The 90,914-nt window shown below is 74.5% G+C and carries 72 protein-coding genes; 31 read left to right on the top strand and 41 right to left on the bottom strand.

Annotated features, from left to right (window positions below):
* Positions 1-102: 102 nt before the first annotated feature.
* Positions 103-3,252 carry a D-alanyl-D-alanine carboxypeptidase gene (locus ACFRAV_RS15770; protein ID WP_382555638.1) on the bottom strand — a complete coding sequence of 1,050 codons (3,150 nt, stop codon included), beginning with the start codon at positions 3,250-3,252 and terminating at the stop codon, positions 103-105.
* 213 nt (positions 3,253-3,465) lie between these two features.
* Between ACFRAV_RS15770 and ACFRAV_RS15765 the strand changes: the two genes are divergently transcribed.
* The 3 genes from ACFRAV_RS15765 to ACFRAV_RS15755 all read left to right on the top strand — a co-directional run bounded on the left by ACFRAV_RS15765 (position 3,466) and on the right by ACFRAV_RS15755 (position 5,852).
* Positions 3,466-4,230 carry a GPP34 family phosphoprotein gene (locus ACFRAV_RS15765; RefSeq protein ID WP_382555635.1) on the top strand — a complete coding sequence of 255 codons (765 nt, stop codon included), beginning with the start codon at positions 3,466-3,468 and terminating at the stop codon, positions 4,228-4,230.
* Between the two features lie 303 nt (positions 4,231-4,533).
* Positions 4,534-5,388 (top strand): helix-turn-helix domain-containing protein, encoded by an 855-nt coding sequence (locus tag ACFRAV_RS15760; protein WP_382555632.1) that lies wholly within the window; start codon positions 4,534-4,536, stop codon positions 5,386-5,388.
* 254 nt (positions 5,389-5,642) lie between these two features.
* Positions 5,643-5,852 (top strand): DUF397 domain-containing protein, encoded by a 210-nt coding sequence (locus ACFRAV_RS15755; protein ID WP_108951732.1) that lies wholly within the window; start codon positions 5,643-5,645, stop codon positions 5,850-5,852.
* Between the two features lie 171 nt (positions 5,853-6,023).
* Here ACFRAV_RS15755 and ACFRAV_RS15750 read toward each other — a convergent pair whose 3' ends face one another.
* Positions 6,024-7,106: an ADP-ribosylglycohydrolase family protein gene (locus ACFRAV_RS15750; RefSeq protein WP_382555629.1), complete on the bottom strand. Its 1,083-nt coding sequence runs from the start codon at positions 7,104-7,106 to the stop codon at positions 6,024-6,026.
* A gap of 423 nt (positions 7,107-7,529) precedes the next feature.
* Here ACFRAV_RS15750 and ACFRAV_RS15745 point away from each other — a divergent pair, with 423 nt between their 5' ends.
* Entirely contained in the window at positions 7,530-9,143 is a 1,614-nt protein-coding gene (locus ACFRAV_RS15745; protein ID WP_382555657.1) for an IS200/IS605 family accessory protein TnpB-related protein, read from the top strand.
* Between the two features lie 6 nt (positions 9,144-9,149).
* On the opposite strand, the gene ACFRAV_RS15740 is transcribed toward ACFRAV_RS15745, so the two are convergent.
* On the bottom strand, positions 9,150-11,213 hold the full coding sequence (locus ACFRAV_RS15740; RefSeq protein ID WP_382555626.1) for a LamG-like jellyroll fold domain-containing protein: 2,064 nt from the start codon (positions 11,211-11,213) through the stop codon (positions 9,150-9,152).
* Positions 11,214-11,362: 149 nt separating this feature from the next.
* Between ACFRAV_RS15740 and ACFRAV_RS15735 the strand changes: the two genes are divergently transcribed.
* A complete protein-coding gene (locus tag ACFRAV_RS15735; RefSeq protein WP_382555623.1) occupies positions 11,363-13,951 on the top strand; it encodes a bifunctional FO biosynthesis protein CofGH in 2,589 nt (862 codons plus the stop codon).
* Between the two features lie 166 nt (positions 13,952-14,117).
* Positions 14,118-14,726, top strand: a complete 609-nt coding sequence (locus ACFRAV_RS15730) for a hypothetical protein (protein ID WP_382555620.1) — start codon at positions 14,118-14,120, stop codon at positions 14,724-14,726.
* Between the two features lie 108 nt (positions 14,727-14,834).
* On the opposite strand, the gene ACFRAV_RS15725 is transcribed toward ACFRAV_RS15730, so the two are convergent.
* The 3 genes from ACFRAV_RS15725 to ACFRAV_RS15715 form a co-directional block, all read right to left on the bottom strand.
* Positions 14,835-16,661, bottom strand: coding sequence for a glycoside hydrolase family 3 protein (locus ACFRAV_RS15725; protein WP_382555618.1), 1,827 nt, complete (start codon positions 16,659-16,661; stop codon positions 14,835-14,837).
* Positions 16,662-17,275: 614 nt separating this feature from the next.
* Positions 17,276-19,669, bottom strand: coding sequence for a PQQ-binding-like beta-propeller repeat protein (locus tag ACFRAV_RS15720; RefSeq protein WP_382555615.1), 2,394 nt, complete (start codon positions 19,667-19,669; stop codon positions 17,276-17,278).
* Between the two features lie 305 nt (positions 19,670-19,974).
* Positions 19,975-20,652: a VOC family protein gene (locus tag ACFRAV_RS15715; RefSeq protein ID WP_382555612.1), complete on the bottom strand. Its 678-nt coding sequence runs from the start codon at positions 20,650-20,652 to the stop codon at positions 19,975-19,977.
* Positions 20,653-20,818: 166 nt separating this feature from the next.
* Between ACFRAV_RS15715 and ACFRAV_RS15710 the strand changes: the two genes are divergently transcribed.
* Positions 20,819-21,469, top strand: a complete 651-nt coding sequence (locus ACFRAV_RS15710; RefSeq protein WP_382555609.1) for a TetR family transcriptional regulator — start codon at positions 20,819-20,821, stop codon at positions 21,467-21,469.
* 142 nt (positions 21,470-21,611) lie between these two features.
* Positions 21,612-22,793: a flavin-containing monooxygenase gene (locus ACFRAV_RS15705; RefSeq protein ID WP_382555606.1), complete on the top strand. Its 1,182-nt coding sequence runs from the start codon at positions 21,612-21,614 to the stop codon at positions 22,791-22,793.
* 17 nt (positions 22,794-22,810) lie between these two features.
* Here ACFRAV_RS15705 and ACFRAV_RS15700 read toward each other — a convergent pair whose 3' ends face one another.
* Complete coding sequence (locus tag ACFRAV_RS15700; protein ID WP_382555654.1) at positions 22,811-24,043, bottom strand: MFS transporter; 1,233 nt, start codon at positions 24,041-24,043, stop codon at positions 22,811-22,813.
* A gap of 205 nt (positions 24,044-24,248) precedes the next feature.
* Here ACFRAV_RS15700 and ACFRAV_RS15695 point away from each other — a divergent pair, with 205 nt between their 5' ends.
* A complete protein-coding gene (locus ACFRAV_RS15695; protein ID WP_382555605.1) occupies positions 24,249-25,268 on the top strand; it encodes a GlxA family transcriptional regulator in 1,020 nt (339 codons plus the stop codon).
* A 415-nt stretch (positions 25,269-25,683) separates the two neighbouring features.
* Here the strand turns inward: ACFRAV_RS15695 and ACFRAV_RS15690 are convergent, their stop codons facing one another.
* The gene (locus tag ACFRAV_RS15690) at positions 25,684-26,172 is read right to left on the bottom strand and encodes an ATP-binding protein (RefSeq protein ID WP_351113137.1); all 489 of its coding nucleotides are present in this window, start codon (positions 26,170-26,172) and stop codon (positions 25,684-25,686) included.
* Between the two features lie 437 nt (positions 26,173-26,609).
* A complete protein-coding gene (locus tag ACFRAV_RS15685; protein WP_351113077.1) occupies positions 26,610-26,984 on the bottom strand; it encodes an STAS domain-containing protein in 375 nt (124 codons plus the stop codon).
* A gap of 408 nt (positions 26,985-27,392) precedes the next feature.
* On the opposite strand from ACFRAV_RS15685, the gene ACFRAV_RS15680 reads away from it, so the two are divergent.
* Together ACFRAV_RS15680 and ACFRAV_RS15675 are read left to right on the top strand one after the other, a co-directional pair.
* Complete coding sequence (locus ACFRAV_RS15680; protein ID WP_382555651.1) at positions 27,393-27,974, top strand: sigma-70 family RNA polymerase sigma factor; 582 nt, start codon at positions 27,393-27,395, stop codon at positions 27,972-27,974.
* Positions 27,971-29,311, top strand: a complete 1,341-nt coding sequence (locus ACFRAV_RS15675; RefSeq protein WP_382555601.1) for a zf-HC2 domain-containing protein — start codon at positions 27,971-27,973, stop codon at positions 29,309-29,311. Before ACFRAV_RS15680 ends, ACFRAV_RS15675 begins: the two co-directional genes overlap by 4 nt.
* Positions 29,312-29,340: 29 nt before the next feature.
* On the opposite strand, the gene purU is transcribed toward ACFRAV_RS15675, so the two are convergent.
* The 4 genes from purU to ACFRAV_RS15655 all read right to left on the bottom strand — a co-directional run bounded on the left by purU (position 29,341) and on the right by ACFRAV_RS15655 (position 33,910).
* Complete coding sequence (gene purU / locus ACFRAV_RS15670; RefSeq protein ID WP_382555599.1) at positions 29,341-30,216, bottom strand: formyltetrahydrofolate deformylase; 876 nt, start codon at positions 30,214-30,216, stop codon at positions 29,341-29,343.
* A gap of 73 nt (positions 30,217-30,289) precedes the next feature.
* A complete protein-coding gene (locus ACFRAV_RS15665) occupies positions 30,290-30,727 on the bottom strand; it encodes a hypothetical protein (RefSeq protein WP_351113074.1) in 438 nt (145 codons plus the stop codon).
* Between the two features lie 151 nt (positions 30,728-30,878).
* On the bottom strand, positions 30,879-32,381 hold the full coding sequence (locus tag ACFRAV_RS15660) for a hypothetical protein (RefSeq protein ID WP_382555597.1): 1,503 nt from the start codon (positions 32,379-32,381) through the stop codon (positions 30,879-30,881).
* A 146-nt stretch (positions 32,382-32,527) separates the two neighbouring features.
* Positions 32,528-33,910 carry a transcriptional regulator gene (locus ACFRAV_RS15655; protein ID WP_382555595.1) on the bottom strand — a complete coding sequence of 461 codons (1,383 nt, stop codon included), beginning with the start codon at positions 33,908-33,910 and terminating at the stop codon, positions 32,528-32,530.
* A gap of 234 nt (positions 33,911-34,144) precedes the next feature.
* Between ACFRAV_RS15655 and ACFRAV_RS15650 the strand changes: the two genes are divergently transcribed.
* The 3 genes from ACFRAV_RS15650 (at position 34,145) to ACFRAV_RS15640 (ending at position 37,701) form a co-directional block, all read left to right on the top strand.
* Complete coding sequence (locus ACFRAV_RS15650; RefSeq protein ID WP_382555593.1) at positions 34,145-34,834, top strand: bifunctional DNA primase/polymerase; 690 nt, start codon at positions 34,145-34,147, stop codon at positions 34,832-34,834.
* 177 nt (positions 34,835-35,011) lie between these two features.
* Entirely contained in the window at positions 35,012-35,779 is a 768-nt protein-coding gene (locus ACFRAV_RS15645) for an ABC transporter ATP-binding protein (protein ID WP_382555590.1), read from the top strand.
* A 344-nt stretch (positions 35,780-36,123) separates the two neighbouring features.
* On the top strand, positions 36,124-37,701 hold the full coding sequence (locus ACFRAV_RS15640; protein ID WP_382555648.1) for a transporter: 1,578 nt from the start codon (positions 36,124-36,126) through the stop codon (positions 37,699-37,701).
* Positions 37,702-37,729: 28 nt separating this feature from the next.
* Here the strand turns inward: ACFRAV_RS15640 and ACFRAV_RS15635 are convergent, their stop codons facing one another.
* Positions 37,730-38,698, bottom strand: coding sequence for an alpha/beta fold hydrolase (locus tag ACFRAV_RS15635; protein WP_382555588.1), 969 nt, complete (start codon positions 38,696-38,698; stop codon positions 37,730-37,732).
* A 536-nt stretch (positions 38,699-39,234) separates the two neighbouring features.
* Positions 39,235-39,927 carry a metal-dependent transcriptional regulator gene (locus tag ACFRAV_RS15630; protein WP_382555585.1) on the bottom strand — a complete coding sequence of 231 codons (693 nt, stop codon included), beginning with the start codon at positions 39,925-39,927 and terminating at the stop codon, positions 39,235-39,237.
* Between the two features lie 255 nt (positions 39,928-40,182).
* On the opposite strand from ACFRAV_RS15630, the gene ACFRAV_RS15625 reads away from it, so the two are divergent.
* Complete coding sequence (locus tag ACFRAV_RS15625) at positions 40,183-40,944, top strand: SIS domain-containing protein (protein WP_382555584.1); 762 nt, start codon at positions 40,183-40,185, stop codon at positions 40,942-40,944.
* A gap of 53 nt (positions 40,945-40,997) precedes the next feature.
* Here ACFRAV_RS15625 and ACFRAV_RS15620 read toward each other — a convergent pair whose 3' ends face one another.
* Complete coding sequence (locus ACFRAV_RS15620; RefSeq protein WP_382555581.1) at positions 40,998-42,377, bottom strand: PAS domain-containing protein; 1,380 nt, start codon at positions 42,375-42,377, stop codon at positions 40,998-41,000.
* A gap of 391 nt (positions 42,378-42,768) precedes the next feature.
* On the bottom strand, positions 42,769-43,869 hold the full coding sequence (locus ACFRAV_RS15615) for a citrate synthase 2 (protein WP_382555579.1): 1,101 nt from the start codon (positions 43,867-43,869) through the stop codon (positions 42,769-42,771).
* A 171-nt stretch (positions 43,870-44,040) separates the two neighbouring features.
* Between ACFRAV_RS15615 and pdxH the strand changes: the two genes are divergently transcribed.
* The gene (pdxH, locus tag ACFRAV_RS15610) at positions 44,041-44,742 is read left to right on the top strand and encodes a pyridoxamine 5'-phosphate oxidase (RefSeq protein WP_382555577.1); all 702 of its coding nucleotides are present in this window, start codon (positions 44,041-44,043) and stop codon (positions 44,740-44,742) included.
* A gap of 73 nt (positions 44,743-44,815) precedes the next feature.
* On the opposite strand, the gene ACFRAV_RS15605 is transcribed toward pdxH, so the two are convergent.
* The 10 genes from ACFRAV_RS15605 to ACFRAV_RS15560 form a co-directional block, all read right to left on the bottom strand.
* A complete protein-coding gene (locus ACFRAV_RS15605; protein ID WP_382555576.1) occupies positions 44,816-45,445 on the bottom strand; it encodes a TetR/AcrR family transcriptional regulator in 630 nt (209 codons plus the stop codon).
* Positions 45,433-46,185, bottom strand: coding sequence for an enoyl-CoA hydratase family protein (locus ACFRAV_RS15600; RefSeq protein ID WP_382555574.1), 753 nt, complete (start codon positions 46,183-46,185; stop codon positions 45,433-45,435). The genes ACFRAV_RS15605 and ACFRAV_RS15600 overlap by 13 nt, the downstream gene beginning before the upstream one ends.
* A gap of 16 nt (positions 46,186-46,201) precedes the next feature.
* Entirely contained in the window at positions 46,202-47,767 is a 1,566-nt protein-coding gene (locus ACFRAV_RS15595) for a 4-coumarate--CoA ligase family protein (RefSeq protein WP_382555573.1), read from the bottom strand.
* A gap of 67 nt (positions 47,768-47,834) precedes the next feature.
* Entirely contained in the window at positions 47,835-48,995 is a 1,161-nt protein-coding gene (locus ACFRAV_RS15590; RefSeq protein ID WP_382555572.1) for an acyl-CoA dehydrogenase family protein, read from the bottom strand.
* Complete coding sequence (locus ACFRAV_RS15585; protein ID WP_382555570.1) at positions 48,992-50,926, bottom strand: acetyl/propionyl/methylcrotonyl-CoA carboxylase subunit alpha; 1,935 nt, start codon at positions 50,924-50,926, stop codon at positions 48,992-48,994. The genes ACFRAV_RS15590 and ACFRAV_RS15585 overlap by 4 nt, the downstream gene beginning before the upstream one ends.
* A 10-nt stretch (positions 50,927-50,936) precedes the next feature.
* Positions 50,937-52,541 carry an acyl-CoA carboxylase subunit beta gene (locus ACFRAV_RS15580; protein WP_382555567.1) on the bottom strand — a complete coding sequence of 535 codons (1,605 nt, stop codon included), beginning with the start codon at positions 52,539-52,541 and terminating at the stop codon, positions 50,937-50,939.
* Positions 52,538-54,229 carry an acyclic terpene utilization AtuA family protein gene (locus ACFRAV_RS15575; protein WP_382555646.1) on the bottom strand — a complete coding sequence of 564 codons (1,692 nt, stop codon included), beginning with the start codon at positions 54,227-54,229 and terminating at the stop codon, positions 52,538-52,540. The genes ACFRAV_RS15580 and ACFRAV_RS15575 overlap by 4 nt, the downstream gene beginning before the upstream one ends.
* 140 nt (positions 54,230-54,369) lie before the next feature.
* Complete coding sequence (locus ACFRAV_RS15570) at positions 54,370-55,164, bottom strand: TIGR03084 family metal-binding protein (protein ID WP_382555565.1); 795 nt, start codon at positions 55,162-55,164, stop codon at positions 54,370-54,372.
* A 113-nt stretch (positions 55,165-55,277) separates the two neighbouring features.
* A complete protein-coding gene (locus tag ACFRAV_RS15565; protein ID WP_382555562.1) occupies positions 55,278-55,775 on the bottom strand; it encodes a GNAT family N-acetyltransferase in 498 nt (165 codons plus the stop codon).
* 83 nt (positions 55,776-55,858) lie between these two features.
* Positions 55,859-56,887, bottom strand: a complete 1,029-nt coding sequence (locus ACFRAV_RS15560; RefSeq protein WP_382555561.1) for a hypothetical protein — start codon at positions 56,885-56,887, stop codon at positions 55,859-55,861.
* Between the two features lie 82 nt (positions 56,888-56,969).
* Here ACFRAV_RS15560 and ACFRAV_RS15555 point away from each other — a divergent pair, with 82 nt between their 5' ends.
* On the top strand, positions 56,970-57,245 hold the full coding sequence (locus ACFRAV_RS15555) for a hypothetical protein (protein WP_382555559.1): 276 nt from the start codon (positions 56,970-56,972) through the stop codon (positions 57,243-57,245).
* On the opposite strand, the gene ACFRAV_RS15550 is transcribed toward ACFRAV_RS15555, so the two are convergent.
* Together ACFRAV_RS15550 and ACFRAV_RS15545 are read right to left on the bottom strand one after the other, a co-directional pair.
* Positions 57,197-58,234: a DMT family transporter gene (locus ACFRAV_RS15550; protein WP_382555557.1), complete on the bottom strand. Its 1,038-nt coding sequence runs from the start codon at positions 58,232-58,234 to the stop codon at positions 57,197-57,199. The genes ACFRAV_RS15555 and ACFRAV_RS15550 overlap by 49 nt on opposite strands.
* A 114-nt stretch (positions 58,235-58,348) precedes the next feature.
* Positions 58,349-61,426: an FAD-binding and (Fe-S)-binding domain-containing protein gene (locus tag ACFRAV_RS15545; RefSeq protein WP_382555554.1), complete on the bottom strand. Its 3,078-nt coding sequence runs from the start codon at positions 61,424-61,426 to the stop codon at positions 58,349-58,351.
* A 96-nt stretch (positions 61,427-61,522) separates the two neighbouring features.
* Between ACFRAV_RS15545 and serC the strand changes: the two genes are divergently transcribed.
* The gene (serC, locus tag ACFRAV_RS15540; RefSeq protein WP_382555553.1) at positions 61,523-62,641 is read left to right on the top strand and encodes a phosphoserine transaminase; all 1,119 of its coding nucleotides are present in this window, start codon (positions 61,523-61,525) and stop codon (positions 62,639-62,641) included.
* Positions 62,642-62,841: 200 nt separating this feature from the next.
* On the opposite strand, the gene ACFRAV_RS15535 is transcribed toward serC, so the two are convergent.
* Positions 62,842-63,105, bottom strand: coding sequence for a DUF2530 domain-containing protein (locus tag ACFRAV_RS15535; protein ID WP_382555551.1), 264 nt, complete (start codon positions 63,103-63,105; stop codon positions 62,842-62,844).
* A 205-nt stretch (positions 63,106-63,310) separates the two neighbouring features.
* On the opposite strand from ACFRAV_RS15535, the gene ACFRAV_RS15530 reads away from it, so the two are divergent.
* Entirely contained in the window at positions 63,311-64,762 is a 1,452-nt protein-coding gene (locus tag ACFRAV_RS15530; protein ID WP_382555548.1) for an NCS2 family permease, read from the top strand.
* 29 nt (positions 64,763-64,791) lie between these two features.
* On the opposite strand, the gene ACFRAV_RS15525 is transcribed toward ACFRAV_RS15530, so the two are convergent.
* Positions 64,792-65,019: a hypothetical protein gene (locus ACFRAV_RS15525; protein ID WP_382555547.1), complete on the bottom strand. Its 228-nt coding sequence runs from the start codon at positions 65,017-65,019 to the stop codon at positions 64,792-64,794.
* 142 nt (positions 65,020-65,161) lie between these two features.
* On the opposite strand from ACFRAV_RS15525, the gene ACFRAV_RS15520 reads away from it, so the two are divergent.
* Complete coding sequence (locus ACFRAV_RS15520) at positions 65,162-65,602, top strand: MarR family winged helix-turn-helix transcriptional regulator (RefSeq protein ID WP_382555545.1); 441 nt, start codon at positions 65,162-65,164, stop codon at positions 65,600-65,602.
* Between the two features lie 44 nt (positions 65,603-65,646).
* Complete coding sequence (locus ACFRAV_RS15515) at positions 65,647-67,026, top strand: MFS transporter (protein WP_382555542.1); 1,380 nt, start codon at positions 65,647-65,649, stop codon at positions 67,024-67,026.
* Positions 67,027-67,321: 295 nt separating this feature from the next.
* On the opposite strand, the gene ACFRAV_RS15510 is transcribed toward ACFRAV_RS15515, so the two are convergent.
* Positions 67,322-68,356 (bottom strand): WD40 repeat domain-containing protein, encoded by a 1,035-nt coding sequence (locus ACFRAV_RS15510; protein WP_382555643.1) that lies wholly within the window; start codon positions 68,354-68,356, stop codon positions 67,322-67,324.
* A gap of 62 nt (positions 68,357-68,418) precedes the next feature.
* Here ACFRAV_RS15510 and ACFRAV_RS15505 point away from each other — a divergent pair, with 62 nt between their 5' ends.
* The 5 genes from ACFRAV_RS15505 (at position 68,419) to ACFRAV_RS15485 (ending at position 71,373) form a co-directional block, all read left to right on the top strand.
* Positions 68,419-69,111, top strand: coding sequence for a GDSL-type esterase/lipase family protein (locus ACFRAV_RS15505; RefSeq protein ID WP_382555539.1), 693 nt, complete (start codon positions 68,419-68,421; stop codon positions 69,109-69,111).
* An 89-nt stretch (positions 69,112-69,200) separates the two neighbouring features.
* A complete protein-coding gene (locus ACFRAV_RS15500) occupies positions 69,201-69,782 on the top strand; it encodes a Uma2 family endonuclease (protein WP_382555536.1) in 582 nt (193 codons plus the stop codon).
* Positions 69,783-69,789: 7 nt separating this feature from the next.
* The gene (locus tag ACFRAV_RS15495; RefSeq protein WP_382555534.1) at positions 69,790-69,954 is read left to right on the top strand and encodes a hypothetical protein; all 165 of its coding nucleotides are present in this window, start codon (positions 69,790-69,792) and stop codon (positions 69,952-69,954) included.
* 101 nt (positions 69,955-70,055) lie between these two features.
* On the top strand, positions 70,056-70,214 hold the full coding sequence (locus ACFRAV_RS15490; RefSeq protein WP_382555531.1) for a hypothetical protein: 159 nt from the start codon (positions 70,056-70,058) through the stop codon (positions 70,212-70,214).
* Positions 70,215-70,374: 160 nt separating this feature from the next.
* Positions 70,375-71,373 (top strand): aldo/keto reductase, encoded by a 999-nt coding sequence (locus ACFRAV_RS15485; protein WP_382555529.1) that lies wholly within the window; start codon positions 70,375-70,377, stop codon positions 71,371-71,373.
* Positions 71,374-71,615: 242 nt separating this feature from the next.
* Here the strand turns inward: ACFRAV_RS15485 and thpR are convergent, their stop codons facing one another.
* Together thpR and ACFRAV_RS15475 are read right to left on the bottom strand one after the other, a co-directional pair.
* Positions 71,616-72,197, bottom strand: coding sequence for an RNA 2',3'-cyclic phosphodiesterase (gene thpR / locus ACFRAV_RS15480; RefSeq protein ID WP_382555526.1), 582 nt, complete (start codon positions 72,195-72,197; stop codon positions 71,616-71,618).
* Between the two features lie 78 nt (positions 72,198-72,275).
* Complete coding sequence (locus ACFRAV_RS15475; protein WP_382555523.1) at positions 72,276-75,512, bottom strand: sacsin N-terminal ATP-binding-like domain-containing protein; 3,237 nt, start codon at positions 75,510-75,512, stop codon at positions 72,276-72,278.
* On the opposite strand from ACFRAV_RS15475, the gene ACFRAV_RS15470 reads away from it, so the two are divergent.
* Positions 75,498-76,220, top strand: coding sequence for an HAD family hydrolase (locus tag ACFRAV_RS15470; RefSeq protein ID WP_382555520.1), 723 nt, complete (start codon positions 75,498-75,500; stop codon positions 76,218-76,220). The two genes, ACFRAV_RS15475 and ACFRAV_RS15470, sit on opposite strands and share 15 nt — an antisense overlap.
* Here the strand turns inward: ACFRAV_RS15470 and ACFRAV_RS15465 are convergent.
* A complete protein-coding gene (locus ACFRAV_RS15465) occupies positions 76,181-76,480 on the bottom strand; it encodes a hypothetical protein (RefSeq protein WP_351113041.1) in 300 nt (99 codons plus the stop codon). The genes ACFRAV_RS15470 and ACFRAV_RS15465 overlap by 40 nt on opposite strands.
* A 136-nt stretch (positions 76,481-76,616) precedes the next feature.
* Here ACFRAV_RS15465 and ACFRAV_RS15460 point away from each other — a divergent pair, with 136 nt between their 5' ends.
* Positions 76,617-77,000, top strand: a complete 384-nt coding sequence (locus ACFRAV_RS15460; RefSeq protein WP_351113040.1) for a cold-shock protein — start codon at positions 76,617-76,619, stop codon at positions 76,998-77,000.
* A 59-nt stretch (positions 77,001-77,059) separates the two neighbouring features.
* On the opposite strand, the gene ACFRAV_RS15455 is transcribed toward ACFRAV_RS15460, so the two are convergent.
* The 4 genes from ACFRAV_RS15455 to ACFRAV_RS15440 form a co-directional block, all read right to left on the bottom strand.
* A complete protein-coding gene (locus ACFRAV_RS15455) occupies positions 77,060-77,998 on the bottom strand; it encodes a 1,4-dihydroxy-6-naphthoate synthase (RefSeq protein WP_382555516.1) in 939 nt (312 codons plus the stop codon).
* Entirely contained in the window at positions 77,995-78,714 is a 720-nt protein-coding gene (locus ACFRAV_RS15450; RefSeq protein WP_382555514.1) for a futalosine hydrolase, read from the bottom strand. The genes ACFRAV_RS15455 and ACFRAV_RS15450 overlap by 4 nt, the downstream gene beginning before the upstream one ends.
* Positions 78,715-78,730: 16 nt before the next feature.
* Positions 78,731-79,222, bottom strand: coding sequence for a DUF2771 domain-containing protein (locus ACFRAV_RS15445; protein ID WP_382555511.1), 492 nt, complete (start codon positions 79,220-79,222; stop codon positions 78,731-78,733).
* Positions 79,223-79,413: 191 nt separating this feature from the next.
* Positions 79,414-80,346 carry a DUF3027 domain-containing protein gene (locus ACFRAV_RS15440; RefSeq protein ID WP_382555508.1) on the bottom strand — a complete coding sequence of 311 codons (933 nt, stop codon included), beginning with the start codon at positions 80,344-80,346 and terminating at the stop codon, positions 79,414-79,416.
* Between the two features lie 344 nt (positions 80,347-80,690).
* Between ACFRAV_RS15440 and ACFRAV_RS15435 the strand changes: the two genes are divergently transcribed.
* Entirely contained in the window at positions 80,691-82,097 is a 1,407-nt protein-coding gene (locus ACFRAV_RS15435; RefSeq protein ID WP_382555506.1) for an MFS transporter, read from the top strand.
* 661 nt (positions 82,098-82,758) lie between these two features.
* On the opposite strand, the gene ACFRAV_RS15430 is transcribed toward ACFRAV_RS15435, so the two are convergent.
* Complete coding sequence (locus tag ACFRAV_RS15430; protein WP_382555504.1) at positions 82,759-83,796, bottom strand: hypothetical protein; 1,038 nt, start codon at positions 83,794-83,796, stop codon at positions 82,759-82,761.
* Between the two features lie 192 nt (positions 83,797-83,988).
* Here ACFRAV_RS15430 and ACFRAV_RS15425 point away from each other — a divergent pair, with 192 nt between their 5' ends.
* Positions 83,989-86,679 (top strand): helicase-associated domain-containing protein, encoded by a 2,691-nt coding sequence (locus tag ACFRAV_RS15425; RefSeq protein WP_382555502.1) that lies wholly within the window; start codon positions 83,989-83,991, stop codon positions 86,677-86,679.
* Between the two features lie 115 nt (positions 86,680-86,794).
* Here the strand turns inward: ACFRAV_RS15425 and ACFRAV_RS15420 are convergent, their stop codons facing one another.
* Positions 86,795-88,438: a DNA repair helicase XPB gene (locus ACFRAV_RS15420; protein ID WP_382555640.1), complete on the bottom strand. Its 1,644-nt coding sequence runs from the start codon at positions 88,436-88,438 to the stop codon at positions 86,795-86,797.
* 299 nt (positions 88,439-88,737) lie between these two features.
* Between ACFRAV_RS15420 and ACFRAV_RS15415 the strand changes: the two genes are divergently transcribed.
* Positions 88,738-90,828 carry a HelD family protein gene (locus ACFRAV_RS15415; RefSeq protein WP_382555500.1) on the top strand — a complete coding sequence of 697 codons (2,091 nt, stop codon included), beginning with the start codon at positions 88,738-88,740 and terminating at the stop codon, positions 90,826-90,828.
* Positions 90,829-90,914 lie beyond the last annotated feature (86 nt).

The raw sequence follows: 90,914 nt of genomic DNA, 5'->3' as shown, positions 1-90,914 counted from the left end.
GTCCCGCCGGTCCGGCGGGACCGCACCGGGGCGCGGGTGGAGCGGGGGAACGGCCGCGGGTGGTGCGGCGGGTGGCGGAGGCGGGCCGCGGGGCCCGCCTCCTCAGGCGACGCGGGTGAGCCTGGCTCCCGTGGACGGCTCCTGGAGGTCGCTGCCGAGCTGCACCGGCACCTTCACGGCGCCGCCCTCGGCGTCGCCGACGGTCAGCGAACCGACCTTGGTGCCCTCGGGCGCGGCGTGCGGCATCGCCGGGTCGGGGGCGAAGGTCAGCTTGACCTCGTGACCCGCCCAGCCGACCGCCTTGACGTCCTCGGAGACGACCACCGGGGTGCGGCCGCCGAGCTGATCGTCGACGTACCCGACGACGTCGCCCTTCTTCAGGATGGTCTCCGACTCGAGCGCGTCCTGGGTGGCCAGCATCGCCGTCTTGGACACGGCGTTGACGGTGTCGAGGATGAACGGCTTGTGCTGCCCGAGGACCGCTCCGACCAGCGTCACCGTCTCGCCGCCGACCTCCTTGGTGGCGGCGAAGAGCAGGTTGCCGCCGGCCTTGGTGGTCGAGCCGGTCTTGATGCCGATGGCGTTGTCGTACGGGACCAGGGTGTTGTAGTTGTAGTGGATCCGGCCCGAAGGGTCCTTCCAGGACCCCTTGTTGGTGATGTCCACCATGGCGGGCATCTTCATCATCTCGACGCCCAGCTTCACCTGGTCCTCCGCCGTGGAGACGGTGGTCTCCTTGAGGCCGGAGGGGTCGGTGTAGGTGGTGTTCTTCATGCCGAGCTCGGCGGCGGCCTTGTTCATCTTCTCGACGAACGCGGACTCCGAACCGGCGTCCCAACGGGCCAGCAGCCGCGCGATGTTGTTCGCGGACGGGATCATCACGGCGGACAACGCGTCGCGCAGGGAGAGCTTCTGGCCCTCCTTGACGGTGTTCAGCGTGGACTCGTCACCCGTCTTGTCGTAGCCGCCCTCCTTCTCGGCGAGCGCGTCGACGGGGATCGAGGGACCGTCCTCGCCCACCTTCAGCGGGTGGTTCTTCATGATCACGTAGGCGGTCATCGACTTGGTGACCGAGGCGATCGGCACGGGCTTCGCCTCGCCGAACGAGTCGACCGTGCCGATCCCGGTGACGTCCATCCAGCCCTGGCCCTCGTCCGGCCACGGCAGGGCGACCGGGTCGCCGTCGAAGCGGAAGGACTCCTCGGCGGTCAGCACCAGGGACGGCTCGGGCAGCGGGCGGACCATCTGCACGACCGCGAGCACGATCGCCAGCAGCACCACCACCGGGGTCCAGATCTTGACCCGGCGGACCACCCGGCGCGGCAGGTTGTCCGGCGGCGGCGGGGTGTTGGTCAGCTCGGCCAGCAGGTCCAGCGGCGGCTTGGGCGGCAGCGGCTGCTGGGTGGTGCGCTCGGGGCCGATCTGCGGGATCGCGGTGGTCTCGGTGGACGCCGCGACGGGGGCGGGGCCGGCGGATCCCGCGGGACCCGCCGGGGAGCCGGAGCGCCCAGGGGGCGTCGGGCCCGCCGGGGGCGTCGGAGGCTTGCGGGTGGGGGACGGCGAGCGGTCGCCGACCTTCAGCTGCGTGGTGGGCTGGTCCACCGGGGGCCTGGCGGCCGGGCGGCCGCCGAGACGGATCGCGGTGGTGGGCTGGTCCACCGGCTTGCCGGAACCCTTGCCCTTCGCGTCCGGCCGGTCCTCCGGGGGCGCGACCTTGCCGAGGGTGCGGGTCGCGTCGCTCTTCTCCTCGGCGGGCAGCGGTCCGGCCGCCCACCCGGGGCGCCGCGACCCGGAGGGGTCCACCGCGTCGGGGGCGTCGGGACCGTCCGCGTCCTCGGCCTCGGCCTCGGCCTCGCCTTCGGGGTCGTCGGACGGGTCGTCGGCGTCGCCCGCGGCGTCGGCATCGGCATCGGCATCGGCATCGGCATCGGCATCGGCATCGGCATCGGCATCACGGTCGCCGGACGGCGCGTCGGCGTCTGCGTCTGCGGTGCCGGGACGCTCGTCGGCGTCATCCGCGACGTCGTCGTCTGCGCCGGACCGCTCCTGGGCAGCAGCGTCGGGCGACTCGTCGCCGGCGTCGACGGCCGTGTCATCGGCGCCGTCGGGGCTGTCGGCGCCGTCGTCGCTGTCGGCGCCCTTCGGCGCGTCCGCAGGGGCGTCCTCGGCCGCCTCCAGGTCCGATTCCGCACCGGCCGCGCGCACGTCGCGGTCGGCGGGCCGCGCGTCCTCGACGGCGTCCGCCACCGGCTCGTCGCCGTCCAGGTCCTCATCGGCGTCGGAGTGGGAGTCGGCGGGCGCAGGCTCGTCGCGGACCTCGTCCGCGGGCTCGTCGGCGCCCACGACCGGCTCGTCCCGGACGTCACGGGCACCGGCCGGAACCGCGTCGCTGATCTCGTCGGACGGCTCCAGGCTCAGGCCCGCCGCCGCGCCGTAGGACGGCACCTTCGACTCGTCGGAGTCCGCGGCACCGCCCGCGACCGGCTCGTCCCCGGCCTCGGCAGCCCCGGCCGGAACCCCGTCGGACGGCTCCTCCTCGTCCTGGCCACCCACCGGGGCGTCCTCGTCGAGGCCCGCCGCCGCGCCGTAGGCAGGCACGTTCCGCCCGTCGGAGTCCTCGGCGCCGGCCGGGTCCGCGTCAGCCGGCTCGTCCCCGGCCTCAGCCACGGCCGACGGCTCCTCGTTCTCCTCGTCGCCCGCCTGCACGTCCTCGTCCACGCCCGCCGTCGCGCCGGTCGCCGGCGCCGTGGCGTCGCCGGTGGGCTCGGCCGCCGGCTCCTCGGCGGAGGGCGCGCCGTCCGTGTCCTCGGGGGCGGTCACGCGGTCCGCGGGGTCCTCCTCGTCGGCATCCTCGCTTGACGCGTCTGCGTCAGACGCCTCCGTGGGGGCCTCGGAGGCCGTTCCAGCGACCCGGGGGCCCTCCGGCCCTTCCAGGGCCTCCTGGGCGCCCTCAGGGCCGTCCACGGCCGTCGAGGCCCCGGAGCCCACCGCGACGGGGCCGGTCCCATCGGTCCCGTCGGCCGCACCGGACGCGTCGGACACCTCGTCCGCACCGCCCTCGGCCCCGTCCGCGTCCCGCTCGGAGGGAGGGTCGGCCACGGCGGTGCGGGCGAAGGCGGCGCGCGGGTCGGCGGACGCCGACGCCGCGGCGGTCTCCGCAACCGGTTCCCCCGGGCCCGGCGTCACACCCGCCGAGGACTCTCGCTGCTTCGACCTGTCGGGGGACTCGCCCGCCACCTGTGCCTCCTCCATACGCCGCACTCCCCGTGCGCCTGCCCAACCAGCCGGCCGTGATCGCCGGCGGCCACCGTCCGGACCAGGTTCCAGTCTCGCGTCAGCGCTCCCGGCCCTCCCGCAGGGACGAGAACGACATACCTGCCGGTTCCATCCGATAGCGGACTCGCACTCTCGACAGATGAGTGTGAGAGGGGTCACCCTGTCGTACATCCACGCGGGGAGGCATGGATGGGCAGGAGCCGCAGAACACTTCCGGAGGAGCTTCTGCTGCTGGCGTTGGACCCGGCCACGGGTACCACTGCACAGCCGCAGTCGCTCGACCTGGGTCTGGCCGGAGCACAGCTCGTCGAGCTGGCCATGGCCGGACGGATAGCCCCGGACGGGGATCGTATCTCCGTGGTGATGCCACGGCCGACAGGAGATCCGACTCTGGACCACGCACTGGAGTTGCTGCGCCGACGCGGCGCCCCGGTACGCGCGGTCCACTGGATCGGCGGACCCCGTTTGGGGCTCCGCCAGACGTACCTCGCGCACCTGGAGCGGTGCGGCATGGTCCATGCCGTCGCCGGTCCGATGTGCGGAGTACTGCCGACGACTCGCTACCAGGCGACGGACACGGCGATCAGCCGGGAGATCAGAGCCCGGCTGGACACGGCGATCAAGACGGGTGTCCCACCGGACCCCCGCACCGCCGCGCTCGCGGCGCTGGCCCACGCGGTCGGCCTCGGCAAGCACCTGTACCCGGGCAACGAGGGCCGCTCGGCCCGTTCCCGGCTGCGGGACCTGATCAGGCACGACCCGATGGGCGGCCTCGTCGCGCACGCGGTCATGGACGTCCAGAACGGCGCCGCGGCGCAACCACGCCGCGCCCAGGCGCCGGCCGCCCGCACGCCGGTCCCGGCGCACGGGCGGGCGACCGCTCCGCAGCAGGCGACCCGGGGTGTGGCGGCCGAGCCGCACCCGGGTCCGATGATGCGGGCCGTCGCGCGCTGACCTCGGCACGGGCACATGCCCGGACGGGGGCGGACCTTCCCGGTCCGCCCCCGTCCGGGCATGACCCGTTCCCCGGGGCCGTCGCCGGGCCCCTGCGGACCGGCCGTCAACTCCCGACGTCAAGTCGAACCCGAAAGTGTGAACCGTCGTCGCGGATCCGCTCCCGGGAGGGACGCCGGGTGACCAGGACGTCACGCATGGGCAGCGATTGTGCGCCGTTTCCCAGCGGCGGCCCACACCCAGGTGGCAATCTGCTGAACAGCAGATACGCAAAGTTGAGGTACGCAGCCGGAGGTGCCGTCCGTGGCGTCCAGTGTCAACCCCACCGTCAGGCGCCGCCGCCTGGGCCAGGAGCTCCGCAGGCTCCGCGAACAGAAGGGCATGACCGCCGAGGAAGTGGCGGAGCGGCTGCTGGTCTCGCAGTCGAAGATCAGCCGGCTGGAGAACGGCCGCAGGTCCATCAGCCAGCGTGACGTCCGAGATCTCTGCGGGGTCTACGAGGTCGACGACCAGCGGATGGTCGAGTCGCTGATGGAGATGGCCAAGGACTCCCGCCAGCAGGGCTGGTGGCACTCCTTCGGCGACATCCCCTACAGCGTCTACATCGGCCTGGAGACCGACGCGGCCAGCCTGCGCGTCTACGACCCGCAGGTGGTGCCGGGCCTGCTCCAGACCCGTCGGTACGCCGAGTCGCTGATCACCGGCGCGCTGCCGGAGACGGCGGCCGCGGACATCGAGAAGCGGGTGCAGGTGCGCCTGCGCCGGCAGCAGCGGATCAACTCCCGGGAGAATCCGCTGCGCCTGTGGACGGTGCTCGACGAGGCGGCGCTGAAGCGGGTCGTGGGCAACCGGGCCGTGATGCGGGAGCAGCTGGAGCACCTGGTCGAGCAGGCGCAGCTGCCGCACGTGACGGTGCAGGTGATCCCGTTCGAGCTCGGCGCCCATCCGGGGCTCAACGGCCAGTACGCGATCCTCGAGTTCCCCGACGCGTCGGACTCCAGCGTGGTCTACATCGAGGGCGTCACCAGCGACCTGTACCTGGAGAAGCCCAACGACGTGCAGAAGTACAGCGTGATGTACGAGCACCTGCGGGCCCAGGCGCTGAACGTGGAGCAGTCGCGGCAGTTCATCGAGGACATCGCGAAGTCCTACGCCTGAGGGGCGCCGACCGCCTTCACGCCGCGTGACGCCGTAGCCTCGAATCCGTTGCCGCTGGACTTTGCCAGCGGCAAAGAGAGGAACCGTACACGCACAACTGCTGGTGCGGTAGGGGCTATTGGGACATGCCATCCGCACGAGTGAATGGACTCCTCCGAAACGCGGGGCGGCGAGTAGCGTCGATCACGCCAACGGTCACAGCCAGTTGGCGGAGATCAGTCGCATCGTCACCCTCAGTTAACTCGGAGCAGAAAATGGCTATTCGTCAGGGCGCCACCCCCGCGTGGACCAAGTCCTCCTACTCGACCGGCAACGGAGCGTGCGTGGAGGTCAAGTCCCCGGTGCGCGAGGAGCTCGCGGTGCGGGACTCCAAGGTTCCGGCGGGCCCGACCCTCGCCTTCCCGGCGGGTTCCTGGAGCGCGTTCGTCTCCGGGGTCAACCGTGGTGCGTTCGGCGGGATCTGACCGACCGCCGCGACAACGGGCCGCACCGGCCCGGCACCTGGGCACCACCCTGTACGGCCCTCTCGTCCGGCTCGCCGTCCTGGCCGAGGGGGCTCGCCCGTGCCGAACCGGTCGGCCGGACGTTCAGCGGGACGTCCGTTCAACCGGATGTCCGTTCAGCGGGACGTCCGTTCAGCGGGGATAGCGGGCCAGCCAGCCGGGGGACGCGTAGGACGGCCCGTGCAGGGCCGGCCCCTGGGTCATCTCGACCGCGAAGTCGTCGGCCAGCACCACCAGGGTGGGGCGGCCCTCGAGTTCGGCCAGCCATGCCGGTGGCAGCGCCGTCTCCCCGTGGAGCGCCCCCAGCAGTCCTCCCGCCAGTGCCCCGGTGACACTCGCCGGACCACCGAGGTTCACCGCCAGGCACAGGGCGTGCCGCACGTCCTCCCCGTCCAGCGCGCAGCGCACGGCGGCTCCCAGGACCTCGTCCGCACCCGCGTCGGCCTCCAGCGGGTGGGGCGGCTCCTCGGCGCCCGCCAGGGCGGCCTCCAGGGCCTTGACGACCTCCTGGTGGCCGGCCCAGGGCTCGACCGCCCCGATCGCCGTCCGCACGGCCTGCGGCAACGCCTCCCCGCGTGCCAGGCCGTGCACGGTGACGGCATAGGCGCCGGCCGCCAGGCAGGCCGTGGGGTGGCCGTGCGTCTGCGCGGCGCACTCCACGGCGAGCTGGGCGACGAGCCGCGGATCCCAGCCCACCAGCAGGCCGAACGCCGCGGAGCGGGCCGCCGCGTGCGGTCCGCGCTCACGGGGGTTCCTGGGTTCGGCGGGCGTGCCCATGCTCTCGGCGCGCAGCGCCAGCAGGGTGGGGCCATGGGGGTCGCGGCGGGCGTAGAGCCACTCCTCGCGGGCCAGCCAGCCGTCGCCCTCCCGCCGCTCGTCCGGGCCCCAGTCGTCCTGGGTGACCGCCCAGCGGCGCCAGGCGCGGTGCAGGTCGCTGGGCGGGTGCCAGGCGCCGGTGTCCCGGCGCACCTGGGCGCGGATCAGCCCGTCCACGGTGAACAGCGACAGTTGCGTGACGTCGGTGACGGCGCCGAGCCGTCCGTACGCGGGGACCGGCGCGGCCAGCCCTTCGGGTCCGTGCGCGGCCACGATCGCGCCGGGCGTCAGTCCGTCGAGCGGTGCGCCCAGCGCGTCGCCCACGGCCGATCCGAGCACGACGCCGCGCACCCTGCTCCGGAAGTCCTGCAACTCGGCCCGGCCCCACGCACCAGCCACCGCCCGACCTCCCACGGCCGTCGTCCACGCCTGCGGAACGGGGCCTGGGCGCCGTCCCCCGCCGACGCTAACCGGCCGCCGCTCCGGGCGGAACGGGCATTTCCGGCCGATGTGCATGTACGGCTCCAGGGCCGTCCGCGCTTCCACGGGATCCCCTCCGGATCCGCACACCTCCCGTGCGTGCCCTCGCCGGAACGACGGCGTCCGCCCCTCGCGCGGGGCGAGGGGCGGACGCCGTGACGGTGGCGGGTTCCGGCGGTCTGGAACTGTTGGCTTGTGAACCTGTTCGAGTGAGCGTAACCGTGTGTGAGTGTCCGTCGTTTTCGGTGCATGGGAGTGGTTGAGGCAGTTGAGGGCGGCGGTCACGGGATCCGTGGCGTGTCGTCGGCTGTCGCGGCAACCCGGTCGTTGCGGTCGTTGCGTGTGCCGTTCGTGGTGCGGGAGGCGACCGGGTGTGCGATCCGCACTCGGCTGAAGGCCCTCACCGCCCTGGACGTGGAGGTGCTGCGGCAGGTCGGCGCTCACCTGGGTTCGCTCGCCTCGCGTGACCTGCGTGTCTATGCGGAAGCGGGGTTCGAGCGCAGCAGCGCGTCGTGGGCGGTGCGCAAGCAGGCATTGACGGTTGCGTGTTCGTCGCGGTGGGCGGGTGCGATCACCAAGGCCACCCACGACCAGTACGCGCTGGCCCGCCGCGCCCAGGCCGCCCACCTCCACCAGCTCGAGACCACCATCAACACCATCCGCCTTCGCCTCGCCCAGCCCCTCGGCGCGAAGGGCACCAAGCGGGCCCCGGGCGGTTACCGGTCCGCGCGGGAGTGGCGGGCCAAGGCGCAGCGGCTGCGGGCGTTGGAGGCCCGGCACGCCGAGGTGCGGGCGGACCGGGAGGCGGGCCGGGTCCGGGTGGTGCGGGGCGGCAAACGCCTGGCCACCACCCGGCATCATCTGGCGGAGGCCGGTCTTACGGAGGGTGAGTGGCGGGCGCGGTGGGAGGCGGCGCGGGCGTTCCTGTCGGCGGACGGTGAGTCGGGCAAGCGGTTCGGGAACGAGACCATTCGTGTCGCCCCGGGCGGTGAGGTGAGCGTCAAGCTGCCCAGGCCGCTGGAGCATCTGGCGAACGCCCCGCACGGCCGGTACGTTCTCACCGGCCGGGTGGCGTTCGCGCACCGGGGTGAGGAGTGGGCGGACCGCATCGAAGCCAACCGTGCTGTCGCCTACGAGGTCCGGCACGAGCCGGTCCGGGACCGCTGGTATGTCACCGCGTCGTGGAAGCGACCGGCCGTCCAGGCCGTCCCGCTGGAGGCGGCCTGCGCCCGCGGGGTGATCGGCGTGGACATGAACGCCGATCACCTGGCGGCGTACGCGCTGGACGCGCACGGGAATCCGGTGGGTGAGCCGCGCCGTTTCGCCTACGACCTCACCGGCACCGCCACGCATCGGGACGCGCAGTTGCGGCATGCGCTGACCCGGCTGATGCACTGGGCTGTGCGTGAGGGTGTGGGGGTGGTGGCGATCGAGGACCTCGACTTCACCGACAGCACCACCCGCGAAAAGCACGGCCGGCGTAAGAAGTTCCGGCAGACGATTTCCGGGATCCCGACCGGCCGGTTGAAGGCGCGGATCGTGAACATGGCCGCCGAATGCGGCCTGACCATCGTCGCCGTGGAGCCCGCCTACACCAGCCGGTGGGGCGCCCAGCACTGGCAGAAACCCCTCACCACCGACCACCGTGCGATGACCCGGCACGATGCCGCGGCCATCGCGATCGGACGACGCGCCCTTGGACACCCGGTCCGGCGTCGGACGGCAACGCCCCCACGCGACCGGAGCGATCGTGCGGGACATCGAGCCGCCCAGACCGAACCAGGCACCCGAGAGCGTGAGGAAACCCGCCCCTCGATCCCCGGACAACGGACACGATCCGTCCCGCCCGGCCCCGAGGCGAAAGCGGGCGACCAGCATGCCCAACACCGTTCGGGGCATGCGGCTGAGCACCAGCCCTGGGCCTGGACCCAGGACTCACTCCCGCTCAGTCTTTAGGAACGGTCAGAACCGCAGCAGCGGGATCCGATCCGCGCCGACGACCCCGGTGAACGCCCGGACGTTGTCGACCGCCCCGTGGAAGTACTCGCCCCAGCCGTCCGCGGTGCGTCCGCGGCCGACCTGCAGCGCGCCCTCGGCGGACCAGGCGGCGTCGAAGGACGCCTCGTCGCCGAGCTGACCGTCCACGTAGAGCCGGACGGTGTCGGCCGAGTCGTCGTGCACCACCGCGATGTGGTGGCCGTCGCCCTTCCCGCCGTCCGGGGCCGTGATGCGCGAGGCCACGGTCTCCTGGGCGTCCGCCCCTTCGCCGTCCGTCACCACCAGCTGCCACACGTGGGTCGCCGGGTCGTAGCGGACCTTGAACGCGTCACCGTGCTCGCCGCCCTGGGAGAGCACCGTCATGGGCCCCGCCGGCTCCTTGTCGGCCGGCCGGACCTGGGCGGCGACGGTGAAGCTGCCGGACGTGTCGACGACCGGTCCGCCGGTGGCCGCGTGACCGGTGGAGCCGTCCAGTTCCAGGTGGGCGTCGCCCAGCAGGGCGGACGGGCCGGGAACGCAGTCCGGGTCGATCCAGCAGTCCGGGTCGTCCACGTGACGGAAGACGGTGGCGCCGTCGTGCAGCGTCAGCGGGCCGCCCGCACCGCCGGGCGCGGTGCCGTCGGTCACCGACTCGAAGTCCCAGACCCCGGCGTCCTGCGGCTCGCGCTTCGCCGGCGCCGCGGCCTCCGCGCCGACGACCACCCGGTCCCAGACCCGGACGTCCGCCAGGTCGCCCTGCCAGCGCCGTCCGCCGTCGCCGCGGGCCCGGCCGAGCTGGAAGGCGCCCGGCGCCGCGACGGGGCCGGCCTTCGCCGGCTCGCCGACGGCCCTGCCGTCGACGTAGAGGCGCAGGGTGTCGTCCTCGGTGTCGAAGACGCCCAGCACGTGGGCCCAGTCGCCGGTCTCCGGGCCGCCACCCGCGACGGTCGCGCCGCCGAAGGTGAACGCCCAGTCGGCGTCGCCGTCCGCGGTGGGCTTCAGGCCCAGCGTGAAGGCGGAGGCGCCGTCGGCGGCGTCCTGGCTCGCGACCGTCATGGCGCGGTCGGTACGGCCCGGGCGGACCCAGCCGCCGACCGCGAAGGTCTTCCCGGTGTCCGCCACCGGCGCGTCCGGCGTCAGGTAGCCGCTGCCTTCGCCGCTGAGCCGTGCGCTGCCGGTGAGGCCCGTGCCGTACGGCGCGGCGTCGTGGAACGTCACGCCGTCCTCGGCCCGCAGGGCCGGTCCGGCCTCGGCGGAGGTGTCGGTGAGCTTCCAGTGGGCGACGGGGGCACGGCCCTTGGCCACCAGGAACCGGTGGACGGCTTCGGAGGTGGAGTTGCCTGCCCGGTCGATCGCCCTGACCGTCAGATAGTCGGATCCTTCCTTCTGCGGCATGAAGCGGATCGCCGCGGGGCCACCCACGTCCTCCGGCTCGACGGTGCGCTCGGACCCGCCGATGAACCGGTACCGGTAGGCGACCACGTCGTCGGACGGCGAGTCGAAGGTGAAGCCGCCGTAGACGCCGACCCCGTCGTGCCAGGCGGTGTCGTCGTAGCGGTCCGAGGTGATCGTCACCGGCTCGGGGCGTTCGGTGTCGATCAGGAACTGGCAGAGATGACCGTCCCCTTCGTCGCTCCACGCGGACGTCTCCCCCTGGTCGCCGACGGCCCGCGCCCGCCAGGAGACCAGGGTGTCGGTGGGGACGTCGGAGGACGGGGTGACCCGGAGCGGCACGTCCGGGGTGCTCTCATGGGTGGTGAGCGTCTCGCGCCGCTCGGCGCCCGCGGCGTCGGTCCACCGCACCTCGATCTCGGCACTCGCCCAGGCCCCGGAGTCGGGGTTGCGCAGCGTCACCTCGAGCTGTGGCCTTTCGCCCACGTACGGCGCGGAGGCCCCCGTGGCGCAGGCGCTGTGGCCCGTCCTGAGGTCCTCGACCGTCGGTTGCGGCAGTGTGCTCTCCGCCGCGGACGCCATCCCCGGCGTCGCCAGCAGCAGCGCGGCGGTCGCCGACGCGACCGCTCCCCGTCTGCGTCGATCCTTGTCCCGCACGGAACGCCCCCTCTGACGTGTACTCAGCAAGTGGCGTGAACCTAACAGGGGGGAACGACAGGCCCGGAGCGAATTTCCGCGCCCCGGACCCCCCGCCCGCAGCGGGACGCCCGTGTTTGCCCAGCTCGTGCCGCTCGTATGCTCGTGGGATGACGACTTCCGCCAGCTCCGGAACCGGCCGCCCCACCGAGAACTCGATGCGCCGTGCCCTCAGGCGGGCGCGGGACGGGGTCGCGCTGGACGTGGCCGAGGCGGCGGTGCTGCTCCAGGCGCGCGGGGCGGACCTCGACGACCTGTGCGCCACCGCCTCGCGGGTGCGGGACGCGGGGCTGGAGGCGGCCGGACGGCCCGGCGTCATCACGTACTCGAAGAGCGTGTTCATCCCGCTCACCCGGCTGTGCCGGGACAAGTGCCACTACTGCACCTTCGTCACCGTCCCCGGCAAGCTGCGCCGTGCGGGCCACGGGATGTTCATGTCGCCGGACGAGGTGCTGGACGTCGCCCGGCGCGGGGCGGCGATGGGGTGCAAGGAGGCGCTGATCACCCTCGGCGACAAGCCGGAGGACCGCTGGCCCGAGGCGCGGGAGTGGCTGGACGCGCACGGCTACGACGACACCATCGCCTACGTGCGGGCGATCTCGATCCGGATCCTGGAGGAGACGGGTCTGCTGCCGCACCTGAACCCCGGCGTGCTGAGCTGGACGGACTTCCAGCGGCTGAAGCCGGTCGCCCCGTCGATGGGGATGATGCTGGAGACGACGGCGACCCGGCTGTGGTCCGAGCCGGGCGGGCCGCACCACGGCTCCCCCGACAAGGAGCCGGCCGTGCGGCTGCGGGTGCTGGAGGACGCGGGCCGTTCCTCGGTGCCGTTCACCAGCGGGATCCTGCTCGGCATCGGCGAGACCTACGAGGAGCGCGCCGAGTCCCTGTTCGCGCTGCGGAAGGTGGCGCGGGCGTACCACTCGGTGCAGGAGCTGATCATCCAGAACTTCCGCGCCAAGCCGGACACCGCGATGCGCGGCATGCCGGACGCGGAGCTGGACGACCTGGTCGCCGCGGTGGCGGTGGCCCGGGTGGTCATGGGGCCGTCGGCCTGCCTTCAGGCGCCGCCGAACCTGGTCGACTCCGAGTACGAGCGGCTGATCCGGGCGGGCATCGACGACTGGGGCGGGGTCTCGCCGCTCACCATCGACCACGTGAACCCGGAGCGGCCCTGGCCGCAGATCGACGAGCTGGCCGAGCGGTCCGCGGCGGCCGGCTTCGAGCTGCGGGAGAGGCTGTGCGTGTACCCGGAGTTCGTGCGGCGGGGCGAGCCGTGGCTGGACCCGCGGGTGCTGCCGCACGTGCGGGCGCTGGCCGATCCGGAGACCGGCCTCGCGGTGCCGGACGCGGTGGTCGAGGGACGGCCCTGGCAGGAGCCGGACGAGGCGTTCACGCCGTCGGGCCGGACCGACCTGCACCGCACCATCGACTCCGAGGGCCGCACGGCCGACCGGCGGGACGACTTCGACGAGGTGTACGGCGACTGGGAGTCGCTGCGGGAGGCCGCCGCCCCCGGCATGGTGCCGGAGCGGATCGACGGCGACGTGCGGGCGGCGCTGCGCACCGCCGCGGACGACCCGACGAAGCTGACCGACGAGGAGGCGCTCGCCCTGTTCCACGCGGACGGGGCGGCGCTGGACGCGCTGTGCCGCGTGGCCGACGACGTGCGCAGGTCGGTGGTCGGCGACGAGGTGACGTACATCGTCACGCGGAACATCAACTTCACCAACGTCTGCTACACCGGCTGCCGTTTCTGCGCCTTCGCGCAGCGCCGCACCGACGCGGACGCGTACACGCTGTCGCTGGAGCAGGTCGCCGACCGGGCCCAGCAGGCGTGGGACGTGGGCGCGGTGGAGGTCTGCATGCAGGGCGGCATCCACCCGGACCTGCCGGGCACGGCGTACTTCGACATCGCGCGGGCGGTGAAGGAGCGGGTGCCGGGGATGCACGTGCACGCCTTCTCCCCGATGGAGGTCGTCAACGGGGCCACCCGGACCGGGATGTCGATCCGCGAGTGGCTGACCGCCGCGAAGGAGGCCGGCCTGGACACCATCCCGGGCACGGCGGCGGAGATCCTCGACGACGAGGTGCGGTGGGTGCTCACCAAGGGCAAGCTGCCCACCGCCACCTGGGTCGAGGTGGTCACCACGGCGCACGAGCTGGGCATCCGGTCGTCCTCGACGATGATGTACGGCCACGTCGACCAGCCGCGGCACTGGCTGGGGCACCTGCGGACGCTGGCCGGCATCCAGCAGCGCACCGGCGGATTCACCGAGTTCGTGACGCTGCCGTTCGTGCACACCAACGCCCCCGTGTACCTGGCCGGCATCGCCCGTCCGGGGCCGACCGTCCGGGACAACCGGGCGGTCACCGCGATGGCCCGGCTGCTGCTGCACCCGTACATCCCGAACATCCAGACCAGCTGGGTGAAGCTGGGGACCGAGGGCGCGGCGGAGATGCTGCGGTCGGGCGCCAACGACCTGGGCGGGACGCTGATGGAGGAGACCATCTCCCGGATGGCGGGCTCCTCCTACGGCTCGTACCGCTCGGTGGCCGACCTGGTGGCGATCGCCGACGCGGCGGGGCGTCCGTCCCGGCCCCGCACCACGCTGTACGGCGAGGTCCCCGAGGAGCGGCAGCACGCGGCCGCCGCCTCCGACGGTCACCTCCCCGAGCTGCTGCCGGTCCTGGACTGACACCGGAGGGCGGCGGACCGGCCGGGGCCGTCGGTCGCCCCGGCCGGGCCCGTGGGATTGCCGGGCCGGGCCCCTGGTCAGGGGCGGGGAGGGTCGCCGTAGGATGATCCGACTCTGTTCCCGCCGCGGCCCGTGACCGGGCCCGTTGCTGAGGAGATGCGTACACGTGGCTTCCCGAGGGCTTCCCACCTGGGCCTGGGTGACCGGCCTGACCAGCGCGGCGATCGTGGTGGTCATCGGACTGGCCGTGCAGGCCGGCTCGGGGCCGAAGCCCGCCGCCCTGGACGACCGGAGCCCGGTGGCCTCGGCCTCCGAGACGCCCCGTCCGAAGAAGTCGCTGTCCGAGGACGGCGAGGACGGCAAGGACGGCAAGGGCGGCGAGGACACCACCGGGACGTCGGTGCCCGCGGAGTCCGGGACCGGGCGGCGGCTCGTGTACGGCCTGGAGGCCGACCGGGTGTGGCTGGTCGACGCCGGCGACAAGGCGCTGCGCAGCTTCACGGTGTGGCCCGGCACGCTCGACCCGGAGCCCGGGGAGTACGAGGCGGGCACCCGCACCGCGGCCACCACCGGGTCCGACGGGGTCGCCATCGAGCACGTCGTGTACTTCGCCTTCTCGGGCGGCGTGAACTTCGCGTTCTCGCACGCCGAGGACGGCGCCTCGCCCGCCCCCGCCGACGGCAAGCAGACGGCGGGCGTCCGCATGAAGGTCCAGGACGGCGCGGCCCTGTGGGAGTTCGCCTCCACCGGCACCCCGGTGGTCGTCGTCCCCTGAGCGCCGCCCGACGACGCCTTCGGCCCCGGTCCCCACGCCCGTGGGGACCGGGGCCGCGGACCGTTCCAGGGCAGACGGCCGGCGGACAGGCGAACCGGCGCGGGGACGTCAGCCGTCGTACGACAGGCCGTGCCCCAGGGGGAAGAGCACCGTGGCCGGGTCGTCGGCCCGCTGGACCGGCACCGGCAGGGTGCCGCGCGGCTCGACCCGGCCGGCGATCACCCGTGCCGCGGCGCGCAGTTCGACCTCGGTCCAGCAGTAGGAGGCCAGTGACGCCGGGACGTCGCCGAGGTGGGCGATGTCATAGGGGTTGCGCACCGCGAGGTGGACGACGGGCACGCCCGTCGCGAGCAGCCGGGCCACCAGGGTGCGCTGGGCGCTGGTGGCGCCGACGTTGTCGGTGGTGACCACCACCGCGTCCCGCCCCCGCGCCGCCGCCACCGCCTCGTCGATCTTCGCGGCGTCGGGCGTCCGGCCGGTGGCGAGCCGGGTGGTGCCGTAGCCCAGTTCCTCGAACGCCTTGGCCAGCTCGGGCACCGTGGTGCGGGTGGCGTCGGTCGGGAACGCCGGGCTCGCGCCGACCACCAGCAGCTTCCGCTGCGTCCGGCGCAGCGGGAGCGCCCCGTCCTCGTTGACCAGCAGGGTGGTGGTGCGCTCGGCGATCCGGGCGGCGGCGAGCCGGTGCGCGCGGGCGCCGACGACCCGGTCGACCTCCTTCGGCGAGACGTACGGGCTGCCGTCGAGCAGTCCGGCCTTGTCCTTGAGCCGCAGGACGCGCCGGACCGACTCGTCCAGCCGCTCCTCGGTGATCTCCCCCGCGCGCACGGCGGCCAGGACGCCGTTGTAGGCGACGTCGATGTCCGGCGGGAACAGCAGCTGGTCGGCGCCGGCCTTGAGGGCGAGGACGGGCACCCGGTCGTCGCCGTACTTGGTGCGGACGCCGCGCATGTTGAGCGCGTCGGTGACGATCACGCCGTCGAAGCCGAGTTCGCCGCGCAGCACGCCCCGCAGGATCGCGGGCGACAGGGTGGCCGGGTCGTTGCTGGGGTCGAGCGCCGGGACCTGGAGGTGCGCGGTCATGATCGAGTCGACGCCGGCGGCGATCGCGGCCCGGAACGGCGGCGCGTCGACGCGCTCCCACTCCTCTCGGCTGTGGGTGATCACGGGCAGCCCGGTGTGGCTGTCCTCGCCGGTGTCCCCGTGGCCGGGGAAGTGCTTGGCGCAGGCCACCACGCCGGCCCGCCGGTAGCCGGTCACCTGGGCCGCCACCATGCGGCCGACCTCGCGGGGGTCGGCGCCGAAGGACCGGACGTTGATGATGGGGTTGGCCGGGTTGACGTTGACGTCGGCGACCGGGGCGAAGTTCTGGTGGATGCCGAGGGCGGCGAGTTCGGCGCCCGAGATGTACCCGGCGGTGCGGGCGTCGGACGTCGATCCGCCCGCGCCGAGGGCCATCGCGCCCGGGAGCTGGGTGGCGCCGCTGCCGATGCGGACGTTGGCCCCGTGCTCCTGGTCGATGGAGATCAGGGACGGGACGGGGGTGGGCAGGGCGAGCGAGGCGCGCTGCACCCCGTTGGTCAGCTCCGCCACCTGGGCGGGGTCCTGGATGTTGTTCGCCCAGCCGGAGAAGTAGATGACTCCGCCGACCTGGTACTTGGCGATGAGCTCGGCCACGGTGCGGACGCCGAGTTCCGCGAGGTTGCGTTCCTGGTCGAGCGCGCTGGGGGAGGTCGCCGACGTGCCGTAGAAGTACGGCACGAAGAGCTGGCCGATCTTCGCCTCGACGGTCATCGCCGAGATGATCTTCTCGATGCGGTCGCCGCGGCGGTGCGCGGCCGCGGGGGTGGCCGTCGCGCCCACGACGCCCGCCGCGCTCGCGGCGGCCACGGTCGCGGAGGCGAGAACGGTTCGTCGGGACAGACTCCGGTCCTGCATACGGACGTGCTCCTTCCAGCCTTGCGGGGCAAGGGAGTTGAAGGAAACGTGAGGTACTCCGAACAGCGGGAAACGTAGCCGTCGGGCCCGGTCCGGACAAGAGGTCTAGACATATTAGGTCTGGACAAGGCGGGATCTCGCCGTGCCACCGGGGCGCCCCCGGGCCGGGAGCGGGTCCGGCCATCCGGCGGGTGGCGCTCCCCCAGGGGGCGGACCGAGGGCTGATGACCGGGGGCCGGGTGTCCGGGCGCGTCCGCGGACGTCGGGGGCACGAGGGCACGGGCAGCCGGACCCGGGCGGGCCGGCGGCGGCCTGCCCTCGGGACCGGGGAGGAGGGCCCCCGGGGAGCGGGGGAGCCGCAGCCGGGTGGTCCGGCGGCCGAGGGCCCGGGCGACCGGGGGTGCGCAGGGGAGCCGCCGGCGGGCAGGCCAGGCCTCTGGCCCGGCGAGCCGCGTCGCCACAGGGGGGCGACAGGGAAGCCTCCGCGGGCCGGCGTCGGGCGCCCCGGGCCCGGGCGGGCCGGGTGGTGCCGGAGGCGGCAGCCCGCAGCCCGGAGGCCGGGGGCCCCGGGAGGACGCGAGAGGCCTTCGGGGGCCGGGCGGCTGCCCGGGGTGTCAGGCCGGGCGGGCGGTGCCGGTGCCCTTCTCCGCGTCGAGGGCGTAGACGCAACGATCCTTGCTGCACGCGTACACGACACCGCCGCGCACCACCGGCGACCCGGTGATCTCCCCGCCGGTGGCCAGCTTCCACCGCAGCCGGCCGTCGTCGGCTTTGAGCGTGTAGAGCAGGTGGTCGGTGGAGCCGAAGTGGATGCGGCCCTCGGCCACCACCGGCGCGCCCACGATGTCCCCGCCCGCCTGGAAGCGCCACTTGGGCGTGCCGGTGACCGCGTCGAGCGTGTAGAGGCCCTTGCCGCTGGCGACGTGGATGTGCCCGGCGGCGACCAGCACCGGTTCCACCGAGGACCGCGCCTCGGTGGCGATCCGCCACCGGTCCCGGCCGTCCGCCGCGTCCAGCGCGTACACCGTGCCGAGGTAGTCGGCGAGGTACACCCCGCCGCCCGTCACGGCGGCGCCCGGCACGAAGGCGGGCGGGCCGAGGAAGACCGCCGGGGCCTCGAAGTGCCAGTGCACATGGCCGTTCGCCACGTTGATCGCCAGCACCCGGGTGCCGGCGGACACGTACACGCACCCGTCGGAGGCGTGGCTCAGCCGCACCGGGACGCCCCCGCAGGAGGCCGCGTCGCCGATCGGGTACGACCACCGCTCCTCGCCGGTGCGCATGTCGAGGGCGCGCAGCCGGGCGTCCTGCCAGACGTAGGCGGTGCCCTCGTGCAGCGCCGGTCCGGCCTCGGGGGTCTCGAAGTCGGTCTGCGCGCCGGTCAGCTGCCACAGTCTGCGGCCGGTGGCCGCCTCCCACGCCTGGACGCCGCCGCCACGCGTGCCGGTGAGCACGTAGCCGCGCTCGGCCTGCAGCGAGTACACCCAGGCCTCGGCGGACAGCCGCCACAGGTCGGAGCCGTCGCGGGCGTCCAGGGCGAACAGGGTGGGACCGTCGGAGGCGTGGATGCGTCCGTCGGCGACCTTCATCGACCAGGCGACGTCGCGGGTCTTGAAGCGGCGGCGGCCGGTCTGCACGTCGAGGGCGTGCACCTCGAAGGAGGTGACGTAGACCAGGTCGTCGGCCACCTCGGGGGTGCCCCAGACGTCGTTGGACATCCGGAAGCGCCACGGCCGCCAGCCGCCCCGGCCGTCCGCCGGCTGCTCGTCGCCGGCCGGGGCGGGCTGCCCGACCTGCTGCTGGGGCACCGGCGCGGCGCCCTGCTGGGGCCGCGACCAGGAGGCGGCGAGACCGGCCTCCGGCAGCGGCGCGCGGGCGCCGGCCGCGGCGCGCACCTCGGCGACCACCGGGCCGGCACCGATCGGCACCCGGGCGCCCGGCAGCAGCACCGGTCCGAGGTCGGGCTGCGAGCCGGCCGGCGACGGGTGCGGGAGGGGGCCGCCGGGCCCGGGACCGTGGTGCGGCCGCACCGGCGGGGCCGGGTCGTGCGCGGGCCGCGGCGGCAGCTGCGGGCGGCCCTGGCCGGGCTGCGCGGGGAAGGTGGTGGTCCGGCCGCCGTTGCGGCGCTGCTCGATGAGGTGGACGGCACGCTCCGGCAGCCACGCGGAGGCGGTGCCGCTGTCGTCGGAGCCGGCCCCGAACAGGTGGGGGGCCAGCTGTGCCTGGAGGTCGGCCGGGCTGGGGCGGGCCGAGGCGTCCATCTTCATGCAGGCGTCGATCAGGGGCCGCAGCTCGTCGGGCAGCCCCTCCATGTCGGGCTCCTCACGCAGCAGCATGAAGACCGTCTCCACCGGGTTGGCGCCGTGGAACGGCGGGTGGCCGGTGGCGGCGAAGACCAGGGTGGAGCCCAGGGAGAAGACGTCGCTGGCGCCGGTGACGCTGCGGGAGTCCTTCGCCTGTTCCGGCGACATGTACGCGGGGGTGCCCACGGCCACGTTGGTCATGGTCAGCCGGGTGGAGGAGACCCCGGAGGCGATGCCGAAGTCGATGACCCGCGGACCGTCCTCGACCACCAGGACGTTGGACGGCTTGAGGTCACGGTGCACCAGACCGGCGCCGTGGATCGACTGCAGCGCCTCGGCGACGCCGGCGGCCAGCCAGCGGACCGCCTGCACGGGCAGCGGGCCGCACTCGTTCACGATCTCCTCGAGCGAGGGCGCCGGCACGTACGCGGTGGCCAGCCACGGCACCGCGGCGCGCGGATCGGCGTCGACGACGGCGGCCGTGTAGAAGCCGGAGACGGCGCGGGCCGCCTCCACCTCACGCGTGAAGCGGACGCGGAACAGCTGGTCCTCGGCGAGCTCCGTCCGCACGGTCTTGATCGCCACCCGGCGCCCGGAAGCCGAGCGCGCGAGATAGACCAGGCCCATGCCGCCGGCCCCCAGGCGTCCGAGCACCTCGAACGGACCGATCCGGCGCGGATCGGTCTGTGTCAGCTGATCCACCACTTGCCTGCCACCTCCCCGTGAGAGCCGCGTCGCCTTCGTGTGTACGCGACCCCGTGCAGCGTCTCACCACCGCACCGCCGTGGCGGCACGCACCCCGATTCTTCCCTGCCCGAGCGCCGCCGCGCGAACCCGGGGGCGAACCCGGCGTCGCTCGCCCCTGGGTACCGTGCACGGCGGCCCGGGTCCAGACCCCGGCCAGGACCCGTTCGGGGCCCCGGACCGCCCGCCACGGCCCTTCGCCGCCTTCCCGCTGCTCAGCGCCGTACCCGCCGCCCGTTCCGCCTCCTCCACCGTCCGACGCCGCGTCAGCTCTCCAGGAGGGCGAACGAGGCGTTCTGGTTGTCCGTCACCACCGCCACCGCGCCCCGGTCGGTGGTGAAGGGCTGCGCCTGCACCCTGCCGCCGAGGCGGTAGACCGCGCCGAGCGCGCCCTCCAGGTCGTCCACCGAGAAATGCACCAGGAAGTGCGACGGCATGACTTCCGGAAAAACGCCCGTCAGGGGGGCGATGCCGTCCCGCAGGCCGCCGAACACGCGCTGCCAGAACGGCCGGGCGCCCTCCGGGTCACGGGTGTGGAGCACCGCCCCGGCGAACCCGCCGCGGGCCGGAGGGCGCCGCCCGAAGCCCTCGTGCAGGGCCGGCTCCCAGAGCCCGAACACGGCCCCCTCGGGGCCGACCGCCAGCGCCTGCCGCCCCAGCCGACCCATCGGCGCGGGGGCGCTGATCATCTGGCCGCCCTCCTCGGTGATCCGCCGGGCCACCGCCGTCGCGTCGCGGGTGGCCAGGTAGGCCGTCCACACCGTCGGCATCCGGCCGTCCCGCTTGGGGAGCAACGAGGCCACCGGCTCGCCCTCACGGTGCGCCCAGGCGGCGCCGAGCGGTCCGCCCTCCACCCCGCGCGGGCCCACCGCGTCGAAACTCCACCCGAACAGTTCCCCGTAGAAACGCTTGCCCGCCTCCACGTCGGGAAGCGAGGCGTCCACCCAGCAGGGAACGCCTTCGGCGGCTTCGCCGCCCTCCGTATTCACGGATGCCCCATTTTCGGCCATGGCGTCAAGTTAGCGGTACGGGAACGGTCACGCAGAGCACGCGCACCCCATTTGCAGTCTGCCGAATAGCGCGCGAATCCCCCGTCGATAAGCTGACGACATGACAGGACACGTACGCACGGTCGACGGCCGCGTGGCTGGTCGGCGAGGGCAGGCGACGCGGCAGAAGCTGCTGGACTGCCTCGGAGAAATGCTCGGTTCCGCCCCCTACCGCGACGTCAAGGTGATCGACGTCGCCCGCCGGGCCGGCACCTCCCCCGCGACCTTCTACCAGTACTTCCCGGACGTCGAGAGCGCCGTCCTGGAGATCGCCGAGGACCTGGCGGCGGGCGGCGCGGGACTGGGCGGCCTGCTGGAGGGCCGGTCCTGGACGGGGCGCGCGGGATGGCGGACCGCCCAGGAACTGGTCGACGGGTTCATGGACTTCTGGCGGGCCAACGACGCGATCCTGCGGGTCGTCGACCTGGCCGCGGCCGAGGGGGACAAACGGTTCTCCAAGCTGCGTGTGCGCATCCTGGGGACCCTGCACAAGGGGTTGACGGAGGCGATCGACGGCCTGCGGTCCAAGGGCAAGGTCGACCAGGACGTGAGCCCGGCGGCGACGGCCGCCTCGCTGGTCGCCATGCTCTCCGCGGCGGCCTCCCACCAGAAGGGCGGGCACCAGGGCTGGGGCTACAAGGCCGCGGAACTCCGGCCGAGCCTGGCGCAGCTGGTGCACCTCGGGGTCACCGGGAAGAAGCCGACGCGGTAGTACGCCCCTGGGGTTCGCGTCCTGTCATCACGCGCGGTTTTCGGCGGCCTTCACAATTCACCCGTGAGCGTGACCGATTCGGAATCAATTCCGATCTTGAATGAGACCAATCGAGTGATGCCGTGCATAGGATTTCGGCATCATGCTCGAAAAGTCTGTCCCTCAGGACTCCCGGTCCCGCGCCCAGCACCCCGTCTACGTCATCGGCGGCGGACCCGGAGGCCTGGCAGCCGCCCAGGCGCTGCGGGCCCGCGGGATCCGCGCCGTGGTCCTGGAGAAGGCGCCCCGGGTGGGCGACTCCTGGCGCCGCCACTACGACCGGCTCCGGCTGCACACCACCCGCAGGCGGTCCTCGCTGCCCGGGCTGCCGATGCCGCGTTCCTTCGGCCGGTGGCCGGCCCGCGACGACGTGGTGCGCTACCTGGAGAAGTACGTCGAGCACCACGGTCTCGAGGTCGTCACCGGCGTCGAGGTGACCCGCCTGGAGCGGGCCGACGACGGTGACGGCGGCGGCGCCTGGGTGCTGCACGCCACCGGCGGGCGGCGGCTCACCGGCAGCGCCGTCGTCGTGGCGACCGGCTACAACCACACCCCGCGCGTCCCTGGCTGGCCCGGCCTCGACGACTTCGCCGGGGAGTTCCTGCACGCCTCCGACTACCGCTCCGGCACCGCCTTCGCCGGACGTGACGTGCTGGTCGTCGGCGTGGGCAACACCGGCGCGGAACTCGCCGTCGACCTCGTCGAGGGGGGCGCGTCGCGGGTGCGGCTGGCGGTGCGGACGGCGCCGCACATCGTCCGGCGCTCCACGGCGGGGTGGCCCGCGCAGAACACGGCGATCCTGGTGCGGCGGCTGCCGGTGCCGGTGGTGGACCGGCTGGCCCGCGCGATGGCGAGGATCAGCGTCCCCGACCTGTCCGCGCAGGGGCTGCCGCGTCCGGACACCGGCCTGTACTCCCGGGTGCGGCAGGGGGCGATCCCGGTGCAGGACGCCGGTCTGATCGACGCGGTCCGGCGGGGACGGGTGGAGGTCGTCGCCGCGGTCGACGGGTTCGACGGGGCGGAGGTCCTGCTGGCGGACGGGTCGCGGATCACGCCCGAGGCGGTGGTCGCGGCCACGGGGTACGACCGGGGGCTGGAGGGGCTGCTCGGGCACCTCGACGTGCTCGACGCGCGGGGACTTCCCGCGGCGCACGGTCCGCGGTCCCCGCGGAACGCGCCGGGACTCTTCTTCACGGGCTTCACCACGCCGATCAGCGGCACGCTCCGCGAACTCTCCCGCGACGCGGAACGCCTCGCCAGGGCCATCTCCCGCGCCGCCCGCTGACCTGCGGCCCCGGGACCTCAGAGGGCGCGGCGGCGGATGACGAGGACCATGAGGGCCGCGGCCGCGCACAGGGCGCCGGAGGCGTAGAAGACCACGTCGTAGGTGCCGAACACGTCCCGCGCCACCCCGCCGAGGAACGCGACCGCCGCCGCCCCGGCCTGGTGGGAGGCCAGGACCCAGCCGAAGACGATCGGCCCGTCCTCCCCGAAGTGCTCCCGGCAGAGCGCGATCGTCGGCGGCACCGTCGCCACCCAGTCCAGCCCGTAGAAGACGATGAAGAAGAGCATCGGCGGATGGACCGCCGGCGCCAGCAGCATCGGCAGGAACAGCAGCGAGACCCCGCGCAGCGCGTAGTACACGGCGAGCAGCCGACGGGAGTCGAACCGGTCCGTGAGCCAGCCGGAGGCGATGGTGCCGACCACGTCGAAGATCCCGATGACCGCCAGCAGCGAGGCCGCCGCAGTGACCGGCATGTGATGCGGGTGATCGTGCGCGGCGGGCACGAAGTGGGTCTGGATCAGTCCGTTCGTGGAGGCCCCGCAGATCGCGAAGGACCCGGCGAGCAGCCAGAACGTGCCGGTGCGCACCGCCCGCGACAGCACCGTCAGCGCACGCCGGGCCACCCCGGGGACCGGGGGCGGCGGCGGGGTCACCTCGGTGGCGCCGAGGAGCGGAAGCCCCACGTCGGCGGGGTGGTCCCGCATCAGCAGCCAGGCGAGCGGCACCACGGCCAGCGCCGCCAGCGCCACCGTGGCGGTGGCCGGCCGCCAGCCGTGGGCGACGACCAGCCAGGACAGCACCGGCAGGAACACCAGCTGCCCCGAGGCCCCGGCCGCCGTGAGGATGCCGGAGACCAGGCCGCGGCGCTCGGCGAACCACCGGTTGGTGACGGTGGCCGCGAACCCGGTGGCCAGCGCGCCGGTGCCCAGCCCCACGAACACGCCCCACAGCAGCAGGAGCTGCCACGCCTCCCGCATGACCACGCCCGCGCCGACGCCCACCGCGATCAGGCCGAGCGCGCCGGTCACCACCCGGCGGATGCCGAAGCGGTCCATCAGCGCGGCGGAGAACGGCGCGATCAGGCCGTTGAGCACGAGGTTGACGGAGACGGCCGCGCCGATGGTGCCGCGCGACCACCCGAAGTCCTCGGCGAGCGGGTCGGTGACCAGCCCCGGCAGGGTGCGGAAGGCCGCGGCGCCGATGATCGTCACGAAGGCGACCGCCACCACCAGCCAGGCGCGGTGCGGCATCCATGACTTCGGACCGTGCGGGCCCAGCGGGTCCTTCGTGCGCGGTGGCCGCGCCGGGAGGGCGGGGGCGGGGGCGGGTGAACCGAGTTCCGTCTGTGTCACCGGGACAGCATCCGTTCTCCGGCCCCTTGGGGACGAGTGGCCCGAGGGACACCGTTCGACAGGATCGGGCCACGCGGCCCTCGGCCCGGGCTACGCTCCCCGCATGACGGAGCAGGACGCAGGCGGGACACAGCAGGGCCCGGGGCCGGACCGCGGGCCGCACCGGGTGGCGGTGCTGGTGCGGGACGGGCTGATCCCCTTCGAGCTGGGCATACCGCACCGCCTCTTCGGCCGGGCCCGGAGCGCGGACGGCCGCCCGCTGTACGAGGTGACGACCTGCTCGGCGGGTCCGCCCGGCGAGGTCCGCACCGACGCCGACTTCGCGGTGCGGGTCGAGCACGGTCCGGAGGCGCTGGCCCGGGCGGACACCGTGGTGGTGCCGGCGTCCCACGAGCGGGGCGTGCTGCACGAGCGGGGCGTGCTCACCGACGAGCTGGCGGCCGCGTTCGCCGTGATCCGCCCCGGCACCCGGCTGGTGTCCATCTGCACGGGCGCCTACGTGCTGGGCGCGGCCGGCGTGCTGGACGGCCGCCCGGCCACCACCCACTGGGCGAGCACCGAGCACTTCCAGCGGCTCTTCCCGCAGGTCAGGGTGGACCCCGACGTCCTGTTCGTCGACGACGGCGACGTGCTGACCTCGGCGGGAGTGGCCGCGGGCATCGACCTCTGCCTGCACCTGGTGCGCCGGGACCACGGGGCGGCGGTGGCCGCGGAGGTCGCCCGGGTCACGGTGGTACCGCCGCACCGCGACGGCGGGCAGGCGCAGTACGTACGGCGTCCGGTGCCGGAGGCACGGGCGGCGGGCACGGCGCGGGCCCGGGCCTGGGCGCTCGAGCGGCTGCACGAGCCGGTCCGGCTGCGTGACCTGGCGGAACGCGAAGCGCTGTCGGTGCGGACCTTCACCCGGCGGTTCCGCGAGGAGACCGGGGTGAGCCCCGGGGAGTGGCTGACCCTGCAACGGGTGGAGCGGGCGCGGCACCTGCTGGAGACCACCGACCTGCCGGTGGAACGCATCGCCCGCGACGCGGGGTTCGGCAGCGTGCAGTCCCTGCGTCAGCACGTCCGCGCCGTCCTCGGCGTGGCCCCGACGACCTACCGCCGCACGTTCCACGAGACCCGCTGAACGTTGTCCACACCCTGTGGACAATTTTTCGCGCCCCTCGTTCAGCGGTACCGGGGGGAGGAAGGGAGGTAAGGAGAAGGGGAGAACCGGGAAGGCAGCGCGCTCAGGCCGGCGCGCCGCACGTGCGCGAGGAACGGCCCGGAACACCGCGGGCCATCAGCCGCTCACGCCCGGCCGGGCGCCGCCAGGGGAAGACCCCGGGGCCGGAACGGAGCACCGCGGGCCAGTCACGCCTCGGATCGCGGCCGGGGGAAGCGCCGCGGGTCAGGCGCGCCTCACGTCCGGCACGGCTCGGGTCCGGTGCGCCACAGGTTCGGCACGCCGCAGGTCGGCACGCCTCAGGGCCGAAGGAACGCCGCGCGTCCAGGCCCCGCGTTCAGGCCGTACGCACGGACCGCCCGCTCGACCCGCGCGGTCAGACCGCCTCGTAGGCCAGGCCCCCGCACGCCGCGACGCCCGTGCCGTACGCGACCGTCGCCGCGCCGCCCGTGCCGGACTGTGCGCCGCGGTCGAGTTCGCACCAGATCCGCTTGCCGGCGCCCTCACGGGTCCAGCCCCAGCGGTCGGCCAGGCCGTCGACCAGCGCGAGGCCGCGGCCGCCCGTCTCGTCCTCGTCGGAACATCGCGGCACCGGCGCCCGGCAGTCCGCGTCGGCGACCTCCAGGCGGACCGGCGGCATCGCACCGGCCGGGGCCTCGCCCGGGTCCTCGGCCGGCAGCACCAGCCGCAGCACCGCGGGACACCCCGTGTGCACCACCGCGTTGGTCACCAGCTCGGACACGAGCAGGATCACCGTCTCGGCCAGCGACTCGTCGGCGTCCATGCCGGACCCCGCGAGCCGCGACCGGGCCCATCTCCGGGCTCTCCCCACTTCCGCGGGGTCGGGCCGGATCTCCAACTGCACTTGAAGCACCTGCACCGCTCACACCATCCGAACCGGCGGACACGACACGGAGTCACGGTCCGTGACTCCCTTGAAGCACAGCATGGTTGACACTGAGTCACGCCAACAAGCGCTTCGGGCATATTCCAGCGCGAAGGAGTACCCGTGCGGCATACTGTGCGACGACTCCCGCCGTGCGATGCATCCTCGCGCTAGGGCCGTTGGGCCCTGGCATCCGTCGCATTTCACCCAAGGTACCCGAGGGCGGACCGACATCGGGCGGCGGACGGATCCGGTCCCGCGCCCGGACGCGTCAACTCTCCGTGACCGCGCGGCCGCGACGGTGCGTGACGTGCGCCTCCTGATCACGCACGGGTGAACCCCGGTCGTGAGGCGGCTGTCAACTGGTCGGCGCATCGGGCGTGTTGCGTGCTCGCGTGTCCGGGTCCCGGCCCGGCTCACGCCGACATCGGGCGGATGTCGTCGTCCAGCGCCGCGTCCGCGTCGGGGAAGACCTCGAAGAGCCGCCGCACCCCGAGCGCGCCCAGCACCCGGTTCACGTGCGACCCGTCCTCCGCGCCCGCGGCCGGGAGCACCAGCCGCAGCCGGCCGCCGCAGGATCGCAGGAGCCGCCGGGCGGCGATCAGCACGCCGACGCCGCTGGAGTCGCAGAAGAAGACGCCGGAGAGGTCGACGACCACGCTGCGGTGACCCCCGGCCACCGCGTCGTGCACCCGACGGCGCAGTTCGGGCGAGGTCATCAGGTCCATCTCGCCGGACACCCGGAGCACGACCCATCCGTCGTGCTCGGTGCCGGTCACCGTGAACGCCACATCATGCCCCTTACTCGCCGGAGGCGGTCCTGTGGCAGCGCCCCTGCCCCCGCCACACCTCCATGAAACCCAGGGCCGGACCGGGAGAACCAGACATCGACCAGCCACTTTCAGGCTTATTCGACCTCATTCGATCGAAAATTCTCACACATCGATCAATTGCGATCGCCGTAGGGGGACAAGACGCACACCTGGTGCCACCGGAGCCCGCGCCGCGCGACCCTTATCACGTAGCAGCGCCTCCGGGGCGTGCGTTTGCGGGAAAGAGCCGTGCGCGGCACCGGGTGCCTACTACATTCGTCAGGGAGGACCCCGCGGAGCGGGGCGGAAGCGACGGGGCACGGGGGCAACCGGAGGGAGGGGACTGTGGCGGTCGCCACGGACGGACCGGTCCGCGCGGAGCGCAGGATGCAGCAACGGCTCGAGCGCGGGGAGGCCGCGGCGCTCAGCGAGCTCTACGACCGGTACGCCTCCCTGGTCCACGGACTGGCCAACCGGGTGCTCGACGACGAGCGGGCCGCCGACGCGGTGACCCGCGAGGTCTTCGCCCAGGTCTGGGAGAACCCCTCCGCCTTCGACCCGGGCCGGGGCCCGGTGCGCACCTGGCTCTCCGAGCTGACCCGCGACCTTGCGGTGCGCCGGCTGCACGCGCGGGGAGCCGCCGAACTGCGGCGTGACGGAGCGGACCCGGAGGATCCCGAGGCGCGCGAGGAGCTCCAGGAGAAGGTCCGCGAGGCGGCCGTCGCCGCCCGCGCCGACTACATCGTGACGTCGATGCCCGCCTCGCTGCGGGCCGCGCTGAACCTCGCCTACCACCACCGCCGGGACTACCGGGGAGCCGCCGCCGACCTCGGCGTCACCGAGGTGGAGATCCGCCGCCGGATGCGTCTGGGCCTCCAGCTGCTGTCCACCGCGCACGCGGTCGCCCCGCCGGAGCCGTTGCCGGAGTCCCTGCCGGACGCCGGTCGCGGCCCGGGAGGCGCGGCGTGAACCGGGACGCGGAGGCGTACGACGGGCAGCCGCACGGCGAGCGGCCCTGGTCGCAGGACGCGGCCGCCCCGGGGCGCGGGCCCGGGCGGCGCCCCGCCGGAGGCGCCGGCTCGCACCGGAGCCACGGGGGACGGCTGCCGTCGGCGGCCGGTTCCGCGGAGCCCTCACGCAGTCCGGGGACGCGCGAGAAGCGCCCGCCGGCGGTGCCCGCCACGCACGCGGAGCTGAAGGCCATGCTGGGCGCCTGGGCTCTCGCGGTCTGCACGCCCGCCGAGACGGCCGCGGTGGACGCCCACCTCGCGGTGTGCCGCCGCTGCTCCGACGAGGCCCGGTCGCTGCGTGACGCGGTGCCGTTGCTGCAGCGCCCGGAGAGCCTGGACCTGGACCCGCTGCTGCGGACCCGGGTGCTGGACGCCTGCCTCGACCGGCGCCCGCCGCGCATCCCGGTCCCGGAGTGGGCGACGCCCTACGACGCGGAGACCGCCCGGCTGGACGCGCTGCTCCAGGACATCGACGAGGCGGAATGGCACGCCCCGGTCCGGCTGCGCTGGATCGAGGAGGACGAGGAGCGCCACCACCGCTCCACCGTCGCCAAGGTGATCGCCCACCTGATGGCGGTGGACGGGCTGGTCGCCGTCGCCCTGGGCCTCGCCGACCCGCTGGCCTCACTGCCGGGCCCCGCCCCGGCCGGCGGCACCGGAACCCCGACCTCCCGCACCCGCGCCTACTGGGCGGCGCTGAACCGTCCGCCCACCCGCGAGGTACGTGACCCCTGGCGGGCGCAGAGCCACGACCTGGTGCGGACCTCCTCGTTCACCGGCGGCACCACGGGCGGCCTGCCGGTGGCGTACGGGCCGTGCGAGATCCCGCTGCGGGACGCCATGCTGGAGCGGGCCTTCGCCTGCTGGGTGCACGGCGGCGACATCGCGGACGCGGTGAACTACCCCTACCGGCCGCCGGCGCCGCGTCATCTGCACGCCCTGCTCGACCTGGCGGCCCGCCGGCTGCCGGACGCGCTGGCCACCAGGCGCCGGGCCGGCCGGGCCGCGCAGCCCTCCCCCGGCGCACGCCATCTGGTCTCCGCGGGCCGTCCGGGGCGCAGCCTGATGCTGGAGATCGAGGGCCGTGGCGGCGGCGAGTGGCTGATCCCGCTGGACTCCCCCGCCGCGCTGCCCTCGGAGCACCACGTCGTCGCCCATGTGGTGCTGGACGACGAGGAGTTCGCGCAGGTGGTGGCCGGCCACACAAGGCCGCGGGACGCGGCGGCGGGCCAGAGCGGCGACCGGGCCGCCGTCGAGGACGTGCTCTACGCGGCGGCCTCGCTCAGCCGGCTCTGAGGCTCAGGACCGAGGCTCAGGACCGAGGCTCAGGAGAAGACCACCGTGCGGCGGCCGTTGAGCAGCACCCGCCGCTCGGCGTGCCACTTCACGGCACGGGCCAGCGCCTGGCACTCGACGTCACGGCCGACCGCGACCAGCTGATCGGGCGTCAGGTCGTGGCCGACCCGCTCGACCTCCTGCTCGATGATCGGGCCCTCGTCGAGGTCCGCGGTCACGTAGTGCGCGGTGGCGCCGATCAGCTTGACGCCGCGGGTGTGCGCCTGGTGGTACGGCTTGGCGCCCTTGAAGCTCGGCAGGAAGGAGTGGTGGATGTTGATGATCCGCCCGCTGAGCTGCTTGCACAGGTCGTCGGAGAGCACCTGCATGTAACGGGCCAGGACGACGAGTTCGACGCCCTCCTCGCGGACGATCTCCAGCAGGCGGGCCTCGGACTGCTCCTTGGTGTCCCGGGTTACCGGGATGTGGTGGAACGGCACGTCGTACGAGCCCACCAGCTCGGCGAAGTCGGTGTGGTTGGACACCACCGCGACGACGTCCACCGGGAGCGCGCCGGTGGAGGCGCGGAAGAGCAGGTCGTTCAGGCAGTGGCCGAAGCGGCTCACCATCAGCAGCACGCGCATCTTCTCGCCGGCCTGGCCGATCTGCCATTCCATGTGGAACGAGTCGCCGATCGCCGCGAAACTGGCGCGGAGCTTGTCCAGGCTGACCGGGGCGGGGGCCGAGAAGTGCACCCGCATGAAGAACAGTCCCGTGTCGTGGTCGCCGAACTGCTGGCTGTCCTCGATGTTGCAGCCGGTCATGAAGAGGTAGCTCGACACGGCGTGGACGATGCCCTGCTTGTCCGGGCAGGCGAGGGTGAGGACGTACTGCTCGACAGGCGCGGCGGCGGACTGTTCACTCATGCCCGTCAGGGTCGCACATCGCCGCCCGCCACCGCCGCCCTTGTCCTACATCCGGGACACCCCGTCGCCGGGGTCAGGCGGTGCGGGTGAGGATGCGCAGCACCTCGAGGGACTGGGGCGGGGTGTCGGGGTCGTCGCCGTCCCCGACGGCCATCCGCACGTGCGCGTCCCGGGCCGCGCGGACCGCCTCCGGCCACCCGGCGTGCGCCATGTACGCCGACACCGGCGCGTCCGGCCCCACCTGGTGCATGATCCGCAGCACCCGCAGCACGGCCGTGTCGACCAGCGCCGCCTCCTGCGAGTCCCGGAAGATCGTGCCGACGTACTTCTCGGCGGACCAGTTGTCCAGCCAGGTGTCCTCGACCAGGCGGTAGACGGCGTCCGTGACGTCGCCGTACCCGTCGGCCCCGGCCAGCCAGACGTCGCGCTGGAAGTCCGGGTCGGAGAGCATGTGCAGCGCCGAGCGGACGTTCCCGCGCCAGCGCCACCACGGCATGTCGTTGAGGGGCATGACGCCCATGGTGGAGGAGCGACGCCCGTGGCGGGAAGAGTTCACCGAAGTCTGCACGACATCCGATCGTACGTTCCGCCCGCGGCCGCGGGCCCCGGGGGCGCCCCCCGGGAGGCCGTCACGGCAGCGGGCCCGGGGGTGTCGCCGCAGGTCAGAGCTGGATCGGACGCCGCTCCGTGAGCTTCCACTCCTTGGCGATCGGGTTCCACAGGTCGGACGCCTTCTGCTTCTCCGCCGTGGCGGTCCCGCTCTGCTCGACGGCGGCGCCGGTCTCCGGGGTGTTGCGGGCGTGGCCGTGCTTGCAGAACTTGCCGCGGTCGCCGGCCACCTGGTCGGCCCAGTTCGCGTAGTGCTCGTCGGCGGACTTCGAGGCCTGCCAGGCCTTGGTGAGCGCCTGGGTCAGCGCGGCGTGCTGCGGGAGCTGGTCGACCTGGATCTCGTTGAGGCGGGTGACCAGGTCGGCGCGCTGCTGGGCGGCGCCGCGCAGCGCCTGGGCGGCCTCGCCCAGCTTCTCGCAGCGGCGGACGTTCTCGACGGCGCCGACCACCGCGGAGCGGCTGTTGCCGCTGTCGGCGAGCAGCTTGTCCAGGGCGACGGCCTGCTCGCGCGCCTTGTTCTCCTCCTTCTCCTCCCCGCCGGAGTCCTCCTCCTGCGAGGCGGAGGGCGTCGGGGAGTCCGCCGCGGCCGAGCCCTTGCCGGAGTCGTCGGCGCCGTCCATCAGCGAGCCGATGCCGATGCCCAGCACCACGATGCCGACGCCGGCCGCCGCCAGCAGCGGGATCCGGCCGCCGCGCCGGACGGGGGCGGCCGGGGCGGGGTGCGGGTCGTAGCCGCCGGGGGCGGGCTGACCGTAGTCGGGACCCGGCGCGTGGGAGCGGAAGAGGTTGTCGAACTCGGCGGGCGGCGGCCGGTTCTCGTCGGCGCCGTAGCCGCCGCCGGGGACGGGCGGGAGGTACTGGGTGGCCTCTCCGTCGCCGCCGCCGGGGGACTGCGCCTGGGGCCCGGGGATCCGGCGCAGCATCTGGGTGTCGCGGTCCATGCCCTGCTGCGGGGAATGCTGCGGGGGGTGCTGGGCGGAGTGCTGCTGAGGGTGCTGCCCGGGGTTCTGCGGTCCGTCCGCGGACTGCGGCGGGACCGGCGGGAGGTACTGGGTGGCGGCCTGGTCGCCGGCCGGCACCGGGGGGATGAACTGGGTGGCGGCCGAGTCGCCGGGCGCCGCGGGTATGGGCTGTATGAACTGGGTGGCGGCCTCGTCGGCGAAGCCGCCGGCCCCGGCCTGGCCGGGAAGCCCCTGGTGACCCGGCTGCCCCGGGTGCCCCTGTCCGCCGTGCGACGCGGACGGACCCGTCGGCCCGGACGGTCCCGGGGGCACCGGCGGGAGGTACTGGGTGGCCTCGCCGTGACCGCTGCCCGCCGGGGTCTCGGGGGGCAGCGGGCCGGGTCCGGGCGCGCCGGTCCACAGCTGCGGTGCGGAGTCCCAGGGGCCGTGGGCACCGTGGCCGTGGGCGCCGTCGCCCTGGGTCCCGGCGCCGTGGGCTCCGTCGCCGTAGGTCCCGGCGCCCTGCCAGTTCTCCTCGGGCTGCGCCTGTCGCGGGTACGGCGGCCGGTCCGGCTGGTCCGGCGTCCACGGACCGCCGTGTCCACTCTGCGTCACCGGGGCTCCTACATCGAGGCTTGCGGAATTGTCGGCTCACGCTACCCGCTCGTCCGCCGTGCCCTCCACCCAACCTCCCACCGCACCCTGTGAGCAGCGCAGTTGGAGCCCGGCGCCGCCCGCCGGGCGCGGCCGCGCGCCCTCCCTCACGCCACGGCCAGGCGCTCCGTGAAGGCGCGGACCGGGGCCTCGGAGCGGTACGGCTCCAGGCGGTGCCGGAAGTCGTCCAGGTACTCGGCGCCCCGGTTGGAGCGCAGCGAGCCGAGGATTCCCGCGGCGTCCAGCGCGGTCGCGCAGGCCTGTTCCAGCTCCCGCCGCTGAAGCTGGGCCGTGGCGAGCAGCACGTGGCCGATGGCCCGGCGGCGTGCCCTGGTCGCGGGGTGGCCGTCCAGCGACCGGCGGGCGTAGCGCTCGGCCTGCTCGGCCTGCCCGAGGTCCCGGTGGCAGTGGGCCAGCTCGTCGGCGAGGTAGGCCTCGTCGAAGTGGCTGATCCACACCGGGTCGTCGCCGGCCTCGGTCGCGCCGGCCGCGGCCTCCATGGCGTCCAGCGCCCTGCCGCAGGCCACCTCGGCCGCCGTCGCGTCGCCCAGCACCGCGTGTCCCCGCGCCTCGGCGGCGTGGAACATCGCCTGGGCGCGCGGGGTGACCCGGCCGCGCGCGCCCTCCTGGGCCGCGCGGGCCAGCTGGGCGATCTCCCGCGGGTTGCCGAGCTGCGCCGCCAGGTGGCTCATGGAGGCCGCGAGCACGTAGCCGCCGTAGCCGCGGTCGCCCGCCGCCTGGGCCAGGCGCAGCGCCTGGATGTAGTAGCGCTGGGCGAGGGCGGGCTGCCCGGTGTCCACCGCCATGTAGCCGGCCAGTTCGGTGAGGCGGGCGACGGCGGCGAACAGCTCGCGCCCCACCGACTCCTTGTAGGAACCGGAGAGCAGTCCGGAGACCACGCTGTTGAGGTAGTGGACCAGGACCGGGCGGACGTGACCGCTGCCGAAGCGGTGGTCCAGGTCGACCAGGGCCTGCGTCATCGCCTTGACCGCGTCCACGTCGGAGGGGCCGACCCGGGGGCCGACCGCGCGGGCGACCTGCGGGTCCGGGGCGGAGATCAGCCAGTCGCGGCTGGGCTCCACCAGGGCCGAGGCGGCCACCGAGGTGCCGGCCAGGAAGTCCCGCCGCCCCACGTCGCTGCGCCACAGCTCGCTGACCTGCTCGACCGCGCCGGCCACGGTGGGGGCGAACTGCAGGCCGACGCCGGTGGCGAGGTTCTTGCCGTTGGCCATGCCGATCTCGTCGATGGTGACGGCGCGCCCGAGCTTGCGGCCGAGCGCCTCGGCGATGACGGCGGGGGCGCGCCCCCGGGGCTGCTGTCCGCGGAGCCAGCGGGCCACCGAGGTCTTGTCGTAGCGCAGGTCGAGACCGTGTTCCGCGCCGCACAGGTTGACCCGGCGGGCCAGCCCGGCGTTGGAGCAGCCCGCCTCCTGGATGAGTGCCTGCAGCCGTTCGTTGGGCTGCCGTGCGACGAGTGGCCTGGCGGCCATGAGTACCCCCTGTTGCTGCCGTTGGTGCCCTGGGTTGGTGCCTGGTGTGTCCCGCGATCACGCGGGTCCTGGCCGGTGCGCCCGGCCGGGACCCCCAGTGGCTACCCAGCGCCCGCTCGCCCGCCGCCCGCGCGCCCCCTCGAATGCACCTGTGCGCCCCGCGCTCCCTGGCGCGGCCGTTCCCCTTCCGCGTGTCCGGCGTAACCCGGACGTATGAAAGGAGTTGAGTCGTTCGTGGAAAATACGATCTCCGGCACCGAAGTCACCCCTATCCCCCAGCAGCGCGGTGAGGCAGGCCCGCAGGGCTCCGACGACGCCCGCACACCGGTCTCCTCCGCGCTCGAGGCCGCCGTGCGCTACGCCGAGCAGTGGCAGTGGCAGGTCTTCCCCGGGGTGTCGCTGGAGACGACGGCGGGTGTGGTGCGCTGCTCCTGCGGCGACGCGGCCTGCCCGCTGCCGGGGGCGCACCCGGAGGGGCCGGACTGGGCGAACCAGGCCACGCTCAGCGGGGCGGTCGCCCGGCGGATGTGGAGCCGGCGGCCCGACGCCGCGGTGCTGCTGCCGACGGGGCACGGGTTCGACGTGGTGGACGTCCCGGAGACGGCCGGGTTCCTCGCGCTGGCCCGGCTGGACCGGCTGGGCACGGAGGGCGCGGCGGGCCCGGTGCTGCTGTCGCCGGACCGCCGGATGCGGTTCCTGGTGGGTCCGGGAGCGGTGGCGCGGGTGCCGCGCGCGGTCCGGGCGCTGGGGTGGGCCCCCGAGGCCCTGGACCTCACGGTCACCGGCGCGGGGGGATGGATCCCGGCGCCGCCGACGCGCTACGGGGCGCGGGGTCCGGTCCAGTGGGTCCGGACGCCGGCCGGCCGCCGCCTACCCGACGCGACCGTGCTGGTCCCGGCCCTCGCCTACGCCTGCACCCGCTGACGCTGACGCTCCCCCGGAGCCGGCGGCGGTTCCGCCTCCGGACGGCGACGAACCGGACCTCCGGACGGCGGCGGAACCGCCCGGAGGTCCGGTTCGTCGCTGTGGAGGGGGAGCCGCGCGGCCGTGGGGGCCATAGGGTCGGTTCCGTGCCCGGTACCGGCCCAGCGGAGGGATGAGATGACTGCCGCCGTACGCGTGGAAAGCCTCTGGAAACGTTTCGGCGACCACGTCGCCGTCGGCGGGATCGACCTGGAGCTGCCCGCCGGGCGGTTCGTCGGCCTGGTCGGACCCAACGGCGCCGGCAAGACCACCACCCTCTCGATGATCACCGGTCTGCTCCGGCCCGACCAGGGCAGGGTGGAGGTCGTCGGGCACGACGTGTGGCGCGACCCCGCCGCGGTGAAGGCGCGGATCGGCGTCCTCCCCGAGGGACTGCGGCTCTTCGAGCGGCTCTCGGGGAGCGAGCTCCTCTCCTACGCGGGCCGCCTGCGGGGTCTGCCCGGCGAGGAGACCGACAAGCGGGCGTCCCAGCTGATCGAGGTCCTCGACCTCTCCGCCGCCCGCGACAAGCTGGTCGTCGACTACTCCACCGGCATGCGCAAGAAGATCGGTCTCGCCTCGGCGCTGCTGCACAACCCCGAGGTGCTCTTCCTCGACGAGCCGTTCGAGGGCGTCGACCCGGTCTCCGCGCAGACCATCCGCACGGTGCTGGAGCGGTACACCGCCTCCGGCGCGACGGTGGTGTTCTCCTCCCACGTGATGGAACTGGTGGAGTCCCTCTGCGACTGGGTGGCGGTGCTGGCCGCCGGCCGGATCCGCGCCGCGGGCACGCTGGCGGAGGTGCGCGGGGACGCCGCCTCGCTCCAGCAGGCCTTCCTCGAGCTGGTCGGCGCGGGCGACCGGGCCGCGGGCAGCAGCCTGGACTGGCTGGGCGGCGCGCGATGACGGAGCGGAACCCTTCCCCGGACGCCACGGGCACCCCGGGCGCCGCCCCGGACACCGCGGCAACGCCCGAGGCCCCGGCCACCCGCGACGCCCCGGACACGCCCGAGGTCCCGGCCACTCCGGCCCCGGACGCCCAGGCGGCCTCGGACACCCCGGCCGACCCGGCGGCCCCGGACACCCCCGCGGGCCCGTCCGCGGGCGACGCCCCGGCCACGCCCGACGCCCCGGACACCGCGGCCACCCTGGCGGGCCCGGCCGACCCCGCGACCCCGCACACCCCCGCGGCCCCGGCCGGGGCGGGGGCTTCGGCTGCCGGTGGGCGGGGGGACGCGCTCACCGGGGTGATGGTCCGGCTGAAGCTGTCGATCGTGCGCAACGGTCTGCGGCAGTCCGGCGGCCGGCGCGCGGCGTACATCGCCTCCGCGGTCGTGGTGCTGCTGCTGGCCGCGTTCCTGCTGCTCGGGCTGCTCCTGCTGCGCGGCCACCCGCACGCCGCCTCCGTGGTGGTGCCGCTGACCGCCGTGCTGGCGCTGGGCTGGGCGGTGATGCCGCTCTTCTCCTCCAGCGGCGACGAGACCCTGGACGCGACCCGGCTGGTCCTGCTGCCGCTGCGGCCCCGCCCGCTGGTGCGGGCGCTGCTGGCCGCCTCGCTGGTGGGCATCGGCCCGCTGTTCACGCTCTGCCTGCTGACCGGTTCCGCGATCGCCGTGGCGCGCGGCGTGGCCGGCGCGGCGACCGCGGTGGTCGCGGTGGCGTTGGCGCTGCTGACCTGCGTGGCGCTGGCCCGGGCCGTGGTCACCGCGAACACCCGGCTGCTCTCCAGCCGCCGCGGCCGCGACCTCGCCGTGGTCAGCGGCCTGGTCGTGGCGATCGGGGCGCAGGCCGTCAACTTTGGCGTGCAGCGGCTCGGCGCGTCCGGGCTGGCCCAGCTCGACCCGTTCGCCGAGGTGCTCCGCTGGGTCCCGCCCGCCTCCGCGATCGGCGCCGTCGACGCCGCGAGCGACGGCGCGTGGGGCACGGCCGCCGTCCAACTCGGCCTCACCGCAGTGGCGTTGACGCTTGCGCTGCGCTGGTGGTCGGCGACGCTGACCCGGCTGATGACCGCGCCCGACTCCTCCACCCTGCAGGCCGCCGAACCGGCCGCGGCCCGCGCGGGGCGCCCCCCGGGCGGCCCGGTGGTCGCCCGGCTGCTGCCGCACGGGCGGGTCCGCACCGTGATGGAGCGCAGCCTGCGCTACGCCTGGCGCGACCCCAAGACCCGGGCCGCGCTGGTGGTCTCGCTCGCGGTCGGGCTGATCGTGCCGCTCTTCAACGCGCTGCAGGGCTCGGGGTCGGTGTACTTCGCCTGCTTCGCCGCCGGGATGCTCGGCTCGATGATGTACAACCAGTTCGGCCAGGACTACTCGGGCTTCTGGATGGTCGCGATGACCATCTCCTCCCCCCGGGACGCGCTGCGCGAGCTGTGGGGCCGGGCCCTGGCCCTGGTCTCGTACGCGGTGCCCTACTCGGTGCTGGTGTGCGTGGCGACGGTGGCGGTGCTCGGCGAGTGGGGCAAGCTCCCCGAGGCCCTGGGCCTGTCGCTGGCGCTGCTCGGCGCGATGACGGCGACCGGCGCGTGGGCCTCCGTGCGCCACCCCTACTCCATCCCGCCGGAGGGCAACCGGAACGTGGCCCCCGGCCAGGTCGGGCTGGTGTGGATGGCGATCTTCGGCGGCATGGCGGCCGCGGCGGTCCTCTCCGCGCCGGTGATCGCGCTGACCGTCTGGCTGCACCTGGCGGGCCACGCCGCCGCGTGGAGCTGGCTGCTCCTGCCGGTGGGCACGGCCTACGGCGCCCTGCTGGCCGTGACCGGCCTGCGCCTGGCCGCGCCCCGGGCGGCCGTCCGTCTCCCGGAGATCCTGGCCGCCGTCAGCAAGGGCTGAGCCCGGGAGCCACCGGCAGCCGGAGAGCTCAGGGAGTGAGGACTCCCTGGAGGAAGCGGGTCAGCAGGTCCTGCCAGGCATCGGGCTGGTCGTGGTGGAGGAGGTGGCCGGCGTCCGGGATCTCCGCGTACTCGCCGCGCGGCAGGACGCGGACCATCTCGTGGGCCTCGGCCCGGCCCAGCTGGCCGTCCACGCCGCGCACCACCAGGGCGGGGCACGGCACCTGGGCGAGCTCCTCCCAGTGGGCGTCGAAGGCCCAGCCGCGGCGGGCGAGCCGCATCTGGTCGGGGTCGAAGACGGGGCGCCAGCCGTCCGGCGCGTGGGTCATCACCTCGGCGAAGTAGCCGGCCCGGGCCTCACTGGGCCGCTCCACCCACGGATCACGGGAGAACCACTTCCGGACCTCCCCCAGCGTGGCGAAGGGCGTGGGCCAGGCCGCCAGCCAGTCCTCCCACTCCCGCTGCATCGCCGCCCCGACGGCCGCCGCGCGCATCTCCGCCAGCACCAGCCCGCGCACCAGGTCGGGCCGGGCGACGGCGAGCCGCCAGCCGATCATCGCCCCCATGCCGTGCCCCACCACCACGGCGGGCCCCAGCCCCAGCTGCTCCAGGGCCGCCTCGGCGTCGGCGACGAAGGCCTCGGGCGTCAGCCCGGCCGGCCCCTCCGGATGGTCGCTGAGCCCGTGACCGCGCTGGTCGAGCGCGACGGCGCGGCACCTGCCGGACAGGCCGCGGGCGGTCTGCGCCCAGTGCGAGGCCCGGCCCAGCAGCCCGTGCAGTAACAGGACTCCCGGCCCCTGCGACGGCTCCTCCTCCGGCTCCCCGCGCGGCCCGGGCCCGGACACGGCGCCCGGGGCCGCCACGGGCGCCGCACCCGAGGGAGGACCGTCCGGCCGCCCCTGCGAGCCCGCCTGCCCGGCCGGCTTGGGGGGCTCGGCGAACTCCCAGGCGGCCAGGCGCAGGCCACCCGCTCCGGTCAGGTCGATCCGCCGTGCCATCCGTGCCCCCTCAATGCGCGCCCTGTCGCGCGCCCATCCTGACGCCTGTCTGCCCGGTTGTGCGCTGCTTTGCGCCATCTCCCGCAGGCTATCGAATCTGTATTCGAGTACGCGGGTTCATATCGCCGACACCCCTCGTTCGAGTGACCACGGCCGGGGATTGACCGTCGTCGACGCGGGGAGATCCTGAGCGGGAGGCGGACCACTCGGGGAAAAGCGGTCCGCGGGGACGACCGACCTCGGGAGCTCGGGGCTCCAGGTCGGCACAGGGGAGGGCGGGCCCCGGCACGGCCGACGCCGCACCGGGGCCCTGTTGCGTGGGTCGCCCCTCGGGGCGGGGTCCTCGGGTCATATGCCTCGCCCACCACACTGCCGCACGGTGAGCCACCTTGAAAAGGCGGGCGGCGTGAAAGACGGCGCGCGACACGGGCGTCACGACGTCCGCGCGGGAGCGCACGACGCCCGCGAGCGGCCACGGAGGCGATTTCGGAAGCGGCTGCGGGCGCCCGCCGCGGCGCGCGCCTCGGGGAGTACGGCTAGGGCTTGGCCACGAAGACGTGCGAGGCGACCTCGCCGTCCAGCTCGGCGGCCTCGCCGCCGCTGCCCACCAGCAGACCGGAGGGGGACTCGGTCACGCTGACCACCGAACCGGGCTGCACGCCCGCCCGGCGCAGCGCGTACATCAGCTGCGCGTCCGTCTGGATGGGCTCGCCGATGCGGCGCACGACGACCGTCTTGCCCTCGTGGCCGGGCTCCAGCTCGGCCAGCGACACCATGCCCTCGTCGAGGAACGGGTCCGCCGTGGCCTCCTGCCCGAGCTCCTCGAGGCCGGGGATGGGGTTGCCGTAGGGCGACTCGGTCGGGTGGCGGAGCAGCTCGAGGACACGCCGCTCGACGGCCTCGCTCATCACGTGCTCCCAGCGGCAGGCCTCGGCGTGCACCTGCTCCCACTCCAGGCCGATGACGTCCACCAGCAGGCACTCGGCCAGCCGGTGCTTGCGCATCACCCGCGTCGCCAGCCGGCGGCCCTCCTCGGTCAGCTCCAGGTGACGGTCGCTGGCCACGGAGAGCAGGCCGTCCCGCTCCATCCGCGCCACCGTCTGGCTGACCGTCGGACCGCTCTGGTCGAGCCGTTCCGCGATTCGGGCGCGCATGGGGACCACACCTTCCTCCTCGAGCTCGAGGATGGTGCGGAGATACATCTCCGTGGTGTCGATCAGTCCGGACATACGTGCCCCTCGCAATACATCTGCCGATAAGCCGCGCGCAGCCTCGGCGGTCAGGCCTGCCCGGTTGCTCCGGGCGGCGCGCCGACTCCGCATCCAATTCTTACGCATGCGGCCGACAACCGTGCCCTGCCGGGGGAATCGAAACAGTCCGGTTCGGCTCCCTACTGCCCCTCGGTGAACGGCCGATGCCACCCGTTGACACCGTTGTGGTCCAGACCTCACGGTGATCATCGACACACAGGAGGGAGCCTGCCGGTGAGCGGACACGCGGACGATCTGGTCGGCCGGTACTTCGACGCGGCGGAACGGCTGCTGCGGCGGGTCCGGGTGGAGGAGACGGAGGCGATCGCCGCCGCCGGGGAACTGGTGGCGGACACGGTGGGCTCCGGAGGACGGCTGTTCGCCTTCGGCGCGGGGCACTCGTCGCTGGCCGCGCAGGACGTGGTCTACCGGGCGGGCGGCATGGCGCTGATGAACCTGCTGTCCGTGCCGGGGCTGACCGGCGTCGACGTGCGCCCGGCCACCCTGGGCTCGGCGCTGGAGCGGGTGGAGGGGCTGGCGGCCACGGTGCTCGACGTCTCCCCCCTGCGGGCCGGGGACCTGCTGGTGGTGATCTCCCTGTCCGGGCGCAACGCGCTCCCTGTGGAGATGGCTTCCGAGGCCCGGGCGCGCGGGGCGCGGGTGGTCGGGGTGACCTCGGTGGCCTACGCACGGGAGACCGCGCCCGGCCACCCCTCGGGCACCTTCCTGAAGGACCACTGCGACGTGGTGGTCGACTCCAAGGTCGCGGTGGGCGACGCGGAGCTCACCCTGGACGGTGTCGGCGCGCCGTTCGCCTCCGCCTCCACGGTGGTGACCTCGGCGGTCATGCAGTCCGTGATGGCGGTCGCGGCGGGCACGCTCGCGGAGCGGGGCGTGGAGCCGCCGCTGCTGCGGTCGGGCAACGTGGACGGGGGCCGCGACTGGAACGACGCGGTCTTCGACCGGTACCGGGACCGCATCTTCCACCAGCACTGAGCTCCCCCGGGCACCAGCACCGAGCTCCGCCGGGGCGGGCGCCCCGGCGAAGGTCACCCGGCGGTGTCCTCCAGGGCCGCCTCGAGGTCCAGGGCGGCGGCCACCCGGCCCGCCACCTCCTCGCCGTGCGCGACGTCGTGGCGGCCGAACGGCCCGCGGGCCGGGCCGCGCAGGAAGGTCACCACGCCCAGCGTGCGGCCCCGGCTGCGCAGCGGGACGCACAGGGCGTGCGCGGCGTCCTGCGGCCACTGCCGGGTGAACCCGGCGGCGGCGGACACCCGCACGGTGCCCGCGCGTTCCGCGCACCGCAGCGCCGGGTGCCCGGACGGGTAGGGCACCGGCAGACCCGAGCGGTCGGCGCCGTCGCCGCCGCCCGGGGTGCCGAACGGCGTGGTGGCCGTCCGCACCAGGCGCAGCGGCGTCTCCTCGTCGTCCGGCACCGCGCCGCCGGCCGCCCGGTCCAGCAGGGCGTGGTCGGCGAAGCCGGCGAGCGCGAAGTCCAGGTGGACGGCGGCGGCCTCGGCCGGGCTGTCGCACTCGGCGGCGGCGCGCGAGGCCCGGTGCAGCTGGGCGGCGCGGAAGCGGGTGACCGCGGCATCCTGCTCGGTGGTGCGGGCCTCGGTGACGTCCTGGAACAGCCAGCCCACGCCGAGCGGGGTGGGTTCCTCGGTCAGCGGGGACGCCAGGCGCACGAAGCCGCTGCGCCAGCAGCGGCGCTCCCCCGGCACTGCCCCGGAAGCCGCACCGGGAGCCGCCGCGGCGTCACCGGAAGCGGCGGGCGCGGCGACGGTGACCCACAGGTCGGCGGGGGCGGGGGGCGCGCCCTGGGCGAGGACGTGGGTCAGCGCGGCCTCCACCTCGCGGACGCCCTCGGTGAGCATCTCGCCCAGCGGGCGCCCGAGCAGCGCGGCGCGGCCGCGTCCCAGGGCGCGGGCGGCGTGGGCGTTCACCACGGCGGGGCGCAGGTCCGCGTCGACCAGGACCACGCCCCAGGGGGCGTCGGAGAAGAGGGCCTCGCTCAGGGCGAGGGAGCGTTCCAGGTCGGTCTGCGCGTCGGCGGGGCCGAAGGCGAGGTACACGCCGGCGGGTCTGCCGTCCGGGCCGGGGACGGCGGCGGACTGGGTTCGCACCAGGACGCGGCCGCCGTCCTTGGTGAGCAGCGCGAAGTCGTGGACGCGGCGGCCGGGCGCGTGCATGGCCGCCATCAGGCGGGCCTCGGTGCCGGCGGCGTCGGCGGGGCGGACCGCCCAGCCGGCCAGGCCGCGGCGGCCCACCGCCTCGGCGGCGCTCCAGCCGAGGACGCGTTCCGCCTCGCGGTTCCAGTGGGTCACCACGCCGTCGGCGTCGAAGGCGCAGAGGGCGGCGTCCATGCCGTTCAGCAGGGCGGCGAGGAGTCGGTCGCCGCACTGGTCCTCGCCGGTCGGAGCGGTCACGGTGGTTCTCCCTGTGACTGGGCCGTGGGGCTCCCATTCAACTCCACCGCCCCCTGGCGGAACAGCACTTTCACCGACCCGCTCGGCTCCTCCCGGCCCCGGCGCCGGGGCCGGCCGGCGGGCTCGGGGAGATGGGTGGAAAAAGCCGTTGTTCTCACGGAGGGCCCGGTCGTACGGTGGGGCTACACGGGAAAGGAGGTGATCGGGTACATGAGTGACACCCGGACGCGTGAGGTGGCTGCGGGCTGAACGCCCGTGACCACGACGGGCCTCGGCCCAGCACCAGCAGTCACCCGACCCGCGAGCTCGCCGGCACGTCCGGCCGGCCCCCTTCCGTGGGACCAGAGCTCGCGGGTCGTTCCCTTTCCCGGGACGTGACCCGCGACGGCGGTCAGCCCGCGATGTCCCCGTAGCCGTCGATCGCCTCGACCGGCCGCGACGCCGGACCGACGTACCGCGCGGAGGGCCGCACCAGCCGCCCCGTCCGCTTCTGCTCCAGGATGTGCGCCGACCACCCCGCCGTGCGGGCGCAGGTGAACATCGAGGTGAACATGTGCGCCGGGACCTCGGCGAAGTCGAGGACGATGGCCGCCCAGAACTCCACGTTGGTGGCCAGCACCCGGTCCGGCCGCCGCGCGTGCAGCTCGGCCAGCGCCGCCTTCTCCAGCGCCTCGGCGACCTCGTAGCGCGGCGCGCCCAGCTCGCGGGCGGTGCGCCGCAGCACCCGGGCGCGCGGGTCCTCGGCCCGGTAGACCCGGTGGCCGAAGCCCATCAGCCGCTCGCCCCGGTCCAGCGCGCCGCGTACGTACGCGTCGGCGTCCCCGGTGCGCTCGATCTCCTCGATCATGCCGAGCACCCGTGACGGCGCGCCGCCGTGCAGCGGGCCGGACATCGCACCGACCGCGCCGGAGAGCGCGGCGGCGACGTCCGCGCCGGTGGAGGCGATGACCCGGGCAGTGAAGGTGGAGGCGTTCATGCCGTGCTCGGCGGCCGAGGTCCAGTAGGCGTCGACGGCGGCCACGTGCTTCGGGTCCGGCTCGCCGCGCCAGCGGATCATGAACCGCTCGGCGATGGAGTTCGCCTTGTCGATCTCCTTCTGCGGCACCATCGGCACGCCCTGCCCACGCGCCGACTGGGCGACGTAGGACAGCGCCATCACGGCCGCGCGGGCGAGGTCGTCACGGGCCTGCTCGACGGAGATGTCCAGCAGCGGCCCGAGCCCCCAGGCGGGCGCGAGCATCGCGAGCGCCGCCTGCACGTCCACCCGGACGTCGCCGGAGTGGACCGGGATGGGGAACGGCTCGGCGGGCGGCAGGCCGGGGTTGAACGATCCGTCGACCAGCAGGCCCCAGACGTGGCCGAACCCGACCGTGCCCACCAGGTCCTCGATGTCGACGCCCCGGTAGCGGAGCGCGCCGCCCTCCTTGTCCGGTTCGGCGATCTCCGTCTCGAATGCGACGACTCCCTCGAGCCCGGGAACGAAGTCGGACATGTGCGGCTCCTCGACAGTTGTGGGTCTGCCCCGTGCATCGGATCGTATCCACGAGTGCCACTTTTGGGGAGAGGCGCGGCACTCAGTGCCACCTTCGGCCAAGCGACGCGGTCCGGAAGGCACCACCGGTCCGCGACCCGAACGTGTCTGCGCATACGGCAAGATGATCGCGTGACCGACCGAGAAGCCGCCCTCGACCCGTCCGACGACACCGTTCCCGCCCTCGTGCCCGACCCGGCCGCGATACGCCGGCACTACGAGGCGGAGGGCCTGGGCAGGTCCCAGCTGGCCGGAACGCCCGTGGAGCAGTTCGGCCGCTGGTTCCGCGAGGCCACCGACAACCCCGCGGTGTTCGAGCCGAACGCGATGGTGGTCTCCACGGCCGACGCCCAGGGCCGCCCCAGCGCGCGGACGGTGCTGCTCAAGCACTACGACGAGCAGGGATTCGTCTTCTACACCAACTACGGCTCCCGCAAGGGCCGCGAGCTCACCGAGAACCCGCACGTCTCGCTGCTGTTCCCCTGGTACCCGCTGGCCCGGCAGGTGATCGTCACCGGCACGGCCGCCCGCACCGGGAGGGACGAGACCGCCGCCTACTTCCGCACCCGGCCGCACGGCTCCCAGCTGGGCGCCTGGGCCAGCGAGCAGTCCACGGTGATCTCCTCGCGCGAGGAGCTGGACCGCGCCTTCACCGAGCTGGACGCCCGCTACCCGGCCGACGAGCAGGTGCCGGTCCCGCCGCACTGGGGCGGCTTCCGGGTCGTGCCGCGGAGCGTGGAGTTCTGGCAGGGCCGCAGCAACCGGCTGCACGACCGGCTCCGGTACGTCGCGCTGCCGGGCGGCGGCTGGCGGACCGAGCGCCTGAGCCCTTGAGCCCCTGAGCCCCTGAGCCCCTGCGCGGAGCGCCTCGCCCGAGTCCCGCGCCTCAGCCCCCGTGCGGCGGGCCTCAGCCCCCGTGCGGCGGTCCCAGCTCCTCGTCGAGCAGCGCCGCCCACTGGGCGACCACCCGCTCGCGGCGGGCCGTGTCGTCGCTGAGCAGGTTGGCCAGACCGAGGCCGCGCGCCATGTCGAGGAGACCCTGCACGGTCTCCCGCACGCCCGGCCGGGACTCGTCGGCGGCCAGCAGCTCCACCGCCGTGCGGTGGGTCTCCCGGCCGACCCGGGCCTCCAGCTCGGTGACGCGGCCGCGCAGCTGCTCCTCGTTGGAGGCGGCCACCCACAGGGCGAGAGCGGCCCGGAAGACCGGACCGGTGAAGAGGGCGACGATCTCCGCGACCACGGCCCCGCGGTCCCCCGCCGCGCCCTGCGGGAACAACTCCCGCAGGGCGGTGGAGCGTTCCTCGGCCACGTGCTCGACGGCCGCGGTGAACAGGTCCTCGCGGGTGGGGAAGTGGTGCTGCGCGGCGCCCCGGGAAACGCCGGCCCGTTCGGCGACCACGGCGACCGTGGAGCCCGCCCAGCCGTGCTCGGCCAGGCAGGCGACGGCGGCCTCCAGCAGCCGCTGCCGGGTGGCCCGGCTGCGGTCCTGCTTGGGGGCGCGCGCCGCGGTGGACGTCGCCTGGTTCACTTCACCCACGCCGGATCCCGTCGTTCGAGGAAGGCGGTCATCCCCTCTCGCGCCTCGTCGGAGGAGAACAACCGGGCCGAGAGCGCGGAGAGGGTCTCCGCGTCCCGGTCGAAGTTCTCCAGCACCTTAGCCGTGACCAGCGGTTTGGTCGCCGCGAGGGCCTGCGGGGAGGCCCTCCGCAGGCCGTCGAGGACCGGCTCGAGCACGGCGTCGACGTCCTCCCCCGCGGCGGTGACCAGCCCGATCCGCGCGGCCTCGGCGGCGTCGAACCGCTCCCCGGTGAGGTAGTACCGGGACAGCGCGCGCGGCTCCACGCGGGGCAGCAGGGTCAGCGAGATGACCGCCGGGGCGACCCCGATCCGCACCTCGGTGAGGGCGAACGTGGACCGCCCGGTCGAGGCGGCGACGACGTCGCACGCCCCCAGCAGCCCGAACCCCCCCGCCCGCACGTGCCCGTCGACACGCCCGACCACCGGCTTGGGCAGCTCCAGCATCCGCCGGAGCAGCCCGGTCAGCGCCTCGGGCGGCGGAGGGTCGCGCAGGTCCGCGCCGGCGCAGAAGGTGGAGCCGGTGTGCGTGAGCACCACCGCCCGTACCTCGTCGTCCTTCGCGCAGTCCTCGAGCAGCCCGGCCAGCCTCCCGACCAAGGCGGCGGACAGGGCGTTGCGGTTGGCCGGCGAGTCGAGGACGAGCGTGGCGACGCCCCGTTCGTCCGACCGCCGCACCAGGTCCGGGGGTGTGTCCGTCATGCGCGTCCTTTCGTGCTCATGCTCGTTCCCTCAGTTCGCGCCGCAGGATCTTGCCGCTGACCGCGCGCGGCACGGCGTCGACGAAGGTGACCCGCCGCACCCGCTTGTACGGGGCGACGCGTTCGGCCACGTGGGCCGTCACCTCCGCCTCGGTCAGCGCCCCGGCCCCGGCCTGGCGGACCACGAAGGCGGCCGGGACCTCGTTGGCGTCGTCGTCGTACACGCCGATCACCGCCGCGTCGGCGATGCCGGGGTGGGTGAGCAGCAGGGCCTCCAGCTCGGCCGGGGCGACCTGGTAGCCCTTGTACTTGATCAGTTCCTTGACCCGGTCGACGACGAAGAGCCAGCCGGCCTCGTCGACCCGGCCGACGTCGCCGGTGTGCAGCCAGCCGTCGGCGTCGATCATCGCGGCGGTGGCGTCGGGCCGGCCGAGGTAGCCCTTCATCACCTGGGGGCCGCGGATGAGGATCTCGCCCGTCTCCCCGGCGGCGAGGTCCTTGCCGGGGTCGTCCAGCGAGACGATCCGCATCTCGGTGCCCGCGATGAGCTTGCCGACGGTTCCGGGCGGGGCGTCCTGGGAGAAGGGCGGCACCACGTGGGTGCCGGGCGACAGTTCCGTCATGCCGTACGCCTGGCCGACCGACGACACCCCGAGCCGGGCCCGGCAGGCCTCCGCCAGCTCCGCGTCCAGCGGGGCGGCGGCGCTGATGACGTAGCGCACCGAGGACAGGTCGTAGCCGTCCACCGCCGGGTGCTTGGCGAGGGCCAGCACGATCGGCGGGGCGACGTACAGCGCGGTGATGCGGTGCTTCTCGATCGCCGAGAGGAAGCCCTCCAGCTCGAAGCGGGGCAGCACCACCACGGTGCCGCCCTGCTTGAGCGGGGCGTTCATCAGGGCGGTCAGACCGTAGATGTGGAAGAAGGGCAGGACGGCGAGGATCCGCTCGCCCTCCCCGGTGGGAACCGCCGGCTCCAGCTGCGCCAGGTTGGTGGCGATCGACCGGTGGGTGAGCATCACGCCCTTGGGCGTCCCGGTGGTGCCCGAGGAGTACGGCAGGGCGGCGACGTCCCGCACCGGGTCGATCTCCACCCGCGGTTCGGGGGCGGTGGTGCCGAGGAAGTCCATCAGCGAGCGGTGCCCGGCAGCGGTGTCGCAGACGAAGATCTCCGCGATGCCGCCCGCGAGTTCGGCGGCCGCCCGCGCGGTCTCCAGCAGCGGGGAGACGGTGACGATCCAGCGGGCCGCGGAGTCGGTGAGCTGCTTGGCGAACTCCTCGGCGGTGGCCAGCGGGTGCACGGTGGTGACGGCGGCGCCGGCCCGGGTCGCCGCGTAGAAGGCGATCGGGAAGGCGACCGTGTTGGGGCTGTGCAGGGCGAGCACGTCGCCCTTGACGACGCCCGCCTCCGCCAGGCCGGCCGCCACCTTGCGGTGGAAGGCGTCGACCTGGGCGTAGGTGAGGGTCATGCCGTTCACCCCGTCGATCAGGGCGGGGGTGTCGCCGCGTTCGGCGGCCCGGCCGAGCACCGCGTCGTGGATGGGCTCCTCGACGGCGGGGACATCTGCGTACTCGCTGCGGAACATGAAGGCTCCTTGTCGCACGACGCTGTGCTCGCCTCCCCTTGAGGCGTGGCCGCCAAATATGGCCATGTCAGTAGGACTTGGGAAGACCCAGCGTCTGGTGCGAGACGAAGTTGAGGATCATCTCCCGGCTGACCGGGGCGATCCGGGCCACCCGCGAGGCGTTGACCAGCGAGGCGAGGCCGAACTCCTTGGTGAGGCCGTTGCCGCCGAGGGTGTGGACGGCGGTGTCCACCGCCTTCACGCAGGCCTCTCCCGCCGCGTACTTGGCCATGTTCGCCGCCTCGCCCGCGGCGAGGTCGTCGCCGGCGTCGCAGAGGTGGGCGGCCTTCTGCATCATCAGCTTCGCCGTCTCGACCTCGATGTGGGCGACCGCCAGCGGGTGCTGGATGGCCTGGTGGGCGCCGATGGGCGTCTTCCAGACCTGCCGCTCCTTGGCGTATCCGATCGCGGTGGCGAGCGCGTAGCGGGCCATGCCGACGGCGAAGGCGGCGGTCATCACCCGCTCCGGGTTGAGCCCGGCGAACAGCTGGAGCAGGCCGGCGTCCTCGTCGCCGACCAGCGCGTCGGCGGGCAGCCGCACGTCGTCCAGGACCAGCTCGAACTGCTTCTCCGCGGCAGCCAGGTCCATGTCGAGCATGGTGCGCTGGAAGCCGGGGGTGTCGCGCGGGACGATGAACAGGGCGGGCTTGAGCTTGCCGGTGCGGGCGTCCTCGGTACGGCCCACGATCAGCGTGGCGTCGGAGATGTCCACGCCGGAGATGAAGACCTTCCGCCCGTTGAGCACCCACTCCTCGCCGTCGCGGCGGGCGGTGGTCGTGATGCGGTGGCTGTTGGAGCCGGCGTCGGGCTCGGTGATGCCGAAGGACATGATCCGGCTGCCGTCGGCGAGGCCGGGCAGCCACTCGCGCTTCTGCTCCTCGGTGCCGAAGCGGGCGATGATGGTGCCGCAGATCGCCGGGGAGACCACCAGCAGGAGCAGCGGGCAGCCCGCCGCGCCGAGCTCCTCCAGGACCAGGGACAGCTCGTAGATGCCGCCGCCCCCGCCGCCGTACTCCTCGGGCAGGCTGACGCCGAGGTAGCCGAGCTTGCCCGCCTCGTTCCACAGCTCCTCGGGGCCCTTGCCCTCCTCCAGGGCTTTGGTGACGTACGCGCGGCCGTAGCGGCGGCCCAGCGCGGCGACGGCCTCCCGCAGCGCCTTGTGTTCCTCGGTCTCGATGACGACGCTCACTGGCTCTCCTCGTGGTCGGCGGAACCTTCGGCTTCTGGTGGCGCTTGCTGGACGACGGCGAGCAGCGCGCCGACCTCGACCTGGCGGCCGGGTGCGGCGTGCAGCGCCGTGAGGGTGCCGGAGACGGGGGCGGTGACGCGGTGCTCCATCTTCATCGCCTCCAGCCACAGCAGCGGCTGCCCCTCGGTGACGGCGTCGCCGACGGTCAGGCCGTCGGCGACGCGGACGACGGTGCCGGGCATCGGGGCGAGCAGCGAGCCCGGCTCCCGGCGGGACTCGGGCTCGGGGAAGCGGGGCAGCTCGGTGAGGGCCGTGCCGTTCACGAAGACCCGTCCGTCCGCGTACCGGGCGACCTCGTACCTGCGCCGCACGCCGTCCACCTCGAGGACGACCAGGCGGGCGTCGGCGTGCACCACGACCGCCCCGTCGGCCTCCGGGCCCCGGCGGGTCCAGCGGTAGGCGGCCTCGTGCTCCTTCTCCCCCACCTGGTAGCGGCGGACCTGCGGCTGCGAGGGAACGTTCCGCCAGCCCCCGCCGAAGCGGGCGCCCGCGCCGGACACGGCCGCGGCCGAGGCCAGCGCGGCGGCCAGCGGCGCGTGCGGGTCGACGGCCTCGCGGGTGAGCTCGGCCAGGTGCCGGTCGTAGAAGCCGGTGTCCATCCGCCCTGTGGTGAACTCCTCATGCCGCAGCGAGCGCACCAGCAGGTCCCGGTTGGTGACCGGCCCGTGCACGGCGGCCCGCTCCAGCGCCCCGGCCAGCTTGCGGAGCGCCTCGGCACGGGTGGGCGCGTGGGCGACCACCTTGGCGAGCATCGGGTCGTAGTGGACGTCGACCGTGTCGCCGTCGGCGAAGCCGGTGTCCACCCGCACGCCGGCCGCCCGGGCGGCCTCGTCCAGCCCGATCCGGTGCAGCACCCCGGTCTGCGGGGCCCAGCCGCGCGCCGGGTCCTCGGCGTACAGGCGGGCCTCCACGGCGTGCCCGCGCGGGGCGGGCGGCTCGGCCTCCAGCGCGCCGCCCTCGGCGATCCGCAGCTGGAGGGCGATCAGGTCGAGGCCGAACACCTCCTCGGTGACGGGGTGTTCGACCTGGAGCCGGGTGTTCATCTCCAGGAAGTGCGCCCGGCCGTCGGCGACCAGGAACTCCACCGTGCCCGCCCCCACGTAGTCGACGGCCCGCGCCGCCCGGACGGCCAGCTCGTGGAGCTCGTCGACCAGCCCGGGCGGGAGCCCGGGGGCCGGGGCCTCCTCGACCACCTTCTGGTGGCGGCGCTGCAGCGAGCAGTCCCGCGTTCCCAGCGCCCACACCGTGCCGTGGGTGTCGGCCAGCACCTGCACCTCGACGTGGCGGCCGCCCTCCACGTACGGCTCGACGAACACCTCGTCGTCGCCGAACGCGCTCAGCGCCTCGGCCCGCGCGGCGGTCAGCTCGGCCTCCAGGTCGGCCAGCCGGCGCACGATCCGCATGCCGCGGCCGCCGCCCCCTGCCGCCGCCTTCACCAGCACCGGCAGGTCCGCCTCGCCGACCTCGGCGAGCGGGGCCAGACCCATCAGCTCCTTGGCGCGCGTCTTGGACGCCATCGCCTCGACGGCCTGTGGCGACGGCCCGATCCACACCAGCCCGGCGTCGGTCACCTGGCGGGCGAAGTCCGGGTTCTCGGACAGGAAGCCGTACCCCGGGTGCACCGCGTCCGCCCCCGCCGCCAGGGCGGCCTTCACGATCAGGTCGCCGCGCAGATAGGTGTCCGCGGGCGACGATCCCGGCAGCCGGACCGCCTCGTCGGCGGTGCGGGTGTGCAGCGCCCCGGCGTCGGCGTCGGAGTGCACGGCGACGGTGCGCACGCCCAGCTCGGCGCAGGTCCGGAAGACCCGGCAGGCGATCTCGCCCCGGTTGGCGACAAGTACCTTGGATATCGCGGAGTTCACGGAGATCACAGGAGTTCCCTCACATCCGGAAGACGCCGAAGCCGCCGCGCACGCCCTCGAAGGGGGCCGTGTGGATCGCGGACAGGCAGATGCCCAGCACGGTCCGGGTGTCGCGCGGGTCGATCACCCCGTCGTCGTAGAGCCGCCCGGACAGGAACATCGGCAGCGACTCGGCCTCGATCTGCTGCTCGACCATGGCGCGCAGCGCCTTGTCGCCCTCCTCGTCGTAGGGCTGCCCCTTGGCCGCCGCGGACTGGCGCATGACGATGGACAGCACGCCGGCCAGCTGCTGCGGGCCCATCACCGCGGACTTGGCGCTCGGCCAGGCGAACAGGAACCGCGGGTCGTACGCCCGCCCGCACATGCCGTAGTGGCCGGCCCCGTAGGAGGCGCCCATCAGCACCGACAGGTGCGGCACCTTCGAGTTCGACACCGCGTTGATCATCATCGCGCCGTGCTTGATGATGCCGCCCTGCTCGTACTCCTTGCCGACCATGTAGCCGGTGGTGTTGTGGAGGAACAGCAGCGGGATGTCGCGCTGGTTGGCGAGCTGGATGAACTGGGCGGCCTTCTGCGACTCGGCGCTGAACAGCACGCCCTGCGCGTTGGCCAGGATGCCGACCGGGTAGCCGTGCAGGGTGGCCCAGCCGGTGGTGAGGCTGGTGCCGTACAGCGGCTTGAACTCGTCGAAGTCGGAGCCGTCGACGATCCGGGCGATCACCTCGCGCGGGTCGAACGGCGTGCGCAGGTCCTCCGGGACGATGCCCAGCAGTTCCTCGGCGTCGTACCTGGGCGGCTCGACGAACGCCGGGTCGGGGTCCGGGTGGGCCTTGCGGTGGTTGAGGCGGGCCACCACCCGACGCGCCTGGCGGATCGCGTCCAGTTCGTCCACGGCGAAGTAGTCGGCGAGGCCTGAGGAGCGGGCGTGCATCTCGGCGCCGCCCAGCGACTCGTCGTCGCTCTCCTCGCCGGTGGCCATCTTCACCAGCGGCGGACCGCCGAGGAAGACCTTCGACTGCTCCTTCACCATGATCACGTGGTCGGACATCCCGGGGATGTACGCGCCGCCCGCGGTCGAGTTGCCGAGGACCACGGCCACGGTGGGGATGCCGGCGGCGGAGAGCCGTGTCAGGTCGCGGAAGACCTGGCCGCCGGGGATGAAGATCTCCTTCTGCGAGGGCAGGTCTGCCCCGCCGGACTCCACCATCGTCACCACCGGCAGCCGGTTGGCCAGCGCGATGTCGTTGGCCCGCAGCGCCTTCCTCAGCCCCCACGGGTTGGTCGCGCCGCCGCGCACGGTCGGGTCGTTGGCGGTGATCAGGCACTCCACGCCCTCGACCACGCCGATCCCGGTGACCATCGAGGCGCCCACCGGGTAGTCGCTGCCCCAGGCGGCCAGCGGCGACAGTTCGAGGAACGGGGTGTCCGGGTCGACGAGCAGCTCGATGCGCTCCCGGGCCAGCAGCTTGCCGCGCCCCCGGTGCCGGGCGACGTACTTCTCGCCGCCGCCCGCGAGCGCCTTGGCGTGCTCGGTGTCCAGCGCCGCGAGTTTCTCCAGCAGCGCGGCGCGGTGGGCCGCGTACTCGGGGCCGTCGGTGTCCAAGGCCGTGGGCAGCACGGTCACAGCAGGGCCTCCGGTATGTCCAGGTGGCGGGCGCGCAGCCACTCCCCGAGCGCCTTGGCCTGCGGGTCGAATCGGTGCTGCGCGGCCACGCCCTCGCCGAGGATCCCCTCGACGGTGAAGTTGAGCGCGCGCAGGTTGGGCAGCGGGTGCCGGGTGACGGTGAGCGCCGCGGTCTCGGGCAGCAGTTCCTTGAACCGCTCGACGGTGAGGGTGTGGGCGAGCCACCGCCACGCCTCGTCGTTCCGGGCCCACACGCCGACGTTGGCGTCGCCGCCCTTGTCGCCGCTGCGGGCTCCGGCGACCAGGCCCAGCGGGGCCCGGCGCACCGGACCGGGCGCGGGCGGCGCGGGCAGCGGGGGCCGCGGGGGCTCCTCGGCGGCGGCGAGGTCCTGGGTCGCGGGCGCCGGGGGCACGCTCTCGCGGGTGCCGTCCGGCAGCACGGCGACGTGCTCCACCTCGCCCTGCGGGACGTACGCGGCGTCGAAGGAGCCGTAGGGCGCGCCCTTGCCGGGCGGGGCGGTGACGTGGAAGCCGGGGTAGCTGGCCAGGGCGAGCTCGATGCCCGCGCTGCTGAGGGTCCGGCCGACGGCCTGCTGGTCGGGGTCGCGGACCACCAGGCGCAGCACCGCGCTCGCGGTCTCCTCGGTGGCGGCGTCGGGCCGGTCGGTGCGCACCAGCTCCCAGGAGACGTGCGCGGGGCGGGACGTGGCGCGCTCCAGCGCGTCCTCCATCTGCGCCCGCACCAGCTCGGCCTTGCGTTCCACGTCCAGGCCGGTGAGCACGAAGTCGAGCTGGTTGCGGAACCCGCCGAAGCGGTTGACGCCCACCTTGAGGGTGGGCGGCGGGGCCTCGCCGCGCACCCCGCTGATCCGGACCCGGTCGGGGCCGTCCTGGGCGAGGGTGACGGTGTCCAGCCGGGCGGTGACGTCCGGTCCCGCGTACCGGGGGCCGCCGGTCTCGTAGAGCAGCTGGGCGGTGACCGTGCCGACGTCGACGACGCCGCCGGCCCCGGGGTGCTTGGTGATCACGGAGCTGCCGTCGGGGTGGATCTCCGCCAGCGGGAATCCGGGGCGGAGCAGGCGGCGGGTGTCGAACTCGCCGAAGAAGGCGTAGTTGCCGCCGGTGGCCTGGGTGCCGCACTCCAGCACGTGCCCGGCGACGACGGCGCCGGCCAGGGCGTCGTGGTCGGCGGGGGTCCAGCCGAAGTGGGCGGCGGCCGGGCCGGTGACCAGGGCGGCGTCGGTGACCCGGCCGGTGACCACGACGTCGGCGCCGGCCCGCAGGCAGGCGGCGATGCCGAAGCCGCCGAGGTAGGCGTGGGCGGCCAGCGCGCCGGGGTGCGACGCGGTGAGGTCGTCCCCCTCGACGTGGGCGACCCGGACCGGGAGCCCGAGCCGCGCGGCCAGCTCCCGCACACGGGCCGCGAGCCCGGCCGGGTTGAGGCCGCCCGCGTTGGCGACGATCCGCACGCCGCGCTCGTGGGCGAGGCCCAGGCACTCCTCCAGCTGGCGCAGGAAGATGCGGGCGTAGCCGGCCTCTGGGTCCTTGAGCCGGTCGCGGCCCAGGATCAGCATGGTGAGCTCGGCGAGGTAGTCGCCGGTGAGGACGTCGAGTTCGCCGCCGGTGAGCATCTCGCGCATCGCGTCGAACCGGTCGCCGTAGAAGCCGGAGGCGTTGCCGATGCGCAGCGGCGCGGGATGCGGCGAGCGGGCGGGCGGTGCGGTGTGCGGCTCGTCGCGCGGCTCGCTCAGCGGCGCGGTGGGCGGCGCGGTGGGCGGCGCGGTGGGCGGTCCGCTCTGTGGCGCGGTGGGCGGCGGCGGGGTGGTCGTCACGCGCGCTCCTTCGGCTCGCGGCCGCCGCCGGGGGGCCCGGCGAAGCACTGGGCGACGTCCAGCCAGCGGTCGGCGTCCGGGCCGTCGGCGCGCAGGTCCAGGTCGGCGCGGTGCGCGCGCTGCGTCACCAGGCGGCAGAAGTCCGGCCCCGATCCGGTGACCCGCTGCGCGGCGTCCTCGGGCCCGGAGGTCCACACCTCGCCGTCGGGGAACTCCAGCTCCAGCCGGAACTCCTCCCGGGGCACCGGCAGCCCGTTCATCAGGAACGCGAAGTCCCGGGTGCGCGCGCCCAGCCGGGCGATGTGCCGCAGCCGGCGGGTGGGCCGCCGCTCGACGCCGAGGGCGTCGGCGACGTCCTGGCCGTGCGCCCAGGTCTCCATCAGCCGGGCGGTGGCCATGGAGGCGGCGGACATGGGCGGCCCGAACCAGGGGATCTTCGTCCCCCGCGGCACCTCACGCAGCGCCGCCTCCAGCGCGGCACGGCTCTCCCGCCAGGCCGCCAGCACCTGCGCGGGCGGCCTGCTCGCACCCAGCGCGGCCTGCGCGTCCATGTAACCGTCGGTGTCCGCGAGGGCCTGCTGGACCTCGGCGTCGAACGCCTCCTTGTCACCGATCGCGGCCAGGGCGGCCCGGTCGGTCCACGCCAGGTGGGCGATCTGGTGCGCGACGCTCCAGCCCGGCGCGGGCGTGGGCGCCGCCCACCGGTCGTCGCTCAACCCGGCCACCAAGGCGTCGAGTTCGGCCGACTCCTCACGCATGTCGTCGATCACCGACGTCGTCGGATCGTCCATCGTGGCGTCCTGCTCCCTCCGGGCACGGCGGTGTGCGGGGTGGTGCGCCTCGGAGCATGGCAGCGGGACGGGAATCAATCAAGCGTGCTTGCTTGATTTTTTCCCCACACCGATCACCCGGCCTCGCCGAGGTCCAGCACGCCGACGATCTGTTCCCCGGAGAGCTCCCCCGTCTTCCGGAAGCCCAGCCGCAGGTAGAACTCCTCCGGCCCGTCCTCCCCCTGCTCCCAGGTCACGTAGAACCGCGACCCACCCCGGCGCCGGATCTCCTCCGCCACCGCCCGCACCGCGAACGCGCCGTACCCGCGCCGCTGTTCGTCCGCCGCGATATTCAGCCGCCACAACCCGGACCGCACGTCGCTGCGGCTGCCGTCGCCGCGCCAGTCGATGTCGAGGAACGCCATCAGGAATCCGACGGCCCGGTCCCCGTCGCGGATCAGCCGCGGCCAGGCGGCCTCCGGGTACACGTACGCCTGCGCCAGCGACTTGACCACCGGCGTGACGAACCGGCTCTGCTCGGGGGCCACTTCGATACCGATCGCGGTGTCGAGGTTGTCCGGCGTGACCGGCTCCAGCCGCAACTGCCGCTCGTCCATGCGCTGCTCACTCATGCGCGCACCCTAGGCAGGGCCCCGTCCCGCGCTCCAAGCCTTTTCGACGCTGTCACAGGACGAATCCCCTTCCCGCACGACGCTCAGCGATGACCGCGCAGGCGACGCTCCACCCGGTCCATGGCCGCGTACACCTGTGTCCGTTCCGCCTGTGCGAGGTCGTCGGGCCGGTGCCGCGTCGCGTTGTCGACAACCGTTTCCGTGCTGCCGCCCGCCTGGGCGACGCCGCCGCGGAGCGTCTCGGTGACCGACAGCAGCATCGCGATCAACTGGGTGGCGCCGTCCACCTGCTGGTGCTCGGCGAAATCGGCGGAGAGCCGACGCAGCCCGGCCAGGGGATCCGGCGCGGGCAGCCCCAGGGTGCGGGCCGGGTCGCGGCCGGTCAGGCACGTCTCGTGCCGCCCCGCGTCGTCGCCCCAGAACTCCCACGTCCAGCCCGGCCACCGGGGCAGGCCTCCGGGAAGACTGTCCGCACTGACCCAGGTCAGGTGCGTGGAGGTCCACAGACCGCCGGTGCGCCGCTCCCGGTCGATGTGCAGGCCGTGCCGAGGGCGGCGCTTCCACGACTCGACGGGCCGCAGAAGGTCCGGATCCCGGTCCAACAGGGCGGGACCCTGGCAGAGCAGCCACTCGGCAGGTTCCACGGCGAGCCCGCCGACCCGCACGGAGTCCTCGTCGGCCACGCTGAACACGGTGTCCGGGTCGAACTCCCCGTCCGCCCCGGTAGGCCGGAGGGGGGAGCCACCCATCAGCCCTTCCCGCAGGTCGGCCCCGGTCCGCGCGGCCAGTCCCACCGGCCCGTCGTACGCCCACTCCACGCCCCACCCCGCCCAGGTCTCGGCGAGGACGGCGAGCAGCGCGGCACGGTAGGAGGCGTCCGCGCAGGGCGCCTCGAAGGACAGCACCCGCCGGTCGACGTCGATCAGCGCGCATCCCTCCAGCCAGAGCGGGTCGTGCCACCAGTCGGACGACGGCTCTTGCGCGCGTGCGTGTCGCAACGCCGGAAGCGGTCCGGGCAGCAGGTCCAGGGCCAGCCCCGAGGCGCCCCACTGCGTGTAGTACCGCTCCCACCGGCCGGCCTCGCGGACCCGGGGATGCGCACGTGATCCCATGCCCGGGAAGCTAACGCCCCGCCCGCCCCCTGGATCCTGAGTCCGACCGGTCTCACCCGTCCGGGTCACGCCCTGTGCCCTCATGCAGGCGCTGGGCAGGTGTCCGCCCCCAGCCCCAGGTCCTTTCACCGATGCGGCGAGCGGCCCCACTTCGTACGCTCACCGCCTGCCCGCCGACGCCTCCGCGCCCCTGCGCATCGCCCGCCCGACCGGTGATCCGGACGCCGTCGCCCGCTTCCGGCTCGACGGCCTCGGCCTGGCGGAACTCTGGCGCCACGAGTGCGGCGTCACGGTCGAGGACCCGGACGGCTACCGGCTGGTCCTGTCCACCCGCGGCTGGTCCAACGCGCCGTCCTGAGACTTCCCGTCGGGCTCCCCCTTCGTGACCCGCACCGCGCCGACCTGGGTGCGGACGGCGCCCATACTCGCGGCGACGACCAGGCCGATGGCCGCCGCCTGGGCGGCGCCGAGGGTCTGGTGGAGGATCAGGAAGCCGGCCAGGGCGGCCACCGCGGGTTCCAGGCTCATCAGGATGGAGAACGCGGCGGCCGGGAGCGAGCGCAGGGCGATCAGTTCGAGGGTGTACGGGAGGACGGACGACAGCACCGCGACGCCCGCGCCGAGGCCGACCGTCACCGGGTCGAGGAGTTCGGCGCCCGCCGAACCGATGCCCAGCGGGAGGATCAGCAGCGCGGCGAGGCCCATCGCGATGGCCAGGCCGTCGGCCTGCGGGAAGCGGCGGCCGGTGCGGGCGCTGAAGACGATGTAGCCCGCCCACATCGCCCCCGCGCCGAGGGCGTACGCCACGCCCGCCGGGTCGAGGCCGGAGAAGTCGCCGCCGCCGAGCAGGAAGACGCCGGCCAGCGCCAGGCCGGCCCACAGCAGGCTCACCACCCGCCGCGAGGCGATCACCGACAGGGCCAGCGGCCCCAGCACTTCCAGGGTGACCGCCGGGCCCAGCGGGATCCGGTCGGCGGCCTGGTAGAAGAGGCCGTTCATGCCGGCCAGCGTCCCCGCGAAGGCGATCACCGTGCCCCAGTCGGCGCGGGAGTGACCCCGCAGCCGGGGACGGCAGAAGACCAGGAGCAGCGCCGCCGCGACCACCAGGCGGATCGCGACCACGCCCAGCGCGCTGGTGCGGTCCATCAGGTTCACGGCCAGCGCGCTGCCGAACTGCACGGAGACGACTCCGCCCATCACCAGGCCGACGGGGCCGAGCGCCCTCCGCGACCCGGCGGCGGAACCTGCGGCGGACCCGACGGCGGAACCGGCGGCGGGCACGGGGGCCTCGCCGGCGCCGGAGGCCGTGGCGCCCGCGAGGGGCCGGTCGGTGCGGGGTGCGTTCACGGTGCCGTCCTGGTGCGAGGGGTGCGAGAAGTACGCGGGGTGCGAGGGGGGCGAAAGGGTCCCTTCGGGACCAGCACGAGGTTACGGGCGGGCCGTCATCCGCGTAAAGCGGGTTCAGTCCTTACCGGGCCGGTCCTCGTCCAACGCCTCCGCCAGCACCTCCGCCAGGTGACGGGCACGCCGGCCCGCGAGGTGGTCGAGCTGGGTGCGGCAGGACCAGCCGTCGGCGAGCAGCTCCGCCTCCTCCCCCGCGGCGTGGACGGCGGGCAGCAGCTGCTCCTCGGCGCAGGCGACGGACACCTCGTGGTGGCCGCGCGTGAAGCCGAAGTCGCCGGCCAGGCCGCAGCAGCCGCCGGAGAGGTCGCCGGTGAGACCGGCCGCCTCGCGCAGCCGGCGTTCGGCGGCGTCGCCGAGGACGGCGTGCTGGTGGCAGTGGGTCTGGCCGGCCACCGGGCGGTCGAGGCGGGGCGGCGTCCAGTCGGGCGCGTGCCGCTCCAGAGCCTCCGCGAAGGTGACCACCGCGCCCGCCAGCCGCGCCGCGCGCGGGTCGTCGCCCAGCAGCTCGGGCAGGTCGCCCCGCAGCGCCGCCGCGCAGCTCGGCTCCAGGACGACGACCGGCAGGCCCGCGTCGAGCACCGGTGCCATCAGGTCCAGCGTCCGGCGCAGCACCGCCCTGGCACGGTCGAGCTGGCCGGTGGAGACATAGGTGAGGCCGCAGCAGACCCGGCCCCGGCGGCGGACGGCGGAGGCCAGGACGGACAGCGCGCCGCGCACTCCCCCGGTGCGGCCGTCGGCGATCCGCGGGCCGCCCGGCCGGAGCACCGGGGGCGGCGTCACCGTCAGCCCGGCGGCCTCCAGCACCCGGACGGCGGACCGGCCGACGGACGGCGACAGGTACTCCGTGAAGGTGTCCGGCCAGAGCACCACCGTCCGCGATTCCGGTGGGTCGACACCGGCGGACCCCGCAGCGCGCGACTCCAGCGGGTCGACACCGGCGGACTCCGCCGCACGCCCCTCCCGCGGGTGAACACCCGAGCGCGGACGCCGTTCCCACCCACGGGTGAACGTCTCGCGGGCGAGGCGCGGCAGCGGCCGCTGCGGGGCGACCCCCGCCAGCCGCTTGGCCACCGCGGCGAGCGGCCGCACCGAGGCCAGCGCGTTGACGATCCCGGGCAACCGGGTGCGGGCGAGCGCCCGCAGCCACACCGGCAGCCACCCCATCCCGTAGTGCGCGGCCGGCCGGCGCCGCCCCGCGTAGTGGTGGTGCAGGAACTCCGCCTTGTAGGTGGCCATGTCGACGCCCACCGGGCAGTCCGTGCGGCAGCCCTTGCAGGACAGGCAGAGGTCCAGCGCGTCGCGGACCTCCTCCGAGCGCCACCCGTCGGTGATCACCTCGCCGGCCAGCATCTCGTGGAGCAGCCGCGCACGGCCCCGGGTGGAGTGCGCCTCCTCGCCGGTCGCCCGGAAGGAGGGGCACATCACCTCGCTCCCGGTCACCGTCGTCGTGCGGCACTTGGCGACGCCCACGCAGCGGCGGACCGCGGCCCGGAAGTCGCCGTTGTCGGCCGGGTAGCCGAACTCCACGTCGACCGGCTCCCGGGGCAGCGCGGCGAACCGCAGGTGGGCGTCGAGCGGTTCGGGCCGGACCAGGACGCCGGGGTTGAGCAGGCCGTCGGGGTCCCAGAGGTCCTTGACCCGCTCGAAGAGGCGCACCGCCTCCGCCCCGTACATCCGCTCCAGCAGCTCCGCCCGCGCCATCCCGTCGCCGTGCTCCCCCGACAGCGAGCCGCCGTGCGCCACCACCAGGTCGGCCAGCTCCTGCGAGAAGCGGCGGTAGCGCGCGATACCGGGGCCGGTCAGCAGGTCGAAGTCGATGCGGACGTGGACGCACCCGTCGCCGAAGTGGCCGTAGGGGACGCCGCGCAGGCCGTGCTCGACGGTCAGCCGCCGGAAGTCGCGCAGGTAGGCGCCCAGCCGGGCGGGCGGCACCGCGCAGTCCTCCCAGCCGGGCCAGGCCTCGGTGCCGTCCGGCATCCGGGTCGCCGTGCCGCTCGCGTCCTCGCGGACGCGCCACAGCACCCGCTGGGCGGCCGGGTCGGTGACCACCAGCGCGTCCAGCGCGTCGGCGGTCCGCACGATCCGCTCGGCGCGCGCCCGGGCCTCGACGCCGTTGGCCCCGCCGGTCTCCACGAACAGCCAGGCGCCGCCGCGGGGCAGTCCCTCCGCGGACGGCACCAGGTCGGTCGCCATGCCCTCCACGGTCAGCGGACGGTGCGGCAGCAGTCCCGGCGCGGCCTGCGCGGCGGCGGACTCGTCGGCGTACCCGAGCACCGCGAGGGCGCGGGCGGGCGGCGACTCCACCAGGCGCACCGTCGCCTCGGTGAGCACCCCGAGGGTGCCCTCGGAGCCGCAGAACGACCGCGCCACGTCCACCCCGCGCTCGGGCAGCAGCGCGTCCAGCGCGTAGCCGGAGATCCGGCGCGGCAGGTCCCGCGCGAACCCGGTGCGCAGCAGCTTCAGTTCGCCGCCGACCAGGTCGCGCAGCCCGTCCGGCGCGCCCCGGCCGCCGCGGCCGAGCACGAGACGCGTGCCGCGCGCGGCCAGCACCTCCAGCGACTCCACGTTGTCCGCGGTGGTCCCCCAGGCCACCGAGTGGGAGCCGCAGGAGTTGTTGCCGATCATCCCGCCGAGCGTGCACCGGCCGTGGGTCGACGGGTCGGGCCCGAACCGCAGGCCGTGCGGCGCGGCCGCCTCCTGAAGCCGGTCCAGCACCAGGCCCGGCTGGACGACGGCGGTACGGGCCTCGGCGTCCAGGGACACCAGGCGGTTCATGTGCCGGGTGAGGTCGAGCACGACGCCGGTGCCGGTGGCCTGCCCCGCGATCGAGGTGCCGCCGCCGCGCGGGACCACCGGCACGCCGTGCTCGCGGCAGACCTCCAGCGCCGCCGCCACGTCGTCGGCGTCCCGGGGCGCGACCACGCCCAGCGGCACCCGGCGGTAGTTGGACGCGTCCATGGTGGTCAGCGCGCGGGCGGTCGCGTCGAACGCGACCTCACCGCGCACCGCCCGGCGCAGGGCGGTCTCCAGCGGGGACGGCTTGGACGACTGGGACGGCGGAGACGGCGCAGACGGCGCAGACGGCTGGGGCGACTGGGGCGACTGGGACGGCGAGCGCGGCTCGAACTCGTGCATCTCCCGAGGATCCCCGGCGGGAGGCCGCCGGACACGTCGTCTCAGCGGCCGGACCACGTTTCGTACGGGTTTCCCGAAGGGACTACGCTCGCGCTCGTGGCTGAGATCCAGATTCCCGCTGACATCAAGCCCGCCGACGGACGATTCGGCGCTGGCCCCTCCAAGGTGCGGACGGAGGCGCTGGAAGCCCTCGCCGCGACCGGCACGTCTCTGCTCGGCACGTCGCACCGTCAGGCCCCGGTCAAGAACCTGGTCGGCAAGGTGCGGGAGGGCATCCGCGAGCTGTTCTCCCTGCCCGAGGGCTACGAGGTGATCCTGGGCAACGGCGGATCCACCGCGTTCTGGGACGTCGCGACGCACGGTCTGATCGAGAACCGCTCCCAGCACCTCACCTTCGGCGAGTTCTCCTCGAAGTTCGCCAAGGCCTCCAAGCTCGCCCCGTGGCTGGGCGACCCGACGCTGGTCTCCGCGGAGCCGGGCGACCACCCCGAGGCCAAGGCCGAGGCGGGCGTCGACGTCTACGCCTTCACCCACAACGAGACCTCCACCGGTGTCGCCATGCCGATCCGCCGGGTGGCCGGCGCGGACGAGGGCGCGCTGGTGCTGGTCGACGCGACCAGCGGCGCGGGCGGTCTGCCGGTGGACGTCTCCGAGACGGACGTCTACTACTTCGCCCCGCAGAAGTCCTTCGCCTCGGACGGCGGTCTGTGGATCGGCGTGTTCTCCCCGGCCGCGCTCGAGCGCGCCGCGCGGATCCACGCCTCCGGCCGTCACATCCCCGAGTTCTTCTCGCTGCCGACGGCGATCGACAACTCGCTCAAGAACCAGACCTACAACACGCCCGCGCTGTCGACGCTGTTCCTGCTGAACGAGCAGCTGGAGTGGATCAACGGCCAGGGCGGCCTGGACTGGGCGGTCTCCCGCACGGCGGAGTCCGCGCGGAACCTGTACGGGTGGGCCGAGGCCTCCAAGTACGCGACGCCGTTCGTCGCCGACGCGGCGAAGCGGTCGCAGGTCATCGGCACGATCGACTTCGCCGAGGAGATCGACGCGGCGGCGGTGGCGAAGGTGCTGCGGGCGAACGGGATCGTGGACACGGAGCCGTACCGGAAGCTGGGGCGCAACCAGCTGCGGGTCGCGATGTTCCCGGCGATCGACCCCGCGGACGTCGCGGCGCTCACCGCCTGCGTCGACCACGTCATCGACCACCTCTGACCCTCCCCGCACCCCCGAGACGCCGCGTTCCCCGGAACGCGGCGTTTCGCGTTCCCCGGACCGCCCGCACGGTGACGGCGCGCGCGGACCTCGCGGACCTCGCGGGCAGCGCCGTTACGCCGGGTGGCGGCAAAGGAACACCCCCGCGGTTGCGGGGGTGGGGAGCGGGCCGGAGGGTGAGGGAGGTGGCGTGAAACAGCTCACGTGGTGGTGAGGTGGTCGGCGGCGGCCCGCCTGATCGCCGCGTCCCGCTTGCGCACGTACCAGACACCGATCAGCCCGAGCCCTCCGCCGGCCAGGCAGGTCCACACCCACCACGCGTGCCCGTTCTCGTCGAACCAGCCGTAGAAGGGGAGTTGAACGAGGAAGAGGACGAACCACAGGATCGTGCCGCCGGTGATGGTGGCGACAACGGGCCCCTCCAGGGGCTCCGGCGCCTCGTGCTTGGGGGTCCACTTCGCCATGACCTCAGTCTACGAGGCTCCTCGCAGCCGCCCTCGCCCCCTCTTCAGACCCTCGTCACATCGACCCGCAGAGATTCGCTAACGCGAGGTTTATATGTTCATACTGGTGGAGACACCGCCTGGCTGGATCCATTCGTAGGAATCAACGAGAGTCCGCGAGAACCGCCGGGCGGACCCCCCGACCCCCGTACTCCTGAGGTCCCGTATGTCCTCCTCGGCCACCGCCAAGGCTCCCGCGCCCGAGCAGCCGGGCCGCCGGCCCCAGTTCGGCGCCCTCGACCGCTACTTCAAGATCTCCGAGCGCGGCAGCACGCTGTCCCGCGAGGTCCGCGGCGGTTTCGCCACCTTCTTCGCGATGGCGTACATCATCGTGCTGAACCCGATCATCCTGGGCAGCGCGAAGGACATGTACGGGAACCAGCTCGACAACGCCCAGCTGGTCACCGCCACCGCGATCTCCGCCGCCTTCGCGACGCTCCTCATGGGCGTCATCGGCAACGTGCCCATCGCGCTGGCGGCGGGTCTCGGCGTCAACACCGTCGTCGCGCTCCAGCTCGCCCCGCGCATGTCGTGGGCCGACGCGATGGGCATGGTCGTGCTGGCCGGCTTCGTGGTGATGCTGCTGGTCGCCACCGGTCTGCGGGAACGCGTGATGAACGCGGTGCCGTTCGGCATCCGCAAGGCGATCGCCATCGGCATCGGCCTGTTCGTGCTGCTGATCGGTCTGGTCGACTCCGGCTTCGTCACCCGCATCCCGGACGCCGCCCACACCACCGTTCCGCTCCAGCTGGGCGTCGGCAACCAGCTCCTCGGCTGGCCGGTCCTGGTCTTCGTGCTGGGCGTGCTGCTCACCTTCGCGCTGATGATCCGCAAGGTGCCCGGCGCCATCCTGATCTCGATCGTCGCGATGACCGTCGTCGCCGTGGTGATCAACGCGGTCGCCGACGTGCAGAGCTGGGGCCTGACCACACCCGAGTGGCCCGGCAACCCCTTCGCGGCCCCCGACTTCGGCCTGATCGGCCAGGTCAGCCTGTTCGGCGGCTTCGAGAAGGTCGGCGTGCTGACCGGCGTGCTGTTCGTCTTCACCGTCCTGCTGTCCTGCTTCTTCGACGCCATGGGCACGATCATGGGCATCAGCGACGAGGCGAAGCTGACCGACGCCCAGGGCCAGATGCCCGGCATGAACAAGGTGCTGTTCATCGACGGCATCGCGGTCGCCGCCGGCGGCGCGAGCTCGTCCTCGGCCACCACCTGCTTCGTGGAGTCCACCGCCGGCGTCGGCGAGGGCGCCCGCACGGGCCTCTCCAACGTCGTCACCGGCCTGCTGTTCACGCTCGCGCTGTTCCTGACCCCGGTCGCCACCATGGTGCCGTCGCAGGCGGCCACCCCGGCGCTGGTCGCGGTCGGCTTCCTGATCCTCGCGGGCAACATCAAGGAGATCGACTGGAACGACTGGTCGATCGCCGTCCCGGCCTTCGTCACGATGCTGACGATGCCGTTCACCTTCTCCATCACCACGGGCATCGGCCTGGGCTTCATCACCTACGCGGTGCTGCGCCTGGTGACCGGCCGTGCCAAGGGCGTCCCGGCGGCGATGTGGGCGGTGGCCGCGGTCTTCGTCTTCTACTACCTGATGCCGGCCCTCGGCCTCGCCTGATCCCCCGGGGGCGCCGCCGCCCCCGCCCACTACGGCCCCGCGCTCCCGTGCGCGGGGCCGTAGTGCTTCTCCGTCTCCTCGACCGCGGCCCTGAACCGCTGGTCGAAGTCGTCCCTCAGCAGCGTCCGGACCACGTAGTCCTGGACGCTCATCCCGCTTCTCGCCGCGTGCCTGCGGAGACGGTCGAGCAGGTCCCCGTCGACGCGCAGGCTGAGCACACCGGTGTCGGTGTGTCCCGTCGTCTGCGTCATCTGCATGGGCATGAGGGTCGCGCCGGAGGGCGGAAACAGTCCCGTTTCCTTCGGCCGGATCACTCCTTCGGGTGATCTCGCCCACCCTCCTGCACGCATGAGGCCCTGTCATTGTTATTTAGAGAGGGTAATGAGTTACTCTAAGGACATGCTGGACCTCCACCACGGCGACGACGCGGACGCCGTGAACGACCTGCGCTCCGCAGTGATGCGCCTGGCCCGCCGACTCAAGCACCAGCGGGTGGACGAGTCGCTGAGCCCCACCGAGATGTCGGTGCTCGGCACCCTCGCCCGCTGCGGCCGTGCCACCCCTGGTGAGCTGGCCCGCAAGGAGCACGTGCAGCCGCCGTCCATGACCCGCATCGTGGCCCTGCTCGAGGCCAAGGGACTGGTCCGCCTGGAGCCGCATCCGGAGGACCGCCGGCAGAAGGTCGTCTCCCAGACCGACGCGGCCGAGGCGATGCTCGAGGAGAGCCGCCGCAGGAGGAACGCGTTCCTCGCCGCGCTGGTCGAAGGGGGACTCGACGAGGAGGAGTGGGCGAAGATCCGGGCCGCCGCGCCGGTGCTGGAGAAGCTCGCCCACCTGTGAGCTGAACGCCAGAAGGACTGGACGCCAGAAGGAGGCGAACCTTTTTGAGTTCGGGATCCGGAGCAGACTCCGCCCCCGCACCGTTCGAACCACCGACCCCCCGCACCACCCCCGCCGCCGTCCCCGGCGGCGGTGAGCCCCGCCGCAAGGGCTCGATGTTCAGTTCCCTCAGGATCAGGAACTACCGGCTCTTCTTCGCCGGCCAGGTCGTCTCCAACATCGGCACCTGGATGCAGCGGATCGCCCAGGACTGGCTGGTGCTCAGCCTCACCGGCTCGTCCACCGCCGTCGGCGTCACCACGGCGCTGCAGTTCCTGCCGATGCTGCTGCTCGGGCTGTACGGCGGGCTGCTGGTGGACCGGCTGCCCAAGCGGCCCACCCTGCTGGTCACCCAGTCCTCGATGGCCGTCACCGGCCTCGCGCTGGCCGCGCTCGACCTGAGCGGGCACGTCGAGGTGTGGCACGTCTACGTCGCCGCCCTGCTGGTCGGCATGGCCACCGTCGTCGACAACCCGGCGCGCCAGACCTTCGTCTCCGAGATGGTCGGACCGGGGCAGCTGCAGAACGCGGTCGGCCTCAACTCCGCCAACTTCCAGACCGCCCGCCTGATCGGTCCCGCCGTGGCCGGCGTGCTGATCACCGGCATGGGCACGGGCTGGGCCTTCCTGATCAACGGGCTCTCCTTCGCCGCCCCCCTCGCCTGTCTGACGCTGATGCGGACGTGCGAGCTGCACCCGGTGGATCGCGCGCCGCGCGCCAAGGGGCAGCTGCGGGAGGGCATCCGCTACGTGTCCGGGCGTCCGCACCTGTACTGGACGATCGTCCTGATCGGCTTCGTCGGGGCCTTCGGCTTCAACTTCCCGGTGGTGCTGTCCGCCTTCGCCTACGACGTCTTCGACACCGGGGCGGCGGGCTACTCGTTCTTCAACATCCTGATCGCCGTCGGCTCGCTGGCCGGCGCGCTGCTGGCCGCCCGGCGCGCCCGGGCGCGGCTGCGGCTGCTGATCGGGGCGGCGCTCGCCTTCGGCCTGCTGGAGGTCGCGGCGGCGCTCAGCCCCGGGCTGTGGCTCTTCTCGGCGCTGCTCGTGCCGATCGGGGCGTTCAGCATGACGCTCAACGTCACCGCCAACACGGGCGTGCAGATGGCCACCGAGCCCGCGATGCGGGGGCGGGTGATGTCGCTCTACATGATGGTCTTCATGGGCAGCACGCCGATCGGGGCGCCGCTCGCCGGCTGGGCGACGGACGTGTACGGGGCGCGGGCGGGCTTCGCGGCCTGCGGCGCGGTCGCCACGCTGTCCGCCGTCGCGGTGGGCGTGGCCCTGGCCCGGCTGGGCCGCCTGCGCCTCGCCGTCGGCTGGCAGGGCGCGCACCCCACGGTGCGGGTCGTCCCGCGCGAACGGGAGCTGGTCACCGCGAGCTGACGGGGGCGGTCCGAGGACGGCACGGGATCGAGGAAGGGGCGGGCGCCGGGAAACTCCGGCCCCCGCCCCTTCGCCGTTGCGGGTACCGACGCGTAGACGGTGCCGACCCGCGGGCGGTGGACCGGGCCCGGAAGCCTCCGGCTCCGCGCCGCCGCCCGTGATCGCCCTCCGGCGGGGCGAAGACCGGTCCGCCCCACGGAGACCGGTCCCCCGGCGGAGGCCAACCCGCCCCGCGGACGTCGATCCACTCCGCGGAGACCGGCCCACGGTGGAAGCCGGTCCACCCCGGCGGAGGTCAGTCCGCGCGGCGGTGGCGGGCGGCGGCCCACAGGCCGACGATCACGGCGATCAGCGCCACCCCGCCGAGGCCGACGCTCCCCCCGTTGCCGCCGTCGCCCCCGGAGGCCTCCGCGGGCGGGCCCGCCGCCGGTGGGCGGGAGGACGACGAGGTGTCCCCGGGGCGTGCGGACCGCTCGGGTTTCTCGACCGCGGCGCCCTCGGGGGCCGGCTTGGCGACCACCCGGCTGCCCTCGCCCTCGCTGCCGAACAGCAGCAGCCGCCCGTCCGCGCTGTACGTCAGCGACTCCCCCTGTCCCTGGAACGGCGGGGACAGCCGCTGCCGCTCCTTCGGCCGGCCGCCGTTCCAGTCCAGCAGCACGCCGTCCAGGTAGCCCCGCACCGCCAGCTGGGACCCGTCCGGGGAGAAGGCCGCGTCCGTCGCCCAGACGTCGATGCCGGCCACCGGCCGGAAGACGTTCACACCGGTCGCCGACAGCCGCTTCGGCCCGGCCAGGACGTGCCCGTCGCCGCCCTTGCGCTTGTCGACGATGTAGACCCGTCCGGTCTTCGGGTGCACGGCCAGCGACTCGGCGTCCCGCGCACCTCCCTCGTACCTCACCACGTACTGGGTGGCCGACACGGTGGCGTCCCGCAGCCGCGCCGGCTCGGGGAAGGCGTAGATCCAGACGTGGTCCCAGCCGCCGTCGAAGTTGTCGCCGATGTCCCCGACGTACACCCGCCCGTCCGGACCCACCGACACGGCCTCGATGTCCCGCGCCTGCCCGACCCCCGACAGGGTCACGGTGGCCACGGTCCGCCCGGTGCGGCCGTCGACGGCGAACACCCGGGAGCCGTCCTCGCTGTCGTTGTGCGTCCAGTAGATCCCTGGGTGCCGGCGCGAGGCGGCCAGACCGCTCGACTCGGTGATCCGCGGATCCGCCAGCGTGAAGCTCCCGTCCCCCTCCTCGGCGGCGGCGGGGGCGGCGGAGACGGCACAGCCGGCGGCGGCCAGGAGCACCGCCCCGGCGAGGGTCGCGAGCGATCGACGCAGCATGGGCCCAGTGTCCCCCCTCACGTCGCGTCGCGGGCCGGGAACGGGGCATCATGATCGGCATGCTCAGGTTCATGCCCGTCGGGGACTCCATGACGATCGGCAGCGCGGGGGAACACACCTGGCGCTACCGCCTCTGGCAGCACCTGCGGGCCACCCTCGACGCCCCGTTCGGGATCGTCGGTCCCCGTGAGGCGCTGCACGACCCTGCCACCGACGGCCCCGACTCCCACGAGTACGCCGCCGACGTCGACCCGGCGTTCCCCCGCGCGCACCTGGCCGGCTGGGGCGAGGGCTGGCAGCACATGATGCCGCTGATCGGCGAGGAGGTCCGCGCGCACCGCGCCGACGTGCTGCTCATCTCCCTCGGCCTGATCGACCTGGGCTTCTACACCAACGCCCGGCAGACCGCCGACAACGTGCGCCGCTTCGTGATCAACGCCCGCGAGGTCCGGCCCGCGGTGCGGATGGTCATGCTGCCGGTCATCCCCAACGTGCGCGCCGCCAAGGACGAGGACTTCGCCGCCGAGGTGACCCGCTTCAACGAGCTCCTCGCCCAGGAGACCGCCGCCCTGCACACCGACCACTCCCCCGTCCTCCTCGCACCCGTGCCGCCCGGCTGGGACATCGACCACGACACCTACGACGGCACCCACCCCAACGCCTCCGGCGAACACAAGCTGGCGGCGACGTTCGCGGACGTGATGCACGAGGAGTGGGGATACGGGGAGCGGTACGAACCTTCGTTCCCCTGACCGGATCTCCGCGCGTCACCGGCCGCTCCTCCTATCGTTGAACCGTCCGGCCGGACTCGGCCGAGGGCGGCCGGGGAAGGAGCGCCACGATGACCGTCCTCCTGGAAGATGGGATCGAAATGGCCACCATCGACGAACAGGCGCTCGACACCCTGTTCGATGAGATGGCCGCCCCCGCGGGCTACAAGGCTGAGATCGTCGGGGGAGTCATCCACAAGTCGCCGCAGCTGCGCATCCACTTCGAGATCATCCGCAGGATCCTCCGTGTCCTGGAGGACGCCTTCGGTATGGACGTCCTCGTCCTCTCCGATGTGCGCATCGACTTTCCGGGCCACCTCAACGGCTTCTGCCCGGACGTCGCGATGCTCCGGGACGGCGCCCAGCCCGGCCCCGGGGAGCGCTGGCGGTACCAGGACGTCGAGTTCGTCGCCGAGGTGATCTCCCGCGGGACGGCACGCAACGACTACGAGCCGAAGAAGAGCGCCTACGCGCAGGCCGAGGTACCGGTGTACGTCATCGCCGACCCCTACCAGCGCCGGTGCCACGCCTACACCGACCCCAAGGAGGGGATCTACATGACCGAACTGACCGTCGCCTTCGGCGGTGACGTCGATCTCTCCTCCACCTCCCTGGGCCTCGTCCTCCCCACCAAGGACTTCCCGGTGGAGTGACGGCAGGGTGACCGCCGAGTCCCTCTTGCCAACGCTTCTTCAAGGCGTCGGCCAGGAGACTCCAGCTGTAGGTCTTGACCGCATCGACCTGACGCTCGACAGCGCCGACACCCGGATCTTCGGCGACCTGCAAGGCACCCGTCTGCGGAACATCTCTTCGGCGTTCCCGTAGGCCCTTTCGCGATGATCCCAAGACCAGTCGGCCGGACGGGATTAGGCTGAGCGTTCGCTGCGACCAGCACCGGTCATGTCGAGTCCGGGGGACGCGCACGCATGGACGAACAACTCCGCCGCCTGAACGAGTTGGCGAAGTCCTCGCCGAACTTCGGGATGCTGTACCGGCATGAGCCTCTGCTCGCCCTCTACGGCAGCCAGGCCGAGCTGAACGTCTTCACCAACCCGAACGCGGCCTCCGTCAGCGCGCGCCAGTAGCGACGGACCGCGGGAAGAGGGCCGGGGTCTGGTCCTGGAAGCGCTGGGCCCCGCGAGACAAGCGCACCGGGCATCCAACGGAGTCCCTCGTGAGGACTTCCCCACCGACTGACTCGAGTCCCTCTTGCCCGGCGGGCCGTCAGGGCGTTGGCTGGGGACCATGAAGTACACACAACTGGGACGCACGGGTCTCAAGGTCAGCCGGCTCGTCCTCGGAACCATGAACTTCGGTCCGCAGACCGACGAGGCCGACAGCCACACGATCATGGACGCCGCCCTCGACGCGGGCCTGAACTTCTTCGACACGGCCAACGTGTACGGGTGGGGCGAGAACAAGGGCCGCACCGAGTCGATCATCGGCAGCTGGTTCGCCAAGGGCGGTGAGCGCCGCGACAAGGTGGTGCTGGCCACCAAGGTGTACGGCAACATGAGCGCCGACGAGAAGCCCTGGCCCAACCACGACCGGCTCTCCGCGCTGAACATCCGGCGCGCCGTGGAGGCCAGCCTCAAGCGGCTGAACACGGACTACATCGACCTGTACCAGTTCCACCACATCGACCGCCGGACCCCGTTCGAGGAGATCTGGCAGGCGGTGGACGTCCTCGTCCAGCAGGGCAAGATCCTCTACGCCGGGTCCTCCAACTTCCCCGGCTTCAAGATCGCCCAGGCCAACGAGGTCGCCACCCGCCGCGGCGGCGGCACCACCATCGGCCTGGTCAGCGAGCAGTGCCTGTACAACCTGGCCGAGCGGCGCGCGGAGATGGAGGTCATCCCGGCCGCCCGCGACTACGGGCTGGGCGTGATCCCCTGGTCGCCGCTGCACGGCGGTCTGCTGGGCGGCGTGCTGAAGAAGGAGAACGAGGGCAAGCGGCGGGCGAGCGGGCGGTCCGCGGACGCGCTGGCCAACACCGCCGTGCGCGAGCAGGTGCAGGCCTACGAGGACCTGCTGGACAAGCACGGCATCGAGCCGGGCGAGGCCGCGCTGGCGTGGCTGCTGACCCGGCCGGGCGTCACCGGGCCGATCGTCGGCCCGCGCACCGTCGAGCAGCTTGAGTCCGCGCTGCGCGCGCTCGAGCTGGAGCTGAGCGAGGAGGTGCTGACCGGGCTGGAGGAGATCTTCCCCGGTCCGGGCCCGTCGCCGGAGGCGTTCGCCTGGTAGACCCCTCGCGGTGAGGCGTTCGCCCGCGGGGCGTGGGCGGGCGCCTCGCCCCGTCGCGTCTGCCCTCGGGCCGTCGCGTCCGCCGTCAGGCCGTAGCGACGTCGGGCTCTCGCGCCGCCGGGCTCTCGCGCCGTCGGCCGGACTACCGGCCGATGGCCGAGGCCAGGGCGACGGCGACGAACATCAGGACGAGCACACCGGCCATGATCCGGTTCCGGGTCTTGGTATCCACGCCTTCGAGGTTAACCGGAGACTCCGAGCCGCCAGCGGGCGGCCGTCTCGTAGCGGGGCTGCTCGCCGGGGATCCCGGAGCGCGGCAGCCGGCTGTGGACCAGGGCCAGCTCCTCCACCGGCCAGGAGCGGCCGCGGTAGCCGTCCAGGGCCTCCAGGACCGGCCGGACGTCCGGGGGCGCGGCGCCGCGGCCGGAGCGGGCCAGCGAGAGGTGCGGCCGGTAGCGGCGGTGCTCCTCCAGGCGCAGCCCGGCCCTGCGGGCGGCGGCCTCGGCGCGTGAGGCCAGGAAGCCCAGGTCCCGCACGTCGCCCTGGACCCCGGCCCACAGCGCGCGCCCCCGGCCGAACTGGCCGGCCCCGGCCAGGCTCAGCGCGAACGGCGCGGTGTGGGCGGCGGCACGGGCCAGCCGCTCGCGCAGGGCGGGCAGCCGCTCCTCGTCGACCTCGCCGTAGAAGGCGAGGGTCAGGTGCCAGTTCGCGGGCGCGGTCCAGCGCAGCCGCTGCCCGGCGGGGAGCCCGCGCAGCGGGGCCACGGCGTCCGCGAGGTCCTGGATCACGTCGTCCGGGGGCAGCACGGCGGCGAAGAGGCGCATGCCCCCAGGGTGACGGCCCCGGGGGCCCGGACGCCATCCGCCTGGCGGAGGACCAGCGGATGGCGTCCGCGCCCCGGGTCAGTCGAACCAGCGCGCGGTGGCGAGTTCCGCGGTGCGCGAGGGGTCCTCGAGGAGGGCGGCAACCTCGAAGCGGCGGGGCCACTGGCGGGCGGCCCAGGCGAGCCCGGCGGCCACGCCCTCCAGCGTGGCCGCGTGCACCGTGCCGTCCACGGCGAGCCGCCAGTCCAGCTCGGTCCCGTCGACCACCAGCTCCTCGTGCTCCACGTACGTCTCCGGGGCGGCGGGCCCCAGCAGCACCCGCACCGCCTGCGGCACCTCGTGCTCGACGCCCTGCGAGACGACCGTCCCGGGCACGGTCTCGCTGAGGCGGCGGATCTGGAAGAGCTCCGCCAGCTCGGCGGCGAGTTCCGGGCGCACCGGCAGCAGCGGCGTCCCCTCGATGAGCGGCAGCAGGTCGGGGGTGTCCACCACCACGGCGTAGGCGGAGTCGACGATCTCCGCGCGGCCGTCCACCACCGCGCGCACCTCGTCGGGCAGCAGCCCGACCCGCTCGGGGTCGAGCTCGGCGAGCGCGCTGTACAGGCCGTGCAGCTGGGCGGGGGTGACGGTGCGGTCCTGGTCGGCGAGGCGGTCCAGGAGCTCGGCCGGCCCGCCCGGCTCGTCGAGCAGCGCTGCCACCGAGGTGCGCACGCCCAGGGCGCGCAGCACCTGGACGTCGTCGAAGCCGGTGGCGTCCGCCTCGTCGTAGAGGCCGCGCAGCAGGGGGTCGCCGCCGGCCGCGAGCAGTCCGGCCGGGCGGCGGCCGTCCAGCACCGGGTGGCCGCGCAGCCACCAGGCGGTGTACGGGCGGACGGTCTCGTGGGTGCCGTCGGGCATCAGCACCCGCACCGGCTGGACGAGGGCGTCCCGCAGCGGCGGGCGGGAGAGCATCGCCAGCGCCTCGGGCCAGTGGTCGTCGTCGACCAGTTCCAGGTCGCGGACGGCGACCAGTTCGGTGGCGACCGGCGGAACGGGCGTGCCGGGGAAGCGGTCCAGGACGTCCTCGCACCAGACGTCGACCGCGTCCAGCAGCCCGGCGTCGTCGGGCTCGGCGAACTCCGAGTCGCGGGGCTCCAGTTCGTCCGGGTCCAGGACGACGTCGGTGGCGCGGACCAGGGTGAAGCCGGCCAGCACGCCGCAGGCGGCGAGGGTCTCCTCGCCCCAGCGCTCGGCGATCTCCTCGTCCACCGCGAGCAGTTCGCCCTCGCGCACGACGCGGGCGAACGCGCTGCCGGGGAAGAGCAGTTCACCGGCGGGCGCGAGTTCGCCCTCCTCGTCGGGCAGGGCCAGCGCCCCCAGCCAGGGCTCGTCGCCCGGTTCCAGGTTCGCGTCGCGCACCAGCGAGAGGACCAGGTCGGCGAGTTCGTCGGCGTCCAGCGCGTTCTCGTCCCAGCCGGCGCCCTCGTCCTCGAGCGAGGCGGCGACGGCGGCGCGGACCTGGCCCGTGGTGAGGACGGCGCGGGCGGTCGCGGGCAGCGCGCCCAGCTTCTCCAGCAGGGGGTGCGCGGCGTCGGGGTGGGCGACCTTGAGACCGAGGCGGGCGAGCAGCTCCGGGTCGGCCGACGGCCCGTCGGCGGTGGGCAGCAGCACCTGGCGCGGGCCGATAACGGTGCGGCCTCCCCCGGCGAGCGGGACGGGCAGGCCGGTCAGCCGGTCGGGGTCGACGCCCAGCAGGCTGTCGTAGAGCCTGTGCCACCACTCGGCGGACTTCTCCAGCCCGGCCAGCCGGTCGATCGCCTCGGTCAGCGGGAGCCGGGCGACGCCGAGGGAGCGCAGCTCGGTGCGGCGTTCCAGCCCGGCGGGGAGCAGGGTGGGCAGCACCTCGGCGAGGACCTTGACGGTGCCGGCGCCGGCACCCTCGACGACCTCGGCGTCGCGCGGCCGCAGCGCCTCGGGCAGGTCGCTGTCCGAGCCGTCGCCGCGTGGCGGGAGGGCCGGGGGCAGGAAGGCGGTGCGGGGCAGCCGGTCGAGGACGGCCGCACGCAGGGCGCCGTCCAGTTCGCCCTTGCCGAGCGGGCCGGGGACCAGGGAGATCAGGCCCTCGCCGACCGGCCGCCAGGCGGACAGCAGCGCGGTGTAGAGGGCGGCGGCGCGCTCCACCAGGAAGTCGGTGAGCGCTCCGGGCGCGACGTGCCGGCGGGTGGTGTCCAGCGGGAAGGTGGCGATCAGCAGGGCGGGCACGCCGACCGGCTCGTCGCTGGGGGTCGGCGCGTGCAGCACGGGGCTGGTGCGGGGACGGCCGGGCGCTCCGGCGTCGTCGACGGGGACGGCCCAGGTCACCGACCAGTGCGGGCGCAGGCGCTCCTCCACGGGGCGGTCGGCGAGGAGCCGGGCGTCGAGTGCGCCGTGGTCGGCGGCGGTGCGCCAGCGGGTCGTCCCGGTCCGGGAGTCCTCGACCACGACCTCGTCGCCCTCGTCGCGGCGGCGCAGCACGCGCTCGGGCCCGTCGTCGCTCTCCACGACGACCTCGGCCAGGCCCGGCAGGGCCAGCAGCAGGGCGTCGTCCACGGCGTCCAGCAGCCGGGCGGCGAGCGCCTCGGCGGCGGTGTCGCGCAGCGGGAGGATGACGGCGGTGTCGTACGGGGCGGGCGCGGTGCCCTCGGCGGGGAAGGGCAGGCGCAGCACCGGGACGTGGCCGTCGCGGCGGCGGATCTCCTCGGCGAGGCCCGCGCTGCCCTTGGCCTCGGCCTCGGCGGCGGCGAGGTCGCGGGACTCGGCGAGGGACCAGCGGACGCCGCCGTGGCGGGAGACGACGGCGGGCTCGTCGGTGACGGCGAGGACGGCGGCGAAGCCGACGCCGAAGCGGCCGACGGCGGTGTCCGTGTCGCGTTTGGCGGAGGCGCGCAGGGTGGACAGCGACTCCACTCCGGCCGCGTCGAGCGGGGCGCCGGTGTTCGCGGCGACCAGGACGCCGTCGCGCAGGGTGAGGCGCAGGCGGCCCGGGACGCCGGCGCGGGCGGCCGCGTCGGCGGCGTTCTGGGCGAGCTCGACGACCAGGCGGTCGCGGTACCCGCCGAGGACGAGGTCCTCCTCGGCGTTGGCGTCCTCACGGAAGCGGGGCGGGGCTGTGGTCCAGGTGTCCAGGACGGCGCGGCGCAGGGGCGCCGTGCCGAAGAGGTCCGGGGCGGGGTCCGGGGCGCCGGGGTCGGTGCTCGTCACGTTCACGTGAAGGCGGCTAACGCCACGGCGGGGGCGTCCACGATCCGTCCACGAGGTGAGCCCGTTCACCTCACGGTCACCATGAGCAGGCACCATGGCGGGGTGAACACGAGCCAGACGCCCCGGACAGGACCGACGACCCCGACCTCCCGGACGGCCCCGGCGTCCCCGAGGACGCCGACGGTCGGCTTCGACCTCGACATGACCCTGATCGACTCCCGCCCGGGCATCCACGCCTGCTACACGGAGCTCTCGGCGCTGACCGGCACGTTCGTCGACGCCGATCTGGCCGTCACCCGGCTGGGCCCGCCGCTGGAGACGGAGCTGGCGCACTGGTTCCCCGAGGAGCGCGTCGCGGAGATCGCCGACGTGTACCGGGAGCTGTACCCGCGTTTCGCCGTCGCGCCGACGACCGCCATGCCCGGGGCCCGGGAGGCGGTGGACGCGGTGCGCGCGGCGGGCGGCCGGGCGGTCGTGGTGACCGCGAAGTACGAGCCGAACGCGAAGCTGCACCTGGCGCACCTCGGCATCGACGCCGACGCCGTGATCGGCGGCCTGTGGGCGGAGGCCAAGGCGGAGGCGCTGCGGGCCCAGGAGGCGGACGTGTACGTGGGCGACCACGTCGGGGACGTGCTCGGCGCGCGGCGCGCGGGCGCGCTGTCCGTCGGCGTGGCGAGCGGTCCCTGCCCGGCGGAGGAGCTCCGCGAGGCGGGCGCCGACGTGGTGCTGGCAGACCTCTCGGAGTTCCCGGGGTGGCTGGCGGGCTACCTCTCGGCGCCCACGCCGGAGCCCGAGGCCGCCTGAGCGGCGGCCGCCGCCCGGGCCTCCTGGGCCTCTCGCGCCTCGCGGCGTCCGGCCGCGGCGGACGTCAGCACGCCCGCGGCGGCGATCAGGAAGCCCACGCCCATCAGCATGCTCAGGCAGAACATGTAGACGGGGAACGGCGTGGTGCCCAGCAGGAGCGGCGCCACGGTGACCAGGGTGGCCACGGCGCCGACGACGAAGACGATCCCTCCGGCACGGACCAGGCGGTCGCCGGTGTTCAACGGTGTTTGTTCACGCACCCGACCAGGGTAGTTCCCAGCCAGGGGAAACGGCCGGGGGACGTCTTGTCGCCCGGTGTGGGCCCATTAGCCTGTAAACCGGCCGATATCGACGGCCGCCATCACCGCAACCAGCACGAGGACGAGGACGACGGACGTGCCTACCGGCCAGGTCAAATGGTTCAACAAGGAGAAGGGCTTCGGCTTCCTCTCCCGCGACGACGGCGGTGACGTCTTCGTCCACTCCTCGGTCCTGCCCGCCGGCGTCGAGGCCCTCAAGCCCGGTCAGCGGGTCGAGTTCGGCGTGGTGGCGGGTCAGCGCGGCGAGCAGGCGCTCGCCGTGACCCTGCTGGAGCCGGCCCCCTCGGTGGCCGCGGCGCAGCGGCGCAAGCCGGCCGAGCTGGCGTCCATCGTCCAGGACCTGACCACGCTGCTGGAGGGCATGGTGGCCGGCCTGGACCGGGGCCGCTACCCCGACAAGGCGGTCGGCAAGAAGGTCGCCACCCTGCTGCGGGCGGTCGCCGACGACCTGGACGTCTAGTCGCCGACGTCCGGTCGCCGGCGACCGGACGCCCAGGGGGCACGGTCACGGGAACACGGTCACGGGAAGGCGAGCGCGTCCGGCTTCAGCGCCGGGACGAGGCCCTGGTCCGCGGCGCGGTCCAGCAGGCCGCGGATCGCCGCCAGGCCCTCCTCGCCGAGGTCCGCGGTGAACTCGTTGACGTACAGGGCGATGTGCTGGTCGGCGACGGCCGGGTCCATCTCCTGCGCGTGCTCCATCACGTACGGGCGCGTCGCCTCGGGCACCGCCCAGGCGGCGCGCACCGAGGCGCGGGCCGCGTCGGCCAGCCGGTTCAGCGTGTCCTCGCCCAGGGAGCGCTTGGCGATGATCGCGCCGAGCGGGATCGCCAGCCCGGTGGTGGCCTCCCAGTGCTCGCCCATGTCGGCCAGTTTGGTCAGGCCGTAGTCCTGGTAGGTGAAGCGCGCCTCGTGGATGACCAGGCCGGCGTCCACCCTGCCGTCGCGGACCGCGGGCATGATCTCGTGGAACGGCATGACCACGATCTCGCCGACGCCGCCGGGCACCTCGGCCGCCGCCCACAGCCGGAACAGCAGGTAGGCGGTGGAGCGCTCGCTCGGCACGGCGACGGTGCGCCCGGCCAGGTCGCCGGGGGCGACGGCGTCCCGGGTGAGCACCAGAGGGCCGCAGCCGCGGCCCAGCGCGCCGCCGCAGGGCAGCAGCGCGTACTCGTCCAGCACGTACGGCAGCACCGCGTACGACACCTTCAGCACGTCGAACTCGCCGCGCTCGGCCATGCCGTTGGTGATGTCGATGTCGGCGAAGGTGACGTCGAGGACGGGCGCGCCGGGGATCCGGCCGTGGGCCCACGCCTCGAAGACGAAGGTGTCGTTCGGGCAGGGCGAGTAGGCGATGCGCAGCGCGGCGGCGTGCCCGGCCTGCGCGGCGGCGTGCTCGGTCTGCGCGACGGCGGCAGGGGTGACGACGGCGGCGGGGGTGTGCTTCGGCGTGTCGCTCATGGCTCCACTCTCTCGGTGCTGAAGCGCCTCAGGACGGGGGCGAGCCCCTCGAAGGCGGCGGTGAGGGCGGCCAGCGCCTCGGGGATCCGCCAGGCGGCGCGGTCGCGGGGGCCGACCGGGTTGGAGACGGCCCGGATCTCCAGCACGGGGACGCCGTGCGCGGCGGCCGCCTCGGCGACGCCGAAGCCCTCCATCGCCTCGGCGAGCGCGCCGGGGTGACGGGAGAGCAGCAGCGCGGCGCGCCCTGCTGTGCCGGTGACGGTGGAGGCGGTGAGGACCGGGCCGGTGGCCGCTCCGGTGGCCTCGGCGGCGGCGCGGACCAGGTCGGCGGGCGGGCGGTGCGTGACGGCGCCGAAGCCGAGCTCGGTGACCGGCAGGAAGCCGTCGGCGGTCTCGGCGCCCAGGTCGGCGGCGGTGATCTCGTCGGCCACCACCAGCGAGCCGACGGGCGCGGCGGGCGCGAAGCCGCCGCCGATGCCGGCCGAGACGACCAGGCGGTAGGGCTCGCCGCGCAGGGCGGCGGCGGTGAGCGCGGTGGCGGTGGACGCGGCGGCGAGCGCGGGGCCGACGCCGGCCGCGAGGAGGTCGGGGCCGTCCGGGAGTCCGCGCACCAGCAGGCCGCCGGGCAGCGCCGCCTCAGCGGCGACGGGGCCGAACGCGCGGGCCACCGCGTCCCCTTCGGCGGGGACGGCGGTGGCCACCAGTACGCGGGTCATGCCGGGCACGGCGCGGTCAGGCGTCGTCGCCGCGCTTGAGCTTGAACGTCCACAGGCCGGTGGTCTTGGCCTTGTCGTCCTCGTCCAGCGCCTGGATGGCGACGACGGTGGAGTTGCCCTGGGCGCCGTACTGGGAGCTGAAGAAGACGCTGCCGGGGATGGTCCGGTAGGTGCGGCCGCTGTCCTCGACGAGCGGGCGGCCGTTCATCAGGATCACCCAGCGGCTGTCGGCGATCTCCTGGTCGACGCCGAACCGGACGGTCTCGTCCTGGTTCACCTTCAGGGTCGGGACGTCCTTGTCCTGCAGGCAGGAGGTCAGCTCCTCGGAGCCGATCGCCTTGCCGTCGTTCCAGCAGGAGGCCTCCGAGTGGACCGTGTCCGTGTTCACGGTCACGGTGGCGACCGGCGACGGCGCGTCGCAGGCGGAGAGTGCGAGCAGCCCGGCGGAAACGGCGCCGGCGGCGGCGACGGCTCGGCGGCGGCGCGCGGCGGAGTGCATCGTGGTCATGGCCGAAGGCTATCTGGCCCCGGCAACGACAAGGTCACGCGGGGGTCGGCGTGCCGTCCCCCGCGCCGCCCATACGGTGCGAACCGCCGTGTGGGGGGCGCTTTCGCCTCCTGGGCAGGCCAGGTGAGGGGCCGGGCGGGGCGCTTGCCGCGCCGCATCCCGGCGACGGGCCGCGCGAGCCCGCGACCGGGTCAGGAGTGGCCCAGGTCCTCCGTGGAGGAGTCGGCCGTGGCGGGGACGGAGCCCTCGTCGGGGACCGAGACGGGGTGCAGGACCATCGACTCGACCCGGGTCTCGTCGAGGACCGGCGGCGCGGGCCGCGGCGGCTTCGGCATCACGGCGGCCTCCGAGTGGGCGCCGCAGCCGTACCCGAGCGACACCACGCGTCCGTCCGCGGGCGAGAACTCGTTGGCGCACACGCCGAACGCCTGGCCCAGCGAGCCGCCCACCCGGGCGAGGAAGCCGCAGCTCACGCAGGTGGCGGGCGCCGCCTGCGCCATCGGGGCCTTCGGGCCGAAGGAGTCCTCCCACCGGTCGGCGGCGGAGTGCAGCCCGTAGCGGGAGAGCACCCGGGCCCGGCGCAGGCCCAGCTCCTCGGCGACGGCCGCGATCGTGCCGCGGGCCGGGGTGACCGGCAGCTCCGCCGGTCCGGCTCCCTCGACCTCGGCGTCCTCCGCCTCGGCCAGCGCGGCCATCTCGTCGGAGACCGCGGAGTTCGGCGCGGGCTCGTCCTCGCCGCTCCAGCCCGGCTCCAGGCGCAGGTCGTCGGCGCCTGTCGGCAGGAGGTCGCCGGGGCCGAGGTCGCCCGGCCGCAGCCGCTCGCTCCACGGCACCCATTCGGGGGCGAGCAGCGAGTCGGGGCCGGGCAGCAGCACCGTCTCGTCCAGGGTGACGATCTTGGCACGGGAGGCCCGGGCCACCGTCACGGCCCAGCGCCAGCCGCGGTAGCCGAGGTCCCGGCACTCGAAGAAGTGGGTGACGACGCGGTCCCCCTCGGAGACCGTGCCGACGTGTTCGCCGACGACTCCCGGCGCGGCGGCCTCCTCGGCTGCGGCGCGGGCGAGGTCGACGGCCTCGGCGCACAGGCGGTCGGGGGTGCGGCTTCGCGTTGTCGCTGCGCTCACAGGTATCGCTTCTCTCCTACGCCGTCTCACGGGTGCACGCGTACGGCGGCGGGGCGGACGGAGCGGACCGAAGGGCCGCGTCGACGTCCGCGCCCGATCGCGCTCGGGCGCACCTATGTCATCCATTCTGCGGGATGAGGTTCAGGCGCGCAGCCGAGTGCAACCACCACGGCGCGCAACCGAACGCTACCTTCTCCGTGGCCGTCGGCCCACACCGGCGGGCGGTTCCGGCGTTCCCGATCGGCGCGCGAGGGTCTCGCGGGACGTGCCGGCCCTTCCTCCGACAATCCGAACCGCCCGGACGGAACAGCGCATAACCGCCGCGGGCGGGGCACTATGACGGGGTGGCAGCCGTACGGACGTCCCGGGGAGCCGGGGGGCGAACCATCGGCGGAGCGGACCGTGACGACGGACCGTTCCGTGCCGTCGGACGTGCCCTGAGGTCCCCGTTCGGCGCGCTGGGCCGGCTGATCCGCCGGGTCACCCACGCGCACGGGGCGGGCGAGTCGGGGCTGGGCAAGCTGATCGAGCTGCACGCGGTGAACGGGGCGGGCGACGTCCTGATCACCGTGGCGCTGGCCTCCACCGTTTTCTTCTCCGTCCCCACCGACGAGGCGCGCGGGCGCGTCGCGCTGTACCTGGCGATCACCATGGCGCCGTTCGCGCTGCTCGCCCCGGTGATCGGACCGCTGATCGACCGCATCCCGTACGGCCGCCGGGCCGCCATGGCGACCGCGATGGGGGCGCGGGCGGTGCTGGCGCTCGTCCTCACCGGGGCGGTGGTCGGCGGCGGCATCCAGCTGTACCCGGCGGCGCTGGCGGTGCTGGTGTGCTCCCGGACGTACGGGGTGGTGCGCAGCGCGGTGGTGCCACGCCTGCTGCCGCGCAAGTTCTCGCTGGTCAAGGCGAACTCCCGGGTCACCCTCGGCGGGCTGATCGCCACCGGCGTGGCCGCGCCGGTCGGGGCGGCGCTGCACCAGCTCGGGCCGCGGTGGCCGCTGTACGCGGCGTGCGCGGTGTTCGTCGCGGGGACGCTGCTGTCCTTCTCGCTGCCGAAGAAGGTCGACTCCGCGAAGGGGGAGGAGCCGGCGCTGCTGGCGGCCGACCCCGAGCACCTGCACGGCCCGCACCGGCGCAGCCCAGGGGACCGGCCCCGGCTGGCGCTGCGCGCGGTCGGCACGAGCGTGACGCACGGGCTGGCGGTCAACGCCTCGCAGCGGGTGCTCTCCGGGTTCCTGCTGTTCTTCCTGGCCTTCCTGCTGCGGGAGCACCCGCTGAGCGGGCAGAGCGTGGCCGTCTCGATGGGCATCGTCGGCGTCTCGGCGGGCACCGGCAACGCACTGGGCACGGCGGTCGGCGCGTGGGTGCGGGCCCGGGCGCCGGAGCGGATCATCGTGTCGGTGGTCGCGCTGGTGGTGTTCGCGGGGGCGCTGGCCGCGGCGTTCTTCGGGGCGGCGATGGTGGCGGTCCTCGCGGGCGTGGCCGGGTTCGCCCAGGCGCTGTCCAAGCTCTCGCTCGACGCGATGATCCAGCGGGACGTCCCCGAACAGGTGCGGACCTCCGCCTTCGCCCGCTCCGAGACCACACTGCAGCTCGCCTGGGTGGTCGGCGGCGCGATCGGCATCTCCCTCCCCCTGGTGGGCCCCCTGGGCATGGCCGTCGCCGCGGCCATCGTCGGCATCGGCTGGGCCACCACCGTCCGCGGCCTCCTCCACAGCGCGGCGGCAACGGGCCGCCGCACCCTGGCCTGACGACGGGGCCCGGCCCGGGGGCGGCGTGCCCTCACGTGACGGCACGGTCCGGGGGCGCGCCTCCACCGTCCCCGCGCGGGCGGCTCGGACCCACCTCCCCGCCCGCAGCTGAGCTGCCGCTCCCGCCCCTTGCGTGCGGCTGAGCCACCATGCCCGCCCCCCTGCGGACGGCCGGGCGCGCGCGGCACCGTGCCTGCGCACCCCCTGCGGGCGCCTGGGCCGCCCAGGGGGCGATGGGGGTGCTCCCTGGACGAAGTCCTTGGGGGAGGCGGGCGCAGGGGCGGCGCCTCCGCGGCGAGGCTCGTCCCACCTGGCGCGAGCCGACGGCACCGTACGCACGTGACCCCCGCCGCAGCGCGGGCCAAGCTGAGCTCCGGCGGCCGGCGCCCTCTGGTTCCCCCGACCCGCCCCCTTCCCCAGAGGGCTTACGTCGCGTGGAGCGAGCCGCTTCGTGAGGACATGAGGCCCTGCGCCCACCCTCCCCCAGACTTCGTCCGGGGGGACCCCCATCGCCCCGCGGCACGATTGCCCGCAGGGGGTGAGGCCCAGCGGCACGATGCCCGCAGGGGGGCCACTGCGGCCAAGGCCCGGGTCAAGTCGCCTCACGCCGGCAGGCCGGCCGTGGTGTCGGGCGCGGTGGCCGCTGAGAGGCCGGGGGCACTCACGCCTGTCGGCGGCGGGTGTGCCAGAGGACGTAGGCGGCCGTGAGGACGGCGGCGGCGCGCAGGACCCAGGGGCCGGTCTCGGTGAGGGCGGCGGCGAGTTCGCCGTCGAGGAGGGGGGCTCCCCAGCGGCCCCGGGCGCGGCCCCAGAGCCAGACGACGCCGCCCGCGACGGCGAGGCCCGGCATGATCATGAGCGCCCACCGCGTCCCGCCCGGCCCGAGCCGCCGTGAGCCCCAGACGATCAGCCAGCCCAGGGCCAGCGGCAGCAGGTGACCCAGCACCGCGCCCGCGACCAGCAGCAACGCGGCGGCGATCAGGGCGGGACTGCCGAGGCCCGCCCCGCCGCCGGCGCCCTTGCGCCCGCGGCGGAGCCACCCGAACCGCCGGCCCGCCGGGACGACGGCCGGCGCCACCGCTCCCGGGTCCGGCGGCAGGGCGGCGTCCGCCCCGGCCCCGGGGTCCCCGTCGCGTGCACGCTCCCGCGGAGGCGGCTTGAGCATCTCGGGGATCTCGACGCCCCCGGTGAACCCGGGCACCTCGTCGGGCCCCGCCACCGGGTCCACCCGCCACCAGTCGCCCGCCGCGGTGGCCTCGTCCTCCCGCTGCTTCGGCACGCTCCTGCGCAGCCCCCACAGCCGGGACCCCTGAGGGGCGGACGGCGCGGCCTCGGGCGAGGGCGACCCCGCCGCCGAGGGCGCCGAGGACGCGGGCTCCGATGACGCGGCGGCCGCGGCGGCGGGAGCCTGTGCCACGGGGGCCGACGGGGCGGCGGGGGGCGTGTCGGGGGCCGCCCGCTGGACCGGCACCGACCCGCCGGCCGCCGCGACGACCGCGTCCGGCGACCCCAGCCGGTCCAGGATCCGCCGCACCGTCGCGGGACCGTCCCCCATCGCCTTGGCGCGCCGCCGGTCGATCTCGCCGCGCAGCTCCGTCACCAGCCGCATCCGCGTCGCCGACGGCAGCTGCCGCTGCTGGGCGACGTCGCCGACCCGGCTCAGGTAGTCGTAGACCAGCCGGTCGCTCTCGATCCCCACGTGCTCAACCTCCCGTGCCACCGCCCTGCCGCCGCCCCGCGCTCCCCCGGGCCCGCGCCTTCGCACGCTAGCGCAGAGACACCGCCGCGGCCCCGGAACGCCGCCCCTGACACTCCCCGGGACCCGCCGCCCCGCCTGCCCCTCCACAGGCCTGCCCAGGCTGTGACGGTCCCACCCACTACCGTTAGGCGGATGAGCACCGAGGAGAAGCCGGCGGCAACCCCCCGTTCCCTCGCGGAGGCGTTGCGCGCCCGGGACGACGCGTCGTTGTCCGCGCTGCTGCGCGCCCGCCCCGACCTGGTGACCCCCGTCCCCACCGACCTGACGCAGCTGGCCACCCGCGCCGGCACCCGCGCGTCCGTGGCGCGCGCCCTGGAGCGGCTGGACCGCTTCACCCTGCAGACCGCCGAGGCGCTGGCGGTCGCCGCCGACCCGGCGTCCTACGACGAGCTGCTGCGGCTGATGGCGGGCGAGCAGGGGGACGATCCGCACGCCGCCGACTCCCCGGTGGCCCGCGCCCTCCCGCACGCCGTGGCGAAACTGCGCGAGCAGGCCCTGGTGTGGGGCGACGACGCCCGGCTGCGGCTGGTGCGCACGGCCCGCGAGGTGATGGCGCCCACGCCGCGGCACCCCTCGCCGACCGGCCTGGGCCCGACGGTGGCGGAGGCCGCCGTCCCCATGTCGCCCAACCGGGTGCAGGACATCCTGGCCACCGCCGGCCTGTCGTCGACACACGACGCGGTCTCCGCGGTCACCGCGCTCACCGACCTGTTCACCGACCCGCAGCGGATGTCCGACCTGCTGTCCGACGCGCCCGTCGACTCCCTGGAGATCCTGGACCGCCTGGTGTGGGGCCCGCCCTACGGCCAGGTGACGCACGACCCCGCGCCCAGACTGCGCTGGCTGATGGACCGCGGCCTGCTGCTGCCGATCGCCCCCGGCACCGTCGTGCTGCCCCGCGAGGTGGCGCTGCACCTGCGCGGCGGGCGCGCCCACCGGGTCACCGAGCCGCAGCCGCCCGCGGTGCGGGCCGCCACGCAGCACCCGCCGCAGGTGGTGGACGCCACCGCGGCCGGGCAGGCGTACCAGGCGCTGGTGACGGTGGAGGACCTGCTGAAGCTGTGGGACGGCGGCGGCCCGGCCGTGCTGCGGGCCGGCGGGCTCAGCGTGCGCGACCTGAAGCGGACCGCCGTGTCGCTCGGGGTGTCCGAGCCGGAGGCGGCGTTCTGGCTGGAGCTCGCCTTCGCGGCGGGCCTGCTGGCCTCCGACGGCGAGGCCGACGAGCGGTACGCGCCGACCCCCGCCTCCGACGCGTGGCTGGAGGGACCGCCCGCCGAGCGGTGGGCGCGGCTGGCCGAGGCCTGGCTGACGGCCACCCGCACGCCCGGCGTGGTGGGCGGCCGGGACGCCAAGGACCGTGCGCTGTCCGCGCTCGGTCCCGGCCTGGACCGTTCCGCCGCGCCGGAGGTGCGGCACCGGGTGCTGACGCTGGCGGCCTCGCTGCCGTCGGGCGCCGCGCCGGACGAACGGTCGCTGCTGGAGCGGCTCCAGTGGGAGCGCCCGCTGCGACGGGCGGACGGTTCGGCCGGCTCCTCCGGCGGGCCGGGCGGCGGCGAGGAGGACCTGCGGACCCGGATCGCCCGCTGGACGCTGGAGGAGGCCGAACGCCTCGGCGTCAGCGGGCGCGGCGCGCTGTCCTCGCACGGCCGCGCGCTGCTCCTCGGCGAGGTGCGGGAGCCCGCGGCGGCCGGGGCGCACGAGGGGACGCCCGACGAAGTGCCCGGCGGGACGGAGGCGGTCGGCGGCCACGGCTCCACCGCCGTCGCGGACACCGGGCCGGGCGACAGGCTCCCGGTCCACCGTCACCACGACGTCCACGACCACCCCGGCGGGGCCACCGGCGGCCCCGAGCGGATCCCCGCTCCGCTGCCGCCCGCCGAGCAGGCCGAGGCCGCGGACCTCGCGGCCCGGGTCCTCACGCCGCTGCTGCCCGCGCCGCTGGACCACGTGCTGCTGCAGGCCGACCTCACGGCGGTCGCGCCGGGGCCGCTGGTGCGGCCGCTGGCCGAGACGCTGGACGTGCTGGCGGAGGTGGAGTCCAAGGGCGGCGCCACGGTCTACCGGTTCACGCCCGGTTCGGTGCGGCGCGCGCTGGACTCCGGCCGCACCGCCGCCGACCTGCACGCCTTCCTCGCCGCGCACTCCCGCACGCCGGTGCCGCAGCCGCTGGCCTACCTGATCGACGACGTGGCCCGGCGGCACGGCGTGCTGCGGGTGGGCGCGTCCTCCTCGTACGTGCGGTGCGACGACGAGAAGGTGCTGGAGGAGATCCTGGCCGACGGACGGTCCTCCGGGCTGGGCCTGCGGCGGCTGGCGCCCACCGTGCTGGCGGCGCGGACCGACCCGACGGCGCTGCTGGAGGGTCTGCGGTCGATGGGGTTCGCCCCGGCCGCGGAGTCGCCGGAGGGCGACGTGCTGATCGCCCGCGCCGCCGCGCACCGGACCCCGCCGCGCGCGGTGCCGCAGCCGGTGCCGGAGGGGCCGCCGACGCCCGACGGACCGGCGCTGTCCGCCGCGGTGCGGGCGATCCGTGCGGGGGACGACGCCTCGACCGCGCCGCTGCGGGCGCCGGACGGGGCGGAGGGGGACCTGCCGCGCGGTTCGGCGGCGGACACGCTGGCCACGCTGCAGATGGCGGTCATGACGGGCACCCGCGTGCTGATCGGTCACCTCGACGCGGCGGGGATCGCCACCCAGCGGGTGCTGACGCCGCTCAGCGTGGAGGGCGGCTTCGTCACCGCCCATGACCACACGGCCGCGGGCGTCCGCACGTACCCCCTCCACCGCATCACCGGCGTCGCCGAACTCGACGACGAGGCGTGACGCGCCGGAGGGGCGCGACGGGGGCGACGGGCGTACCGCGGGCGGGTCCGGCGGCGGCACCACCGGACCGCCGGACCGCGGGCGGCGCCCGCCGGCCCGCCCGCGTCGGGGTCCGTCAGTCGGCGGCGAGCACGTCGTCGGCGTCGACGATGCGGTATGCGTACCCCTGCTCGGCCAGGAACCGCTGCCGGTGCGCCGCGAAGTCCTGGTCGACGGTGTCCCGCGCGACCACCGAGTAGAAGTGCGCCTGGTGCCCGTCCGCCTTCGGCCGCAGCACCCGCCCCAGCCGCTGCGCCTCCTCCTGCCGGGACCCGAACGTCCCCGACACCTGGATGGCGACCGTCGCCTCCGGCAGGTCGATCGAGAAGTTGGCGACCTTCGAGACGACCAGCACGTTGATCTCGCCGTTGCGGAACGCGTCGAACAGCTTCTCCCGCTGCGCGTTGCTGGTCTCGCCCTTGATGACCGGGGCGCCCAGGTGCTCGCCCAGTTCGTCGAGCTGGTCGATGTACTGCCCGATGACCAGGATCTGCTGCCCGGCGAACTTCCGGACCAGCGCCTGAGTCACCTTCCGCTTGGTGGCCGTCGTCGCGCAGAAGCGGTACTTCTCCTCCGTCTCGGCGGTGGCGTACGCCAGCCGCTCGGAGTCGGTGAGGTTGACCCGCACCTCGACGCAGTCGGCGGGCGCGATGTACCCCTGCGCCTCGATCTCCTTCCACGGCGCGTCGAACCGCTTGGGCCCGATCAGCGAGAAGACGTCGGACTCCCGGCCGTCCTCGCGCACCAGCGTGGCGGTCAGCCCGAGCCGCCGCCGGGCCTGGAGGTCGGCGGTGAACTTGAAGACCGGCGCGGGCAGCAGGTGCACCTCGTCGTAGAGGATCAGCCCCCAGTCGCGGGAGTCGAACAGCTCCAGGTGCGGGTAGACGCCCTTCCGCCGGGTCGTCAGCACCTGGTAGGTGGCGATGGTGACCGGCCGGATCTCCTTCTTCGTGCCGCTGTACTCGCCGATCTCGTCCTCGGTCAGCGAGGTGCGCCGCACCAGCTCGGACTTCCACTGCCGGGCGGAGACCGTGTTGGTGACCAGGATCAGCGTGGTCGACTTCGCCTCGGCCATGGCGCCCGCGCCGACCAGCGTCTTGCCCGCGCCGCAGGGCAGCACGACGACGCCGCTGCCGCCGTGCCAGAAGTTCTCCACCGCCTGCCGCTGGTACGGCCGCAGCTGCCAGCCGTCCTGGTGCAGGTCGATCGGGTGCGCCTCGCCGTCGATGTACCCGGCGAGGTCCTCGGCGGGCCAGCCCAGCTTGAGCAGCGTCTGCTTGATCTGGCCGCGCTCGGAGGGGTGCACGGCCACCGAGTCGGCGTCGATCCGGACGCCGACCAGCGGGGCGATCCGCTTGGACTTCAGCACCTCCTCCAGCACCGGCCGGTCGGTGGTGGTGAGCACCAGGCCGTGCACGGGGTGCTTGGAGAGCGTCAGCCGGCCGTAGCGGTCCATCGTCTCGGCGATGTCGACCAGCAGCGCGTGCGGCACCGGGTAGCGGCTGTAGGTGACCAGCGCGTCGACGACCTGCTCGGCGTCGTGCCCGGCGGCGCGGGCGTTCCACAGGCCGAGCGGCGTGATCCGGTAGGTGTGGATGTGTTCGGGCGCCCGCTCCAGTTCGGCGAAGGGCGCGATGACCCGACGGCAGTCGTCGGCCTGCTCGTGGTCGACCTCCAGCAGCAGTGTCTTGTCACTCTGCACGATCAGCGGACCGTTCACCCCGCGCCACCTCTCCCTCATGGCCGCACCTCGTCGGCCAAACGTCCAGTGTGCATCACTTGGGGCGGGGCGCGGGGTGACCCGGGCCACCAGCCGGCCGGCACGGGCGGGCCTTCGGCCCGTGGTGGCGAAAACGCGTTGGCGCCGCCCCCGCGCGGGGGCGTAGGATCCCGCGTCTCCCGCCTCCGTGCCCCGGAGTGCCGCCGACCGGACGGAAACCGGCCGGTCCGCCGCCCCCGCGCCTCGCGCCCGGCGGCCGTCACCGCACACCATCAGGTACGCACGTCCGGAGGCATGCCGTGTCCAGCACGACCCCGTCCAGCCCGTCCGACGCTCCCGCCGACGACCCTCATGCCGGTGACCCGCTCGCCCGGGAGCGCGCCCACCTGGCGGCCTCGCGGGCCGCTCTGCGGGCCATGCGGGAGGACGTCGAGGCCCTCGACATCAGCGACGTCACCGCCAACTGGGTGAACGCGCAGATCCTGACCCGGCAGATCGACGAACGCATCCGGTCCCTCGCCGACCTCAGCGACACGCCGCTGTTCTTCGGCCGCCTCGACTTCCTGCACGCGCCGGGCGCCGACCGGGCGGAGGGCGCCGGCGGGGAACGGTTCTACATCGGGCGGCGGCACGTGCACGACGCCGACGGCGACCCCATGGTGATCGACTGGCGCGCACCGGTCTCCCAGGCGTTCTACCGGGCCTCCCGCAAGGACCCGATGGACATCGGGCTGCGCCGCCGCTTCGGCTACACGGGCGGCGAGCTCACCGCGTACGAGGACGAGCGCCTGACCGACCCGGCGGAGGCGGAGACCACCAGCCGGCTGCTCCAGCAGGAGATCGAGAAGCCGCGCGTCGGCCCGATGCGCGACATCGTGGCGACCATCCAGCCGGAGCAGGACGAGATCGTCCGCTCGGGGCTGGGCGGCACGGTCTGCGTGCAGGGAGGCCCCGGCACCGGGAAGACCGCGGTCGGCCTGCACCGGGTGGCGTTCCTGCTGTACGCCTACCGGGAGCGACTGGCCCGCACCGGGACGCTGGTGATCGGGCCGAACCGCTCCTTCCTGCACTACATCGAGCAGGTGCTGCCGGCGCTGGGCGAGCTGGAGGTCAAGCAGGCCACCGTGGACGACCTGGTCGCCCAGGTCTCCGGCGTCGAGGTGCGCGGCGCCGACGAGCCGGCCACCGCGCTGCTCAAGGGCGACGCGCGGATGGCCGAGGTGGTGCGGCGGGCCGTGCGCTCGCACGTCACGACGCCCACCGAACCGGTGGTGGTGGTCCGCGGCTCGCGGCGGTGGCGGATCCCGGCGTACGAGCTCGAGGAGATCGTCACCGAGCTGCTCGGCCGGGACATCCGCTACGGCGCGGCGCGGGAGGCGCTGCCGCAGCGGATCGCGCACGCGGTGCTGGTGCGGATGGAGCAGTCCGGGGAGGCGCCGGACGACCGGGTGCAGGACTCGGTGGCCCGCAACGCGGCGGTGAAGGCGGCCGTGAAGGCGGTGTGGCCGCCGGTGGACCCGGCGAAGCTGGTGCTGCGGCTGCTGTCCGACCCGGAGTTCCTCGCCGAGCAGGCGGAGGGCGTGCTCACCGGGGACGAGCAGAAGCTGCTGCTGTGGACGAAGCCGGCGCGGTCGGTGCGGTCCGCGAAGTGGTCGGCGGCGGACGCGGTGCTGATCGACGAGGCGGCCGACCTGGTGCAGCGGACGCCGTCGCTGGGGCACGTGGTGCTGGACGAGGCGCAGGACCTCTCCCCGATGCAGTACCGCGCGGTGGGCCGCCGCTGCACCACCGGCTCGGCGACGGTGCTGGGCGACCTCGCGCAGGGCACCACGCCGTGGGCCACGCGCAGCTGGGACGAGGCGCTGCGGCACCTCGGCAAGCCGGACGGGGCGGTGGAGGAGCTCACCGCCGGTTTCCGTGTGCCGACGGACGTGATCACGTACGCCTCGCGGCTGCTGCCGCACATCGCGCCGGGGCTCACGCCGGTCGCCTCGGTCCGTGAGAACCCCGGGTTCTTCGACATCCGGCCGGTCGAGGACACCGGGGCCGTCGTCGCGGCCTGCGAGGAACTGCTGGGCAACGAGGGGTCGGTGGGGCTGATCGCCGCGGACGCGCGGGTGCCGGTGCTGGCCGAGGCGCTGGCCGCGGCGGGCGTCGAGCACCTCGCGCCGGGCGAGGAGACCACCGCCGCCGTCCGGCTCACCCTGGTGCCGGCCTCGCTGGCCAAGGGCCTGGAGTACGACTACGTGGTGCTCGACGAGCCGCAGGCCGTGGTCGACGGTGAGCCCGACGAACGCACCGGCCTGCGGCGCCTCTACGTCACCCTCACCCGAGCCGTCTCCGGCCTCGTCGTCACCCACGCGACGTCGCTGCCCACCCAGCTCACCTGACGACACGACCCCGCGGCCCGGCGGCCCGGCGGCCCCGCGGCCCGGCGGCCCGGCGGCCCGGCGGCCCGGCAGCCGGGCGGCCGGGC

The organism is Streptomyces sp. NPDC056600 (genome assembly GCF_042792855.1).
In the GTDB taxonomy this organism is placed as follows: Bacteria; Actinomycetota; Actinomycetes; order Streptomycetales; family Streptomycetaceae; genus Streptomyces.
Note: the sequence above shows the minus strand (reverse complement) of the source record. Positions and strands in the feature narration are given on the sequence as shown.

Bases quoted from the DNA above. Each gene is read 5' to 3' on its own strand.
- ACFRAV_RS15770 (WP_382555638.1), bottom strand. From the start codon at position 3,252: ATGGAGGAGGCACAGGTGGCGGGCGAGTCCCCCGACAGGTCGAAGCAG.
- ACFRAV_RS15765 (WP_382555635.1), top strand. From the start codon at position 3,466: ATGGGCAGGAGCCGCAGAACACTTCCGGAGGAGCTTCTGCTGCTGGCG.
- ACFRAV_RS15755 (WP_108951732.1), top strand. From the start codon at position 5,643: ATGGCTATTCGTCAGGGCGCCACCCCCGCGTGGACCAAGTCCTCCTAC.
- ACFRAV_RS15735 (WP_382555623.1), top strand. From the start codon at position 11,363: ATGACGACTTCCGCCAGCTCCGGAACCGGCCGCCCCACCGAGAACTCG.
- ACFRAV_RS15725 (WP_382555618.1), bottom strand. From the start codon at position 16,661: ATGCAGGACCGGAGTCTGTCCCGACGAACCGTTCTCGCCTCCGCGACC.
- ACFRAV_RS15710 (WP_382555609.1), top strand. From the start codon at position 20,819: ATGACAGGACACGTACGCACGGTCGACGGCCGCGTGGCTGGTCGGCGA.
- ACFRAV_RS15705 (WP_382555606.1), top strand. From the start codon at position 21,612: ATGCTCGAAAAGTCTGTCCCTCAGGACTCCCGGTCCCGCGCCCAGCAC.
- ACFRAV_RS15700 (WP_382555654.1), bottom strand. From the start codon at position 24,043: ATGCCGCACCGCGCCTGGCTGGTGGTGGCGGTCGCCTTCGTGACGATC.
- ACFRAV_RS15695 (WP_382555605.1), top strand. From the start codon at position 24,249: ATGACGGAGCAGGACGCAGGCGGGACACAGCAGGGCCCGGGGCCGGAC.
- ACFRAV_RS15680 (WP_382555651.1), top strand. From the start codon at position 27,393: ATGCAGCAACGGCTCGAGCGCGGGGAGGCCGCGGCGCTCAGCGAGCTC.
- purU (WP_382555599.1), bottom strand. From the start codon at position 30,216: ATGAGTGAACAGTCCGCCGCCGCGCCTGTCGAGCAGTACGTCCTCACC.
- ACFRAV_RS15665 (WP_351113074.1), bottom strand. From the start codon at position 30,727: ATGCCCCTCAACGACATGCCGTGGTGGCGCTGGCGCGGGAACGTCCGC.
- ACFRAV_RS15655 (WP_382555595.1), bottom strand. From the start codon at position 33,910: ATGGCCGCCAGGCCACTCGTCGCACGGCAGCCCAACGAACGGCTGCAG.
- ACFRAV_RS15645 (WP_382555590.1), top strand. From the start codon at position 35,012: ATGACTGCCGCCGTACGCGTGGAAAGCCTCTGGAAACGTTTCGGCGAC.
- ACFRAV_RS15640 (WP_382555648.1), top strand. From the start codon at position 36,124: ATGGTCCGGCTGAAGCTGTCGATCGTGCGCAACGGTCTGCGGCAGTCC.
- ACFRAV_RS15635 (WP_382555588.1), bottom strand. From the start codon at position 38,698: ATGGCACGGCGGATCGACCTGACCGGAGCGGGTGGCCTGCGCCTGGCC.
- ACFRAV_RS15630 (WP_382555585.1), bottom strand. From the start codon at position 39,927: ATGTCCGGACTGATCGACACCACGGAGATGTATCTCCGCACCATCCTC.
- ACFRAV_RS15615 (WP_382555579.1), bottom strand. From the start codon at position 43,869: ATGTCCGACTTCGTTCCCGGGCTCGAGGGAGTCGTCGCATTCGAGACG.
- ACFRAV_RS15600 (WP_382555574.1), bottom strand. From the start codon at position 46,185: ATGACGGACACACCCCCGGACCTGGTGCGGCGGTCGGACGAACGGGGC.
- ACFRAV_RS15595 (WP_382555573.1), bottom strand. From the start codon at position 47,767: ATGTTCCGCAGCGAGTACGCAGATGTCCCCGCCGTCGAGGAGCCCATC.
- ACFRAV_RS15570 (WP_382555565.1), bottom strand. From the start codon at position 55,164: ATGGACGATCCGACGACGTCGGTGATCGACGACATGCGTGAGGAGTCG.
- ACFRAV_RS15565 (WP_382555562.1), bottom strand. From the start codon at position 55,775: ATGAGTGAGCAGCGCATGGACGAGCGGCAGTTGCGGCTGGAGCCGGTC.
- ACFRAV_RS15560 (WP_382555561.1), bottom strand. From the start codon at position 56,887: ATGGGATCACGTGCGCATCCCCGGGTCCGCGAGGCCGGCCGGTGGGAG.
- ACFRAV_RS15555 (WP_382555559.1), top strand. From the start codon at position 56,970: ATGCAGGCGCTGGGCAGGTGTCCGCCCCCAGCCCCAGGTCCTTTCACC.
- ACFRAV_RS15545 (WP_382555554.1), bottom strand. From the start codon at position 61,426: ATGCACGAGTTCGAGCCGCGCTCGCCGTCCCAGTCGCCCCAGTCGCCC.
- ACFRAV_RS15535 (WP_382555551.1), bottom strand. From the start codon at position 63,105: ATGGCGAAGTGGACCCCCAAGCACGAGGCGCCGGAGCCCCTGGAGGGG.
- ACFRAV_RS15530 (WP_382555548.1), top strand. From the start codon at position 63,311: ATGTCCTCCTCGGCCACCGCCAAGGCTCCCGCGCCCGAGCAGCCGGGC.
- ACFRAV_RS15525 (WP_382555547.1), bottom strand. From the start codon at position 65,019: ATGCAGATGACGCAGACGACGGGACACACCGACACCGGTGTGCTCAGC.
- ACFRAV_RS15520 (WP_382555545.1), top strand. From the start codon at position 65,162: ATGCTGGACCTCCACCACGGCGACGACGCGGACGCCGTGAACGACCTG.
- ACFRAV_RS15505 (WP_382555539.1), top strand. From the start codon at position 68,419: ATGCTCAGGTTCATGCCCGTCGGGGACTCCATGACGATCGGCAGCGCG.
- ACFRAV_RS15500 (WP_382555536.1), top strand. From the start codon at position 69,201: ATGACCGTCCTCCTGGAAGATGGGATCGAAATGGCCACCATCGACGAA.
- ACFRAV_RS15490 (WP_382555531.1), top strand. From the start codon at position 70,056: ATGGACGAACAACTCCGCCGCCTGAACGAGTTGGCGAAGTCCTCGCCG.
- ACFRAV_RS15485 (WP_382555529.1), top strand. From the start codon at position 70,375: ATGAAGTACACACAACTGGGACGCACGGGTCTCAAGGTCAGCCGGCTC.
- thpR (WP_382555526.1), bottom strand. From the start codon at position 72,197: ATGCGCCTCTTCGCCGCCGTGCTGCCCCCGGACGACGTGATCCAGGAC.
- ACFRAV_RS15470 (WP_382555520.1), top strand. From the start codon at position 75,498: ATGAGCAGGCACCATGGCGGGGTGAACACGAGCCAGACGCCCCGGACA.
- ACFRAV_RS15475 (WP_382555523.1), bottom strand. From the start codon at position 75,512: ATGGTGCCTGCTCATGGTGACCGTGAGGTGAACGGGCTCACCTCGTGG.
- ACFRAV_RS15455 (WP_382555516.1), bottom strand. From the start codon at position 77,998: ATGAGCGACACGCCGAAGCACACCCCCGCCGCCGTCGTCACCCCTGCC.
- ACFRAV_RS15450 (WP_382555514.1), bottom strand. From the start codon at position 78,714: ATGACCCGCGTACTGGTGGCCACCGCCGTCCCCGCCGAAGGGGACGCG.
- ACFRAV_RS15445 (WP_382555511.1), bottom strand. From the start codon at position 79,222: ATGACCACGATGCACTCCGCCGCGCGCCGCCGCCGAGCCGTCGCCGCC.
- ACFRAV_RS15425 (WP_382555502.1), top strand. From the start codon at position 83,989: ATGAGCACCGAGGAGAAGCCGGCGGCAACCCCCCGTTCCCTCGCGGAG.